The 81,128-nt window shown below is 69.7% G+C and carries 66 protein-coding genes, 2 rRNA genes, 5 pseudogenes and 1 riboswitch (1 of these 74 only partly in view); of the genes and pseudogenes, 34 read left to right on the plus strand and 39 right to left on the minus strand.

Going from position 1 to position 81,128, the window contains the following annotated elements; all coding sequences use genetic code 11:
* A protein-coding gene (locus tag AB0C46_RS14940; protein ID WP_362828225.1) for an amidase family protein crosses the window boundary here: on the plus strand, positions 1-384 show its 3' portion. The gene continues 1,077 nt to the left of window position 1, outside the view; only the last 384 of its 1,461 coding nucleotides appear in the window; the start codon falls outside the window, past its left edge; the stop codon is at positions 382-384.
* Here AB0C46_RS14940 and AB0C46_RS14945 read toward each other — a convergent pair.
* On the minus strand, positions 374-1,426 hold the full coding sequence (locus tag AB0C46_RS14945; protein WP_362828226.1) for an AsnC family transcriptional regulator: 1,053 nt from the start codon (positions 1,424-1,426) through the stop codon (positions 374-376). The genes AB0C46_RS14940 and AB0C46_RS14945 overlap by 11 nt on opposite strands.
* A 425-nt stretch (positions 1,427-1,851) precedes the next feature.
* Between AB0C46_RS14945 and AB0C46_RS14950 the strand changes: the two are divergent.
* Positions 1,852-3,506 (plus strand): annotated as a pseudogene (locus tag AB0C46_RS14950) (NAD(P)/FAD-dependent oxidoreductase).
* A 67-nt stretch (positions 3,507-3,573) separates the two neighbouring features.
* Here the strand turns inward: AB0C46_RS14950 and AB0C46_RS14955 are convergent.
* Positions 3,574-4,335, minus strand: coding sequence for an alpha/beta fold hydrolase (locus tag AB0C46_RS14955; protein WP_362828227.1), 762 nt, complete (start codon positions 4,333-4,335; stop codon positions 3,574-3,576).
* Between the two features lie 265 nt (positions 4,336-4,600).
* Positions 4,601-5,344 carry a DUF3159 domain-containing protein gene (locus AB0C46_RS14960; protein ID WP_362828228.1) on the minus strand — a complete coding sequence of 248 codons (744 nt, stop codon included), beginning with the start codon at positions 5,342-5,344 and terminating at the stop codon, positions 4,601-4,603.
* Positions 5,345-6,062: 718 nt separating this feature from the next.
* Here AB0C46_RS14960 and AB0C46_RS14965 point away from each other — a divergent pair.
* Entirely contained in the window at positions 6,063-7,355 is a 1,293-nt protein-coding gene (locus tag AB0C46_RS14965; RefSeq protein ID WP_362828229.1) for a cytochrome P450, read from the plus strand.
* 70 nt (positions 7,356-7,425) lie between these two features.
* On the opposite strand, the pseudogene AB0C46_RS14970 reads toward AB0C46_RS14965, so the two are convergent.
* Positions 7,426-9,510: pseudogene (locus AB0C46_RS14970) on the minus strand (beta-ketoacyl synthase N-terminal-like domain-containing protein); the annotation flags it as partial.
* Between the two features lie 900 nt (positions 9,511-10,410).
* On the opposite strand from AB0C46_RS14970, the gene AB0C46_RS14975 reads away from it, so the two are divergent.
* Entirely contained in the window at positions 10,411-10,782 is a 372-nt protein-coding gene (locus AB0C46_RS14975) for a hypothetical protein (protein WP_362828230.1), read from the plus strand.
* A 2-nt stretch (positions 10,783-10,784) separates the two neighbouring features.
* Positions 10,785-11,795 carry an ACP S-malonyltransferase gene (locus AB0C46_RS14980; protein ID WP_362828231.1) on the plus strand — a complete coding sequence of 337 codons (1,011 nt, stop codon included), beginning with the start codon at positions 10,785-10,787 and terminating at the stop codon, positions 11,793-11,795.
* Positions 11,796-11,860: 65 nt separating this feature from the next.
* On the opposite strand, the gene AB0C46_RS14985 is transcribed toward AB0C46_RS14980, so the two are convergent.
* Positions 11,861-12,517 carry a response regulator transcription factor gene (locus AB0C46_RS14985; RefSeq protein WP_362828232.1) on the minus strand — a complete coding sequence of 219 codons (657 nt, stop codon included), beginning with the start codon at positions 12,515-12,517 and terminating at the stop codon, positions 11,861-11,863.
* On the minus strand, positions 12,499-14,397 hold the full coding sequence (locus AB0C46_RS14990) for a histidine kinase (protein WP_362828233.1): 1,899 nt from the start codon (positions 14,395-14,397) through the stop codon (positions 12,499-12,501). The genes AB0C46_RS14985 and AB0C46_RS14990 overlap by 19 nt, the downstream gene beginning before the upstream one ends.
* An 816-nt stretch (positions 14,398-15,213) precedes the next feature.
* Here AB0C46_RS14990 and AB0C46_RS14995 point away from each other — a divergent pair.
* The 9 genes from AB0C46_RS14995 to AB0C46_RS15035 all read left to right on the plus strand — a co-directional run bounded on the left by AB0C46_RS14995 (position 15,214) and on the right by AB0C46_RS15035 (position 25,668).
* Positions 15,214-17,346: a prolyl oligopeptidase family serine peptidase gene (locus AB0C46_RS14995; protein WP_362828234.1), complete on the plus strand. Its 2,133-nt coding sequence runs from the start codon at positions 15,214-15,216 to the stop codon at positions 17,344-17,346.
* Between the two features lie 419 nt (positions 17,347-17,765).
* Positions 17,766-18,350 (plus strand): Rieske (2Fe-2S) protein, encoded by a 585-nt coding sequence (locus AB0C46_RS15000; RefSeq protein ID WP_362828235.1) that lies wholly within the window; start codon positions 17,766-17,768, stop codon positions 18,348-18,350.
* 408 nt (positions 18,351-18,758) lie between these two features.
* Positions 18,759-20,051: an FAD-dependent monooxygenase gene (locus AB0C46_RS15005; protein ID WP_362828236.1), complete on the plus strand. Its 1,293-nt coding sequence runs from the start codon at positions 18,759-18,761 to the stop codon at positions 20,049-20,051.
* A 264-nt stretch (positions 20,052-20,315) separates the two neighbouring features.
* Positions 20,316-21,278, plus strand: coding sequence for an alpha/beta hydrolase (locus AB0C46_RS15010; RefSeq protein ID WP_362828237.1), 963 nt, complete (start codon positions 20,316-20,318; stop codon positions 21,276-21,278).
* A gap of 304 nt (positions 21,279-21,582) precedes the next feature.
* Positions 21,583-22,722: an inorganic phosphate transporter gene (locus AB0C46_RS15015; RefSeq protein WP_362828238.1), complete on the plus strand. Its 1,140-nt coding sequence runs from the start codon at positions 21,583-21,585 to the stop codon at positions 22,720-22,722.
* A 76-nt stretch (positions 22,723-22,798) separates the two neighbouring features.
* Positions 22,799-23,038 (plus strand): hypothetical protein, encoded by a 240-nt coding sequence (locus tag AB0C46_RS15020; protein ID WP_362828239.1) that lies wholly within the window; start codon positions 22,799-22,801, stop codon positions 23,036-23,038.
* Between the two features lie 711 nt (positions 23,039-23,749).
* Positions 23,750-24,481, plus strand: a complete 732-nt coding sequence (locus AB0C46_RS15025; protein WP_362828240.1) for an NAD(P)H-binding protein — start codon at positions 23,750-23,752, stop codon at positions 24,479-24,481.
* 124 nt (positions 24,482-24,605) lie between these two features.
* Positions 24,606-24,875 carry a helix-turn-helix domain-containing protein gene (locus tag AB0C46_RS15030; protein ID WP_362828241.1) on the plus strand — a complete coding sequence of 90 codons (270 nt, stop codon included), beginning with the start codon at positions 24,606-24,608 and terminating at the stop codon, positions 24,873-24,875.
* A gap of 4 nt (positions 24,876-24,879) precedes the next feature.
* The gene (locus AB0C46_RS15035) at positions 24,880-25,668 is read left to right on the plus strand and encodes a GNAT family N-acetyltransferase (RefSeq protein ID WP_362828242.1); all 789 of its coding nucleotides are present in this window, start codon (positions 24,880-24,882) and stop codon (positions 25,666-25,668) included.
* 86 nt (positions 25,669-25,754) lie between these two features.
* Here AB0C46_RS15035 and AB0C46_RS15040 read toward each other — a convergent pair whose 3' ends face one another.
* From AB0C46_RS15040 to AB0C46_RS15070, 7 genes are all read right to left on the minus strand, one after another.
* Positions 25,755-26,447 carry a DUF4232 domain-containing protein gene (locus AB0C46_RS15040; RefSeq protein WP_362828243.1) on the minus strand — a complete coding sequence of 231 codons (693 nt, stop codon included), beginning with the start codon at positions 26,445-26,447 and terminating at the stop codon, positions 25,755-25,757.
* 328 nt (positions 26,448-26,775) lie between these two features.
* Positions 26,776-27,300 (minus strand): NUDIX domain-containing protein, encoded by a 525-nt coding sequence (locus AB0C46_RS15045; RefSeq protein WP_362828244.1) that lies wholly within the window; start codon positions 27,298-27,300, stop codon positions 26,776-26,778.
* Between the two features lie 102 nt (positions 27,301-27,402).
* The gene (locus AB0C46_RS15050) at positions 27,403-28,515 is read right to left on the minus strand and encodes an NADP-dependent oxidoreductase (protein WP_362828245.1); all 1,113 of its coding nucleotides are present in this window, start codon (positions 28,513-28,515) and stop codon (positions 27,403-27,405) included.
* A 5-nt stretch (positions 28,516-28,520) separates the two neighbouring features.
* Positions 28,521-29,507: a hypothetical protein gene (locus AB0C46_RS15055; RefSeq protein ID WP_362828246.1), complete on the minus strand. Its 987-nt coding sequence runs from the start codon at positions 29,505-29,507 to the stop codon at positions 28,521-28,523.
* The gene (locus AB0C46_RS15060) at positions 29,504-32,230 is read right to left on the minus strand and encodes a PEP/pyruvate-binding domain-containing protein (RefSeq protein WP_362828247.1); all 2,727 of its coding nucleotides are present in this window, start codon (positions 32,228-32,230) and stop codon (positions 29,504-29,506) included. Before AB0C46_RS15060 ends, AB0C46_RS15055 begins: the two co-directional genes overlap by 4 nt.
* An 8-nt stretch (positions 32,231-32,238) precedes the next feature.
* Positions 32,239-32,883 (minus strand): isoprenylcysteine carboxylmethyltransferase family protein, encoded by a 645-nt coding sequence (locus tag AB0C46_RS15065; RefSeq protein ID WP_362828248.1) that lies wholly within the window; start codon positions 32,881-32,883, stop codon positions 32,239-32,241.
* Positions 32,884-33,012: 129 nt separating this feature from the next.
* Complete coding sequence (locus tag AB0C46_RS15070; protein ID WP_362828249.1) at positions 33,013-33,744, minus strand: AfsA-related hotdog domain-containing protein; 732 nt, start codon at positions 33,742-33,744, stop codon at positions 33,013-33,015.
* A gap of 516 nt (positions 33,745-34,260) precedes the next feature.
* Between AB0C46_RS15070 and AB0C46_RS15075 the strand changes: the two are divergent.
* Together AB0C46_RS15075 and AB0C46_RS15080 are read left to right on the plus strand one after the other, a co-directional pair.
* Positions 34,261-34,412 (plus strand): annotated as a pseudogene (locus AB0C46_RS15075) (MerR family DNA-binding transcriptional regulator); the annotation flags it as partial.
* Between the two features lie 15 nt (positions 34,413-34,427).
* The gene (locus AB0C46_RS15080; RefSeq protein ID WP_362828288.1) at positions 34,428-35,267 is read left to right on the plus strand and encodes a hypothetical protein; all 840 of its coding nucleotides are present in this window, start codon (positions 34,428-34,430) and stop codon (positions 35,265-35,267) included.
* A 170-nt stretch (positions 35,268-35,437) separates the two neighbouring features.
* Here AB0C46_RS15080 and AB0C46_RS15085 read toward each other — a convergent pair whose 3' ends face one another.
* On the minus strand, positions 35,438-36,607 hold the full coding sequence (locus tag AB0C46_RS15085) for an epoxide hydrolase (RefSeq protein WP_362828250.1): 1,170 nt from the start codon (positions 36,605-36,607) through the stop codon (positions 35,438-35,440).
* Positions 36,608-36,806: 199 nt separating this feature from the next.
* On the opposite strand from AB0C46_RS15085, the gene AB0C46_RS15090 reads away from it, so the two are divergent.
* Entirely contained in the window at positions 36,807-37,382 is a 576-nt protein-coding gene (locus AB0C46_RS15090; protein ID WP_362828251.1) for a CGNR zinc finger domain-containing protein, read from the plus strand.
* Between the two features lie 111 nt (positions 37,383-37,493).
* On the opposite strand, the gene AB0C46_RS15095 is transcribed toward AB0C46_RS15090, so the two are convergent.
* Positions 37,494-38,462 carry a LysR family transcriptional regulator gene (locus tag AB0C46_RS15095; RefSeq protein ID WP_362828252.1) on the minus strand — a complete coding sequence of 323 codons (969 nt, stop codon included), beginning with the start codon at positions 38,460-38,462 and terminating at the stop codon, positions 37,494-37,496.
* A 123-nt stretch (positions 38,463-38,585) separates the two neighbouring features.
* Here AB0C46_RS15095 and AB0C46_RS15100 point away from each other — a divergent pair, with 123 nt between their 5' ends.
* The 3 genes from AB0C46_RS15100 to AB0C46_RS15110 all read left to right on the plus strand — a co-directional run bounded on the left by AB0C46_RS15100 (position 38,586) and on the right by AB0C46_RS15110 (position 41,694).
* Positions 38,586-39,842 carry an MFS transporter gene (locus tag AB0C46_RS15100; protein WP_362828253.1) on the plus strand — a complete coding sequence of 419 codons (1,257 nt, stop codon included), beginning with the start codon at positions 38,586-38,588 and terminating at the stop codon, positions 39,840-39,842.
* Positions 39,843-40,020: 178 nt separating this feature from the next.
* Entirely contained in the window at positions 40,021-40,683 is a 663-nt protein-coding gene (locus AB0C46_RS15105; RefSeq protein ID WP_362828254.1) for a HEAT repeat domain-containing protein, read from the plus strand.
* A 6-nt stretch (positions 40,684-40,689) separates the two neighbouring features.
* Positions 40,690-41,694 carry a MerR family transcriptional regulator gene (locus AB0C46_RS15110; RefSeq protein WP_362828255.1) on the plus strand — a complete coding sequence of 335 codons (1,005 nt, stop codon included), beginning with the start codon at positions 40,690-40,692 and terminating at the stop codon, positions 41,692-41,694.
* Positions 41,695-41,992: 298 nt separating this feature from the next.
* On the opposite strand, the gene AB0C46_RS15115 is transcribed toward AB0C46_RS15110, so the two are convergent.
* Entirely contained in the window at positions 41,993-43,462 is a 1,470-nt protein-coding gene (locus AB0C46_RS15115; RefSeq protein WP_362828256.1) for an MDR family MFS transporter, read from the minus strand.
* Positions 43,463-43,805: 343 nt separating this feature from the next.
* Between AB0C46_RS15115 and AB0C46_RS15120 the strand changes: the two are divergent.
* Positions 43,806-43,944, plus strand: a pseudogene (locus tag AB0C46_RS15120) (leucine zipper domain-containing protein); the annotation flags it as partial.
* A 792-nt stretch (positions 43,945-44,736) separates the two neighbouring features.
* Here AB0C46_RS15120 and AB0C46_RS15125 read toward each other — a convergent pair.
* Positions 44,737-45,153, minus strand: a complete 417-nt coding sequence (locus tag AB0C46_RS15125) for a RidA family protein (RefSeq protein ID WP_362828257.1) — start codon at positions 45,151-45,153, stop codon at positions 44,737-44,739.
* Positions 45,154-45,396: 243 nt separating this feature from the next.
* Here AB0C46_RS15125 and AB0C46_RS15130 point away from each other — a divergent pair.
* Positions 45,397-45,483: pseudogene (locus tag AB0C46_RS15130) on the plus strand (DUF1338 family protein); the annotation flags it as partial.
* Positions 45,484-45,513: 30 nt separating this feature from the next.
* Here the strand turns inward: AB0C46_RS15130 and AB0C46_RS15135 are convergent.
* On the minus strand, positions 45,514-46,161 hold the full coding sequence (locus AB0C46_RS15135) for a cysteine hydrolase (protein ID WP_362828258.1): 648 nt from the start codon (positions 46,159-46,161) through the stop codon (positions 45,514-45,516).
* 267 nt (positions 46,162-46,428) lie between these two features.
* Here AB0C46_RS15135 and AB0C46_RS15140 point away from each other — a divergent pair, with 267 nt between their 5' ends.
* From AB0C46_RS15140 to AB0C46_RS15150, 3 genes are all read left to right on the plus strand, one after another.
* The gene (locus AB0C46_RS15140; RefSeq protein WP_362828259.1) at positions 46,429-46,893 is read left to right on the plus strand and encodes a pyridoxamine 5'-phosphate oxidase family protein; all 465 of its coding nucleotides are present in this window, start codon (positions 46,429-46,431) and stop codon (positions 46,891-46,893) included.
* A 300-nt stretch (positions 46,894-47,193) separates the two neighbouring features.
* Positions 47,194-48,654, plus strand: a complete 1,461-nt coding sequence (locus tag AB0C46_RS15145; RefSeq protein ID WP_362828260.1) for an acyl-CoA synthetase — start codon at positions 47,194-47,196, stop codon at positions 48,652-48,654.
* Complete coding sequence (locus AB0C46_RS15150) at positions 48,638-50,137, plus strand: carboxyl transferase domain-containing protein (protein ID WP_362828261.1); 1,500 nt, start codon at positions 48,638-48,640, stop codon at positions 50,135-50,137. The genes AB0C46_RS15145 and AB0C46_RS15150 overlap by 17 nt, the downstream gene beginning before the upstream one ends.
* A 33-nt stretch (positions 50,138-50,170) precedes the next feature.
* Here AB0C46_RS15150 and AB0C46_RS15155 read toward each other — a convergent pair whose 3' ends face one another.
* Entirely contained in the window at positions 50,171-51,079 is a 909-nt protein-coding gene (locus AB0C46_RS15155) for a LysR family transcriptional regulator (protein WP_362828262.1), read from the minus strand.
* Between the two features lie 74 nt (positions 51,080-51,153).
* On the opposite strand from AB0C46_RS15155, the gene AB0C46_RS15160 reads away from it, so the two are divergent.
* Positions 51,154-52,257 carry a DMT family transporter gene (locus tag AB0C46_RS15160; RefSeq protein WP_362828263.1) on the plus strand — a complete coding sequence of 368 codons (1,104 nt, stop codon included), beginning with the start codon at positions 51,154-51,156 and terminating at the stop codon, positions 52,255-52,257.
* 235 nt (positions 52,258-52,492) lie between these two features.
* Here the strand turns inward: AB0C46_RS15160 and AB0C46_RS15165 are convergent, their stop codons facing one another.
* Positions 52,493-53,824, minus strand: a complete 1,332-nt coding sequence (locus AB0C46_RS15165) for an aminotransferase class I/II-fold pyridoxal phosphate-dependent enzyme (RefSeq protein ID WP_362828264.1) — start codon at positions 53,822-53,824, stop codon at positions 52,493-52,495.
* A 35-nt stretch (positions 53,825-53,859) separates the two neighbouring features.
* Here AB0C46_RS15165 and AB0C46_RS15170 point away from each other — a divergent pair, with 35 nt between their 5' ends.
* Positions 53,860-54,525: a pyridoxamine 5'-phosphate oxidase family protein gene (locus AB0C46_RS15170; protein WP_362828265.1), complete on the plus strand. Its 666-nt coding sequence runs from the start codon at positions 53,860-53,862 to the stop codon at positions 54,523-54,525.
* 9 nt (positions 54,526-54,534) lie between these two features.
* Positions 54,535-55,191: an FMN-binding negative transcriptional regulator gene (locus AB0C46_RS15175; protein ID WP_362828266.1), complete on the plus strand. Its 657-nt coding sequence runs from the start codon at positions 54,535-54,537 to the stop codon at positions 55,189-55,191.
* 79 nt (positions 55,192-55,270) lie between these two features.
* On the opposite strand, the gene AB0C46_RS15180 is transcribed toward AB0C46_RS15175, so the two are convergent.
* From AB0C46_RS15180 to AB0C46_RS15190, 3 genes are all read right to left on the minus strand, one after another.
* Positions 55,271-56,254, minus strand: coding sequence for an EamA family transporter (locus AB0C46_RS15180; protein ID WP_362828267.1), 984 nt, complete (start codon positions 56,252-56,254; stop codon positions 55,271-55,273).
* A gap of 178 nt (positions 56,255-56,432) precedes the next feature.
* Complete coding sequence (locus AB0C46_RS15185) at positions 56,433-57,599, minus strand: EamA family transporter (RefSeq protein WP_362828268.1); 1,167 nt, start codon at positions 57,597-57,599, stop codon at positions 56,433-56,435.
* A 49-nt stretch (positions 57,600-57,648) separates the two neighbouring features.
* On the minus strand, positions 57,649-58,179 hold the full coding sequence (locus AB0C46_RS15190) for a Clp protease N-terminal domain-containing protein (protein ID WP_362828269.1): 531 nt from the start codon (positions 58,177-58,179) through the stop codon (positions 57,649-57,651).
* Positions 58,180-58,477: 298 nt separating this feature from the next.
* On the opposite strand from AB0C46_RS15190, the gene AB0C46_RS15195 reads away from it, so the two are divergent.
* Positions 58,478-58,906 carry an SRPBCC family protein gene (locus AB0C46_RS15195; protein ID WP_362828270.1) on the plus strand — a complete coding sequence of 143 codons (429 nt, stop codon included), beginning with the start codon at positions 58,478-58,480 and terminating at the stop codon, positions 58,904-58,906.
* A 61-nt stretch (positions 58,907-58,967) separates the two neighbouring features.
* Here AB0C46_RS15195 and AB0C46_RS15200 read toward each other — a convergent pair whose 3' ends face one another.
* Entirely contained in the window at positions 58,968-59,594 is a 627-nt protein-coding gene (locus tag AB0C46_RS15200; protein ID WP_362828271.1) for a PadR family transcriptional regulator, read from the minus strand.
* Positions 59,595-59,921: 327 nt separating this feature from the next.
* Here AB0C46_RS15200 and AB0C46_RS15205 point away from each other — a divergent pair, with 327 nt between their 5' ends.
* On the plus strand, positions 59,922-60,743 hold the full coding sequence (locus AB0C46_RS15205) for a PhzF family phenazine biosynthesis protein (protein ID WP_362828272.1): 822 nt from the start codon (positions 59,922-59,924) through the stop codon (positions 60,741-60,743).
* Between the two features lie 69 nt (positions 60,744-60,812).
* On the opposite strand, the gene AB0C46_RS15210 is transcribed toward AB0C46_RS15205, so the two are convergent.
* Complete coding sequence (locus tag AB0C46_RS15210; protein WP_362828273.1) at positions 60,813-61,622, minus strand: CPBP family intramembrane glutamic endopeptidase; 810 nt, start codon at positions 61,620-61,622, stop codon at positions 60,813-60,815.
* A gap of 193 nt (positions 61,623-61,815) precedes the next feature.
* Here AB0C46_RS15210 and AB0C46_RS15215 point away from each other — a divergent pair, with 193 nt between their 5' ends.
* Complete coding sequence (locus tag AB0C46_RS15215; protein WP_362828274.1) at positions 61,816-63,603, plus strand: substrate-binding and VWA domain-containing protein; 1,788 nt, start codon at positions 61,816-61,818, stop codon at positions 63,601-63,603.
* A 7-nt stretch (positions 63,604-63,610) separates the two neighbouring features.
* On the opposite strand, the gene AB0C46_RS15220 is transcribed toward AB0C46_RS15215, so the two are convergent.
* A complete protein-coding gene (locus AB0C46_RS15220; protein WP_362828275.1) occupies positions 63,611-65,164 on the minus strand; it encodes a glutamate-cysteine ligase family protein in 1,554 nt (517 codons plus the stop codon).
* A 567-nt stretch (positions 65,165-65,731) separates the two neighbouring features.
* Between AB0C46_RS15220 and AB0C46_RS15225 the strand changes: the two genes are divergently transcribed.
* Both AB0C46_RS15225 and AB0C46_RS15230 read left to right on the plus strand, forming a co-directional pair.
* Entirely contained in the window at positions 65,732-66,319 is a 588-nt protein-coding gene (locus AB0C46_RS15225; protein ID WP_362828276.1) for a hypothetical protein, read from the plus strand.
* A gap of 343 nt (positions 66,320-66,662) precedes the next feature.
* Entirely contained in the window at positions 66,663-66,857 is a 195-nt protein-coding gene (locus tag AB0C46_RS15230) for a DUF5999 family protein (RefSeq protein ID WP_042152060.1), read from the plus strand.
* A 69-nt stretch (positions 66,858-66,926) separates the two neighbouring features.
* Here the strand turns inward: AB0C46_RS15230 and gcvP are convergent, their stop codons facing one another.
* Complete coding sequence (gcvP, locus tag AB0C46_RS15235; RefSeq protein WP_362828277.1) at positions 66,927-69,812, minus strand: aminomethyl-transferring glycine dehydrogenase; 2,886 nt, start codon at positions 69,810-69,812, stop codon at positions 66,927-66,929.
* A gap of 188 nt (positions 69,813-70,000) precedes the next feature.
* Positions 70,001-70,097, minus strand: a riboswitch (glycine riboswitch).
* Between the two features lie 114 nt (positions 70,098-70,211).
* On the opposite strand from gcvP, the gene AB0C46_RS15240 reads away from it, so the two are divergent.
* Positions 70,212-70,598 carry a PRC-barrel domain-containing protein gene (locus tag AB0C46_RS15240; RefSeq protein WP_362828278.1) on the plus strand — a complete coding sequence of 129 codons (387 nt, stop codon included), beginning with the start codon at positions 70,212-70,214 and terminating at the stop codon, positions 70,596-70,598.
* Here the strand turns inward: AB0C46_RS15240 and AB0C46_RS15245 are convergent.
* The 12 genes from AB0C46_RS15245 to AB0C46_RS15300 all read right to left on the minus strand — a co-directional run.
* Positions 70,505-71,962 (minus strand): DNA polymerase IV, encoded by a 1,458-nt coding sequence (locus tag AB0C46_RS15245; protein ID WP_362828279.1) that lies wholly within the window; start codon positions 71,960-71,962, stop codon positions 70,505-70,507. The two genes, AB0C46_RS15240 and AB0C46_RS15245, sit on opposite strands and share 94 nt — an antisense overlap.
* Positions 71,963-72,028: 66 nt before the next feature.
* Entirely contained in the window at positions 72,029-72,634 is a 606-nt protein-coding gene (locus AB0C46_RS15250) for a MerR family transcriptional regulator (RefSeq protein ID WP_362828280.1), read from the minus strand.
* A 186-nt stretch (positions 72,635-72,820) separates the two neighbouring features.
* Positions 72,821-73,294 (minus strand): bifunctional nuclease family protein, encoded by a 474-nt coding sequence (locus tag AB0C46_RS15255; protein ID WP_006606439.1) that lies wholly within the window; start codon positions 73,292-73,294, stop codon positions 72,821-72,823.
* Positions 73,295-73,350: 56 nt separating this feature from the next.
* Positions 73,351-74,097 (minus strand): MerR family transcriptional regulator, encoded by a 747-nt coding sequence (locus tag AB0C46_RS15260; protein WP_362828281.1) that lies wholly within the window; start codon positions 74,095-74,097, stop codon positions 73,351-73,353.
* Between the two features lie 17 nt (positions 74,098-74,114).
* Positions 74,115-74,963, minus strand: a complete 849-nt coding sequence (locus AB0C46_RS15265) for an FHA domain-containing protein (RefSeq protein ID WP_362828282.1) — start codon at positions 74,961-74,963, stop codon at positions 74,115-74,117.
* 118 nt (positions 74,964-75,081) lie between these two features.
* Positions 75,082-76,077 carry a DUF881 domain-containing protein gene (locus AB0C46_RS15270; protein WP_362828283.1) on the minus strand — a complete coding sequence of 332 codons (996 nt, stop codon included), beginning with the start codon at positions 76,075-76,077 and terminating at the stop codon, positions 75,082-75,084.
* A 5-nt stretch (positions 76,078-76,082) separates the two neighbouring features.
* Positions 76,083-76,415: a small basic family protein gene (locus AB0C46_RS15275; RefSeq protein ID WP_003984969.1), complete on the minus strand. Its 333-nt coding sequence runs from the start codon at positions 76,413-76,415 to the stop codon at positions 76,083-76,085.
* Positions 76,412-77,344, minus strand: coding sequence for a DUF881 domain-containing protein (locus AB0C46_RS15280; RefSeq protein WP_362828284.1), 933 nt, complete (start codon positions 77,342-77,344; stop codon positions 76,412-76,414). The genes AB0C46_RS15275 and AB0C46_RS15280 overlap by 4 nt, the downstream gene beginning before the upstream one ends.
* A gap of 75 nt (positions 77,345-77,419) precedes the next feature.
* Positions 77,420-79,915 carry a mannose-1-phosphate guanyltransferase gene (locus AB0C46_RS15285; protein WP_362828285.1) on the minus strand — a complete coding sequence of 832 codons (2,496 nt, stop codon included), beginning with the start codon at positions 79,913-79,915 and terminating at the stop codon, positions 77,420-77,422.
* A 125-nt stretch (positions 79,916-80,040) separates the two neighbouring features.
* Positions 80,041-80,646: a CDP-alcohol phosphatidyltransferase family protein gene (locus tag AB0C46_RS15290; RefSeq protein WP_362828286.1), complete on the minus strand. Its 606-nt coding sequence runs from the start codon at positions 80,644-80,646 to the stop codon at positions 80,041-80,043.
* Positions 80,647-80,792: 146 nt separating this feature from the next.
* A 5S ribosomal RNA gene (rrf, locus tag AB0C46_RS15295) occupies positions 80,793-80,909 on the minus strand.
* A 75-nt stretch (positions 80,910-80,984) separates the two neighbouring features.
* Positions 80,985-81,128, minus strand: a 23S ribosomal RNA gene (locus AB0C46_RS15300); the annotation flags it as partial.

Genomic DNA, 81,128 nt, shown 5'->3' on the forward strand with positions numbered 1-81,128 from the left:
CGCGGGCAGTTGTTCCAGCGGTTCGCGGAGTTCACCCGCGAGTACCGCTATCTGGTGACGGTCACGACCCAGGTGGTGCCGTGGAGCGCGGATCAGCTGTGGCCGGAGCGCATCGGTCACACCAGGAGCGAGAACTATCTCGACTGCATGCGTTCCATGTACTGGTTCACCGTGCTCGGTGTCCCCGCCCTGTCGGTGCCGGCGGGCTTCACCGCGGACGGGCTGCCGGTAGGGGTGCAGATCGTCGGGCGCAGCGGCGATGACCTCGGCGTACTGCGCCTGGCCCGGCGGATCGAGCAGACGCTCGGTGCGGGTCTGCGGCGCCCCGCCGTAGCGGTCCCCGTCGTCGGCGGCCGTACGGGCACCACCCGTCTCACCGGCTGAGGCCGCTCGGACGCCAGATGTCGAGGGGGACGACGCCACGGCTTCGTCCCCACGCATCCAGCACATGGCCGCACAGCTTGTCCTGGCGCAGCACCACGGAACGGTCCGCGATCTCCGCGTACGGGAGTGCCTGGCGCAGTTGCACCGCCCAGTCGTGGAGCGCGTCCACCGAGTGCAGAGTGACCGTGACCAGCAGGTTGTTCGCGCCGGACAGCGCCGCGCAGCTGCGGGTCTCCGGGAAGGCGCCGAGCGTACGGCCGGCCTCCTCCAGCCGCTCGTCCGGGACGTTGAGCCACAGCAGGGCGCCGGTCGGCCAGCCCGCGAGGGGCCATGCGACATCGCAGCGCAGCAGCAGGTCACGGTTGCCCAGCAGCCGGTTCAGGCGGCGCTGCACGGTCCGGGGGGTGACACCCAGCTCGGTGGCGATATCGGTGTAGCGGATCCGGCCGTCGTTGCTCAGCGCGACGATCAGTTCGCGCTCCCAGGTGCTGTACGCCGTGGCCTCGGCACCCTGCGGTTCCGGCCGGGTGCGGTGCAGGGCCCGCTCCTGGCGCTGGTTCAGCACGCCCAGGCGCCACTGTGATCCCGTGCGGTAGTTGCGTGTCACCAGGTGGGAACGGACGCGGACGACCCCCTCCTGCCGGGGCAGGCTCGTGAGGAGGTAGTCGGACATCGAGGGGAAGTCCGGGGTGAAGGCGATCGCAAACAGGTCATAGGTGCCGGCGACATGCTGGATGGTGAGCAGATGGGGCTGACGGGACAGCTCGGCCGACACCTGTGCGGCGCTGCCCGGCTCGCAGTGGATCTCGACGAAGGCCCGGCACGTCCGGTAGAGGAGGCCGGGGCCCAGCGCGGGGGTGACCCAGGCCAGGCGCTTGCTGTGGAGGCGCTCCCACCGGCGGGCCAACGTCACCGCGTCCTGTCCGAGCACCTTTCCCAGCTCGCTCCATGTCGCGCGGGGCGCGGCCTGGAGGGCGTTGGCCAGCAGCAGGTCGTCCTCGTCCAGCTGCTCCGGACGCGGCACCTCGGTTTCGCTGCTCACCCGACGAGTCTATAGAGGCGGCACTCCCCGCTCCAGGCTGCCGCCCCGTGGGACCGGCCCCCGACGGCGCCCGGAAGCGGGCCGCGCCCGCAGTGCACCGGCAAGGCCGGTGGAAAGGAATTCCCGCACGCAGAGTCCTTTGCCCGACGGTCCTGACGGGGCACGCAAAATACGCCGCGAACTCGTGGGCCAGATACCCCTGAACCGCCTTCAGGGGGTGTGTGCGAGTCTGCGGGTCCGGCTTTGTGAAGCCGGGGTCGGTAGGGGTTGCCGCGCATTGTGCGCGGAAATTAGGTTCCCACCGGGGAATACCGGTGGCCCACGAGGAACTTCGTACGGCGCGTGCCGCCACTCCTATCTGCGGGAACGCCGACCCGAGTGGTAACGGGATCCGCTCCGACCGCGACCGATCGAGAGGTTGCCTCATGACCTTGGCCAGTTCGGAACGAGTGACCATGTTCGTGCCGGATTTCCCTTTCGCCTATGACGACTGGCTGCGACATCCGGCCGGGCTCGGCGCCGTACCCCGGCATCGGCACGGCACTCCGGTCGCGGTGATCGGCGGCGGGATGTCCGGGATGACCGCGGCTTATGAGCTGATGCGGCTCGGGCTGCGGCCGGTGGTGTACGAGGCCGAACAGCTGGGCGGGCGGATGCGTTCGGTGCCGTTCCCCGAACATCCCGAGTTACTGGCCGAGATGGGCGCGATGCGTTTCCCGGTGTCGGCGACCACGCTGTTCCACTACATCGACGCACTCGGTCTGCGTACCTCGCCCTTCCCCAATCCGCTGGCGCCCTGTACCCCTGCCACCCTGGTGCATCTGGAGGGACGCACACACCGGGCGCGGTCGGCGGACGAGCTGCCCTCGGAGTTCCAGGAAGTGGCGGATGCCTGGGCCAAGGCGCTGCAGGACCGCGCCGAACTCTCCAGCATGCAGGACGCGATCCGCCGCCGCGATATACCCGTGCTGAAGGCGATATGGAATCAGCTGGTCAGGGAGTACGACGACCAGTCCTTCTACGGATTCCTCGCCACCAGTCCGGCCTTTGCTTCCTTCCGGCACCGGGAGATCTTCGGTCAGGTCGGTTTCGGCACCGGCGGTTGGGACACCGACTTCCCGAATTCCATCATCGAGATCCTCCGTGTCGTCTGTACCGCGGCGGACGACGACCAGATGACGATCGAAGGCGGCGCCCAGCAACTGCCGCGTGGGCTGTGGACGCGCCGGCCCGACCGGCTCGCGCACTGGCCGGCCGGCACCTCGCTGGCCGGTCTGCACGGGGGGACCCCCGGCCCGCTGCCGTGCGCATCGGACGTGCTGCCGGGGGATACGAGGTGACGGACGCCGACGGACGCCGGGACCGGTATCCGGCCGTGGTGTTCAGCCCGCACGTCTGGGCCCTGCTCAATCAGGTGGACAGCGATCCGGATCTGCTCCCTGCCGACCTGTGGAGCGCCGTCGAACGCACCCACTACATGGGTTCCTCAAAGGTGTTCGTGCTGACCGACCGGCCCTTCTGGCTGGACACCGATCCGCACACCGGCGAGAGGGCGATGGGTATGACGCTCACGGACCGGATGCCGCGCAGCGTCTACCTGTTCGACTCGGGCCCGGACCGGCCGGGCGTGATGTGTCTGTCCTACACCTGGAACGACGACTCGCTGAAGTTCGCCACCTTGTCGGCGGAGCAGCGACTGGAACTGCTGCTGACCAAACTGGGCGAGATCTACCCCGGCGTGGACATCCGCTCGCACCTCATCAGCGCACCGCTGACGATCACCTGGGAGACCGAGCCGCGGTTCATGGGTGCCTTCAAGGCGAATCTGCCCGGTCACTATCGCTACCAGCGCCGGCTGTTCAGCCACTTCATGCAGCACGAGCTCGACCCGCGGCACCGTGGCTTCTTCCTGTGCGGCGACGACATCTCCTGGACCGGCGGGTTCGCCGAGGGCGCCGTGACCACCGCGCTGAACGCGGTCTGGGGTGTGGTCAACCACCTCGGCGGCAGCACGGCCCCGGAGAACCCCGGCCCCGGCGATGTCTTCCACAAGATTGCGCCGGTCCGGCTCACGGAGTGAGCAGGCGTCGCCTCCGGACCGCATGAGGAGGGCCTGCACCGGGTGGTGCAGGCCCATGCCTGCACCGTCAGGCGGTTCCGGAAGGCGCCGACACCGCTTGTGAGATCGCGCCGATGATGCGGGGCGCCTGAGCGTTCAGGTAGAAGTGCCCGCCGGGATAGGTCTGCAACTCGAAGTGCCCCATGGTGTGATCGTTCCAGGAGCGGGCTTCGTCGATGCTCACCTTCGGGTCGCTTTCCCCGATCATGGCGTACACGGGGCAGTTCAGCGGCGGCCCCGGCTGGTAGCGGTAGGTCTCCGCGGCCCGGTAGTCGCTGCGGATCGCGGGCAGCACCGCGCGGAGCATCTCCTCGTCGTCCAGTGTCTGGGACTCGGTGCCGTTGAGCGCCTTGATCTCCCGGACCAGTGCGGCGTCGTCGTACTGATGCGCCGTTTCCTCGCGGTGCCGGGACGGCGCCCGGCGCCCGGAGGCGAACAGGGCCTGCAGGGTGACCTCGCGCTGTTCGAGGCGGAGCGCCACCTCGAAGGCGAGCGTGGCTCCCATGCTGTGCCCGAATATCGCCAGCGGCCGGTCGGTCCAGGGCAGCAGCCGTTCGGTCACCGCGTCGGCGAGATCCGCGATGTTGTCCAGGCAGGGCTCGGTGCGGCGGTCCTGACGGCCGGGGTACTGAATTGCCAGCACATCGATCGCCGGGGCGAGCGCCCTGGACACCGGGAAATAGAAACTGGCCGAGCCGCCGGCATGGGGCAGGCAGACCAGCCTGGTCGCCGCCTCCGGCGCGGGATGGAACCGTCGGACCCACAGATCCTCATCGGCGTGCGCGTTCACGTGTGCATCCCCTCAGACTTCCGTACGTGTTGAAACCCTCGCACGACAGTGCTTGCCGGCCGTGCCGTCGGCAACCCCTAACAGTCCGCGGGCGCCCCTATGGGATGGGCCCACAAACCACGATTTCCGATCCGCAACAGCGGATCGGAAATCGTGGCGGTGTCATACCCCTGGACAGCGACGATCACGGACCGCCGCCGACACACGGGGGAGGGGCATTCACCTGTTGGCCGCCTCACCCACTGACTGCATGGGCTCGGCGTCGCTATTCTCCGCGGCTGCCGGAATTCTCGGCGTCCGCCGAGTCCCCGGATTCCGCTTTCTCCTTGGGGTCCTTGTAATTCGGGTCGTAGAGTTTGCGTCGCCCATCCACCTTGCGGACCGCCCAGATGCTGGTCATCACGGCGAAGAACGTCAGCGGCCAGCCCATGACGAGCCGCGCGATGCCGAGCCAGGTGGTCTCGTCCATGTTGTAGAGCCATCGCTCCACCGCGAACCGGGAGAAGCTCAGCATCGACCAGAGCAGGGTGGCCAGGTCGTAGTAGAACCGCGATTTCCGGTCCCTGCGCCAGAACGTTCCCTGGAGGTTGGCCGCCGCCCAGACCTGACCGATCAGGGGCCGGCGCACCAGCACGGACAGCAGCAGAATGCTGCCGATACCGACCGTGATCCAGTTGCCGAGCAGGTAGTAGCCCTTGGCCTCACCGACGAACACGGCGACGCCGGAGGTGATGAGCACCGTTCCGAGACCGACGAATGCGGCGGCCAGCTTTTCCTTGCGCAGCAGCTGGAAGATGCCCACCAGGACCGCGGTGCCGATCGATGCCCAGATCGCCGGCCACATGCTGGTCAGCGCATTGACCGCGATGTAGGTGATGACCGGCAGGATGGTCAGGATCGTGCCGTAGACCCCGCCGATGTAATCCCAGGCGAAGGCCAGCTGGTCCTGGAAATTCTCCGGGACCTTCTTCTGCTCGTCCTTGGTATCCGTTTCCGCATGATCGGTCACGGACGAGGAATGCGACTCGGCCGAGTGGTTCACGTCTCCCCCAGTTGAGAGTCGAATGGCTTTGCGGGACCCGGGCCCCGCAGGAAGAGCGGCGGAGGGGACACCATCAGGCATCACCGGGCCGAAGCTGCCGCGTGCCCTGTCGGGGGTGGTCGGCACAGGGGTGCGGCGGGCGGCCGGTGAGCTTCCCGGCCTGGGCTCGGTAGTGCGTATGCGGCCTGGTCACATCGGTGTCGTGCATGGTTCGGTCTCCCCACGAGGCTCTCCAACATGCTCCATGGTGGCTGGAGATGAGCGGTGAGACATCCCAGCTAGGTCCCAAGAAAAGGTGGAGCTACCTCTACCCCCACCCGTCCGGCGGGCCGCCGGAGGTGCCCGGGGCGGACGCCCCGCCCGCCGCACGGGCCCGGCCGCGCCCGCGGGGACGATTCACCTCATTGCGCCGGCGTTTCCCATCCGGTTCCGGCGGGATGATCAGGGGTTTCACTCCGCACGCCAGAGGGTTTTCCGCTTATTCATCTGCCGCCGAATTGACGCCCGATATGGGCAATGCGAGTGCATTTCTTCGCCCACCCTGCACCATGCCGCGGGACGCTTGACGCGCAATAGCGAACTCATTCGCATTCACTCGGCAAAATCTTTTGAATCTTGACGCCTCTTCCTCCCGGCAATAAGTTTCTGGCCTGTCGCCTGACAATTACTTTGAGGGGAGCATTCCATGACGGAGATTGACAGCAGCGGGTCGGTGCAGGAATTACGCTTCCCCATGGCCCGGCGCTGCCCCTTCGCCCCACCGCCGGAGTACGAACGCCTGCGAGCGGACTCCCCGCTGGTACGGGTGCAGCTTCCGCACGGCGGTACCGCCTGGGTGGTGACCCGGCATGCCGAGGCACAGCAACTGCTGACCGACCCACGGGTCAGTTCGGATGCGAGCCGGCCGGGCTTCCCGAGCGTCCGGCCGCCCGAGGAACCGCCGCCGGCCGACGAGGCCGCCGGCGGCGGGGAACCGCTCACCGCCGAGCAGCTCACCGAGCTGGCGGAGGTTGCCCAGTTCCACGAGGGCCAGTTCATCAACCTGGATCCGCCCCGGCACAGCCACTACCGGCGCATGCTCATCTCCGAGTTCGGTGCGCGGCGGATGAACCAGCTGCGTCCGGAGGTCCAGCGCATCACCGACCGGCTGATCGACGACATGCTGGCGCAGGGCTCCCCCGCGGACCTCGTGGAGGATCTCGGTCTGCCGCTCTCCTCGCTGGTCATCTGCCAGTTGCTCGGCGTCCCGTACGAGGATCACGAGTACTTCCAGTCCGCGACCAGGACACTGGTCCAGCTGAACGCCGGGCCCGAGCAGGTCAAGGCGGCGATGGAGGGGCTCATCGACTTCCTTGACGAGCTGGTCAAGGCGGCCGTGCGAGAACCCGGCAACAACCTCATCGGCCGGTTGATCAACGAACAGGTCGGCACGGGCGAGCTGACCCGCGCGGCTCTGGTGGGCATGGCCTTCCTGCTGCTGACCGCCGGACATGAGGCGACCGCGAACATGCTCCCGCTGGGCATGCTGACCTTGCTGGAGCATCCGGAGCAGCTTGCCGAACTCCGCGAGAACCCCGCGCTGCTGCCCGGTGCCGTCGACGAGCTGCTGCGGTTCCACTCCGTGTCGGACTGGGCCGCCTTCGACCGGGTCGCCCTGGAGGACATCGAGATCGACGGCCGGAAAATCAAGGCCGGTGAGGGCATTTACGTGCTGAGTGCCTCGGCCAACCGGGACGAGCGGGCCTTCGAACGCCCCGACACGTTCGACATCCACCGCAAGGCCCGGCACCATATCGCCTTCGGATACGGGGTACACCAGTGCATCGGACAGAATCTGGCCCGCGCCGAGCTGGAGATCGGGCTGGGCACGCTCCTGCGGCGGATGCCCTCCCTGCGGCTCGACAAGCCGATGGATGAACTTCCGTTCAAATACGGCAACTTGGTCTTCGGACTGCATGCGATGCCGGTCCGCTGGTAGACGCGCCCCGGGCGTCATCGGTCCCCTGGGAGCCGGGGACCGATGACCTGCCGTGGCACGTTCCCGGTCGTTACCTGCCGGCCTCCAGTTCGCTGTCGAGGATGTCGAAGAGTTCCTCGGCGGTGGCGGAACCCAGTGCGGACTCCTGTGCCCGCTCTTCGGGGTGATGCGTTTCGGCCCATGTGGTGAGCAGTCCGCGCAGCCGGGCCGCGACCCCGTCGTACTCCTCGTCATCCGGGGTGACGGCCGCCAGCTCCGCCTCCAGCCACCGTATACCGGCCAGCACCGAGGTGGTCCGGTCCGCCTCGCTGTCGATGAGCCGAGTGGCCAAGTGCTCGGCGACCGCCTCGGGTGTGGGGTGGTCGAAGACCAGCGTGGACGGCAGGGTCACCCCGGTGGCGGCGGTCAGCCGGTTGCGCAGTTCGACCGCGGCGAGTGAATCGAGACCGAGTTCGAGGAAGCCCCGCCCGCCGGCCACCGCCTCCGGGCGGTCATAGCCGAGGACCTCGGCGACCTGCGAACGGACCAGGCCCAGCAGGGTGCGCCGCTGCTCCTCGGCGGAGAGCGCCGCCAGCCGGGTGGCCAGGGAATCCGCGGCCGGAGCCGGGGTTCCGGCCGCGGCGGCAGTCCGGGACGGGGCCCGGACCACCCCGGCCAGCAGTGCGGGGACGCCGCCGGCGCGGGCCCGGAGCACGGCCTGGTCGATCCGCAGCGGGACCAGGGTGGTCTCTGCGGTGGCGAGCGCGGCGTCGAACAGCGCCAGGCCTTCGGCCGGGGCGAGCGGCGGGAAACCGGACCGGGCGGCCCGGCGCAGGCCGGCCTCGCCGAGCCGGCCGGCCATGCCGCGGGGGCGACCGGAGTCCGGCCACTCGCGTGCCCGGGTGAGCAGCTCCACCGCGCCGGCCGACCAGTCCACCTGCGGCGAGGGCTCGTCCACGTGCAGGGTCTTCGGCAGCACCCCGTGCCGCATGGCGAGCACCATCTTCATCACACCGGCTACGCCCGCGGCGGCCTGGGTGTGCCCGATGTTCGACTTGATCGAGCCCAGCCAGAGCGGCTGGTCCTCCTGCCGGTGCTGCCCGTACGTGGCCAGCAGCGCCTGCGCCTCGATCGGGTCACCCAGCCTCGTACCGGTGCCGTGCGCCTCCGCCGCGTCCACGTCACCGGTGGACAGCCGGGCGTTGGCCAGCGCCTGCCGGATCACCCGCTGCTGCGCCGGACCGTTCGGCGCGGTCAGCCCGCTGCTCGCACCGTCCTGGTTGACCGCGGAGCCCCGCACCACGGCGAGGATCGGATGCCCGTTGCGCTGGGCGTCCGACAGCCGCTCCACCAGCAGCACACCGGCGCCCTCGCCCCAGCCGGTGCCGTCCGCGGCGGCCGCGAACGACTTACAGCGGCCGTCGGCCGCGAGACCGCGCTGCCGGGAGAAGTCGATGAAGGTCTCCGGGGTGAACATGACAGTCACACCACCGGCCAGCGCCATGCTGCATTCGCCGGCCCGCAGGGCCTGAATCGCCCAGTGCAGCGCCACCAAGGAGGAGGAGCAGGCGGTGTCGACGGTCACCGCTTGTCCCTCCAGGCCGAAGAGGTACGCCACGCGGCCCGAGACCACGCTGGAGTCGGCCCCATTGCCCTGGAACGCCGCGACATCCTCGGCAACACCGGAGACGCCCGCACCGTAGTCGTGGTACATCACGCCGGTGAACACGCCGGTCTTGCTGCCCCGCAGCGAGGTCGGGTCGATCCCGGCACGTTCGATGGCTTCCCAGGACACCTCCAGCAGCAGCCGCTGCTGCGGGTCCATCGCCACCGCCTCGTGCGGGGAGATCCCGAAGAACCCCGGATCGAATTCCGCCGCCTCGTGGAGGAATCCGCCCTCCCGGGTGTACGAGGTGCCGATGTGCTCGGGGTCCGGGTGGTACAGCGAGTCCACGTCCCAGCCACGGTCGACGGGGAACTCCGAAACGCCGTCGGTCCCGGTGGACACCGCCGCCCACAGCTCCTCCGGTGAGGACACCCCACCGGGATAGCGGCACGCCATTCCTACGATGGCGATCGGCTCCGACTCTTTTCGCTCGGTTTCCGTCAACCGGGCGCGAGTATCCCGAAGCTCAGCCGTTGTCCGCTTGAGGTACTCGAGCAGCTTTCCCTCGTTGTTCGCCACCGTATTCCACTCCACTGAATCGGTCGGAGGACCTTTACGTCGATGACACCGAAAGACACCGAACGCCACGACACCTGTACGGCGCACACGGCAGCGGCAGACCCTGCCGTGCCGGCCGCCGCATCAATCGCCCTGTTGAGGGCACGCAATTAGTCCGCGCAGTCGGCTTCCCAAGAATTCCAAGCTCGACAGATCCCCCTTCGACTCACTGCGCGCCACGCTACGGAGCCGTCGGCAGGTACTCCAACCCCTAGCCTCCCCTAAGGGATATCGCGCAACCCTGAGATATGGGCGGGGCAGTGATGGCTGTTCAGGGGTTGTGCCGGCGGTTCCGTCACGATCACGCTCACGCTCGCGCTCGCGCTCGCGCTCGCGCTCGTGGTGAATTACCCGGCGCACGGGTGTGAAGCAGGGGAGTTCCGCAAGTGCAGGGAAGTTCGGCACATGCCGGGAAGTTCCGCGCGTGCAGGGAAGTTCCGCGCGCGGATACGGGTCGCGGGAAGGCCGGGTGGCGAAATCACCGGCCGCGGCCCCGCGTGCCTCAGGCCCGCCGACGGCCCACGGCCGTTCCGTCAGCAGTGGCGGCGCGGCCCTTTCCCCTGCTCACGGCAGCCATTCATGCCTGGGCAGCCCGCCGCCACCCGGGCCGCGAAGCGATCGGGGCGCGCGAAATCCCACGTCACTTGCGGTGGCCAGGTTAGAGCGGGGATCCCACGCGGGCTACCCCTATCCCGTACCGGCGAACCCCCTAATTTGCGCCATGCATCAGGCCGTCCCGATTGCTCCGCACATCGGTGACAGGCGAGGAGCGGACCGGATACGCTGAACCCGCTACGGCCGTCATCCAGAAGGGTGTTGACGACCACAGCACAAGACATGGGGAGGATTCATATGGCCAGGGGGGCGGCCCGTGTCCGTGTCCTCGCGTTAGCACTGGTACTGCTGACCGCGGGGTGCACGGAGAAGGGGCATTCCAATAAGTCGTCCGAACTCAAGGACAAGGCTTCCGCCTGTGTGAAGGCACTCCGGATCGTCGATCTGGTGCCGGACCCGAAGAAGGCCGAAGACTACGAGAAAAAGGGCAAGGAATTACGCGAGCTGTCGAAGAACGTGCGTGACCGTGAGGCCGCGAAGGCCATGCGCCAGGTGGCCCATCAATATGGCATGGCACGAGCGGAGGCCGCACGCGATTTCGGCCGGGTGGCGGTGTGGGTCAAGGGGACCATCACCAACATCAAAACATTGAAAAAGGTGTGTGCCTGAGCATGGGGCAGACTGAAGCGCAGGGGTGGGACTCCCCTACTGCGCCGGCCGGCGGGCGAGGCTCCGGTACGGCGCCGCGGACCGCCGTACTGTTCCCCGGCATGGGCCGGTTCGATTTCGCGAGCGCCGGCCGGTTCCTGGTGCTCGACCGGTATGCACGCGACCGGCTCGCGGCCGCCGACGAGGTGCTCGGCTACTCCGTACTGGAGCGGTTCCACGACGCCGGCGCCGACTACTCCGAGTACGCCCAGTTGGCCTTCCTCATCGCCTCGCTCGCCGCCGCGGACCGGGCCGAGGACCGGTTCGGTATGCGCCCGGACGTCTGTGCCGGGGCCAGCTTCGGCCAGAAGGCAGCGGCCGTGTACGCCGGTTCGCTCGATTTCACCGATGTCGTACGGATGACGGCGGAGCTGGCGCGCTGCGAGAAAGAGTACTTCACCACCGAGCACTCGGACGTGGTGACGCACTCCGTTTACCGCGTTCCGGACGAAGAGTTCCATGCCCTGCTGGACGACATGCGGGCCCGGGGTGAGTGGTTCGACATTTCCGGGGAGCTGGAACGCGGGTTCTACATGGTGTCGCTGCCCGAATCCCGGGTCGAGGAGTTCATCCGGGCGGTGCGGGGCCTCGGCGGATACTCCCTGTACACCATGCGCCCGCCGGTGCATGCCAGTGCGTTCGGCGCACTGCGCCGCAAGGCGGAGGCGGAGGTCTTCCCCCAGTACCGGATCAAGGCGCCCCGGCTGCCCGTGATCTCGGACGCCGACGGAACGGTGGTGGACTCCGCGGAGGCGATGCGGACGATGCTGCTGGACACCTTCGACCGGGCGATCCGCTGGCCGGACATGGTGACCTCGATGGTCGGGCTCGGCGTGGACACGCTCTATGTCACCGGCGCCGATGACATGTTCCATCGGCTGAACTGCACGGTCCGCAACTTCGACGTCATCACGGTCAACCCGAAGAACGCCCTGCGCCCGGGGCCACCGAACCTCCGAACCCGGGCCGCCTGATGCCGGTCCGATGAGCCGGTGCGATGAGCCGGTGCGATCCCCGGCGCCGGCCCACCGGACAATCTCTAGTCCAGGTTCGCGCTGTTCAAGTAGGCGAGGACCGCGAGCACCCGGCGGTTGGTGTCGTTGGAGTTGGTCAGATTCAGCTTGGTGAAGACGCTGGCGATGTGTTTGCTCACCGCGCCCTCGCTGATGTAGAGGCGGTTCGAGACCGCCGCATTGGAACAGCCCTCGGCCATCAGCTCCAGGACCTCCCGTTCCCGGGCGGTCAGGGTACCGAGCGGCTCCTGATGGGCATTGCTCTCCACCAGTTTGGAGATGACCTCCGGGTCCATCGCGGTACCGCCCTCGGCGACCCGGCGCAGCGCGTCCACGAACTGCGTGGCGTTGCACACCCGGTCCTTCAGCAGATATCCGATGGCACCGGAACCGTCGGCCAGCAGCTCGCGCGCATAGAGCTGCTCGACGTGCTGGGACAGCACCAGGACGGGCAGGCCGGGGATCCGCCGGCGGGCCTCGTGCGCCGCCTGCAGCCCCTCATCGGTGAAGGTGGGCGGTAGCCGGACATCCACGATCGCGACATCGGGCCGGTGCTCCTGCACCGCCGTGAGCAGCTCCGGCCCGGTCTCGACTGCGGAGACGACCTCGAAGCCGTGCGCGGTGAGCAGATGGGTCAGACCTTCGCGCAGCAGGTAGAGGTCCTCTACGAGGACAACACGCACGGAATCTCCAGAGTGACTGTGGTGGGACCGCCAAGTGGACTGTGCACGGCGAGACTTCCGTCGAATGTAGCGAGCCGCCGCTGAACGCCGCGCAGCCCGCTGCCCTTCGCCGGATCGGCGCCACCGGCCCCGTTGTCGGTGATCGCGATCCGCAGATGCTGCGCCGTGTGGCGCACGTCGATGCGCACACGGTCCGCTTCGGCGTGCTTGGAAACATTGGTGAGCAGTTCGGACACCGCGAAATAGGCGGCGGACTCGACCGGGCGCTCCGGGCGGCCGGGCAGGTCGATCCGCAGACCGACCGAGAGCGGCGAGTCCAGGGCCAGCCCGCGGATGGCGTCCGCGATACCGCGTTCGGCGAGCACCGGCGGGTTGATCCCGCGGATCAGATGGCGTAACTCGATGAGCGCCTTCGCGGAGGCTTCCCTGGCGGTCCCGACCATCATCTTGGCGGAAGCCGGGTCCCGTTCGATGAGCGCTTCGATGGCGCCGAGTTTCATCCCCATGGCCACCCACTGCGCCTGCGCTCCGTCATGCAGATCCCGTTCGATCCGGCGCAGCTCGGAGGAGAGGGTCTCCCGGGCCTCCATCCGGGTCTCGGTGAGCTGGTCCACCCGGCGGCCGAGCAGCGCCGACTTGGTCGGCCCGAGGAGGAGCCAGCTCCACAGGCCGTGCAGCCGCAGCAGCGGGATGGCGAGCAGGCTCCCGGTCAGGGTGCCGATCAGGCCGATCAGCGGGGCGGTGGCGATCGGGTAGTCGCCGATGACCGGGATGGCATGGATGAGCAGGGGCCAGCGGTCGAACGTGTGGAAGTCGACGAAGGGCTGCAGCAGCGATGCCCAGGCCCACGACCAGATCAGGCCGAAGAAGCAGTAGCCGGTGATGACCACGGGCAGCGCGGCGAGCAGCACCCCGACCACGGGGTCGAGCAGCAGCCACAGCAGGTCCCGCCAGGTGGCCAGATCCCGTGCGTTCTGCCGGTACCGCAGGGACCGCAGCGCCATCTCCGGGGTGCGGTACAGCGTGCGGCCGATCTGGTAGGTGCCGTCGGGCCGGGGCGGTGGCAGGGCCGGTTCGGGCAGATACGGCCGGTCGATCCGGATGCCGGTCCACTCCTGGATCTGATGCCGGCGCCAGGAGGTGAGCTGCCGGCCGGCGACCAGCACGGTCGGCCAGGCCCACAGCAGGATCGGCACCATGGCCAGCAGATGCATGAGGGCGGCGGCCAATTCGGCGACCGCGAGTCCGGCGGTGAGCGCCAGCCGCCAGGTGGCGAGCCCGCCACGGCCGATCCAGATCAGCGCACGGCGTATCCCGGAGTCGGGCGCGGACGCGAGCAGTTGGCAGGTCCAGCGGCCGTGCAGATGGAGCAGGACCGGTCCAAAGCCGAAGCCGGCCAGCGCCGTCGCCACGGCGATCGGGACGGTGATCCCGGCATGTCCCGGCCAGTTCCAGGGGAACGTGGCTCCCACCACGACCAGGATGAGCGGCAGCAGCGCCGTGATGCTGCCGACGAAGGGGTTGATCAGCATCCACAGGATGTCCCGGGAGGTGGCCGGGTCCTTGAACAGCCAGTCCCAACGCCGTTCGTAGGAAAGCTTCTTCGGGGTCAGATAGAGCCGGTTCTTGTAGCGGTACCAGCCGTCGTGTTCGGGCTCGGGGGGTGGTGGCGGGGGTTGGTAGGGCACCGGAATGTCCACCCCGCACCACCGGCTCGCGAGGATGCGGTACACATTGAGCGGATCGCGGTACCACTGGGCGAGCGACTGGATGCCGCAGAGCGTGCCGAGGCCGACGGCGGCCAGCATCGGGCCGGCGGTGAGTCCCAGCCCGCACAGCGCAAGGCCGCGCAGGGGCGCCCACAGGTGCCGTCCGAACATCGAATCTCCCCGTATTTTCCGATGCCCCCGGCGGGAGCGATCGCCGGATGCCACGATACCGACCGGGGGTAGGGGTTCTCGGTTTCCTTTGGCCGACACCCATGGCCTCAATAGGGTGGCATTGGCCGGGAATCGATCCTCAATTCCCGGGGCCCGAGCGTGGTGTGCGGTACAGCGCATATCAGTGACGCGTCCTGTAGCGGATCGGCACCTTCCGTACGGCCACCCCGATCACCGCCGCTCTCCGCCATCTTCCCCAACACATGGCCGGAAAAGGAGCATTGCCCCTACAGGGATGGCCGACTGAAGCCGCCGCCGGCACCACTCCTGCGGACTCCACCCGCATCCAGCGGGGACCAGCTGCTGTTCGGCGAGGCCGACCCCGCCACGCTGGCCTCGGCACGCCGGACCACGCCCTACCTCAGGGACCGCCGCCCGGAGCTGTACGGGAGCTGATCCCGGCGGTCGGTCCCGCCCAAGGTCCGCCTCGACGGGACCCTGTGGTAGAAGTACCGAAATCGTCGGCTCGACGATTCCCGGGAGCGGCCCGCCCGCACGCACCGGCGTGACAGCACGGACGCCGTGCCTCCGGTCGTCTTCCCCACCGGCCACGGCTTCGCCGGTCGCTGGACATTCATTCCCTTTGTGCCCGGTCAGGTACCGGCGCTCGGCGCTGCGCGCAAACACGTCGCCACCGGGCCTTCTCCCTGCATCCGGGCCATGCCTAAGTTGCCTCCAGGGATCGCCGTGCCCCGGGACCACCACAGACCGGAACGCCGCAGACCGGAACACCCTCAGTATCTGGAGGACAGCATCTTGCTCAGCAGCACCGTGACATCCGAGCCGCCCACGAACTCCGCCGACTTTCCCCGTCAGTTCGCCCGCAGCCGCCGCTTCTCCCTCGGAGTGCCCAGGCATTTCACCGTCTCCCCCGACGGCCGCCGGGTGCTCTTCGTCCGTACGGTCTCGGGCACCGATCCCGTGGGCCGGCTGTGGCAGTACGAGGACGGCACGGAACGGCTGTTGGCCGATCCGGCGCTCCTGGTAGGGGCCGGTCCCGGGGCGGTCCCCGAGGAGGAGCGGCTGCTCCGGGAGCGTACCCGCGAGCGGTCGGTGGGAGTGGTGTCGTACGCGACGGACGAGGCCGCCCGTCTGGTGGCGTTCGCGCTGTCGGGAGCCCTGTGGGCGGTGCGTACCGACGGCGGCACACCGTTCTCCGTCCCCGCGGCCGGTCCGGTGATCGACCCCCGCCCCTCCCCCGACGGCCGGTACATCGCCTATGTGAGCCGCCGCTGTTTCCACGTCGTCGATCTGGCCGGCACCGACCGGCAGCTGGCCGGCGCGGAGGGCCCCGACATCTCTTACGGGCTCGCCGAATACGTGGCCGCCGAGTCCATGAACCGGCTGCGCGGCTACTGGTGGGCGCCGGACAGCCGCCGCGTCCTGCTGGCCAGGGTCGACACCAGTCCTGTGGAACAGCGTTACATCGGCGATCCCGCCGACCCGACGAAGCCGCCGCAGGCGATCCGCTACCCGGCGGCCGGCACCCCCAACGCGGAGGTCAGCCTGCAGCTCCTCTCACTGGAGGGTGAGCGGGTCGAGGTGGAGTGGGACCGTAAGGCGTACGAGTACGTCGTGGCGGCCGGCTGGGATACGCACGGTCCGTACATCACCGTGCAGAGCCGCGACCAGCGCATAGTGCGCACGCTCGCGATCGACCCGGAGACCGGTGCCACCGAGGTGCTGCATGAGCGGACCGACCCCGCCTGGGTGGAGCTCGTCGAGGGCACTCCGGCCCGTACAGCGTCGGGCGCCCTGGTGCTCCCCGAGGACGAGGCCGACACCCGGTATCTGACCGTCGGCGGCCGACGGGTCACCCCGTCGGGACTGCAGCTGCGCGCGGTCCTCGGGGTCGAGGGCGAGCGGGTGCTGTTCACGGCGAGCGAGGATCCGCTGGAGACGCATGTGTGGTGCCATGAGCCCGGCCGCGGCAACCGCCGGCTGAGCCGGGACCCCGGCAGGTACACGGGCGTGGCGCGGGGCGGCACGGTCGTCCTGGCGGGCGTGACCCCGCGGGGCGACGAGGCGGGCGTGCTGCGGGGCGACGGGGCGGCCGGGGACCCGCCCTACCAGGCGCTCACCTCGCTCGCCGAGGAGCCGTCGGTCATCCCGCGGCCGGTCCATCTCACGCTCGGGGAACGGCAGTTGCACGGCACCCTCTTCCTGCCGTCGTGGCACGAGGAGGGCACCGGAAAGCTGCCGGTGCTTCTCGACCCGTACGGGGGGCCGGGCATACAGTGCGCGGGACGGGCTCGCGAGTGGTTCACCTGTGTGTCGCAGTGGTTCGCCGAGCAGGGGTTCGCGGTGCTGGTGGTCGACGGACGCGGAACCCCGAACCGGGGCCCGGCCTGGGAGAAGACCATTCACGGCGACCAGCTCACACCCGCGCTGGAGGACCAGGTGGATGCGCTGCGGGCGGCCGGGGAGCGCATCGGCGACCTGGATCTGACGCGGGTGGCGATCCGCGGCTGGTCGTTCGGCGGGTTCCTGGCCGCGGCCGCCGTGCTGCACCACCCCGAGATCTTCCACGCGGCGGTCGCCGGCGCCCCGCCCACCGACCAGCGGATGTACGACACCCACTGGAAGGAGCGGTACCTGGGCCACCCCGAGGAACAGCCGGAGAACTATGTGCGCTCCTCCCTGATCGGCCACGGCCATCTGCTGCGCCGCCCGCTGCTGCTGGTCCACGGGCTCGCGGACGACAACGTGGCTGCCGCGCACACTCTGCGCTTCTCGGCGGAGCTGCTCGCAGCGGGCAAGCCGCACAGTGTGCTGCCGCTGCCCGGTGCCACGCATCTGCCGGCCGACGACACGGTCAATGCGCAGCTGCTGCACTTCCAGCGGGACTTCCTGCTGAAGGCGCTGGAGGAGCACGCCGACCAGGGCTGACGGGGTAGCTCGCGCCCGGCGGTGCCTTCTGGCCGGCCTGCCGGGCGGCTTCTTGCCGGGTGCGTTCTTGCTGGGTGCCTTCGTGCCGGGTGCTTCGGCCGGTCGCGGCCCGTCGCGGCCCGTCGCTCCGGCCGGTCGCTCCAGCTGGTCGCTCCGGTCGTCGGTCTCCTTCGTGGGCGTCCCTCAAGGCAGCCGGTCGGTGTCCGTCACGGCCACCGCTCGTCCGCTTCCGTCCACCCATCCACCCGTCCTCCACCCGTCCCCCCATCCACCCGTCCGTCGGCCGCTCCGGCGGATGGCACATGCCACCTGCCCGCGTTGAACGCTCCGGGCGGTGGCTCCGTATGGACCTTGTGCAACGTCCATGGAGCAGGAGCACAACGCGCACCGAAGGCACCACCAAGAACCGGAGGCACACCATGGCTCGACAGGCAGCGTCGGAGCGGACGGCGACCGAAGCGACGACGGCGACGGAGGAGACCGGCCTGGCGCCGGCGGGGCGCGGGGCAGGGCGGCGGGCCGTCGTCGCGGCGGTCGGCGCGGCCGGGCTCACGGCCGCACTGGCGGCCTGCGGCGGCAGCATGGCGGACGAGGGGAGCGGCAGCTCCAAGGCCACGGGTGACGATCAGGCCGCCCCGGGGACGAGCGGAGGCGGCGACAGCGGTTCGGGCGGCACCGGAGGAAGCGGGGCGGACGGTTCCGCTGGTGGGGAGGCCGGCCCCGCCCTCGCCAAGACGTCGGAGATCCCCAAGGGCGGGGGCAAGATCTTCAAGGGCGAGAAGGTCGTCGTCACCCAGCCCCAGGACGGCGACATCAAGGCCTTCTCCGCGATCTGCACTCACGCGGGCTGTGTCGTCGGCGAGGTCGCCGGCGGCACCATCAACTGCATGTGCCACGGCAGCAAGTTCGACATCACCGACGGCAGCGTGAAGACCGGCCCCGCCACAAAGGGGCTGGCACCCGCCAAGGTGACCGTCAAGGGCGGATCGGTCACCCTCGGCTGACGGCACGGCCACCCAGCCGCCCGCCGGGCCGGAGTCCCGGCGGGCGGGTGCCACGTTCACCGCTCAGGCCGCTGGGGAGAATCTGGGGAGAGCCAAGCCCGCTCCCCTTCGAGCTGCCGTCCGCTGTCGTTTCTCGACGACCTTGCCCGGGCTGCCAGCAGCCAGGCCGCCGCGCACGTCACCGCCGGTACCTGCAAGGAACGCTTCGAGTTCGTACTGAACATGCAAGTGGTCGCGTTTCGAGCGGAGTTGGACCGTACGGGCGGCGTTCCGACCTGACTCGGTCCGGGCCCGGAACGGGGTTACGTGCAGGGTCGCCCCGTCGGCGCCTCGCGGAACCCGGCAGCCGGAATGTGCGTTGTGCTTCCCAACAACCTTCCCGACCACGGGAGAACGGAGGGACGGCCGATGCGAGTCACCGTCGTGGGAGGGGGCATCGCCGGGCTGACCTGCGCGCTGAGCCTGCACGCCGCAGGGTTCCGTCCGCAGGTGCGGGAGGCAGCACGGACGATCGAGGCGGTCGGCGTGGGAATCAATCTGCTGCCGCACGCGGTACGGGAACTCGCGGAACTCGGCCTGGCCGACGAACTGGCCGCCATCGCGCTGCCCCCGCAGCGGCTGAGCTACCGCGACCGGGCGGGCGAGCCGGTGTGGGAGGAAGCCCTGGGGCTCGCGGCGGGTTACCGCTGGCCGCAGTACTCCGTACACCGCGGCCGTCTGCACCTGATGCTGCTGGCGGCGGTGCGCAAGCGCCTGGGGTCGGACTGCATCCGCACCGGTCTGCGCTTCCAGCGCTTCGAGCAGACGCCGCACGGCGTGCGGGCCCATTTCCTGGACCGGGCCGGCGGCACACCCGTGGCCGAGGACGCCGACCTGCTGATCGCTTGCGACGGCATCGACTCCGCGGTACGCGCCCAGCTGTACCCGGCCGAAGGCCCCTCGCACGGGAACGGCGTCCACATGTGGCGCGGGGTCGCACCGTACCCTCACCTCCTCGACGGCCGGTCGATCGTGGTGGCCGGCGGCACCCCCGGTGCGAAGTTCGTCGCCTACCCGATCGAGGACCGGGTGGCGAAGGACCGGGTGGCGAAGAGCGGCGACGCCCTGATGAACTGGGTGCTCGAAGTGCGCCACAGCACGCGCGCCGCACCGCTGGACCGCTCGAACCGCTCGAACCGCCGCATCACGACGGCGGAAGCCCTCACCGGCGTGACGGGCTGGAGCCTGCCGTGGGTCGACCTGGCGAAGCTGGTCGAGCGCTCATCGGCGATCTTCGAGTACCCCATGCTCGACCGCGACCCCCTGCCGCGCTGGAGCTTCGGCCGGGTCACGCTGCTCGGCGACGCGGCCCACCCGATGTTCCCGATGGGTATGAACGGCGGATCGCAGTCCATCGTCGACGCCCGGGTACTGGCCTGGTGCCTGGCCCGGGAGCACGACCCCGAGACCGCGCTCCGCCGCTACGACACGATGCGCCGGCCGACGGTCAACGCGATCGTCCTGGCCAACCGCGAGCTGGGACCGGAGAAGATCATCGCGCGGGCGGCGGAGCGCGGCGGGGCGCTGCCCGTCGACGAGGCCACGGAGATGGCGAGCGACTACAAGGAGCTGACCCGGGCGACAGTGGCACAGGTCAACTCCCGTGCCTCGTGGACCGTTTCGGGCGGGGCCGCGGAGGCGGCCATGGATCCGGCACGGTGAGGACGCGCCCGCGGGAGGGCCTCCATGACTGCCGCTGCCGACCTCACGGCGCTTCGTCGGTCGGTATTTCCGAACCTCGTCGATCGACGTCCGCAGTCGAGGATCGCAAAGGCCGCGACTACGATGGACATATCGCCCCATCGAGGGCTTGACCAGGGGCTCGGCCGGAAACCGGACGTGCGGTGACGCCGATGCCCCAGGACGGGCATCACGCGCCTGACCCTCTTCACCATGGGCTTCTCGGTAGTGACAGGGAGCATTGTCATGACTGCTCGAACCGCCTCGATCGTCCTGGAGCGCCCCGCGCAAGAGCTTGCCGACGCAACTTCGCACCACCCGTTCCTGTACGAGCTGAAGCCAACCGAAGCGCGTAAGGTCCTGGACGACCTGCAGGCCGCGCCGGTCGACAAGCTGCCGGTCGACGAGGAGTGGATCACCGTCACGGCCTCCGTGGGCGACGTGCGGGTGCGCATCGTCAAGCCGAAAGGCACCACCGGAACGCTGCCCGTCGTGCTGTACATGCACGGCGGCGGCTGGGTGCTGGGCAACGCGGACACCCACGACCGTCTGGTGCGGGAGCTTGCGGTCGGGGCCCGCACGGCGGTGGCCTTCGTGGAGTACACACCGTCGCCAGAGGCCCACTACCCCGTGGCCATTGAGCAGGGCTACGCCACCGCGCAGTGGATCACGCGCGAGGGGGCGTCGAAGGGCCTGGACGCGCGGCGCATGGCGGTGGCCGGCGAGTCGGTCGGCGGCAACATGACCGCTGCGCTGGCCCTCATGGCCAAGGAGCGCGGTGACGTCACCTTCGTGCAGCAGTCGATGTACTACCCGGTCACGGACGCGGCCATGGACACCGCTTCCTACGACGAGTTCGCCGATGGCTACTACCTCAGCCGCAAGCTGATGGAGTGGTTCTGGGACGCCTACACCACGAACCCGAAGCAGCGCTCGGAGATCACCGCCTCTCCCAATCAGGCCACGGCCGAGCAGCTCAGCGGCCTGCCGCCCGCCCTGCTGATCGTGGACGAGGCCGACGTGCTGCGCGACGAGGGCGAGGCGTACGCCGCCAAGCTGCGCGGCGCCGGCGTTCCGGTCACCACGGTGCGCTACGACGGCACGGTGCACGACTTCATGATGCTCAACTCGCTCAGTCAGTCCAAAGCCACCCGAGCAGCCGTCGATCAGGCCGTCTCGCTCCTGCGCGAAGCCCTCGGAACTGTCTAGTTGTTGTGGATCACGACGTGGTTGACAGCGCGTCCGTGCCAGTGACCGGCACAGGGCGATAGCCCTTCTCGTGAGCGGATGTCATGGGGGGGACCACGGCAGTGCGTCGCGGCTCCGAGGCCGTCGTACTACTCAACACCCGTCGCTGAGTCGGCACGGCACTGACTGCAGCCGGCCGCCAGCGACCGTCCTGCGTCGTCGCGTTGGCGGCGATCCGGAGCGGCACTTACCGTGGGAGGGGACCGGCGGTTCGCGCACTCGGTGAGCTGGGGTGGCCGGGCCGCCCCCGACGTGGAGGACCGGGATGGCATCTGTCTCCTTCCTGCTCGTGGCCGTGATCCTCACCGCTCTGGCCTTCGACTTCACCAACGGGTTCCACGACACCGCCAACTCGATGGCCACCTCCATCGCCACCGGGGCGCTGAGCCCCCGGGTCGCCGTCGCCGTCGCGGGTCTGCTCAATCTGGGCGGGGCCTTCCTCTCCACAGAGGTGGCCAAGACGATCTCGGGCGGCATAGTCCAAGACAGCGAAGTTTCCCTGGTGATGATCTTCGCCGGGCTGATCGGGGCGATCCTGTGGAATCTGGTGACCTGGCTCCTCGGGCTTCCGTCCAGTTCGTCCCATGCGCTGTTCGGCGGGCTGATCGGGGCGGTGTGGGTGGGGGCCGGGGGTTCCGCGGTGCGCTTCGGCGCGATCGTCGAGAAGATCGTGATCCCTGCGGTGGCCTCGCCGGTGGTGGCCTGCGTGATAGCGCTGCTGGCGACCTACCTCGCTTACATGATCACCCGTAGGACCTCGCGCCGCGCCGTCGGGAAGGGCTTCCGTGCGGGACAGATCGGGTCGGCGTCCTTGGTGGCGCTGGCGCACGGCACCAATGACGCCCAGAAGACGATGGGGGTCATCACCTTGGCGCTCATCTCAAGCGGGGCGCTCAGCCATGGCGCGGGGCCGCCCTGGTGGGTGGTGCTGAGCGCGGGCCTGGCGATCTCCCTGGGTACCTACGCGGGCGGTTGGCGGATCATCCGGACCATGGGCAAGGGACTCACCGACATCCAGGCCCCGCAGGGCTTCGCCGCCGAGACCAGCGCGACCGCGGTGATTCTCGCCTCGTCACACATGGGCTTCGCGCTGTCGACCACCCAGGTGTGCACGGGCAGCATCCTCGGCGCGGGGCTGGGCCGCAGGCTGGCACATGTGCGCTGGGGCGTCGCAGGGCGGATCGCGGTGTCCTGGTTACTGACACTGCCGGCCGCGGCCGCCGTGGGAGGCGTGGCAGCGTGGGTGGCTGGTCGGGGCGATGCGGGGGTGGCCCTGGTGGCGGGTGTCGCGCTGGCCGCCGCGGCGGCTTTCTACGTGCTCTCGCGCCGCCGCCCGGTGAGCCCGGAGAACGTCAATGAGGTGCCGGCAAGCACTGCGAAGCCCGCCGCCAGGTCGGCCGCCTGAGCCGGCCCGACCGGGCGGGCCGTCGCCGAGGAAGAGGCAGAGGAAGAGGAAGAACAGAAGAAGAAGGAGGGACGGGATGGACATCGACTGGGGCACTCTGGTTGGGGTCTTCGGAGTCAGCCTCGGGATCAGCGTGGTGGTCGTCGTGATGTTCTCGCTCGGCCTGGCCACGTGGGCCCGAGCCGGGCATGGGGAGACCGCCCCCGGCACCCCCCGGGGCCGGTACCAGAAGGTGGCAGCTGTCACAGCCGTGCTGTGCTTCGCCGCCTGCCTCGCGATCGCGGCCTACGGGATCGACCTGATCGTTCCCGTCTGAACCTCACCGGGACTGCGGGACTGCGTGGGCGTCCCTGGATGATCGAGGAGAGACTGGAAGGGGTAGCTGCGCCGGGTCGCGTCAAGGCCACTTGGCCACTCCCTGACCGTGCACAGCGGGCGAAGGGAGATCGCCGCGCGGTGGTGCCGTGGCTCGATGAGCCACCAGCTCTGACAGCCAGGATGGGCACCGGGCCGTGTTGAGCGCTGAGAGGACGAGAACATGACCGCCCCATACGAGACCATCAGCGTCAGCACCAGGTTGGACGGCAATGTCCTGTTCGCCACCTTCCACGCCCCGCCGATCAACCTCATCGGCCCCGGGCTTCCAGACCCGTGGCAGTACCGAACTCGACCTCGGTGCGGCGCTGGGCGGCTTGAAGGCCGTCGACTGATACCGATGACCCCACCATGCGTCCGGCCCTGCAGGTACTTCGCGCCAGGGCCATGACGCCGGTGGGCCGCGTCGGCCGTGGCCGGGGTGGCGTCCGACCCTGCCAAGCCGGCCCTCCTCGTCACCGGCGGACGGACGCCCGCTCGGCCTCACCCTGGATGCAGGGAACGGCCGGCGTATGGAGCGCCACGCCACGCGAGACGTCGTCAGCACGCAGCGCCACCGGCATGCCCAGCAGCGCACGGCCCAGCGTGCGCCGTGCACTGCACCGCCGCAATCTGGACACATGACCTATCGGGGCGCGACGAAAGGTGACCCATGAAGTTCGCAGTCATCGGCGGTACCGGTCTGATCGGGTCGCAGGTCGTGAAAAAGTTGAACGCCGCCGGGCACGAGGCCGTGCCGCACTCGCCGACCACAGGTGTCGACGTGATCACCGGCCAGGGCTTGGAGGAGGCGGTGGCCGGAGCAGACTGCCTCGTCAATCTGACGAATTCCCCGACCTTCGACGACGCCTCTCCCGCCTTCTTCCAGACCTCGATGGACAACCTTCTGGCCGCCGGCCACAAGGGCGGGGTGGGGCACTTCGTCATCCTCTCGATCGTCGGCGCGGACCAGGTGCCCGGCCTCGCCTATTACCGCGCCAAGGTCTTGCAGGAAGACATCCTCAAGGCCGGGCCGATCCCCTATTCGATCGTCCACGCCACCCAGTTCATGGAGTTCATCAACGCCTTCATGTCCTGGACCACCGAGGGCGACACCGTCCGCCTGCCCACCACCCCACTCCAGCCGATCGCCGCTCAGGACGTCTCCGACACCGTCGCCGAAGTCGCCGCCGGTACCCCTCTGAACGGAACCCTCAACGTCGGCGGGCCCGACGTCCATCCCCTCGACGAACTCGGCCGGATCACCTTGAACGCCCGACCCGACGGCCGCACGGTCATCACCGACGACACCGCCGGCATGTTCGCCGCCGTCGACGGCGATGTGCTCACCACCAAGGGCGACGCACGCATCGCCCCCACCCACTACACCGATTGGCTCACCTGAAGGTCGCTCCCGCCTGACCTGAGCCCGCCCAACCCGGCAGAAACGGCCGGCGAGTGTCCCACCGCCCCGTCCGTCGCTGCTCAGGTTCAACTGATCGTCGCCACACCCGAACTCTGGGGATGCGATGAAGTCGCGAAAGACGGCGCCGGGCCGGCCCCTGGCTGACGAGCGACGGAAGTTCCTTGAACTCGTTGGCCAGGGGGTGAGCATCAGAGAGGCCAGCCGGATCGTCGGCATCAACCGCCGGACCGGGCAAGAGTGGATGAACGGGCGTGCTGCACGCGTCAGGACCACGAAGCCGTCTGTCACGAGAACGCGGCCCGCGATGCAGCCCGTCACAGGCAAGGTGCGATCGAAACCCAGTGGTACGGCTTCCCTCTCCATGCTGCAGTGAGCGGATGAATCACGAGGAAGTACTTGCCCTGTTCGACCGCCAGCTGAGGCGCGACGCACAGGCCGACAGCCCCGGAACCCGTGTCGAGCGTGACGGCAACGTCGTGCGGCAGGTCGGCGCGGATCACGACTGGAACGGCGTCCTCTGGTCGGACCTCGACGAGACCACCGCGGAAGTGGCGATCAGAGCCCAGGCGCAGTACTTCACCACGCTTGGGCGCGAGTTCGAATGGAAGGCATACGCCCACGACCGTCCCGGTGACCTCGGGAGGCGACTGAAGTCGGCCGGGTTCACGCCCGAGCCGCAGGAGGCAGTCATGATCGCGCCCGTCCGGGACCTGCCCACAGACGCCACCTTGCCCGAAGGCGTCCACCTGCGTGCGGTGACCGACCCCGCCGGGGTAGACCTCGTGGCGGACGTCCACGAGCAGGCCTTCGGCACCAGCAGCGCCCGCCTGCGGCAGCGGCTGCTCGCCCAGCTCGCCCAGAACTCCGAAACCATCAGCATGGTCGTCGCGATGGCCGGCGACCTGCCCGTGTGCGCAGCGCGGATGGAACTGAACCCAGGCACCGACTTCGCCGGCCTTTGGGGCGGCGGCACCGTGGCTGCCTGGCGAGGCCGGGGTATCTACCGTGCTCTGGTCGCCCACCGCGCCCGGACCGCCGCCGACCTCGGCTACCGCTACCTTCAGGTCGACGCCACTGACCAAAGCCGCCCCGTCCTGCAACGACTCGGGTTCACCGTTCTGAGCACCACAACTCCCTACGTCTACGATCCCCACTGCGAGACGTAACCCGATGACACGGCTGCCAGATGCGCCCGGCGAACCTTCACGGCAGCGCGCGGCGCGTCCGGGGCGACGCGCCGCTGGCCGGGCCGTCAGAAGTCGTACGGCTTCTTGGTGTTCCAGTTCAGCACGTCGGCCTCGTTCCAGCTGAACTGCGGCTTCTCACCCTTGATGTTGACGGAATAGAAGGGGCCGTTCTGACCGTCCGCGCCGCGCAGTGCGAGGGCGAACGACTGCGCCGTGTGGTGCTTCGAGCCGTAGTCGAAGAGGTTCACCGCGCTGTATGCCGTGCCGCCGGGCTGGAGCGTGAGGTGCTTGCCGCCGCCGGAGTTGTCCTTCTTCGAGTGCGGCAGTGCGGTGCCGTCGACGTCGCCGAGCTTCACGGCCGGGTACGAGGTGACCCAGCACGGCTTGGTGCCCTTGTTCGACGCGGTGACCAGCAGGTGGTCGCCCTGCTGCCCGGCGAACCGGTGTACCGCGGTGAGCAGCATCTCGTCGCCGCGGCACTGCTGGGCGCCGGCCGTGGTGCCCTTGCCCGCGGCCTCGTCCGTCCCGCCCGGGGCGGTCGTCGAGCGTGCGCCGTCCTTGGCGTCACCGCCGCCGGCCCGCTCCGCGCCGTCCTTGCCGTCCCCGTTGGATGCGGACCGGCTCTGCGCGGTACCGGCGGCGTTGTCGCCGCCCGCCGCCTTCGCGCCGTCGTCGGCGCCGCCGCAGGCGGTCAGGCCCAGCGCCAGCGCGGCGGTGACGGCGGCCAGGGTGGCGGTACGAATCCGGGAAGTACGCATGATCAGGTTCCCCCTGTGTTTCGTGCGGGAGTCCTCTTTGGCCGTTCCCGCGGTGTGGACACCACTCTTCCCTGGGCCGCTGACGTTCTGGAAACGCTTCACTGACGTCCTGCAAACAAACCGCGCGAACGAGTGAGGCCGAGCGGCGCCCGTCTGGAGTTCCGCACCGTGGGTCTGGCGCCGCAGGCGGCCCCGAACAGTCTCACCCAGGCGGCCCGGAACAGTCTCACCTGCCCCCATGGCCACTACCGACCAGGCAGGAGGCCCTTTCCCGCGCCGAGGCGCAGGGAGGACGACGGGTCGGTCTCGATCACGAGGCTGCGGGGGTTCACCCTGGGTGCTGCGCGGCGTAGCGGATCAGGTGTTCCCGCCCATCCGGTACGAACTGCCAGTGGGGGTCGGATAGTTGGGCGGTCAGTTCGCTCCAGGGCAGCCACCAGCCGTCGGCGACCTCTGTCGGCTGGTGGACGACCGGCCCGTGCCGGCCCGGGGTGTAGAGCGTTTCGTAGACGTGCGCCAGGTAGTTGGTGTGTGCGTCGGTGTACCAGTGGCGCATGGTGGGGCGTAACACGCAGCCCCGTAGCCCCAGTTCCTCGGTGAGTTCGCGCTCGGCAGCGGAGAGTGGCTCCTCGCCGGCGGCGATCACCCCGCCGGCCCAGACATCGTGGAGGCCGGGATAGAGGTCCTTGGTCTCGGTGCGTCGGTGCACGTAGATACGCCCGTCGGCGTCGCGCACAAGGATCTTCACCGCCGCGTGCGGCAGGTTCTCGGCCCTCACCAGGCTCCTGGGCGCGGTGCCGACGACCCGGCCGGGCACCTCATCCTGGGCGTAGAGGGCGACGATCTCTTCCATGTTCAACTCCCTGTCCGTTGGGATCCCTTGGGCAGCCGCGACATCAGGTCATCGTCGTCGCCTCACCGAAACGTCCCCGGACGCACGACGGGGCACGCCGGATCAGGTGGGTTCCACCAGCACCGTGCCGAGATGACGGCCCGCCAGCAGGTCGATGAGCGCGCCGGGGGCCCGGTCGAGACCGGTCAGCCGTACGTGCGGGAAACGGACCGTACCGTTACGCAGCGCGCCGCTGAACTCCACCTCCCAGCAGTCGACCGACGCGTGGTGGTCGGCGGCCGACAGTCCGCTGAGGGTGATCCCTCGGGAGACGAGCCACAGGCTGTCGACGGCCGCCTCGGCCCGGGTTCCGCCGGCGGCCTGGTCGCCGAGGGCGCCCACCACCATGAACCTGGCCCTGCGGCGGGCCGCCGCCAGGGCGGCCTCGAACTGCTCGCCGCCCACCGTGTCGACCAGCACGTCGATGCCGTCCGGCGCCGCCGCGCGCAGCTGCTCCCCGATCGGGCCTTCGCCTCGCACCAGCACGGCGTCGAAGCCCAGCTCACGCTCCAGATAGTCGGCCTTCCAGCGGGATCCGACCGTTCCGATCAGCCGCCCGGCACCCTGCAGCCGGGCGAACTGGCCCGCGACACACCCGACCCCGCCGGCCGCCCCGGTGACCAGGACCGTGTCGCCGGAGCGCACGCGGCTGCCCCGGGCCACCGCCAGCCAGCCGACGAACCCCTGGGAGAGGCATGCCGCAGGATCGGGCCATCGGGCCGGGTCGACCCGTCGTACGGCGTCGGCGGGCAGCAGCGCGTATTCCTGCCAGCCGAAGTCGTGCCGGACCAGCTCGCCGGGGCGCAGTCCGGTCCCCGGGGCCTCGACCACCTCGCCGAGGGCGGCGCCGCGCAGGGCCCGGCCCGGCCGGTAGGAGGGCATCGGCAGCACCTCGGCATCCGCCATCAGGGTGCGGGTGGCAGCACCGATCCGCAGCACCAGATTCCGCACCAGCACCTGGCCGGCGGACGGTCGGCGCAGCGGGACCTCCACCGTCTCGAAATGCTCCGGCCGCAGCTCCCGGCCCGGGTGGGCGGCCAGCCGGACCTCACGGTGGACGGCGGGTGGCGCGGCGGAGCCCGCGCCGCCCCCCGCCGCCCCGAACCCGCTGCTGCCCGGGCGGCTTCCGGGATCCGGGCGGCCCGCGGCATCCGCTCCGGGCGTCCCCCGCGGCATCGGCGTCATCCCCCGAACCCCGGCCGGGCCACTACCAGTGCGGTGATGAACACGCCGAGGTAGCACCACGCCAGGAAGCCCATGGCCGGTCCGGGCGGCCAGGTCGGCGTGCGCTGGGAGGCGAACCGTTCGCCGCCGCCCCAGACGAAGCCCAGCGCGGACAGCGGAAGCCAGCCCGCCAGCGCCATCGCACCGTGCAGTTCCCAGGGCCGCACCAGGGCGAGTGCCAGCCCCACGCCGCCCAGCGCGAAGCCCACGGTCAGCGCCGTCGAGCCGCGCCGGCCGACGACGTTCGAATAGAGCGCCGCACCGGGCACCACGCGGGCACCGGTCTTGCGGGCGAACTCGTAGTGCAGGAAGACGCAGACGCACAGCAAGGCGCCGAACACCGCGTCCGGCACCGGACCGGTGCCAGTGGCCTGCCGGAAGGACAGCCAGATGTGCACGCTGAGCAACGCCTGCACCGGATAGCTCACCAGCAGGTTGACGAAGATCCCGTCCCGTACCCTCGCGGACCAGCGCTCCAGCTGGACCAGGAAACAGATGTACCCGAGGTCCAGCAGCAGCCATCCGGCCAGCAGCGGTGAGCGCCAGCCGGTGAGCGCCAGTTCCGCGATGACGATGAGTACCATGGCGGCCCGCAGTTCCACCACGTCGATCGCGCCGCGCGGCAGCGGCCGGTCCGGGTTGTACTGCCGGTCATACTCCAGGTCCTTCTGCTCGTCGACGACCCGGATGAACAGCAGCGCCAGATAGACGGTGGCGATCTCGGCGAGGAGGGACCCCCCGAGTCTCCAGTCCGACTCCGGCGCGAGCACCGCCAGTGTGCCCTGGAGGGCCAGGACCCACAGCACCGCATAGGTCAAGTAGATCCGGGTGGGGGCCCGTTCGGCGAAGAAGGTGCGCAGGCGGCGGGCGCTGCGTGCCACGGAGCGGGGTTCGTCCGCCGGGCGGGGGCGGGACACGGAGCCGGTCACGGAAGAGGGTGTCATGCCTCGTCCTCCTCAAGGATCGTCACCGTGCCAGCCGCGCCGTCCATCTCGACGCGGGCGCCGTCTGGGATGCGGGTTGTCGCGTGCTGGAGCGCCACGATGGTCGGGATGCCGAACTTGCGTCCGGAGATGGCGGTGTGCGACAGCAGGGTGCCGCGCTCGACGACGATGCCGCGGGCGGACAGCATCAGGAACAGCCAGCCGGGGTCGGTCTCCCTGGCCACCAGGATCATGTCGTCCGTGGGTTCGCCGAGCTGATGCGGGTCGACCACCACCCGGGCGGTGCCTCGCACGACTCCCCCGCTGGAGCCCAGGCCGTGCAGAGTGCCCTCGGCGGCCGTGCCCCGGCTCGGGTCCGGTAGCCCGTCACGGACGGGTCCCATGGTCACGAAGTCCATCGGCAGTTCGGCGCCCCGGGCGTGGTACTCGGCCCGGCGCAGGGCCGCCAGGCCACGCAGGTCGTCGGTGACCGCGGTGCCGTCGTAGGTGCCGAGGATCTCTTCCTCGGTCAGGTGAACCACGTCCTGCGCCGATTCCAGCAGACCGCGCGCGGCCAGGTCAGCGCCGAGCCGGTGGTAGACGTGGCGGGCGAAGCCGAACAACTCGCTGCGGTTGTAGCGGGTGTTCTCCCGGATGTTGATGTGCCGGCGCTGGGCGGCCACCACCGCGCGCAGCACCCGGCGGCGCAGCGGGTGTCCGGCGAGCAGGCCGGTCAGTCGGTGTTCGCCGGCCCACCGGGCTTCGGCCTCGCGGGTGCGCAGCAGTTGGCGGGTGAGGTCGCCCCGGGCGTACTCCGCGGCCGTGCGCAGGAGCTGGGACGGCTGGTCGCGCGGTAGCAGCACCTCCAGCTTCAGCTCTTGCAGGCCCCGGTCACCGTGGAGTTCCGCATGCGTCCGCAGCCGGTCGGCGAGATCGGCTCCGTAGGCGCCGTCATTGGCCTCCTCCCACACCTCCTCGGCAGACTTGACGGCGAGCGCGTCGAGCACCTCCGGTATGCCGCGAACCCGTTCGGCGATGTCGATGAGCGACATCAGGATGACGACGCTGCGGTTCTCCTCTCCGCCGCACAGCAGGTCGCTGTGGAGCCCGGGGTCGGCCTGCGGCAGCCACCGCTCGAACAGCCGCATGGCCAGCGTCTCGTGCATCTGGAGCAGGATGTCGTTGACCAGCGTGATGCCCCAGCGGCTGCCCGCTTCCCGCCACAACGACCGCATCAGCTGGACCAGTTGCAGCGGATCGGCCGTCGTGGCCGCGGTCCGGTGCTCGGCGAGGGTCCGCTGCCACCACGCCTCGAAGTTCCGGGCCGCCGCGCCATGCGTCAGCAGACTCGCCGTCAGCCGCACCAAGGCCGATGAGGTGGCGGGCAGTTGACCGGGAGAGGTGAGGGGCGGGGTGGGCCGGACGTGGGTGACCGACGGCGACATCCCCATCATCCGTTCGAAGCTGGCGCGCCACAGCGGGAAGGTCCTGCTGAGGCCGTGCAGGGTGTACCAGACACTCAGCGAGTAGTAGACCCTGCCGCGCAACAGCCCGATCATTCCTCGTAATTCGCCCTCGTGCCGGTCAAGCACCGTGCGGCGGACGCCGAGCCTGCGGTAGAAGTCGTGGAAGTCCTCGCGGTAGAAGCGCTGGGCGAAGGAGTAGGTCAGCGCGGTGGTGACGTCCGGGTAGCTCTCGGTGATGTTGGCGTTGCTCCACAACCGCTGGCGGTCAAGCTCCAGCACCACCGGCCGGGCCTGCAAAATGTGCAGGGCTCCGTCGGCGGTGAAGGTCCCCTCGATGTCCTGCGGGCAGCCGAAGAGCCTCTCGATCCGGTCCCCGGTCGCCACTACCTTCCGGATCTGCTCTTCCGTCAGTACCGCCGTGTCGCGCAGTTCTTCCGGCACCGGTGCCGTCCGCGGTCCATCGGCCAGGCGCTCGGGGTTCTCCTCCATCAGCTGCGTCTTGTGCGCGAGCACCGACCGCACCGCGTCGTCGCGCCGGCTGATGAAGTAGTGGTCGACCGGCACCTTCTCCTGGACCACGCCCTCACCGATGCCGAGACCGGCGGCGAGCACCCGGTCGCGGGCACCGGTCAGCGGATCGCAGGTGAACAGGACGAAGGAGCGTCGGCCGAACTCCATGCGCTGGACGCCGACGGCCACCTCGACCCCGTGCTGCGTGCCCCCGCGGGCAGCGCGGTACAGCAGGGCCTGCGGGCCGAATGCCGAGGCCCAGCACTGGCGCACCTTGTCCAGCAGCTGGTCTCGCGTCACGTAGAGGAAGCTGTCGCTGATCCCGGCGAACGCGTCGTGCGCCGAGTCCTCACTGGCCTGGGCACCGGACCCGACGACCGACGAGCGCACCGAGACCACCGCGCCGGGCCCGAACTCCTCGTCGAACGCCTGATACAGCTGCCGTTCGACCGCCGCCGGTACCGGTGCCCTCAGCACCATCCCCCGCAGGATCGAAGCCTTTTTCCCCAGGGCCTCGGAATCCCCGGCGTCGACGTCGCCGAGCACGGCGTCCACCTCGGCGCGCACGGGGCTCAACACCTGGGTGAACACGGCGGCCGACAGGCAGAAGAATCGGGGCACCGGCAGACCGGCCGCCGCCATCCGCGCCTGCCGGGCGAATTTCGGCCCGACCTCCGCCTCGTTCAGCAGTGCGCGCCCGCGTAGCACCGGCCGCCGCTTGGCACTCGGCGAAGGCTTCGATAAGCGCAGCGAACGGAGTATATTCATAGAGTAGTTCACCATATCCAGGGAATGAGACGGCGGTGGGTCGCCGCATATTCGGAGTAGCCGGGAAGCGTGAGCAGCGTCCTCTCCTCCACGAGAATGCGCACCACAAGCGTCGGCAGCAGAATCATCAACGCCGCCGCGCTGTAGGTGTTGAGGAAGAAGACCACGAAGGCGATATGAGCCAGCGCCATGCCGAAGTACGCCGGATGCCGCATCCACCGGTACGGTCCGGTCCGGACGATCTGGTGGTCGCTGAGCACCCGCACCCGGTGCGAATAGAAACGCCCGAGCGTGCGGATCGCTGACAGCCGCACGCCGACCGCCGCCGCGAAGACCACTGGCACCGCAAGCATCCACGGGTGATACGTCTGCTGGTCGGCCGATGGCACACAGGCCGCGGCGACGGTGGCCGCGCGTGCGGCGGCGTACACGTAGATCGTGCCGCGGTCGGTGGCCGTCTCGGTCGACGTCGAACTGCGGACGGTCGTCCAGGTCTCCAGCAGCAGCCACAGCAGGTGGAGCCCGGCGAGCAGCACCGCCACCCGCTGCCACGGGTCGGAGAAGCCGAGCACCCCACGGACCAGCGCCGTTCCGGTCGCCGCCAGGCAGACGGCGAGCACGAACAACGGAAACTTACGTAGAATCCACACCATAAGGACCTCCACAAAACAGCCCGCAGGCAACGAGGGGCCCGCGCCGAGCCGGTGTCGCCCGTCGCTGACAACCCGTGATCAGGACGCGGCCGGCCGGCCGAGGACCGTGCGCGCCGCGTCGCCCTCCTCCTAGAGCTCGGCCAGGGCGCGCGTCGTCTCGCGGATGCGCTCCGCCTCGATCCGGTCTGCCCGCTCCTCCTCCATCACCACCATGTCCATGGAGCCCGACGCGGCGACGACGCCCGCCTGCACCAGGTCGCAGCGGCCCCGGAACCGCAGCCGGTTCGGCCCCTTCTGGCTGACCTCCTCCACGGAGTACTCCAGCTGGGCCGGCAGCGGGAGCAGGAACTTGTGGAACGTCGTCTGGAGAGAATTGATGAGGAACCGGCGAGCCTTCCCGGACGGGGCCAGCAGATACCGCTCCCCAACGGCGAGCGAGATCTGCCGCACCGCCTCGGTGATCACCATGGCGGTCACATGGGAACCAGTGGTGTGATCGAGGACCATCTCCTGCCGGTCCGAAATACGCAGCGTCGCCTTGAAGAGGCCGTCCTCGACCTTCCGTAACCCGGCGATGAGGACGTTCTCCGGTTTACGCTTGTGCACCTCGGATTGGTAGAGCAGTTCCGGTAGGGGAATGTCCTTGAGCATCGACTCCGGCAAGCCATGCTGGCGCAGCTTGCTGCGGACGATTTCCCGCTCGTACTCCTCGACGCCCTGTCCCGGAATGATGACCGGGAAAGGCTCGGAAATCAGTTCCCCCTTGAGGGAGTCCGCAAACTCAGACAACGAAACCAGGTCGACCGAGTCCGACCTGGTGGCCAAATTGTCGCCGACGACGAACACGACCTTTTCAGACATGACTCCACTTCCTTCATTGAACCGAGGAGACGCTTAACGTTCAATTGTTCGTGCCCGCCTTGCCGTCCGCTGGACGTTTCGGTTGCGGCATTTACGTGAAGCGTGGCGAGCTGCGCATCGACCGCAGAGAACGCGTCGAGGCTGGTGACGTCACAGACGTGCCCGATCTGGATCTTCCCGCTGTTCAGGTCACGTCGGTGGCGGGCGGTGATGCTCGGCTTGGACAGGTCCGCGAACCCGTGCAGGCACAGAGCGGGCAAACAGGCACGCAACAGGTCCTCGTCCAGCCCCGGCTCAGGCACCGAGGCGTCCTCGGAGGCCCAATGGGCGAGCGACACCGAGCGCGGTCGAACTCGACGAGGACGACGAGGGGCAGCGGGAGCGGACTCCGGCCAGCTGCGTGCGTTGGCGAGGATGTACCAACAACTCCCCTGAGGAGACCTGCTTGAGTCGTTCTGCGCCGACGACACTGCCGGGGCTTGAGCTTGACGCAACGGCAGGGTTTCCACTGGAGGCATGCGAATCGGAGAGATAGCCGCACTCGTCGGGCTCACCACCCGGACGATCCGGCACTACCACCACGTCGGACTGCTCCCGGAGCCGGAGCGGCGCCCCAACGGCTACCGGGCTTACAGCGTCCGCGACGCCGTCCTCATGGACGCGTTCGTGGAGAGGGGCCGGCGATGAGCGGCGGACCCCGGGGCGTAAGGGCCGCGCGGGTCGCGGCCGCCACCGTACTGTCGGGGGAACTGGCCCTGACAGTCTGCCTGGTGGCCGGGTTCCGGCCGCCCGGGTGGGCGCTGGCGGGCGCCGAGGCGCTGGTGCTCGTGGTGCTGCTGCTGGAGGCCTGGGTGCTGCGCTCGCTGTACGCCGCCGCGCGCGCCCGGGGCGCGGACCGCAGGGCGGCGTGGCGGGCCGCCGTACGGGAGGCAGTGCCGGTGACGGTCCGCCGCCTGGTCATCAACGAGCTGCGCGCCCTCGCCTCCCTGGGGCGGTGGGTCAGGCGCGGCACGCACGGGGTGCGTCCCGGGGACCTCGCTGCCGCGTACACCGGGCCCCAGACTGCGATGATGTACGGACTGCTCTTCGTGTTGGCCATCGAGACGGTGGGCCTGGCCTTCCTCATCCCTTGGCCGGTGGTCCACGGGGTGCTCCTGGTACTCGACCTGTACGGCGTGGTGCTGGTGCTGGCCCTGCACGCCGCCTGCGTCACCCGGCCGCATGTCGTGCGCCCCGACGGCTCTCTGCGGATCCGCTACGGAGCCCTCTTCGACCTTGCCGTACCGCCGGACGCGGTCGCCTCGGTCCGGGTCGACCGGCGCTCCCCCGAAGGCCGCCTGATCACCCTCTCCGAGGACGGGGTCCTCGACCTGATCGTGGGCAGCCATACCTCGGTGACCCTGGAGCTGAACCGGCCACTCCCCTTCACCCGCCCGCTCGGCGCGACGGAAGAGGCCCACACCATCCGCTTCCATGCCGACGACCCGCGCACACTGGTCAGCGCACTCCGGCAGCCCGCCTGACCACGCAGACCGGTACCGACCGCGCAGGCGGAGGCGGAGGCGGAGGCGGAGGCGAAAGGCAATTTCGCCTTTAGGCCATGTCCTACGTGGTGAGGCGGACCAGGCACTTGCAGCAACACAAGACCGCGGCAAGTCCGAGAAACGCCGGCGTCGACAACGTCATGACCAACTCAGTTTGCGTCCAGCACTGCCGCGAGGCCTTCTTGTAGATCCTTGACGAAAAACTCGGGAACCTCCAGCGACGGGAAATGTCCCCCGGTTTCGGGCGACCTCCATCGGACGATCTGTCGGTACCGCTCCTGTGCCCAGGCGCGCGGACACTTCTCGATGTCGCGGGGATACATACTGATTGCTGACGGGACATCGACCCGAAGTTCGGGGTCGAGCGAGTTGTGGCTTTCGTAGTAAATGCGGGCCGACGATGCACCGGTCCGCATCAGCCAATACAGGGTGACGTTGTCCAGAATCCTGTCTCGGGAAATCGTCTCGAACGGGCTGTCTTCGGTATCTGTCCACTCGGCGAACTTGTCAAGGATCCAGGCGAGAAGCCCGACTGGTGAGTCGACGAGCGAGTAGCCGATGGTCTGCGGTCGGGTCGCCTGCTGCTTCGCGTACGCCGCGTGGTAGCGCCAGAAATCGCGGGTCTCCTCGGTCCATTTGCGCTCGGCCGCCGTCAGCCCGTCCGTTGTCAACCCGGGCGGTGCCTGCGCGGTCGTGGTGTGGATGCCGAGAACGTGCGCCGGGAACCTGCCGCCGAGGACCGTGGTGATCACACCTCCCCAGTCGCCGCCGTGGGCTACAAACTTGCTGTAGCCGAGCCTTCCCATCAGTTTCACCCAGGCGGCCGCGATCTTTTCGATTCCCCACCCGGTGGTCGCCGGCTTGTCACTGTAACCAAAGCCTGGCAGCGACGGGGCTACGACGTGGAACGCTGGTGCGTCTGCGCTTATCGGATCTGCCAGTTCGTCAATTACATGGGTGAACTCGGCAATGCTGCCTGGCCAGCCGTGCGTCAAAATCAGCGGGGTGGCGTCTGCGCGGGTGGATCGACGGTGCAGAAAGTGGATTCCCAGATCGTCAATGGTCGTGCGGAACTGGCCGATCTGGTTGAGGCGCGTTTCGAACGACCGCCAGTTGTACCCGGTGCGCCAGTAGTTCACGACATCGACGAGGTCGGCGAGAGGAACACCCTGATCCCATCGGCGCGGGTCGGGTGCGGCGCGATAGACCGTCTCAGCTTCCGGCAGCCGTGCTGCGGCCAGGCGCGCGCGCAGGTCGTCGAGGTCGGTGTCGGTTGCGTGGGCTTCGCATGCTTGCACGTCGCTGGTTAGACGGTTCATGAGATGCCCCCGCCGGGGTGAGCGGATGTGGTGACAACGCCGCGATCAATGCCAATGCCGGCCGCAGCGTCGGTGATGCACCAGTGCGTGGACATGAAACCTCCTGGTCATCGAGCGAATCGACTTGTGACATGTCGGAACCGGCTAAGACGGTTCTAGCAGATCTCGACGTTGGCGTGCAACCAGCTAAGGTGGTTCCATGCGTACTCAGTTCCCTGACTTCCGTCTCGGTAAGGTGCTAGCGACCAGCTTCACGGCGACCCTGACGGAGCGTCGTGGCAACGCTGTGGAACGTATTCCCACGCCGAACCGACTCGTCGACTGGCTGGCGGTGAGTGGCCTCGCCGTGGAGTCCTGCACTACCGCCCAGCTCGAACGCGCTTGGGAGCTGAGGGAATCCATTCACGCCGCCGCGACAGCGGCCGCGCGCCGAGACCCTCTCCCTGTGTCTGCTGTCCAGGTCATCAATGACTGCAGCACTCAAGGTCGGGCCGCGGCCATCTTGACGCCCGAGGGCAATCGGCAATGGCGACTTGGCTCGGCTTCCTCCGTGGAAGATGCCCTAGGCGTGATCGCCGCCGACGCGATCAGCATCATCACAGGCGAACGAGACGGAAAATTGGCCTTGTGCGCATCGCCAACCTGCGAAGCAGCCTTCTTCGACACCAGCCAAAGCCGCACCCGCAAATGGTGTGACATGAACACGTGCGGGAATCGTCAGAAGAAGGCGCGCTTCAATGCCCACAAGCACGAAAACCCCGGATCAGCAAAGTAGTCGTTGCTCTCGGTGCATCCAGGTGGGCCCCACGTCTGCGGCACACCTGTCGCTTTGGGGGCACTCCAACGGCACTGCCAAGGGCAGGGTGGGTGCTGCTGGAAGCGACCGTCAGCGTCGCGTGTGTGCGATGTTTCCGTCGCTGTGGCGTGGTGTCGTTGCCCAGGATGGGAGCCAGGCCGTCTCGGGGAGCGGTGCCAGGCTTCCGAAGTGGTTGATGATCGCCCGGAGTCCTGGGTGTGGATTCGCTCGGGGGACGATGAGCGAGATCGGGTAGGCGAGCGTCGGATTCGAGATCGGGATGCGGCGTAGGTCGTAGTTCGTCGGCCAGATGTACCGGTCGCGCGAGCCTACGAGGGTTGCCACGTCTGCGGAGTCCGCGAGGATGTCGAGGAGTACCTCGTTGCCGAAGTTCGGGCCCGCAGCGTCGATGCGGAGGTCGAAGTCGGTGGCGAGCTGGTCGTAGAACTCTGCCCATTCGCTTCGCGGCGCGATACCTGGCACCCAGATCCGGTGCCGGCGCAGCTGCGACGGTGTCAGTGTGCGTGCGGAGGCGAGCGGGTGCGTCGGGCCGACGACGAGTTCCAGCGGGGAGTGGAACGCGTGGATCATCTGCACGTCGCGCGGCAGTGTGGCCGGGTCGGTGACCGAGCGGAACGAGGCGTCGATATCGCCTGATTGGACGGCGGCGACCGCCACGCGCGGGTCGTTGGCCTTGAGGGTCACCACGTCGAGGTCGGTTTCGGGATGCGACCGCCAGTAGTCGTGCAGGATGACGGCCTGCGCGGATCGCAGGCCGAGAACGTCGATCCGAAGGGCCCGCGAGCCCGGTCTGATCGCGGTGACGGCGCGATCGACACCCGTGACGATGGTCCGGGCGTGCGGGAGGAAGGCTTGGCCGTCGAGTGTCAGCTCGACCCCTCGGGGGGTGCGGGTGAACAACCGGACATCGAGTTCGCGCTCAAGGGTGGCGATCCGCTTCGACACGGCCTGTTGTGTGACGCCGAGCTCGTCGGCCGCGTGTTGCAGCTGTCCGAGCTCGGCCGCGCGGACGAACGATCGCACGGCCTCGGTATCCATTGATCCAGCCTACGTCTGCCCAACTGATGGTTGTGGCTCGCCCGGGAGTCGGTTGTTTGATCCCGCGATGGTGGGGCCGGTGTGATGCAGAGACCCGAACATCGGTTGTCGCGAGGGAGTCGCATGCGCGTGCAGTTAGGGCGCAGTTTCGGATGGCTGTGGTCGGCCTACGCCGTCAGTACATACGGTACGTGGATTGCCTTCGGCGCGTTCCCGCTGATCGCGGTTCGAGCGCTGCATTCGCCGGCGTTCGCCGTGTCGCTCCTGGAGGCGGCCGGGCTTGCCGTCGCGGCGATTGTTGCGTTCTCGCTCGGGCCGTGGGTTGAGCACCGGGCCAAGCGTCCAGTGATGATCGCGATGGACCTGATCCGGTTCGCCGCGATGGCAAGTGTCCCGGTCGCGTATGTCCTCGGCTTGCTTTCCTACGGCCAACTGCTGGTCGTCTCGGTCATCTCCGGGACCGCGAGCATCGCCTTCACTGCCGCATCGGGCGCGTATCTGAAGTATCTCGTCCCCAGCGAACAGCTCCTTGTGGCGAACGGGAGATTCGAGGGCACGAGCTGGGTGGCGACCGCGGCGGGCCCGCCCCTCGGCGGTGCACTCATAGGGGTGCTCGGCCCGGTCATCACGGTCATGGCCGACGCCCTCAGCTACCTGCTGTCCGCGCTCGGGGTCCTCCGCATCCGCGGCGGCGACGTCGCGGCACCCCGCGACCGTGCCACCAGGTTGCGCGGAGCCGGCCTTCTCAGCGGCTGGCGGTTCATCCTCCGCGACCGCGCACTACGGCGCCTGTTCCTCAACCAAATCCTGGTAGGCGGCCTCATCATGGCCACCGCCCCGCTCCTGTCCGTCCTCCTGCTGGGCCAGTACCACTTCCCGGCCTGGCAATACGGTCTTGCCTTCGGCATCCCGGCACTCGGCGGCTTCGTGGGCGCCCGCCTCTCCGCGCGCCTCGTGACCCGCTACGGCCGGCACCGGGTCATGATCGTCTCCGGCTGGCTGCGATCGCTCTTCCCCCTAGGTCTCACATTCGTCCGTCCCGGCCTCCCCGGGCTCCTCACCGTGATCATCGTCGAGGGCCTGCTGATCACCTGCATGGGTATCTTCAACCCGATCTACGCAACAGAGCGCCTGCAACGGACTCCCGCGGATCACACCGCCCAAATCCTCAGTACATGGAGTGCCAGCAGCAAACTCCTCCAAGCTGCCCTGATGGTGATCTGGGGCATTCTCGCCACGCTCACCAGCCCGCTCACTGCGATCACCATGTCCGGCGTTCTCCTGCTCGCCACCCCGCTCTTGCTGCCCAAACGGATACATTTGTCCGCCCCTGAGCCCACTGCGTGGCTGAGTGCCGGTGTCACCACTCGCGATGCGTGACATTGCGCGATGTCGGCGTACACGTGAACGCCCCTCATAGCGTCACGCACGTCTCGTCTGACTTCGCCGGCACCGAACTCGGTGGGCAGTAGGGGCCTGGTGATCTCACAGCGTGCCCCCGCTTGACCTTGACACAGTGACAAGGGCTTCACTGCAGCCAAGGAGGTGGTCCCCAACCATGCTGAAACGGGACACGGAAACGATTCGAGCTCTCCAGGGGCTGGAGAACAGCAGCTCGTCGGTGCGGCTGCAGGCAGCGCTGGCGGCCGGCACGACCCCAGACCCGCGGTTCGTCGGCAAGCTCATCGAGCGATGCGCGATCGAAGCCGAATTCTACGTACGCGAAATGCTTACCTGGGCACTCACCCGCCACCCATCATCAATGACGGTCCCCACGCTCATCGGTGAACTCCGCTCGGAGTGTGCGCAGGCACGAAGCCAGGCGCTGCACACGCTGTCCAAGATCGGGGATCGGCAGGCGTGGCCGGCGATCACACGGGCGCTGCTGACCGATGCCGACGACGAGGTGGCGCGGAGCGCCTGGCGAGCAGCCGTCGTACTCGTGCCTGCAGGTGAAGAAGCCGAGTTGGCCGGAGTGTTGGCTACCCAGCTCGGGCGTGGCGAGCGCGCGACGCAGCTGAGCCTCAGCCGGGCGCTGATCGCGCTCGGTGAGGTGATCATGCCGACCCTGCGTGCCGCGATGACGGATCCCGACCCTCGCGTGCGTCAGCACGCGATCGCCACGGAACGGCTGTTGCGCAACCCGGATGCCGGATTCGAGTTCGCGGTCGAGGAGGCGAAGCGCATCATAGCCCTCGGCACGACCAGCCAGGAGGGGTGAGAGGCAGTGTTGATCGGTGAGGTGGCACGACGGTCCGGGGTCAGCGCCCGCATGCTCAGGCATTACGACTCGCTCGGCCTGGTGCGGCCAACGGGGCGTACCGAGGCGGGCTATCGGGAGTACTCCAGCGAGGACATCCGGCGCATCTTCCATATCGAGAGCCTGCGGTCATTGGGGCTGTCGCTGCGTGAAGTCGGGTGCGCGCTGGATGATCCCGGCTTCAAGCCCTCGGAGCTCGTCGACGACCTCATCCGCCAGACGCAAGAACGCATTGCGGGTGAGACGGCACTGCTCACGCGACTCCGTCGGATCGGTGCCGCGGAACCCGCCGGCTGGGAGGACGTCCTCCAGAGCGTTGCACTCCTCCAGGCCTTGGGATCGGAGAGCGCCGGGAAGCGCCAGCGCGCGGCGTTGTCCTCAGTCGAAGAGGTTCCGGTGCCGGTGGAGGCTCTGGTCGAGGCAGCGTTGAACGAGACGGACCCGAACGTCGCCGGAGCCCTTCGATGGGCTCTGGCACAGTCGGGCGATGCCGGATTGACACTGCTGGCGGAGGGCCTCGGCTCACCAGTGGCCGAGGTGCGGAAACGTGCCGTCCAGTCCATCGCCGAGCTTCCGAACGGGGAGGCGACCGCACTGCTGCAGGACGCCCTCCAGAACGCCGACATCGTGGTCCGCAGGTATGCCGCTCTGGCGCTCGGGGCACGCGGAGTAGCCACCGCGGTCCCGACGCTCATCGACATGATCGTCGAGGAGACGAACGACGCCGACGCAGCCGACGCACTGAGTGCGCTGGCGAGTGATCCCACGTTGGCGGATCAGATCGCCACCAGGCTCATTGACTGCCTCTCCCACGGCACCATGGAATCGTCTGTACGTCGACGGCTGACCCAGGCGCTCGCGGACATCCCGGGGATCGCGACGTCACGTGCCCTCGCAGATCTGTCACATGACGAGGACCGTGCCGTTGCGCTTACTGCGACATACATCCTCACGCTACGCAACGTACGGTAGGGGATCTTTCCTGCGGTGCTGTGTGCGTGCAGTGCTGTGTGCGTGCAGTGCGGTGTGCGTGCGGTCCCGTTGTTGCTCGATTCACCGACGAGCAGCCATCGCCGGTGCGGACCGGTCTGCTTCCCGATGAGCAGACCAACCTGGATATGCACACCTGGGTCGCATCGTCGGATCTGGGCTCACTGCCGGACCCGTTGAGCCGCCGCCGTTGCAGACCGTGATCGGCGCCCTGGTGACAGACGGCCCGTGGCGTGATCGTAATTGCCGCAGGTCGGGCGGTCCGAGCTCGGCCCCGGCCTCATGATCCGGTGGGCTGGTCCGCGGCGCTGCCTTCTTGGGTGTCATCGGCGGCGATCCGGCGCGGCAGCTTCGCGGCAACGACGATCGTCACCACGGCGAGAGCGGCGGCGACGCCGAAGGCCAGCTTCATCCCGCTCAGCTCTGCGGGCGCGGCGGCGACGCCGTCGGCGACCAGGTGACCGGTGCGCGCGGACATCACGGTCACCACGAGCGCGGTGCCGAACGCTGCGGCGACTTGCTGCAACGTCCCGAGCATCGAGCTGCCGTGCGGGTACAGGTGCGGGGGAAGCGCGCCCATGCCGAGCGTGAAGACGGGGGTGAACGTCGCCGCCAGGCTCACCATCAGCAGCGCGTGCAGTCCCAGCACCTGCCAGTACGGCATCGTCATCGAGACCTGGGTGAAACCGACGAGGGCGAGCACCATGCCGATCGAGCCGGGCAGGACCAGCGGCCGACTGCCGAACCGGTCAAACATCTTTCCCACGGTCGGTCCCAGCAGTCCCATGGCCAGACCGCCCGGCATGACCAGCAGGCCGGTCTCCAGCGGGCTGAGCCCCCGCGTGTTCTGCAGATACAGCGGCAGAAGGATCATCGACCCGAGCATCGCCAGGAAACCGATGGATATGAGGGCCAAGGACAGGCCGTAGGTGCGGTTCCCGAGGGTCCGCAGATCCATCAGAGGCACGCCGGTGCGTTGCAGCTTGAGCTGGCGGATCACGAAAACCGCGATGGCCGCGATCCCGGCGATAACGATGCCGATGCCCAGCCCGACCCTGCCGCCGGTTTCGCCGAGGAGGCTCAGGCCGTACACCAGGCCGCCGAAGCCGAGCGCCGCCACGGAGACGCTGAGCCAGTCGATGGAGCCCACCTGCGGCTCGCTGATGTTGTCCACCTTGCGCAGCCCGAACAGGGTCACCAGAGCCGCGATCGGCAGGACGACCACGAACAGCATGCGCCAGGAGCCGACCTGCAGGATCAGCCCGGACACGGCAGGTCCGAGTGCGGGCGCCACCGAGATCGCCAGGGTGACGTTGCCCATCACCCGGCCGCGGTCCTGCTCGGGCACCACGATCATCAAGGTGGTCATCAGCAGGGGCATCATCACGGCTGTGCCTGCGGCCTGCACGATCCGACCCAGCAGCAGCACCTCGAAGGAGGGCGCGACGGCTGACAGAGCGGTGCCCGCGAGGAACACGCCCATCGCGATGGCGTAGGCCTGGCGGGTGGTGACCCGCTGCAGGAACCAGCCGGTGATCGGAATCACGGCGGCCATGGTCAGCATGAACGCGGTGGATACCCACTGCGCCGACTGCTGGGTGATGTGCAACGAGTCCATCAACCGCGGGATGGCGTTGATCAAGATCGTCTCGTTCAGAATCACCACGAATGTGGCCAGCACCAGCAGCCGCACCACGGTCGGTACGCGGCCCGCCTTCACGGCCGGTCGTTCTTGGATCACAGCTGACATGGCAGCACCTCGCTGGGGTTCCTGGTCACAGTCGCCTCGCAGCCAAGGGCTGTCGGCATGAACGTGGGTGGTGATTGTCGGTAGAGACCGGCCTGACTGGCAGAACTCATCGGTCGGCGCGAGTGTTCCGCATCACCGCACCGATCTCACCCGAATTTTCACGTGCTCACGAAGGCATCCGGGTCGGCGGCGCTGTGACCGACGGGCCCGCGCTTCATCGACTGTCTTGCTCACGAGCGTGGGTAACAGCCGCCCGGCTTGATCATGGCGAAGCCCTCCGGAGTGGTGGAGCTGTTCAGGACCACACCGCACGGAGGTTTTCGAGCCCTACGATAATGCTCGGCTGACCCTTCTGGGGAGGCGGCTGCTGGTTGCTCGTGTCCGGTCCGGCCCGTCCCGTCGCCATGTCGCAGCCGAGATGGAACGTCTCCCGAATCACGGCCCACAAATGGGTCCGCCGCAGGCAAACCGAAGGCGAACCGCAGGTGAAGCGGGCCCGCACGGCCGGTCCCGACCACTCTTCGGTCCCGTCAGCACCCACGACTGTGTGCAGCGGGAATCTTATGGCCCATATCATGATGATCGACTCTTGACGCTGCCACCCCCACTGCCTCAGCTTTGCTCGGGTGTCTCCCACGTCCCCTTTCGAAGGGTTTGCACGTGACTGAGTACGGCACGACGGCCGCAGATCCGGCCCCCCGGCCCGTGAAGGTCAATTCCTGGAACGGCTGGGACCCCCTGCGGCACGGCGTCGTCGGACGCGCCGACAACGCCGTCGTACAGGCACCCGAGCCCGCCATCGGCCGCCGCCGTCCGCGCGGCCCAGGCCACCAGCGCGGTCCGCAGTGCCGACGGCGGCCCGTCCGGATCCGGGTCCATCGCCAGTCCCCCGAGCCCGAGCCCGAGCAGCAAGCGCCTCCGCCTGCTCCTTGCGCACCGGGTGGGTCATCACGGCAGAACTGATCGGAGCTGTGGTCACCGGGCCACTCCTCACGTCGCACAGACGTCGCGGTCAGGGCGCCTCATCGTGGCAGACCCCGCCCCGCGCCCGGCCGTCCCTGCGAACAGTGGCCGGTTCCGTTCCCCCACCAGCCCTGCGGACCCGCCGCATCGGCCGGCGGCCGAAGAGGACGAGAGCACGGAGCCCAGTGAACACACCCTGCTCAACGCGCGGTGGGAGATCCTTCCGGCCGACGCCTTCCCCAGAGCCCTCGTCCGCTTCCCCAGAGCCCTCGTCCGCCTGCCTCGGGAGCGACCGGGAGAGTCCGTCAGCCTTATTCGCGAGAAGGAAGGGCCACCGTGAGGTCCACTTCGACGAGTTGGCCGGGGAACGCTAGCTGGGTGACCCCGAGCAGAGTGCTCGCCGAAGTGAGGGCGGCGCCGAGAGGCGAGGCATGGAGGCGGTGCCAGGTGGTGGTCAGGACCGTCCGGTCGTCGCTGACCACGTAGATCACAGATCGCACCACATGCTCTGGCGCGGCCTCGACGGCGGCCAGGGCGGTCATGGCGTTGGCCACTACCTGATCGACCTGCCGGTCGAGGTCTCCGACGCCGACGACGGAACCGGACAGGTCCAGGGGGCACTGGCCGGCGAGATAGGCGGTGCGGCCCGCCTCGACGACAGTGATGTGGTGATACCCCGGTGTGGCGTGGAGCTGGTCCGGGTTCAGACGGCTGAGCTTGGAGTTCATACCGTGATCTTCCCTGCGTTCACCTGCTACTGCAAACGAATTGTCCCGATCCGGGCGAAGGCTCCGCTGTCGGGGCGCTGAGGTCTGACGCCGCCGGCCACCGGCCGCACTCGGGCCGGGCACGGTCAGGCAGCCGGGCGCGGGGCGGAGGGCAAGTCTGCCCAGGGGTTGACGGGGTTGGTGTGAGTGATCCGGCCGACGCTGTCGAAGACGCGGCCCATACGTTTGGCGGTGCGCATCACGAGGGCCGAACCCCTCGTCTACGAAGACTTCCTGCCGCGCTCCGCCGCCGGCATCTTCCAGTCCAACCTCAGCGACGAAGGCTCCCGCCCTCACCGCCCCCGGGTCAGCTGCCCCTGGTCAGCGGCCACCGCGCGGCCGTCTCCAGCTGGTCAGGACCTCGTCGGTGGTGGTGACGGTGGCGACCAGAGCGAGGGTGTTGCGGACCATCGCGCGGGTGTAGTCGGCAGGCACCCCCGCGATGGCGTCCGCGGGCACCACGGCCGTGTAGCCGAGGTTGACTGCGTCGAAGACGGCATTGGGGATCGCCACATTCGCCGACACCCCGGTGACGACCAGGGTCCGGCACCCGAAGTTGCGCAGCAGCGCGTCCACCTCGGTGCCGGCGATCGGCGAGAGGCCGTGCAGCCGGCGCACCACCAGGTCGTCGCCGGAGACGGGTATCGGGTCGGCGATACGGACCGCGGTGGAGCCGGTGAGCTGCTGGACGGGCAGCCGCCCGGCCGCCTTGAACAGGCGGGCGTTGTGGCTGGCGCCGCGGCCGTCGGGACGGCGTTCGGCGACCGCGTGGAGCACCTGGACGCCGGTGTCATGGGCGGCCGCCACCAGCCGGGCGACGTTCGCCAGCGCCCCCGATGTGCGCGCCGCGTCGGCGAGTTCGGGCAGTGCGCTGTCCGGGCCGACCACCCCGCGCTGGCACTCGACGGTGAGCAGTACCGTCGTGGCCGGATCCAGTTGGCCGATGAGCCGTGCAGCGTCCGAAGGCATCGCATTCCCCTCTGGCGGGCCTGATTCCCGGTGGGTCTGAATTCCCGGCGTGTCTGATTACCGGCGGTCCGGCTCCCGTCGGTGTGCTTCCCCGACGGGCCGGTTCGAGGCGGGCGAGGCTACCGGGCATTGCGCACGTCAGGAAGAGCCCGCATGATTCCTGACACCCCGTCAGCAGGATTCCTGACATCACGTCAGACAGCTGGATCGGGGTCAGGTGAGCGGGTCAGGGCCGCAGCAGCGGCACACGGCGGAGGGCGATGACGGATGGCCGACACACAGCGGCGCGGGCGCCGGATCATGATGACGCGGGGCGAACTCAACGCCTTCCTCGCGGCGCAGCGCACCTGCCGGGTCGCCACGGTCGGTGGCGACGGTGCGCCGCATGTCGGGGCGCTGTGGTTCGTCTGGGACGGTGCGGCGCTGTGGCTCTATTCGATCACCCGCAGCAAGCGCTGGGCCCAGTTGCGCGAGGACCCGCGGATCGCAGTGGCCGTCGATGACGGGCACGAGTACGGCGAGCTGCGCGGGGCCGAGCTGGCGGGCCGCGTGGAGCGCGTCGGCGAGGCGCCGCGCACCGGCGAGCCCTGCCCCGAACTGGACGCGCCGGAACGGCTCTTCGCGCAGAAGTACTTCGGGATGTCCGAGATGCCGCACGACGGCCGGCATGCGTGGCTGCGGCTGACGCCGGAGTCCGTCGTGTCGTGGGACTTCCGCAAGATCCCGGGATGAGAGCAGGCACGGGCTGCGCGGGCCGCGGGAACGGGCACAGGCACAGGCACGGGCACGGGCACAGGCACGCCAGAAATCCGTTACGGCTTCGGCGTCTCCCGGGAGGGTGTCATCCACCGAGATCAGGTGTCTCCGCTTTCGGAAAGTCGCAGGAGGCGGGGCCGGTCGTCCCGATGTGATCGCGTTGTCGGTGGTCTCTGCGAGAGTGGTGAGGGTCAGCCCGTCCGGTACCGGCAGGTGCGGGAGCGGGACGGCCCGGCCGCGAGGTGGCCGGGCGCCGACGAGGACGAAGGAGATCCGGTGAACGTGCTCTTCCCCGCGCTGCGCGACGCTTCGCCCGCACCCGCGCTGCGCTTCGGCGATCGCAGTCTCAGCCATCGCCAGTTGGCGTCGGTGGCGGGCGCGCTCGCCGAGCGGATCGCCGGTGAGACCCGTATCGCCCTCTGGGCGACGCCGACGCTGGAGACCGCGGTCGGTGCGGTGGCCGCGCTGCTCGCCGGGGTGGCCGTGGTACCGGTCAATCCGAAGATCGGCGAGAGCGAGCTGGCGCACATCGTGGCGGACAGCGTGCCCTCGCTCGTCCTGGCCGAGCCGGGCGTCGATCTGCCGGGGCCGCTCACCGCGCTGTCCCGTATCGACATCGAGGCCGCGGCGCCGCCCGAGGAGGCCGCGCCGGCCCCGCTGCCGAACGAACCGGGCGATGAGGCACCGGCCCTGATCGTCTACACCTCCGGCACGACCGGGCCGCCCAAGGGCGTCGTCCTCCCTCGGCGCGCCATCGCGCACACCCTCGACGCGCTGGAGGACGCCTGGCAGTGGACCGCCGATGACGTCCTGGTGCACGCCCTGCCGCTCTTTCATGTCCATGGCCTGATCCTCGGCGTCCTGGGGCCGCTGCGCCGCGGCGGCAGCGTGCACCATCTGGGGCGCTTCAGCAGTGAGGCGGTGGCCCGGGAGCTGTCCGCGGAGGGCACGATGCTGTTCGGCGTACCGACGATGTACCACCGCCTGGCTGCCGAGGCGGGCCGGAATCCCTCGCTCGCCAAGGCGCTCTCCCGGGCCCGGCTGCTGGTCTCCGGGTCGGCCGCGCTGCCGCTGACCGATCATGAGCGGATCGCGGCGGCCGCCGGCCGGCGGGTGATCGAGCGCTACGGCATGACGGAAACCCTCATGAACACCAGCGTCCGGGCGGACGGTCCCGATGCCGCGGGCACCGTCGGCGTACCGCTCCCGGGGGTGTATGTCCGGCTCGTGGACGAGGCGGGCCAGGCCATCGAGGTGAACGACGCCGAGACGGTCGGCGAGATCCAGGTCCGCGGCCCGAACCTCTTCGTCGAGTACCTCAACCGCCCCGATGCCACCGCCGCGGCCTTCGACGGCGGATGGTTCCGCACCGGCGACATGGCGGTCCGCGACGCCGCCGGCAATTACCGCATCGTGGGCCGTAAGGCCACCGACCTGATCAAGAGCGGCGGCTACAAGATCGGTGCGGGCGAGATCGAGAATGCGCTCCTGGCCCACCCGGGTGTCGCCGAGGCCGCCGTCACCGGCGCGCCGGACGAGGACCTGGGCGAGCGGATCGTCGCCTGGATCGTGACGGAGACCGGTCCGGACGCGGGGCCGGCCCCGTCCGCCCAGGAACTCGCCGACCATGTCGCCCGCCAGCTCGCGCCGCACAAACGCCCCCGCACCGTGCACTTCCTGGACGCCCTGCCGCGCAACGACATGGGCAAGATCCTGAAGCGTGAGCTCCGTGCGTAGCGGGGGCCCCGGGGGCGCGGGGGACGGCGAGGCCGACGGCCGCCGCGGTGGCGACGGGGTGGCCGCGGCCGGCGACCGGACCCCGGCGGGCACCTCTGCCGCCGCGGCATTGCCGTGCGCCCGGCTGACGGCCCGTCAAGCCATCGCGGCGGTGGCGGACGCCTACGCCGAGGCGGCCGTGCCCGACGGTCGCGAAGCCCCGTCCGGGGCGCCGTCCACACCGGACGGCCCCCTCGGCTGGCGCGGCTACGACGACGCGCGGGCCCGCGCCCGGGAACGGACCGGCGAGGACGAGTCGGTGGTCACCGCCCTGGCCACGATAGGCGGCCGGGAAACGGTCGTGCTCTCCTTCGAGTTCCGCTATCTGGGCGGCTCCCTCGGCGAGCGCACCGGCGATCGCCTGGAGGCCGCCTACACCCATGCGCGCGAGCACGGCCTGCCGGTCGTCTCACTGATCGCCACGGGCGGCAGCCGGATGCAGGAAGGGATGCGCGCGCTGACCCAACTCCAGCGGGTGGCACGGCAGTCGGCGCTGAACCGCGCCGCGGGGCTCCCGCAGCTCGCCGTACTGCGCGATCCGGCGACCGGCGGCGGCTGGGCCACCCTGGGCGCGGGCGCCGATGTGATCCTCGCGCTCCCCGGGGCCCAGGTCGGCTTCGCGGGCTCACGGGTGCGCCCCCCGGACGCCGACCCCTCCGCCTACACCGCCGAGGGACAGCTGGCCGCCGGCCAGATCGATGCCGTGGTCCCGCCCGACCGGCTGCGCGCCACGCTCCAGCGGTGGCTGCAACTGCTGTGCACACCACGGGAGTTGGACGCTGCCGCGGTGGAGCCGGCGCCCCCGCCGGGAGCGCTCGGCCCACCCGGGCTGCCGGAGACCGGCTGGGGTGCGGTGGTCCGTGCCCGCGCTCCCGGGCGCCCGCGCGCCGAAGCGTATCTGCGCGCATACTTCGACGACCGGGAGGAGATCAGCGGCGACCGCTGCGGTGGCGTCGACCCCGGGATACGGTGCGGATTCGGCCGGCGCGAGGGGCGCACGATCGCCTTCGCCGCCCAGTGCGGTACGGCCACCCGCCCGGCCGGCTTCCGTACCGCCGCGCGACTCGTCCGGCTCGCCGACCGGCTCGGCATCCCGGTCCTCACCCTCGTGGACACCCCGGGCGCCGCCAACGACGCGGCCGCCGAGCGTGCCGGTGCCGGGGCGGCCATCGCCGACACCTTCGCGGCGCTCGCCACCACCCGGGCGCCCGTCACCTCCCTGCTCATCGGCGAAGGCGGTTCGGGTGGCGCGCTGGCCCTTGCCGCACCGGGCCGGCTCTGGGCCACACCGGACAGCTACTTCTCCGTGATCGCCCCGGAACTGGCCGCGGCCATCCTCAAACGCGACGAGACGCAGATCCACGAGACCGCGGACCAACTCCGCGTCCGTCCACAGGACTTGCTGGATCTGGGCGTCATCCGCGGCATCGTCCCACCCGCCTGAGAAGAGCCCGGACCGCGGTCGCCGGTGGCGGCCTCAGGAGCCCTGCAGGCTCTTGCCGGCCATGCGGAGCGCCCCCACAGCGGCCCGGATCGACGGCCTGCGGTCGGCGTCCGCGCGCCAGATGGCATAGACATGGCGGCGCATCGTATGGCGTACGGGCACCACGCTCACCCCCTCCGGCACCGGCCCACGGCCGAGGCGCGGAGCCACCGCGACCCCCAGCCCGGCCGCGATCAGGGCGAGTTGAGTGCCGTGCTCCTCCGCCATATGCGCGACGCGCGGCTCAATGCCCTTGCTGCGCAGCGTGAACATCAGCCACTCGTTGCAGAACTCCCCCTGGGGCCAGGAGATCCACTCATCGTCGGCGAACTCCTCCAGCTCCACCGACCGCCGCTGGGCCAGCGGATGGGTGGACGGCATCGCCACATCGGCCGGATCGTCCAGCAGCGGGGCCTTCGCCAGCCCGTCGGGCAGGGACAGCGGCCGGTTGTACCAGTCGAGGACGACCGCCAGATCGATGTCGCCGCGCACCACTCCACGGACCGACTCGTCCGGCTCCATCTCCGTCAGCCGTGCCCGCAGCTGGGGGTGCTCGGTGCGGAGGGTGACCAGCGCGGCCGGGAAGAGTCCCCGTGCCGCGGTGGGAAAAGCGCCCATTCGCAGCTCGCCCACCGCCTGGCCGCGATGCGCTTCCAGCTCGGCCTGGGCCAGCTCGACCTGCGACAGGATGCGCGTCGCATGGTCGGCGAGCAGCCGTCCGGCGTCGGTCAGCCGCACCCCGCGCCCGTTCTTCGCCAGCAGCTGCTGTCCGGTCTCCCGCTCGAGCTTGGCGATCTGCTGCGAGACGGCCGAGGTCGTCACATGCAGCCCGTCGGCGGCCGCGCTCACCGAGCCATGGCGAGCGACCGCACTCAGCGTCCGTAGGCGATCAAGGTTCAACATATAAGCAATGCTAAGCGATACCCCCCACGAATTATCGCTTGTGCTACGAAGTTGCCCGCCGCATCGTGGACCTCATGAGCACCGCCACCGGCGCACCCACCGCCCCCTCCGACACCACGAGAACTCCGGCCACCACTGCGACCCCCGCGGCCCCCGCGGCCGGCGGGAACGCCCCAGCCACCACGGCCACCACGGCCACCTCGCTCCGCGCCGCCCCGGCGACCGCGGCCGCGCAGGCCGGCGGCCGGGCCCGCGGCTGGCAGCTCCGCTTCGCCGCCCTCTCCCTCGTCTGGGGCTTCAGCTTTCTCTTCATCAAGGTGGGCACCCAGGGCTTCGCCCCGCTGCAGGTGACGCTGGGCCGGGTCGCCTTCGGTGCGCTGGTGCTGCTGGCCGTCCTCGCGGTCAAGCGCGAGCGGCTCCCCCGGTCCACCCGCACCTGGGCCCATCTGGCCGTTGCCGCGTTCTTCCTCAACGCGCTGCCGTTCTCCCTCTTCGCGTACGCCGAGCTGACCATCCCCTCGACACTGGCCGGCATCTGCAACGCCACCTCACCGCTGTGGGGCATGGCCCTGTCCGTCGTCGCGCTCTCCGAGGACCGCCCCACCCGGCGCCGGGTGGCAGGTCTGGGCCTCGGGTTCCTGGGGGTGCTCACCGTGCTCGGCGCCTGGCAGGGCTTCGCCGGCACGGATCTGACGGGCACCGTGATGGCGCTGGGCGCCTCGCTCTGCTACGCCATCGGCTGGATCTATGTCCGCCGCACCCTGGCGGGTGTCCCGCAGTCCCATCTGTCCATGTCCAGCGCCCAGCTGCTGCTGGCCACCGCCCAACTGGCCGTGGTGACACCACTGTTCACCACCGCACCGACCGCGTACCCGATCATCCCGCTGCTCGCCGTCTTCGCTCTCGGCGCCCTGGGTACCGGCTTCGCCTTCCTCATCCAGTACGGTCTGGTCGCCGAGATCGGCCCCACCACCGCACAGATGGTCACCTACTTCATCCCCGTGATCGCCACCGCGGCCGGTGTGGCCCTCCTGCACGAGCAGCTGAGCTGGAACACCCCGGTCGGCGCCCTCATCGTCCTGGCCGGCGCCGCCCTCACCCAGAGCAGGCCCCGCCCGAGCCGCCCGGCAACCCCGCCGACGGGTTCGACCGGTTCGACCGGTTCGACCACTGGCTGACCGGCACACCCCTGGCCCGGCCCACGAGCCCCACACCTCCGAGCCCCCGAGCCACACCTCGGGGGCTCCACAAGGCACCCCCGTGCCTCGGGGGACCCGCCATGCCCCGCCCTCGGGGGACCCGCCATGGGTACCCGCACCCAGGCGCCAACACCCTGGCCTTCTACGGCAGTTCCCTCCCCCGCCCCGAAGATCCGGTGCGTGCCGCACGACTACGCCACGGCCGCCACCACCCTCACTCGTACCGCCGCGCCTCCCCCACCCCCGTCGCCGCGGCAATGGCGTCCGCCACCGGGACGATGTCTTCGTCGGAGAGGCAGGAGACCGTGATGCGGATGCCGGGCGGCGAGTGCATGCGGAAGCGCGCGCCGGGGGCCACCGCCCAGCCGGAGTGCAGGAGCCGGGCCACCGCGCCGGTCTCGTCCGGGACCGGTATCCAGACGTTCATACCGCTGCGGCCGCGCGCACGGACTCCGCGCTCCGCCAGCGCCCGTATCAGCGCATCCCGCCGCCGGTCGTACGCTCCAGCCACCGCTTTCGGGTCGATCGCGGCGGTCCGCCACAGGTGGACGACGGTGTCCTGGAGCAGATGGCTGATCCAGCCCGGACCGAGGCGCTGACGGCCGCTCACCCGGTCGATGGTCAGCGCATCGCCGGTGAGCACGGCAAGGCGCAGGTCCGGGCCATACGCCTTGGCCGTCGAACGGACCAGGACCCAGTGGTCGGTGATCCCGGAGAGCGGATGGAGCGGAAGGTCGACGATGCCATGACCGTGGTCGTCCTCGATGAGGAGGATGCCGGGGTGTTCGGCCAGGAGGGTGCGGAGTTCGGTGGCGCGGGTGCGGCTGATGGCGGCGCCAGTGGGGTTCTGCGCCCGGTCGGTGATGACGACGGCACGGGCACCGTCCTGGACCGCGCGCAACAGCTGTTCCGGCAGCGGGCCCTCGTCGTCCACTCCGACCGGGACGGGGCGGAGTCCGAGTGCAGGGATGAGGTCCAGCAGGCTGCCCCACCCCGGGTCTTCCACCGCCACGGCGTCGCCGGGCCGCAGATGCGCGGCGAGCACCCGCTCCATGGCGTCCAGTGAGCCGCTGGTGACGGCGACGGGCGCCTCCGTCACACCGTCGGCGGCGAACGCCGCGCGGGCGAGGGCGGCAAGGTCGTCGTCCACGGCCGGTGTGCCGTAGAGCGCGGGGCGCCGTGCGCTGCGCGCGGCCGCCTCGGCCAGCGCCCGCTCGAACGGGGGCAGCAGCGACGGATCGGGGTTTCCGTCGGAGGCGTCCCGGACGCCCGGCGGCACCTCCACCCGCAGCGCCTCGCGTGACGTGCTCGCGGGGCGGGGGCGCACCCGGCTGCCGCGCCGGCCCGCGGTTTCGATCACCCCTCGGTCGCGGAGGGTGCGGTACGCAGCCGCGACCGTATTCGGATTGACCTCTAGATAGACGGCCAACTCCCGCAGCGGAGGCAGCACTTCGCCTGGTTGGAGCTTGCCCGCACCGACGGCTCGCTCGACGCTGGCGGCAATCTCCGATGCGCGCCGCCCTTCGATCCGATACTCTCCTAGCACAAACTTGAGTATGCACTAATGCAATGGAGAGCGCAATGGCCCGAGCCGAGTCGTACGAACCGACCACGCGCACGACCCCCACCCGCGCCCGCGAACGCGCCGCCTACGACCACGAGACGGTGCACGCCATCCTCGATGCGGGCTACGTCTGCCATCTGGGCTTCGTCCGTGACGGCTCCCCGGTCGTCCTGCCGACGCTCTACGGCCGGGTCGGCGACCGTCTCTATCTCCACGGTTCGACGGGGTCCCGCCCGCTGCGGATGGCCGGCGCGGCGCCGGACCCCGGCCTTGAGGTGTGTGTGACGGTCACCCATGTCGACGGTCTGGTACTGGCCAGGTCCGCGTTCCACCACTCCATCAACTACCGCTGTGTCGTGGTGCACGGCACCGCACATCAGGTGACCGACGAGGCGGAGAAGACGGCCGCGCTCGACGCGCTCGTCGACCATGTGCTGCCCGGACGCGCCGCGGACTCCCGTCCGGGCAACGCCAGGGAACTGGCCGCCACCTCCGTGATCCGACTCGACCTGCGCGAGGTCTCCGCCAAGATCCGCGCCGGCGGCCCCAACGACGACCCGGAGGATCTCGCACTGCCGCATTGGAGCGGCGTCCTTCCCGTGGCACCCGTCTACGGCGCCCCCATACCCTCCGACGACCTCGCGCCCGGCACGCCCGAGCCGGCGTATCTCTCCGCCCGCTGAGGAGCCACCGTGCTGATCCACCCCTGGGACGCCCCCTCCGAAGACGCCGAGTGGCAACAGTGGCTCGCGGCACACGACTTCGGCCAGCTGGCCGCCAATGGACGGCCCGGCGAACCACCCATGCTGCAGCCGCTGCACTTCGCCTACGACCCGGCACGCCACGAGGCCGTGACACATCTGGCCCGCCCCAACCCCCTCTGGGACGCGCTCGAAGACCGGCCGACGGTGCTGCTGAGCGTGGTGGACGACTACACCTTCATCCCCGGCCCCTGGCAGGCGGCCGAGGACCAGCCGCCCGAGCACGGCGTCCCCACCAGCTTCTATGCCGCGGTCCAGCTGATCTGCACCGCCCATGTCGTGGACGACCCGGAGGCGAAGGCGGCGCTGCTGCAACGGCAGATGGGCCACTTCCAGCCGGACGGCGGTTCGGCGCCGGTCGCCGCGGGTGCGGCTCCGTACGGACGGCTGCTGTCCGGCATCCGTGGTCTGCGGCTCGAAGTGCGGGAGGTCCGCGCCAAGTTCAAATACGGGGGCAAGCGGAGCGAGACCGTCCAGCACCGTGTCTCGGAACGCCTCGCCGAGCGGGACGGCCCCGGGGACGCGGCGGCCCGCAGCCACCAGCAGCGCAGACTGGCCGCGGCCGCCACGGGGAAGCCCGGTTCCTGACCGACGCCCTTGCCCCGCCGCCCCGAGGGCCCGGAGGTCCGGGTGCCCGGCCGACACCGCCGGCCGGGCACCCACTTCCTCAGCCCGCCACCGGCGCCGCCGGCCGCGCGGCCGTCACCGCCCCGCGCGCCTCGGTCACCGCCAGCGCGGCAACGGCCGTCAGCAGTACCCCCGTGCCGATCGCCGTCGCCATCGTCAGCCGCTCCCCGAGAAACACCACCGCGATGGCCGCGGCCGACACCGGCTCGATCAGTGAGATCACGGACGCGGTAGCGGCACGGACGGCGGCCAGGCCCGCGAAGTACAGCCCGTAGGCCAGCGCCGTCGGCACCGCCGCGATATAGCCCAGCAGGCAGATACTGCAGCCCAGTTCGTGCGCCTGGGGCCACAGCCCCTCCACCGCCGCGAGCGGCAGCAGGCCCAGCGCACCGACCGCGAAAGCGCTGACCGTCGAGGCGTACGGATCGCTGCCGCCGCCCCTGCCCAGCCGCCGGGTGATCAGCGTCATCGCGGCACAGCCGGCCGCCGACAGCAGGGCGTAGCCGATACCGGCCGGGCGGACAGTGGCACCGCCGTCGCCGCCGAGGACCAGCACCGCCAGCCCGGCCAGCGCCCCGGCGACGGCCAGGACCCCGCCCGCGCCGAGCCGTTCGCCCATCGTCACCCGCGCCCCGATGGCGATGAGGACAGGCCCCGCCCCCATGGTGACGACGGTGCCCACGGCCAGCCCGGTGGATTCGACGGCGGCGAAGTAGGCGGCCTGGAAGACGGCGAGGGCGACGCCCGTCATCACGGTCCGGGTCAGCCGCCGGCGCAGCAGCTCGGACGAAACGGGGGCGGGGACGGCGGCGGTGCCGGACCGGCGGCGCAGCAACGCCCGTACGGCGAGCAGCAGAACCAGCCCGCCGAAGGTGCGCCAGAAGGTGAGGGCCAGCGGGCCCAGTCCGCTGCCGCGGTAGAGGAGGGCGGCGGCCGCGCCCGCGGTGCCCCAGGCGGTCGCGGCGAACGTGACGTACAACAGCCCCCGGCCCACGGGCAGGGCGGAGGAAGGAGTGGCATGCATGGGAGAGGTACTCCGGGAAATCCAGGACGGCGTCATACGCCGTGGAGTGGTCGCGTGGTCCCGTGTGCAGGCAGCGACAAGCGGCTCGGGAACCAGCCCGGGCCGGGATTTTCTCGGAGGCCGCCGCCCGCGTTACGCGGCAGGAGGGGGCAGCACAGTCAAACGCATGATCGGCACCCTATGTCGCACAGGAACCGGCCGACAAGTCATCCCCGGGCCGGGCCGAGGACGCCGGGACGGCCGGGGACTCCGGCGCCCCGTTGCCCCCGGGGACGCCCACACCGTCGCCCGGCCCCGTCCCGGCTCCGGCCACCCGTACCTTCTCCGTCGCCTTGGGTTTGGCCGACTGCGCGATGAAGGCGCCGGTCAGCACCACCGCCCCACCGACGATCTGCGGTGCGGAGAGATGCTCGCCGAGCAGGACCCAGGCCAGGACCGTCGCGATGACCGCCTCCAGACAGGCGACCACTCCGGCCACCTGCGGCGAGAGCCGGCGGATCGACACCACTCCGGTGAGGTAGGCCGCCACCGTCGCGATCAGCACGATCCAGGCGAGCAACAGGACGGCGGGCACCTGGGTTCCGTTCATGTCCGCGCCGCCGCCGAGCACCGCCCAGTCCATGCCCCAGGGGCGGGCGATCACGGTGAGGAGGACGGCGCCGATCAGCAGGCCGTAGGCGATGACACCGAGCGGGTCCACCACGTCGTCGCCGTCGGTGCCGTGATCGGAGAGCACGAAGTAGCCGACCTGGCAGCAGGCCGCGCCGAGCGCGAGCGCGAGGCCGAAGGCGTCGAAGCTCAGCCCGGACCAGACCTCGACCACACAGGCCAGTCCGCCGACGGCCAGCACCACGCCGACCGCCGCGGCCCGGGTGACCGGCTGTTTCTGGACGAAGCGGACCCAGCCCAGCACGAGGGCGGGCGCCAGATATTCGATGAGGAGCGCGACACCGACGGGAATACGGGAGAGCGCGGCGAAGTAGCACGCCTGGACGCCGGCGACGGCGAGCAGCCCGTAACCCGCGAGCAGCGCGGGCCGGCGGCGCGCCAGATCCCGGTGACGCCAGGCGACCGGCAGCATGACCAGCGCCGCCCCGGCCACCCGCAGCCAGGTGACCTGCAGCGGTTCGAGGCCGGCGGCTATCAGGGGCTTGGCGGCGACGCCCGAACCGCCGAAGGCGAGCGCGGACAGCAGGGCGATACCGAGACCGGCACCGCGTCCTGCGGGCGCCCGACGCCGGCGCGCCCCGGGGGCGGGCGATGACTGCCGGCCCCCCAAGGACCCGGGAATTCCCTGGCCCGACCCGGTCGATGATCCTGCCGGGCTCCCCGAAGACGCGTGCATCCGGCCATCATGGCAGCCTTCGTCAGCAGTGCCACCCCCGAGACCCCTGTCAGTCCCGGCCGGTGCGCTCCCCGTCCAGACGGCCGGCGAGCCGGGCGGTGTCGACGGAGGCCCGGCGCAGCACCTCGACGGCCCGCGATTCGGGGTCGTCCACCAGCGCGGCGAGCAGGTCGAGGCAGCCCGCACGGGTGGCGTACCGGGCATGGGCGCGGTCCAGGGCGCCGTCCATCGCGGCGGCCGCGGCCGGTGACCATCCGGGGACGGCACCCTCGGCGACCACGGGGACCGCGCCGGAGTCCTCGATGGTGCCGTGCCAGCGGAGTCCGTAGCCGATGCTGCGCTGGACGAGGTAGCCGAGCAGCCGTGCGACCTGCGGTCCGCCGTCGAAGACCTCGCGCACGGCGGGATCCGACTCCAGGAGGCCGTGCAGCAGATGGGCGGTGTCGACCTGCCGGTCACCGTCGCGGGTGGCCCGCCTGCGGGCAGCGGATACGACCGACGCGAGCTCGACGGTGAGCTGTGTGTCGAGGTCCTCCGGGGCCGGGCCGGCGCCCCCACTGTACGCAGTACGGTTTTGCACAGCACCCACCCCACCAGCCTCTGAGTGCCGGAACATCACCGGCGGGAAGCATTCGCGTCTCCCACGCTGGTTGGGCGCGGCCACCCGGTCTCATCCTTGCGGAGGAGATGCACGGGAATCGTGGAGGCCGGACATTCAGGGACGGGACGCCGCCCGCCGGCCACGCCCCCTCCCCGGGCCGACCGCCCCGAAATCTGATGACCCATCAGCAAGGGCAGGTCCTCGCTCTTGAACCTTCATCCCGGCGGGGATACGTTCCGCGGCACCAGCCAGGGATCGTCACCGAAGGGGTGATCGCATGGCCGAAGTCACCGCACAGGCCCGTATCGAGGCACCTGCCGCGAAGGTCTGGGAGCGGCTCACCGACTTCGACTCCTACGGGGAGTGGAACGTCACCCACACCGCCTTCCCCAAGGGCGGCCCGGAATCACTCAAGGTGGGCGCCGGCTACGAGGAGAACATGAAGCTGATGGGCTTCCCCGCGGAGGTCGCCTGGACCGTGCGGGAGCTGGAGCCCGGCCGGCTGCTCGACATCGAGGGCAAGGGCCCGATGGGCGTCAGCCTGGGGATGCGCTACGAACTCACCCCGGACGGCGGGGCGACGGCCGTACGGATCGACGGGGCGTTCACCGGCGCCGCGGTCTCGCTGATGGCCGGCAAGCTCAAGGACTCGGCGGGCGCCGCACTGAACGAGTCGCTGCGCAAGCTCGCCGCCCTGGTCGCCTGACCCTTCGGGGGCCGCCCCCACCCCGGCCCCCGAAGGCCGCACCACTCCGCTCACCCTTCGCTCAGTCCTCCTCGGCGAGGATCAGATACAGCTCCTTGCGTGCCTTGTTGACCACCGCCATGGCCTTCTCCCGCTGCTCGGGACTGCCGGTGGCCCACACCTGCCGGAAGGCCTCGACCAGACCGCCGCCCGCCTTGCGGATCTCGTTCATCGCCTCCCAGTCGACGCCGCGCCCGGCATCCTCCCAGGGGGCGTCCGAGCCGCCGTCGGCCTCGGCGCGCCCGGCGTCGGTCAGCGAGAACAGCTTCTTGCCGCCCTCACTGGCGCTGGTGATCAACCCCTCGTCCTCGAGGAGCTGCAGCGTCGGATAGACCGAGCCGGGGCTGGGCTTCCACGCCCCGCCGCTGCGCTCGGCGATCTCCTGGATCATTTCGTAGCCGTGCATCGGACGGTCCTTGAGCAGCGCCAGGATCGAGGCGCGCACATCGCCGCGGCGGGCCCGGCCGCGCGGTCCGCCGCGCCCCCGGCCGCCCCCGAAGGGCGGACCTCCGAACGGCGGGCCGAACGGGCCGAAGGCCGCACGCCGCCGCTCCCAGCCGCCCATGAAGTCGCCGCGGCCGCCGTGGCGCCCGGGCCCGCAGTGCTCATGCCGGTGCTCATGTCCGTGTTCGTGTCCTTGGGAACGCATGATGACGTCCTCCATCTCTCTATCGTTGATCGGTCGCGATGCTTCAACGATATATCGGGACTGTTCGCCGAAGCAAGGCCCTGACTCACATCCGGGTGTCCGCCTCATCGCGCTTCGACGGACGCCGGCCTGCTCCCTGCTGCAACGACGCGCTGTACGCCCACCACTGATTCGAGAAGCGGATCACCAGAGCACCGTCGGAGTGAGGTTTCCGGCGAACCACGCATGGGGCCCCGTCCCGGCACCTCCGCTGCGGCTCCCCACCCCGGCCAATTCCCTCGAATTGGCCTTGGCCTGCGGCCTGGCGACACCCCTACGCTCACGGCCATGAGGATTCGCATCGTCGACGCCTTCAGTGAGCGTCCGTTCGCCGGCAACCCCGCGGGAGTCGTACTCCTCGACTCCGGCGCCTTTCCCGATACGGCCTGGCTGCAGCAGGTCGCCACCGAGGTCAATCTCTCCGAGACCGCCTTCGCCCACCCGCTGCCCGCGGGCGGCGACGCCGACTGGGCGCTGCGCTGGCTCACCCCGGCCGCCGAGGTGAACATGTGCGGGCATGCCACTTTGGCCACCGCGCACGTCCTGCACACCACGGGAACGGCCACCGGTACGGTCCGCTTCCGCACCCGCAGCGGGGTGCTCACCACGACGGCCGACGACGGCGGTTCGATCACCATGGACTTCCCGACCGCCCCGCTCACCCCCGTCGAGGTACCGCCGGCCGTCGCGGGCGCACTGGGCGCCGAGATCCGCTCCGCGCACGACACCGGCCCCGGTGTCGGCGATCTCCTGGTCGAGCTGGCCGACGAGAAGTCCGTACGGGCGCTGGCCCCGGATCTCAAGGCGCTCGCCGGGCACGGCGGCCGAGGGGTGATCACCACGGCACCCGCCGAAAACCCTGACGGCGGCTACGACTTCATCTCGCGCTGCTTCTTCCCCGGGGTGGGCATCGACGAGGACCCGGTAACGGGCAGCGCGCACACCGCGCTCGCACCGTTCTGGTCGGCGCGGCTGGGCCGTGCCGACCTGGTCGGCCTGCAGGGCGCCGCCCGCACCGGCTTCGTACGGACCGGGCTGCGCGGCGACCGTACGCTGCTGACCGGGTCGGCGGTCACGGTCATCGACGGGGAACTGCTGGTCACCGGCTGAGCCGGCCCGTACGGCGGCAGCCCCCGGGAGGCGCGGCAGGCACCGGCGGTGCCCCGCGCCTCCGCCGCCTCATGGCGTCGGCAGCCACCCCACCCGTCCGGCGAGCAGCGCATAGCCGACAAACGCCACGATGTCGATCAGGGCATGGGCGGCGACCAGCGGCCCGACCCGCCCCCAGCGCCGGTAGAGCAGGACGAAGAGCACGCCCATCACCATGTTGCCGACGAATCCACCGATGCCCTGGTAGAGGTGGTAGGAACCGCGCAGCACCGAGCTGGCCGCGAGCGCCGCGAGCGGCGACCAGCCCAACTGCCCCAGTCGGCGCAGCAGATACCCGACGACGATGACCTCCTCCAGGACGGCGTTCTGCACCGCGGAGGCGATCAGCACCGGGATCTTCCACCACACCTCGGGCAGCGCCTCGGGGACCACCGTCAGATTGAATCCGGCCGCCCGCGCACCCAGATACAGCAGCAGACCGCTGCCGCCGATGACGGCCGCCAGTGCGACGCCGCGGCTCAGGTCGAAGCCGGGCCGCCGCCGGTCGAAGCCGATCGCCCGCAGACCGCCGGCCCGTTCCCGCAGCAGCAGATGCGCCACCAGCACCACGGGCACCAGGGCGGTCGCGATACCGAACAGCTGCCAGGCGAGATCCAGCCAAGGCCGGCCGGGCGCATGGGAGCCGTTGAGCGTCGCCGCCTGGTCCTTGAGACCACCGGGCTTGGTCACCGACCCGATGAAGCTGATCAGCGCCGACAGCCCGCTGGCCCCCAGCGAGAGGGCCAGGACGATCCATGTCTCGCTCCGCAGGATGCTTCGGGACGGCTCCCCGACGAGCCCGTCACCAGGCCCTTGACCTGGAACGTTCGCATCGGCCACGGGACTTGTATCCGACTGCACACTTCCTCCGCTTCCGCATTACCGCCTCGCCGCCACCACCGCCCCGCTAGGGTCTCGGCAGCAGGTACGAAGATCGCGCGCGACAGGCCGGGGGCGGGCGCCATCCAGATGGCGCGTTTCCCCCTCCCCAGCGCATCCCGGTCGAGCTCCTAGAAGGCGAGGCGCTACCGCAATGGGACGACACAGCTTGCCCGACGGCTCCACACCGGCGCGCACGGGGGCCCGCCGGAGTGCACGTCCGCGCGCGCTGGTCCTCGCCACCGGCCTCGCGCTGACCCTCGCCGCCGGCACGGTCGTGGCGCTGGACAGCGGTCTGCTCCCGTTCGGCGGGCCGTGCGGCGGCGAGGCGACACGGCTCGATGTGGCCGCCTCGCCCGATGTCGCCCCGGCGATCGAAGCGGTGGCCAAGTCGGCGCGGGAGGAGGCGGCACACACCGACGGCAGATGCCTGGATGTCAAGGTCACCGCGCGAGCCGCCCACGAGATCGCCGACGCTTTCGGACAGCGGCCGGTCGGTCCCGAATTCCAGGTGTGGATACCGGATTCGAGCCTGTGGGTGGACCGGGTCGGCGCGGAGCGCGGGACCCCGCTGACCGCCGTCGGCACCATCGCCTCGTCCCCGATCGCGCTGGGCGCCGTCCCCAGGGCCGCCAAGTCGCTGGGCTGGCCGGCAAAGATCTACACCTGGACGGAACTGACCCGGGCCACGGCAGCCGGCGACGCACTGCACCTGGGCGTCGCCGACCCCTCCCGCAGCGCCACCGGACTGCTCTCACTGGCCCGCATCAGCGCCGCCAACACCCGGCAGGCACCGGACCGCGCCGCGGCGGACACCCGCACCGCCGCCACGGCGAGGCTGCTCAACCAGCGGGTCGCGGACGGCGACGGGCAGGCCATGGCCACCCTGCCACGCGACGGCTCCGCTGCGGAGCAGGGCAATCCGCGCCGCAACCAGGCGCTGCTGCTCTCCGAGCAGGCCGCTTTCGCACACAACGCGCGCAAGGACGGCGGGCCGGACCTGGACCTGCTCTACCCCAAGGACGGCACGGCCCGGCTCGACTACCCCTACACACTGGTCGACAACAGCGAGACAGAACCGGAACAGTCGCGCGCCGCCACCCGCTTCATGACACTGCTCAGCGAGCCCGCCGGACAGCGCGCACTGCGCCGGCACGGCTTCCGGGCCGGCAACGGCGAGACGGACCCGAAGGTGGTCAGCGCGGCCGGCGGACGCGATCCGCAGCCGTACTCCGCCGATCCCGCCGAGCCGCCGACGGTGAAGGAACTCCAGGCACTGATGGGCATGTGGACGATCACGGTGCAAAGCGCCCGGCTCTCCACCGTCGTGGACGCCTCGGCGTCGATGGGCGCCCCCGTCCCCGGTCACAGCGGCCGGTCCCGGATGGACCTCGCCAAGAATTCCCTCCTCCAGGCGCTGACCACGTTCACCTCCGACGACGAGATCGGGCTGTGGAAGTTCGCCACCTCACTGGACGGCGACAAGGACTATGCCGAGCTGTCCCCCACCGAGCGGCTCGGCGGCCGGGACAAGGACGGCACCGCCCATCGCGATGCGCTCGCCGGCGCCTTCCGCGCGCTGGCCCCGGAGCCCCAGGGCGCCACCGGCCTGTACGACACCACGCTCGCCGCGTACGAGAAGGCCCGCTCGACCTACGCGAGCGGGAAGTTCAACGCGCTGGTCATCCTCACCGACGGCACCAACGACGACGCCCACGGCATCGGCCTCGACGCTCTGGTGGGCAAGCTGGAGAAGCTTTCCGACCCGAAACGGCCGGTGCCGCTGATCGCCCTCGCGATCGGCCCGGCGGCCGACACCTCGGCCCTGGACCGCATCGTGGCGCCGACCGGCGGCTCGACGCACCTGGTCAGCGACCCGTCGCAGATCCACCAGGTGATGCTCAAAGCCATCATGGCGGCGGGCAGCAACGGACCACACTGAACCCCGGCTACGCCCCCTCCGCCGCCGCCTGCCGTGGTCCCGGTACGGCGGAGCGCTCAGCGGCCGGCCAGGCGACCGGCCAGGTGTGCACCGGCTTCCCCGTGTGCATCAGCTCGCTGTAGCGCCGGGTCATCGCGGCGAGCGCGGCGTCCCGGTCCAGGCCTTGGCGCCGGGCGTGGTGGAAGGCCGCGGCCTGCCAGGACGCCCCGTTCACCCGGCGCCGGCAGCGCTCGTCGATGATGCCGAGATAGTGGTCACGATCGGCCGGTTCCACCCCCCAGGCGTCCAGCCCACGGGCCGCCAGCGGCAGCAGCTCCTTGCGTACCAGCCGTACGGCCGGGATGGCGGCGATACCGCCCGCCCGCCCGGGACGCGGCCAGTCCAGGGTGGCGTCGATGCCGTACCGGCAGGCGGAGTCGAAGTTGCGGGACGCGGCGGCGAACGGGAGCCGCGACCACACGGGGCGCGGCTCCTCGGCCAGCGTCCGCACCAGGCCGTAGTAGAAGGCGGTGTTGGCGATGACGTCGGCGATGGTGGGGCCGGCCGGCAGCACCCGGTTCTCGACCCTGAGGTGCGCGACGCCGTCCGCGACCGCATAGACCGGGCGGTTCCAGCGGTAGACCGTGCCGTTGTGCAGGACCAGTTCGGCCAGGTCGGGCACTCCGCCCTCGTCGAGGAGTTGCAGCGGCTCCTGTGACCCGCACACCGGCAGCAGCGGCGGGAAGTACCGCACATTCTCCTCGAACAGGTCGTACGCGGAGTCGATCCAGCGCTCACCGAACCAGGTGCGGGGGCGTACCCCCTGGGCCTGCAGCTCGGGCGAGCGGGTGTCGGTGGCCTGCTGGAAGACCGGCGGCCGGGACTCGCGCCACAGCTCACGGCCGAAGAGGAACGGTGAGTTGGCGCCGACCGCCACCTGTACCGCGGCAATGGCCTGTGCTGCGTTCCAGACAGCGGCGAAGCGGCCCGGTGTCACCTGGAGGTGCAGCTGGACCGACGTACAGGCGGCTTCCGGTGCGATCGAGGGCGAACGGGAGACCAGGTGCTCGACGCCCCGGATGTCCAGTGCGAAGTCCTCGCCGCGAGCCGCCCGCATCTGGTCGTTGAGCAGGACATAGCGGTCGTTCTCGGAGAGGCTGGCGGCCGTGAGATCGGTGGCGTGCAGGGTCGGCAGAATGCCGATCATCACGATCCTGGCGGCGACTTCCCGGGCCTTCCTTTCGGCGTAGCCCAGTCCCGTACGGAGTTCCTCGGCGAGCTGGTCCAGCACGCGGCCGCTCAAGCGGTGCGGCAGGACGTTGACCTCAAGGTTGCACTGGGCGAGTTCGGTCTGGAAATCGCCGCTGGCGATGCGCTCCAGTACTTGAGAGTTCATCATGCGGGGCAGCCCGTCGGCACCGGCAAGATTGAGTTCGATCTCCAGACCCATGAGATTCCTGGGCCGGTCGAACCGCTTCTCCGTCAGGAGCCTGTGCAATCCCTCGAGACAGTCGTGAAGCTTTCTTCGATAACGCTCCCGGTCCGCCAGGTCGATCCCGTCCGCGGCGACCTTCTCCCCCATCGAAGGGTCCCTCCTCGAGTGAACAGCCCGCTACCACGGGCCGCTTGGGGCCGTCCCCGACACCGCCGGGGTTCGCGCTACGGTCGATGATGCCCCGGCAATCTGATCAATAACGCCGCGGGGGCAGGCCCGTGCCGATAGGCTCGAAGTGATGCAGCATCCGGCACTGCCCATAGGCATATCCGGGAGGCACTCGCCCACGGTAATTCGCTCGTGAGAAACACCAACGAGTTCCGGCCTACCGCACTGGTAAGGCAATACGAGGTGGTGTCTTCAAAACGCCGCACAAAGCGGCGGAAAACACCTCGCGCAGCGGTCCGGATTTCACCTTGCCGGAAATCCGCAAGGCCGGTAGCCGAAACACATTCAGAACATACGTCGTATAAACTCCGCTTACGAGGCAGAGACTTGGCGCACAGCGTCCCGGTGGTCTCACCGGCACTGGGGCACAGCGGCTGACCCCGCCGCGCCGCAGCCCCGGCCGGCCATGCTCTGACCCCGCACGCAGACAGCGCCGTTTGCACCCGCCACGCTCCACCGTGTCTCCGAAGTGAGAGGCGACCCATCATGCCGCTGCACCTTCCCCCTGCCCCCGCGCCCGCCCTGCGCAGCGTTCTCGCCGCTCTCGGCTCACCCACCGCGGTCCGCGAGGCCCCGGTCTCCGCGCTGCGCGCTCATCAGGGTCCGCTCAGCCCCGACCACCCGCTGCCCGTCCATGTCTGGGACGACGTCAGCCGGGCCGGCGGCACCCCGCACACCCGGCTGGCCGGCTGGCGCTTTCTGGTCCGCGGCGGGGAGCGTGCCGTGGCGACCGCTGAGGCGGTGCTCACGGCGGACGGCTGGACCTTCGGGCACTTCTGCGGCGGCCCCTACGTCGCCGCGACCGAGCAGGCGCTGGCGCAGGCCGAGTCACTCGCCACGCCCTACCAGCCGCGTCTGCTGTCCGTCCCCGAGCTGTACATGCTCACGCTGTGGCTGCACCACGACCTCACCTCCGACGGCGCACAGGGGCTGCCCGCACCCGGCGACCTGCTGGTACCGCTGGCACCCGCCCCGCCGGGCATCGCCGCGCACCGCCCGCAGCGGATCGCCGATCTGCTCCCCCGGCTCACCCTGCGGCTCGCGCCCACCCCGCTCCTCGCCGAACCCGCCTGACCCGGCAGCGCCGGCGCGCCCGCGCGCGCGGAACCCGGCGCCCGCCGCCCCGCCCGAGCATGCCCCGCGGCCCCGTCCGGCCGCGGGGCGCTCTGTCGTGCTCACCCACGCGGCCTAGTCCGCGGTTACCACTCCCAACCCTCTTGGGGAGGAGTGCAATTGGGAGCAACCGCCCGCATGGGTGACGCGTCCCTATCGAGTGAGTACCGCTGCTGCGAAATCCCTGCGGAATCCCGTCCGTGGGGCAACACTGGGACCGACCGACAGAAACGGGGGCGCGGCCATGAACACCTCATCGAGCCGCATGACGACGTTCACTTCACCGCAGCGAAAGACAACTTCCATGTGTCAGCACCAACCGCCATGCCCCTCAGCAGACTCCACCGACCGGGAGGCCGCACACCTTGTGGCGCACCATCCGGAGCAGGGCTGGAGCCTGCTCTGCAACGGCGTCCTGCTCTTCGAGGACACCGGTGAGCTGCTCCCCGACGGGCAGGTCATCGCCCCGCACCGCGCCCGGGTCATCGCGGCTGCCTGACCCGCCGCGCTCGCCACGTACCACAGGGCCCCCGGCAGATCTGCCGAGGGCCCTTGCTGCTGCCATGACTCAGTTGTCGTACTCCTCCAGAGGCGGGCAGGAGCAGACGAGGTTACGGTCGCCGAAGGCACCGTCGATGCGGCGCACCGGCGGCCAGTACTTCTCCGACGCGGCGACACCGGCCGGGAAGACGGCCTCCTCGCGGGTGTACGGGTGCGACCAGTCGCCGCCGAGCGCGCCCGCGGTGTGCGGAGCGTTGCGCAGCGGGTTGTCGTCCTTGGCCCACTCCCCCGAGCCGACCTTCTCGATCTCCGCGCGGATGGCGATCATCGCGTCGCAGAACCGGTCCAGCTCACCGAGGTCCTCGCTCTCGGTCGGCTCGATCATCAGCGTGCCGGCCACGGGGAACGACATCGTCGGCGCGTGGAAGCCGTAGTCGATCAGCCGCTTGGCCACATCGTCGATGCTCACCCCGGTCGCCTTGGTCAGCGGCCGGACGTCGATGATGCACTCGTGCGCCACCAGGCCGCCGGGGCCGGTGTAGAGCACCGGGTAGTGCGGTTCCAGACGCTTGGCGATGTAGTTGGCGCTGAGGACCGCGACCTGGGTGGCGCGCTTGAGGCCCTCGGCGCCCATCAGACGGACGTACGCCCAGGAGATCGGCAGGATGCCGGCCGAGCCCCAGGGAGCCGCGGAGATCGGCCCGACGCCCGTCTCGGGGCCGGCGCTCGGCTGCAGCGGGTGGTTGGGCAGGTACGGCGCCAGGTGGGCGCGGACGCCGACGGGGCCGACACCGGGGCCACCGCCGCCGTGCGGGATGCAGAAGGTCTTGTGCAGGTTCAGATGCGAGACATCGCCGCCGAACTTGCCGGGCTCGGCGAGCCCGACCAGCGCATTGAGGTTGGCGCCGTCGACATAGACCTGGCCGCCGGCCTCGTGCACCGCCGCGCAGATCTGGGTGATGTGCTCCTCGAACACGCCGTGGGTGGAGGGGTAGGTCACCATCAGGACCGCGAGCTCGTCACGGTGCTTCTCGATCTTGGCGTGCAGATCGTCGGTGTCGACCTCGCCGTCCTCACCGGTCTTGACGACGACGACCTTCATTCCGGCCATCACGGCGCTGGCGGCGTTGGTGCCGTGCGCCGAGGACGGGATCAGGCAGACCGTGCGCTGCTCGTCACCGTTGGCGCGGTGGTAGGCGCGGACGGCCAGCAGACCGGCCAGCTCGCCCTGCGATCCGGCGTTCGGCTGGATGGAGACCTTGTCGTAGCCGGTGACCGTGGCCAGCCGCTCCTCCAGCTCCTGGATCAGCGTGAGGTAGCCCTGGGCCTGGTCGGCCGGCGCGAACGGGTGCAGCTGGCCGAACGCGGGCCAGGTGACCGGCTCCATCTCGGTGGTGGCGTTCAGCTTCATCGTGCAGGAGCCGAGCGGGATCATGCCGCGGTCCAGCGCGTAGTCCTTGTCGGCGAGGGTGCGCAGGTAGCGCAGCATCGCGGTCTCGGAGCGGTACTCGTGGAAGACCGGGTGGGCGAGGTAGTCGTCGTGACGCAGCAGCGCCTGCGGCAGCGCTTCGGCGGCGGCCGCGTCCAGCTGCTCGACGTCACCGGGCACCCCGAAGGCGCCCCAGACACCGGCCAGCTGCGCACGCCCGGTGGTCTCGTCACAGGCGATGCCGACCAGGTCCGCGTCGACCTGCCGGAGGTTGACACCGGCCTCCCGGGCGGCGGCGGCGACCTCGGCGGCCCGGCCGGGCACCCGCGCGGTCAGCGTGTCGAAGTACGCACCGTGCAGGACCTCCACCCCGCCGGCCCGCAGGCCCTCGGCGAGGATCGCGGCGTAGCGGTGGGTGCGCCGGGCGATGGTCCGCAGGCCCTCGGGGCCGTGGTAGACCGCGTACATCCCGGCCATGACCGCGAGCAGCACCTGCGCGGTGCAGATGTTGCTGGTGGCCTTCTCCCGGCGGATGTGCTGCTCACGGGTCTGCAGCGCCAGGCGGTAGGCCTTGTTGCCGTCGGCGTCGACGGAGACGCCCACCAGACGGCCGGGGAGGCTGCGGGCGAACTGGTCACGGACGGCCATGAAGCCGGCGTGCGGTCCGCCGAAGCCCATCGGGACGCCGAAGCGCTGGGTGGTGCCGACGGCGATGTCCGCGCCGAGCTCACCGGGCGAGGTCAGCAGCGTCAGGGCGAGCAGATCGGCGGCGACGGTGACGATCGCGCCCAGCTCGTGGGCCTGCTCGATCACGGCGCGGGGGTCACGCACCGCACCGGAGGCTCCCGGGTACTGCAGCAGCACACCGAAGACACCGCGCTCGGCGATCTCGGCCGGAATGCCGTCGGACAGGTCCGCGACCACGACCTCGACGCCCGTGGGCTCCGCACGGGTCTCGATCACGGCGATGGTCTGCGGCAGACAGTCGGCGTCGACCAGGAAGACGCCCTGCTTGACCTTGCCGACCCGGCGGGCAAGAGCCATCGCCTCGGCGGCGGCGGTGCCCTCGTCCAGCAGCGAGGCGCCGGAGGTGGGCAGCCCGGTCAGGTCGGCGACCATCGTCTGGAAGTTCAGCAGCGCCTCCAGGCGGCCCTGCGAGATCTCCGGCTGGTAGGGCGTGTACGCCGTGTACCAGGCCGGGTTCTCCATGACATTGCGCAGGATCACCGGCGGGGTGAACGTGCCGTAGTAGCCGAGTCCGATCATGGACGACAGGACCTGATTGCGGTCCGCCAGGCCCTCCAGCTCCTTGAGCACCTCGGCCTCGGTACGGGCGTGCGGCAGGCCGAGCGCCTCGGCGCTCTTGATCACATCGGGCACGGCAGCGGCGGTGAGCTCGTCCAGCGACCCGAATCCGATGTGCGCGAGCATCTTCGCCTGCGCCGCGTGGTCGGGACCGATGTGCCGGCGCTCGAAGGGGGTGCCGCGTTCCAGCTCGGTCAAGGAGATGCGATTGGTGGTCATCTGCGGGGGCCTCCTGGTCAATACGACCTACGAGGGGCACCACGGCACGGGTGCCCGGACGGCCTCCCCCTCTGTCATCTCAACCTGAGAGCTTCACCGGCCCGCACATGGCGGTCCGGCTTTCACCGTCGGTGAGGAGGGGTCCCGGCGCTGTGCCTTCCGCGGCCCGCCCTGCTTTCCAGAGTGACCTCGTCCATGCGGTACGTGTGCCTGAGAGATTCCGGGGAGGATTTGCTCCTTCGGCGCCCTGGTCGCGAACGACAAGGACTCTCCCGCACGGGGTCTGCGGCCAATCGCCAGCCTACCAGCGCGCCACTCGAAGGATCCTTCGAGTGGCCAGGGCATGAAATGTGCCGTTTGGTAGTTGTCACAGGGCAGTTGCGACCAATTGGAGGGGCCGTGCAAACCGATATCGATCCCCGAAGCCTGATCGGCCGCAAAGCGTTCGACCGTAACGGCGCGAAAATAGGGACCATCGACGAGGTCTACCTCGACGATGCGACGGGGGAACCGGAGTGGGCGGCCGTGCGCACCGGACTCTTCAGCCGGGATGCGTTCGTCCCCCTGGAGCCCAGCAAAATGGTCGGTGAGGGCCTGCACATTCCTTACGACCGCAAGCTGATCAAGGACGCGCCGGACTTCGGCGTGGGCCGCCATCTCTCCCCTGAGCAGGAACTTCAGCTCTATCACCACTACCGACTGGATATTTCTTCCCCGACCTCCGATCCGGTGTCCCCCGCCTCCCGCGACAAGAACTTCGGCAAGATCGCCGGCTCGGACGACTGATCACCCGCCGGCGCCCCGCCCACCAGCGGCAGGGGCTCCCCCGGCCGCAGCGCCGGGTCCTCGACAGCAAAGGTCCGCACCCTCCCCGGTGCGGACCATGGCGTTTCGAAGCGTACGGTCACTCTCCCCACCCCGCTCCCCTGTACCCAGCCGGCGCCGTACTCGTCGTGCACCACGTCCAGCCCCGGGTGCCAGCGCCGCGGCCGCTCCTCCTCGGCCCCGGCCTGCTCCGTGCCCCCGGCGGCCTGCTCCGCCGCCGCTGCCGTCGCGGTCTCCGCCGCCTCCCGCTCCGTCGCCAGCTGGGCGAACAGATCCTCCTGTGTGAAGTCCGCCAGGCCACTCACGCCCACGCCCAGCAGCCGCACCCCGCCGGTGGTGTCCACCATCTCCAGCAGGCGCACAGCCGCCTCCCGTATCACCGCCGGGTCGTCGGTGGGCCCGCGCAGCGTCTCGGAACGGGTCAGCGTCGAGAAGTCGTAGTTGCGCACCTTGATGACCACCGTGCGCCCGGAGCGCCCGGCCGCCCGCAGCCGCTGTACACACCGGTCCGCCAGCCGCAGCACCTCGCTCCGTACCCGAGTCCGGTCGGTCAGATCGACCTCGAAGGTGTCCTCGACCGAGATGGATTTCGCGTCCCGCTCGGCCACCACGGGCCGGTCGTCCTGCCCCAGCGCCATCGCATACAGCCCGGCACCATGCGCCTTGCCCAGCAGCCGCACCAGCTCGGCCTCACCGGCCTCCGCGGTCTCCGCGACGGTGTGGATCCCGGCCCTGCGCAGCGTCTCGGCCGTCGCGGGACCCACCCCGGGCAGCGTCCGCACCGTCATCGGGCCCAGCAGCTCCCGTTCGGTGCCCGGCTCGATCACCACCAGCCCATCCGGCTTGGCCGCCTCGGACGCGATCTTTGCCAGCATCTTGGCCCCGGCCAGCCCCACCGAGCCGGTCAGGCCCGTCGCGGACCGGATGTCACACCGCAGCCGCTCCCCCACGGCGCGCACCGCCGCCGTCTCGGCCGGCACCCCACCCGCCTCCAGGTCGACGAACGCCTCGTCCAGGCTCAGCGGCTCCACCAGCGGCGACAGCGCATGCAGCAGCTCCATCACCACCTCACTCACGTGGCGGTACAGCGTGAAGCGAGGGCTGAGATAGGCGGCGTTGGGGCACAGCCGGCGCGCCTGGGCCGTCGGCATCGCGGAGCGGACACCGAAGACCCGGGCTTCGTACGAGGCCGTGGAGACCACTCCGCGCGCGCCGATCCCGCCGACCACCACGGGTTTGCCGCGCAGGCTCGGCTTGGCCGCCTGCTCGGCGGCCGCGAAGAAGGCATCCATGTCCAGATGCAGAATCGTCGGGGCAGGTCTCACATCTCCGATGCTGCCCCATGCCACTGACAATCGGCCCGATGCCGGGCCGCGAACTCCGCCGGGGACTCAGCCCGCCCGGTTGCGCCGCCGCGCCAACTCGTCGTGCGGGTTCTTCCCCACCAGCGTCTCGCCGGTGTCCACGCGCTCCCCGTGGAGCTGTGACAGCGCACCCTCCACGTCCCGCCACACCACGCCGACGGCGATTCCGAAGACGCCCTGGCCGCCCTGGAGCAGATCCACGACCTGGTCGGGCGAGGTGCACTCGTAGACCGTCGCGCCATCGCTCATCAGCGTCATCCGCGTCAGATCCGCCAGCCCGCGCGAGCGCAGATGCTGGACGGCGGTGCGGATGTTCTGCAGCGACACCCCGGTGTCCAGCAGCCGCTTGACGATCTTCAGGACCACGACATCCCGGAAGCTGTAGAGCCGCTGGGTGCCGGAGCCGTAGGCCGGCCGGATGCTCGGCTCCACCAGGCCCGTACGCGCCCAGTAGTCGAGCTGCCGGTAAGTGATGCCCGCTGCCGCACAGGCGGTCGGGCCGCGATAGCCGATGGTCTGAGCCTCGCAGTCCCCCGACACCGCCGCGGCCGGTGCCGGGGCAGGGTTCGCTGCTGCGCCCGAGTGGAGCGGCAACGCCCCTTCCGCCGCCATACCGTCGCCGGTGATTGCCACGCCGCCCTCCGTCCTCCACGTCCCGGACGGGACCTGCCATATCGACGGTATGCAGTCCCTCGGGGTGCGTCAACGATCGCCGCGCTCGCCACGCCGAGTGATAATCACCCTACGAGTGGTTTCTCGTGACCTCGCACGGGGAAAGGCTCATTGTTTGGCCGGAAACAGGCGGTTCGCCTGGCCGATTCACTGGCTGTTGGTCCCGAAATCCTCGGGCGAGATCTGGTCGAGGAACTCGCGGAACTTCTCCACCTCGTCCTCCTGCTCGTCCGGGATGGCGATCCCCGCGTCGTCCAGCACGCCGTCGGTACCGAAGATCGGCGTTCCGGTGCGCAAGGCCAGCGCTATCGCGTCCGACGGACGCGCACTGACCTCGACCCCGCTCGCGAAGACAAGTTCGGCATAGAAAACCCCCTCGCGCAGATCCGTGATGCGGACCTGCGTCAGCTCCTGGCCCACCGCTTCGAGCACATCCTTGAAAAGGTCATGCGTCAGCGGCCTGGCAGGGACCATGCCCTGCTGGGCAAAGGCGATGGCGGTGGCCTCTCCTGGCCCGATCCAAATGGGCAAGTATCGGTCGCCTCCCACCTCCCGCAGGAGCACGATCGGTTGGCTGGAAGGCATTTCCACCCGGACACCCACGACGTCGAGCTCGTTCACACAGCAACCCTAGGACGTGCCCGGCCGGTTTGGGTAGTCGGGCACTCGTTTGCTCGCTACAGCCGGACCCGCAGAGCGCTCTGCACCAAGGCCGCATGCAGCCGTACGGACAGCGTTGCCAGCTCCCTGGCGGTGGCTTCGGCATGGGCCCTGGTCTGCGGGTTACGGTGCCGCCGAAGGGGTGCAACGACCTGTTCGACCAGGCCCGCCTCGCGCTCGGCCGCCGCCTTCACGGCACGCAGATGCCGCGGCTCCAGACCGAAACGGCCCAGGTCCGCGACAAGTTTGGCCACCGTCACGGCCTCGATGTCGTATCCGCCGTCCGCATGCGGGACGATGAGTCCGTAGGACTCCCAGTCGGCGAGCGCCGCCTCGTCCACCTCCGCGGCGGCCAGCAGCTCGGCCCGGCCGATCCGGGCAGCCGTGGGGCGCTCCGCACCCGGGTCGTGCACGCCCTCGACCAGATCCCGGGAGGGTGCGGCCGGGGCCGGCAGCGGCACCTGCTCACCGCGCTCCAGGGCGTCCAGATGCTCCCGGATGACCTTCAGCGGCAGATAGTGGTCCCGCTGCATCCGCAGGACGGCGGCCAGCCGCTCCACGTCGGCCGGTGTGAATTTGCGGTATCCGGAAGGCGTGCGCTTCGGCTCAACCAGTCCCTCGGCCTCCAGGAAGCGAATCTTGGAGATGGTGACCTCGGGAAACTCCTCGCGCAGCACCGTGAGCACCGTACCGATGCTCACCGGCTTGCCGTCCGAGGAGGCGGCGCCGGCAAAACCGGCGCCGCCTTTCGGTGTATCGCGCATATGCCTTCCCCGGCCGGTCAGATACCGGCGCCTCGCTGGCTCGCGTAGAAGACCAGACGGAACTTGCCGATCTGGACCTCGTCGCCATTGGCGAGGGCAACGGAGTCGATCCGCTCACGGTTGACGTAGGTACCGTTCAGGCTGCCGACGTCGGCGACCGTGAAGAGACCGTCCGGGCCGCGACGGAACTCCACATGACGGCGCGAGACCGTCACATCGTCGAGGAAGATGTCGCCCTGCGGATGCCGGCCTGCCGTCGTCAGCTCGCTGTCCAGCAGGAAACGGCTGCCCGCGTTCGGTCCCCGGCGGACGACCAGCAGCGCCGACCCCAACGGAAGAGCGTCCACGGCCGCCTGGGCCTCGGGGGACAGCGACGGCGACAGATTCTGGCCCGTCGTCTCCGAGTCGTAGGCCTCCAGCCCCGAAATGGAGATGGTCGACGTCGTCTCGGACGCGCGCTCGGGCTGGGCGCCCGCACGCAGCGGCGCACCACAGTTGGAGCAGAACCGGCTCGCCTCGGCGTTCTGGCTCCCACACCTCGTACAAACCGGCAAGGCCGACCCTCCACCCGTGCGTGCGGCTGATGGTTCCTGGGAACCTATGCGGCCGGCACCGGAGGGGTCAACAGAACCCGCGCCGTACCCCCCGGACGGACCGCTGACCTCATCACGGAAGAGCGGACGGTCCTCGGACGCGCCACTCTCGTCGGGCTGGCGCGGAGCGCGATGCCGCGCGGAGCCGCTGCCGCCCTCCTGGCGTGCGCTCTTGCCGAACAGCTTTCCAAACAACTTCACGGGCGATTCCCCTTGAACGAAATAGACCCGCCCGTGGGGCAGGACGAACCCTCGATGCACACACCGGCCCATCCGGACATCCTGTGAACGTCCGTGGCCTTCAGACAGTTTCCACCACACACCACACGCACGGTGCGTCGACCCCCCGCTACCTCATGCCCTTCCCGGGCACTCGACATACGTGCACGCCTCACTGAGATGACAACCGAGCGTAGTCAGGCCGCTTCGCTTCTCGCAAGGCGTTCACAATGATCTTCTCCTCACGGGTCACAGACACCTTGGCCTGCTCCTTTTCCAGAGTCTGGACCACTCCGCCGGGGATGTTCAGCGCCGGTTCCAAGTCCTCCGGCTTGCCGATGACCTTGAAGTGGAACGGCTGCATGACGCGCTTGCCGTCGACCCCCACGCCACCCCGGACGTCCGAGAGATAGCTGTCCGCGACAACCCGGACATCGTTGACCTGGATGGCCTCCGCGCCGGCCGCCCGCAGCTCCTGGATGGTGTCCAGCAGCTTGTCCGCCTCGACGGAGTGCGTCGGGTCGTCGATGGTCAGGTTGATGCCGGGCCCTTGCGCCGCGACGGTCCCGGCCAGCACGCCCAGCTGCTGTTCCTTCTCCACGGTCTGCTTACGGGCCTCCTCGGCCTGGTCCGAGCTGTTCTCCAGCTCGGTCTTCTGCCCTTCCAGGCGCCGCTGTTCGTCGGTCAACCGCTGGGAGCGATTGTCCAGCTCATCCAGAATGCGCACCAGGTCCTCCTGGCGCGCGCCTCGCAGCGCACTGCTGTCACTTGTGGAACGTACCTGAATCGCCAGACCGAGACCGAGAATGAACAGGAGCAGCGCAACGATCAGTTGAGCCCGGGTCAGCCGCGGCGGCCACAGACTCGCGACGAGCCGCTCCCGACCGGTCTTCGGGCGTTCCGTGCTCCCGTCATCAGCAACGACGTCCGGAGTCGAGGAGTCTGCCCCTTTGCCCTGCTTCTGTCCAGCACTGTCCGGTTCCTGAGCCTCGGCTCCGTCGCCGGACTCGGCCGGCTCGGGGGCGCTCCGGCTCTCGGGCGGCATCGGCCGGCGGCCGGCGGCGCCGCGGTCCTGGTCCGGCTCCGGCCGCTCCGCCTTCTTCTCCAGCTCCGGCTGCTTCTCCGGCTCCGTCTGCTTCTCCGGCTCTGGGGTCTCGTCCGCGGTCATCCGCCTCACGCCCTGAAAACGTGCCGGCGGATGGCCGCGGCGTTGGAGAAGATGCGGATACCCAGCACCACAACGACGCCGGTGGACAGTTGGGCACCGACGCCCAACTTGTCACCGAGGAAGACGATCAGCGCGGCCACGACGACATTCGACAGGAAGGAGACCACAAAGACCTTGTCGTCGAAGATGCCGTCCAGCATGGCGCGCAGACCGCCGAACACGGCATCCAGGGCCGCGACGACAGCGATCGGCAAGTAGGGCTCGACCACCGTCGGCACCACGGGTCGGACGACAAGCCCGACCACGACTCCCACGATGAGGCCCAATACGGCGATCACGATGTGCCCTTCCCTGTGTCGGCGCCGTCCGCCTTGGCGGCACCGGCCTGCGGCTTTGCGGTACGTACGATCAAGCTGGGCGCGGGCGGCAGCGTGACCTCGTTCTCAGCGGAAATCCTGGTGCGCACGCCGTAGTTCTCCTGCAGCACATGCAGGTACTGACCGTCGGCGCTGTCCTGGAACGTGGTGCTCAGCCGCTGCCCGTCCCCCACCGCCAGCACCGTATAAGGCGGCACCAGTGGCTTGTTGTCGACCAGTATGGCGTCTCCCGCGGCTCTGATCGCCGAGAGTGAGGTAAGCCGCTGTCCATTGACGGAGATGGCTTCCGCACCGGACGCCCACAGGCCGTTGACGACGCGTTGCATATCCCTGTCGCGTACCCGCCCGGTGTCCGAAAAACCACTGCTCTCGCGCGGACCGCCGCCGCTGGACGCCGCGCCCTTCGCATCGTCCACGACGAGTTTCACACCGGGCCCGGTGACCTGCGTCGAGCCGGACAGCAGGGCCAGCAGTTCGGCCTTGTCGCCGCCGTGCTTCTTCAGGGCGTCGCGCTGCATCCTGCTGACGTCGTCCCGGAGCGTATCGACCCGCTGCTGCTGCTTGTCCGCCTCGCCGGTGCCCTTCTGGATGCGGTTGATCAGTTCCTCGCGCTCCTTGGCGAGCGTCGGTGCTGATATCCGCGCCTGCGCCGCCCCCACCGTCACCACGACCGCGGCCAGCACCAAACCTGCCGCAAGGCCCAACTTCGCCCGCAAGGTACGCGGCAGACCTCGCACCCCTGCTTCGGACTTCCGTGCGGCGGCTTCGGCGTATCCGTCGTCGAGACTGTGATCCATCACGTTGGTGAGCAGCGACATGGACGCATCGGGGCGCGCGGCCGGCGTGTTCGGGTTGCTCCGATCGGGGCGCTGCTGCGACATGCCGCACATCGTCGCACGTCGGCCGCGCGGTCTCCCAATGGCCCCACCGGCGTGCCGATCCACGGCCCGCCGGTGGGGCCCCGGTCAGCGTCCTGCGCTGTCCACCACTGCGGACCACTCGTCCAGCAGCTGCTGCGCGGAGGCGTCATCCGGCCCTTCGGCCCACAGGTGCGTGACCGCCTCCGCGGGGTCCGGCAGCACCAGGACCCAACGGCCGTCGGTCTCCACGACCCGGACGCCGTCGGTGGTGTCCACGTCCCGGTCGCCGGCGGCCTCGACCACATGCCGCATGACCAGGCCCTTGACGGCCCAGGGTGTGGCCAGGTCCCGGCGCTGGACATGCGCCCGCGGGATCCGTGCGTCGATCTGGCTGAGCGTGAGCTGGGTACGGGCGACCAGACCGATCAGCCGGACGAAGGCGGCCGCGCCGTCGAAGACGCTGCTGAACTCCGGAATGATGAAGCCGCCCATGCCGTCCCCGCCGAAGACCGTGCCGTCGGCACGGCCCACCCGGGTCAGATCGTCGGGCGAGGTCGTCGTCCACTCCACCTGCGTCCCGTGATACGCCGCCACCTGCTCGGCGATCCGGGTCGTGGTCACCGGCAGCGCCACCCGGCCGGAGCGCCGCTCGGCCGCGACCAGGTCCAGCATGACCAGCAGTGCGCGGTCGTCCTCGATGATCCGGCCACGCTCGTCCACGAGGGAGAGCCGCTCGCCGACGGGGTCGAAGCGCACACCGAAGGCGGCCCGCGCCGAGGCCACGATCTCGCCGAGCCGGACGAGCCCGGCACGCCGGGCGTCGGGCGTCTCGGTCGGCCGGGATTCATCGAGCCCGGGGTTGATGGTCAGGGAGTCGACACCGAGCCGTCCCAGAAGGCTGGGCAGGACCAGACCCGCGCTGCCGTTGGAGGCGTCCACAACGACCTTCAGTCCGGACTCGCTGATGCCCGTGGTGTCCACGGCCCGCAGCAGGGATCCGGTGTAGGAGTCGAAGACGCTGGCCGGGAAGATCAGATCACCGATCTCGCCGGGGAAGGCGCGACGGTACTCCTGGCGGGCGAACACCCGGTCCAGCTTGCGCTGCCCGGCCTGCGAAAGGTCGGCACCCCGCTCGTCGAAGAACATGATGTCCACGGAGTCCGGCACACCGGGCGTCGTACGGACCATGATCCCGCCGGCGCTGCCCCGCGCGGTCTGCTGGCGGGCCACGGGCAGCGGGACATTCTCCAGATCGCGTACATCGATGGCGCTGGCCTGCAGCGCGGAGATCACGGCACGCTTGAGCGCCCGGGCACCACGGGAGTGGTCGCGCGCGGTGGTGACCGTGGAGCCCTTCTTGAGCGTGGTGGCATACGCGCCCGCGAGCCGCACCGCGAGTTCCGGGGTGATCTCGACATTGAGGATCCCGGACACCCCGCGGGCACCGAACAGATGCGCCTGGCCGCGGGACTCCCAGATCACCGAGGTATTGACGAACGCGCCGGCCTCGATGGTCTTGAACGGATAGACCCGCACATTCCCCTGGACGATCGACTCTTCACCGATCAGGCACTCGTCACCGATGACGGCGCCGTCCTCGATCCGGGCGGCCCGCATGATGTCGGTGTTCTTGCCGATCACACAGCCGCGCAGATTGCTCTGCTGACCGATGTAGACGTTGTCGTGCACCACGGCCCGGTGGAGGAACGCACCGCTCTTGACGACAACATTCGAGCCGACGACGGTGTGCTCACGAAGCTCCACCCCCGCTTCGATCTTGGCGTAGTCGCCGATGTACAGCGGACCGCGCAGCTCCGCGTCCGAATGGACCTCGGCGCCCTCCGCGACCCATACGCCCGGCGAGATCTCGAAGCCGTCGATTTCGACATCGACCTTGCCTTCGAGCACATCGGCCTGGGCCTTCACATAGCTCTCATGTGTGCCGACGTCTTCCCAGTAGCCCTCGGCGATATAGCCGTAGATCGGCTTGCCTTCCTTCATGAGCTGCGGAAAGACATCCCCGGACCAGTCGACCGACACGTCGGGCTCGAAATAGTCGAAGACCTCCGGCTCCATGACGTAGATGCCGGTGTTGACGGTGTCCGAGAAGACCTGACCCCAGGTGGGCTTTTCCAGGAAGCGTTCGACCTTGCCCGCCTCATCGACGATGGTGATGCCGAACTCGAGCGGGTTGGGGACCCGCGTCAGGCAGACGGTGACAAGGGCGCCCTTTTCTTTGTGGAACCGGATCAGATCCGTGAGGTCGAAGTCAGTGAGGGCGTCACCGGAGATGACGAGGAAGGCGTCGTCCTTGAGGGCTTCCTCGGCGTTCTTCACGCTGCCTGCGGTACCGAGCGGCTTTTCTTCATTGGCGTAGGTGAGCTCCATTCCGAGCTCTTCTCCGTCGCCGAAATAGTTCTTGACGAGGGAGGCAAGGAATTGCACGGTCACGACGGTCTCGTTGAGACCATGCCGCTTCAGCAGCCTGAGCACATGCTCCATGATCGGCCTATTGACGACCGGAAGCAGGGGCTTGGGCATGCTGGACGTCATGGGGCGAAGGCGTGTTCCTTCGCCGCCGGCCATCACAACGGCCTTCATGTCGGAAGCGTCCTCCTCTAAGAGACGACGGTCTTGCCGACTTCACTTGTCCAGATCGCCCACTGTTCCTGTTATCACGTACGGGCGCCGGGCCTTGGCACCAGCTACCGGTCCGGAAAGCTCAGTCAGCCGTGGGTGTCCGCTCTGATGAGTCGGCGGACCTGGACCACGTAGAGGATTCCTGCCCACCAGTAGAGCGCTGTACCCCATCCTGCGAACGCCCATCCGAAAACCGCAGCAAGTGTGTGAAGCCAGCCGCTTCCGCTGCTCAGGAGGAGCAACGGGAAGGCGTACATCAAGTTGAACGTAGCCGCTTTGCCCAGGAAGTTCACCTGGGGCGGCCCGTAACCGTGGCGTCCGAGGAATCCGACCGCGATCAGCAGCATCAGTTCCCGTGCCAGCAGAGCTGCGGTCAGCCAGACCGGCAGGATCTCGCGCCAGGTCAGACCGACGAGGGTGGAGAGGATGTAGAGACGGTCGGCGGCCGGGTCGAGTATCCGGCCCAGACTGCTGATCTGGTTCCAGCGCCGGGCGAGCTTGCCGTCCAGATAGTCGCTGACTCCACTCAGCGCGAGGACCAGCAGCGCCCAACCATCGGCCTTCGGGCCACCGAATACCGGCCACAGGATCAACCACAGGAACAACGGCACGCCGAGGAGGCGAGCCATGCTCAGGATATTCGGGATGGTGAGGACGCGATCCGTCTGGACCCGCGTCTCCTGGACCTCCACGCGGAAGCCTCCTGTGGGAAATGTGCCAACGATGCCCCCTGACCTTACCTGCCCCGCCGGCGACGCCGTGCCGCGGGTCCCAAGATCACGGAAACACGAAAAAGCCCCTCCGGAACTTTCGTTCCCGAGGGGCTTTTTCAACATTTGTTCGGCGGCGTCCTACTCTCCCACAGGGTCCCCCCTGCAGTACCATCGGCGCTGAAAGGCTTAGCTTCCGGGTTCGGAATGTAACCGGGCGTTTCCCTAACGCAATGACCACCGAAACACTATGAAGTTAAAACAACCCGGCATGAACACAGGTCGTTACTTCAGAACCTACACAGTGGACGCGAGCAACTGAGGACAAGCCCTCGGCCTATTAGTACCAGTCAACTCCACCCGTTACCGGGCTTCCATATCTGGCCTATCAACCCAGTCGTCTACTGGGAGCCTTAACCCCTCAAAGGGGGTGGGAGTACTCATCTCGAAGCAGGCTTCCCGCT

The sequence above is a fragment of the Streptomyces sp. NPDC048637 genome (genome assembly GCF_040650675.1).
In the GTDB taxonomy this organism is placed as follows: Bacteria; Actinomycetota; Actinomycetes; order Streptomycetales; family Streptomycetaceae; genus Streptomyces.

Bases quoted from the DNA above. Each gene is read 5' to 3' on its own strand.
- AB0C46_RS15160 (WP_362828263.1), top strand. From the start codon at position 51,154: ATGAGCACCGCCACCGGCGCACCCACCGCCCCCTCCGACACCACGAGA.
- AB0C46_RS15115 (WP_362828256.1), bottom strand. From the start codon at position 43,462: ATGTCAGCTGTGATCCAAGAACGACCGGCCGTGAAGGCGGGCCGCGTA.
- AB0C46_RS15040 (WP_362828243.1), bottom strand. From the start codon at position 26,447: ATGCGTACTTCCCGGATTCGTACCGCCACCCTGGCCGCCGTCACCGCC.
- AB0C46_RS15070 (WP_362828249.1), bottom strand. From the start codon at position 33,744: ATGTCTGAAAAGGTCGTGTTCGTCGTCGGCGACAATTTGGCCACCAGG.
- AB0C46_RS15010 (WP_362828237.1), top strand. From the start codon at position 20,316: ATGACTGCTCGAACCGCCTCGATCGTCCTGGAGCGCCCCGCGCAAGAG.
- AB0C46_RS14975 (WP_362828230.1), top strand. From the start codon at position 10,411: ATGGCCAGGGGGGCGGCCCGTGTCCGTGTCCTCGCGTTAGCACTGGTA.
- gcvP (WP_362828277.1), bottom strand. From the start codon at position 69,812: ATGACCACCAATCGCATCTCCTTGACCGAGCTGGAACGCGGCACCCCC.
- AB0C46_RS15100 (WP_362828253.1), top strand. From the start codon at position 38,586: ATGCGCGTGCAGTTAGGGCGCAGTTTCGGATGGCTGTGGTCGGCCTAC.
- AB0C46_RS15090 (WP_362828251.1), top strand. From the start codon at position 36,807: ATGCGTACTCAGTTCCCTGACTTCCGTCTCGGTAAGGTGCTAGCGACC.
- AB0C46_RS14990 (WP_362828233.1), bottom strand. From the start codon at position 14,397: ATGTTCGGACGGCACCTGTGGGCGCCCCTGCGCGGCCTTGCGCTGTGC.
- AB0C46_RS15050 (WP_362828245.1), bottom strand. From the start codon at position 28,515: ATGCCGCGGGGGACGCCCGGAGCGGATGCCGCGGGCCGCCCGGATCCC.
- AB0C46_RS14965 (WP_362828229.1), top strand. From the start codon at position 6,063: ATGACGGAGATTGACAGCAGCGGGTCGGTGCAGGAATTACGCTTCCCC.
- AB0C46_RS15140 (WP_362828259.1), top strand. From the start codon at position 46,429: ATGGCCGACACACAGCGGCGCGGGCGCCGGATCATGATGACGCGGGGC.
- AB0C46_RS15205 (WP_362828272.1), top strand. From the start codon at position 59,922: ATGAGGATTCGCATCGTCGACGCCTTCAGTGAGCGTCCGTTCGCCGGC.
- AB0C46_RS15220 (WP_362828275.1), bottom strand. From the start codon at position 65,164: ATGGGGGAGAAGGTCGCCGCGGACGGGATCGACCTGGCGGACCGGGAG.
- AB0C46_RS15135 (WP_362828258.1), bottom strand. From the start codon at position 46,161: ATGCCTTCGGACGCTGCACGGCTCATCGGCCAACTGGATCCGGCCACG.
- AB0C46_RS15230 (WP_042152060.1), top strand. From the start codon at position 66,663: ATGTGTCAGCACCAACCGCCATGCCCCTCAGCAGACTCCACCGACCGG.
- AB0C46_RS15005 (WP_362828236.1), top strand. From the start codon at position 18,759: ATGCGAGTCACCGTCGTGGGAGGGGGCATCGCCGGGCTGACCTGCGCG.
- AB0C46_RS15270 (WP_362828283.1), bottom strand. From the start codon at position 76,077: ATGACCGCGGACGAGACCCCAGAGCCGGAGAAGCAGACGGAGCCGGAG.
- AB0C46_RS15260 (WP_362828281.1), bottom strand. From the start codon at position 74,097: ATGCGCGATACACCGAAAGGCGGCGCCGGTTTTGCCGGCGCCGCCTCC.
- AB0C46_RS15095 (WP_362828252.1), bottom strand. From the start codon at position 38,462: ATGGATACCGAGGCCGTGCGATCGTTCGTCCGCGCGGCCGAGCTCGGA.
- AB0C46_RS15105 (WP_362828254.1), top strand. From the start codon at position 40,021: ATGCTGAAACGGGACACGGAAACGATTCGAGCTCTCCAGGGGCTGGAG.
- AB0C46_RS15185 (WP_362828268.1), bottom strand. From the start codon at position 57,599: ATGCACGCGTCTTCGGGGAGCCCGGCAGGATCATCGACCGGGTCGGGC.
- AB0C46_RS15000 (WP_362828235.1), top strand. From the start codon at position 17,766: ATGGCTCGACAGGCAGCGTCGGAGCGGACGGCGACCGAAGCGACGACG.
- AB0C46_RS15280 (WP_362828284.1), bottom strand. From the start codon at position 77,344: ATGTGCGGCATGTCGCAGCAGCGCCCCGATCGGAGCAACCCGAACACG.
- AB0C46_RS14980 (WP_362828231.1), top strand. From the start codon at position 10,785: ATGGGGCAGACTGAAGCGCAGGGGTGGGACTCCCCTACTGCGCCGGCC.
- AB0C46_RS15045 (WP_362828244.1), bottom strand. From the start codon at position 27,300: ATGGAAGAGATCGTCGCCCTCTACGCCCAGGATGAGGTGCCCGGCCGG.
- AB0C46_RS15200 (WP_362828271.1), bottom strand. From the start codon at position 59,594: ATGCGTTCCCAAGGACACGAACACGGACATGAGCACCGGCATGAGCAC.
- AB0C46_RS15285 (WP_362828285.1), bottom strand. From the start codon at position 79,915: ATGAAGGCCGTTGTGATGGCCGGCGGCGAAGGAACACGCCTTCGCCCC.
- AB0C46_RS15035 (WP_362828242.1), top strand. From the start codon at position 24,880: ATGAATCACGAGGAAGTACTTGCCCTGTTCGACCGCCAGCTGAGGCGC.
- AB0C46_RS15195 (WP_362828270.1), top strand. From the start codon at position 58,478: ATGGCCGAAGTCACCGCACAGGCCCGTATCGAGGCACCTGCCGCGAAG.
- AB0C46_RS15085 (WP_362828250.1), bottom strand. From the start codon at position 36,607: ATGAACCGTCTAACCAGCGACGTGCAAGCATGCGAAGCCCACGCAACC.
- AB0C46_RS15225 (WP_362828276.1), top strand. From the start codon at position 65,732: ATGCCGCTGCACCTTCCCCCTGCCCCCGCGCCCGCCCTGCGCAGCGTT.
- AB0C46_RS15030 (WP_362828241.1), top strand. From the start codon at position 24,606: ATGAAGTCGCGAAAGACGGCGCCGGGCCGGCCCCTGGCTGACGAGCGA.
- AB0C46_RS15215 (WP_362828274.1), top strand. From the start codon at position 61,816: ATGGGACGACACAGCTTGCCCGACGGCTCCACACCGGCGCGCACGGGG.
- AB0C46_RS15180 (WP_362828267.1), bottom strand. From the start codon at position 56,254: ATGCATGCCACTCCTTCCTCCGCCCTGCCCGTGGGCCGGGGGCTGTTG.
- AB0C46_RS15155 (WP_362828262.1), bottom strand. From the start codon at position 51,079: ATGTTGAACCTTGATCGCCTACGGACGCTGAGTGCGGTCGCTCGCCAT.
- AB0C46_RS15170 (WP_362828265.1), top strand. From the start codon at position 53,860: ATGGCCCGAGCCGAGTCGTACGAACCGACCACGCGCACGACCCCCACC.
- AB0C46_RS15125 (WP_362828257.1), bottom strand. From the start codon at position 45,153: ATGAACTCCAAGCTCAGCCGTCTGAACCCGGACCAGCTCCACGCCACA.
- AB0C46_RS15060 (WP_362828247.1), bottom strand. From the start codon at position 32,230: ATGAATATACTCCGTTCGCTGCGCTTATCGAAGCCTTCGCCGAGTGCC.
- AB0C46_RS15065 (WP_362828248.1), bottom strand. From the start codon at position 32,883: ATGGTGTGGATTCTACGTAAGTTTCCGTTGTTCGTGCTCGCCGTCTGC.
- AB0C46_RS15055 (WP_362828246.1), bottom strand. From the start codon at position 29,507: ATGACACCCTCTTCCGTGACCGGCTCCGTGTCCCGCCCCCGCCCGGCG.
- AB0C46_RS15265 (WP_362828282.1), bottom strand. From the start codon at position 74,963: ATGGGCCGGTGTGTGCATCGAGGGTTCGTCCTGCCCCACGGGCGGGTC.
- AB0C46_RS15015 (WP_362828238.1), top strand. From the start codon at position 21,583: ATGGCATCTGTCTCCTTCCTGCTCGTGGCCGTGATCCTCACCGCTCTG.
- AB0C46_RS15080 (WP_362828288.1), top strand. From the start codon at position 34,428: ATGAGCGGCGGACCCCGGGGCGTAAGGGCCGCGCGGGTCGCGGCCGCC.
- AB0C46_RS15020 (WP_362828239.1), top strand. From the start codon at position 22,799: ATGGACATCGACTGGGGCACTCTGGTTGGGGTCTTCGGAGTCAGCCTC.
- AB0C46_RS15025 (WP_362828240.1), top strand. From the start codon at position 23,750: ATGAAGTTCGCAGTCATCGGCGGTACCGGTCTGATCGGGTCGCAGGTC.